The sequence below is a fragment of the Sphingomonas sp. CCH21-G11 genome (assembly GCF_001555965.1).
GTDB lineage: Bacteria > Pseudomonadota > Alphaproteobacteria > Sphingomonadales > Sphingomonadaceae > Sphingomonas.
In genome coordinates, this window is record NZ_LSHX01000003.1 from 1 (window position 1) to 83,994 (window position 83,994).

An 83,994-nucleotide genomic window follows, 5' to 3' on the forward strand; every position below is an offset into this window, starting at 1 on the left:
CCCCCTCCCCGACGCCCACGCCGCCCCCGGTCAATTTCGACACGTCGGAATATCGCGCCTCTGTCGGTCCGGTTTCGGCGACCGCGCTGACCGCGTATCAGAACGGCGCGACCGGGCGGGGCGTCGGCATCGGCATCGTCGATACCGGCATCGATGCGGGGACCCAGGAGTTTCCGGGACGGATCAGCCCGGCATCGACCAGCACCGCCGGCAACGGATCGACCGATGACGAGGACGGGCACGGCACGGCGGTTGCCTTTACCGCGGCCGGCCGCCGCAACGACGTCGGCACCCACGGCATCGCGTTCGACGCGACGATCATCGCGCTCCGCACCGATACGCCGGGCAGCTGCGCGACCAGCGACCCCGATGTCGACGAAAGCGGCTGCAGCCACAGCGGCACCGCGATTGGATCCGCGATCGACGTGGCGCGCAACGCGGGCGCGCGGGTCATCAACATCTCGCTCGGCGGCTCGCCCCCCAGCAACGCGACGGTGCAGGCGATCAATCGTGCGACCGCCGCCGGCATCGTCATCGTGATCAGCGCGGGCAATGACGGCGACCAGCCCGAAGGCGCCAATCCCGACCCATTCACGTCGCCCGCCAACGATCCTGCGGTCGGCCGGGGACTGGTGATCATCGCGGGATCGGTCGGCACCACCGACGTGATCTCGCGCTTCAGCAACCGGGCGGGCGGCAGCGCCAATTTCTACCTGGCCGCCGTCGGCGAACAGGTGCGCGCGCCGTGCGAAAACACGTCGGTCTGCCTGTGGTCGGGCACGTCCTTTTCCGCGCCGCAGATCGCCGGCGCGGTGGCGCTGCTCGCCCAGGCGTTTCCGACGCTGAGCGGCGCACAGATCGTCGACCTGCTCTATCGATCGGCGCGCGATGCCGGCGCAAGCGGCGTCGATGCGACCTATGGCCGCGGCATCCTCGACCTGCGTCGCGCCTTCCAGCCGGTCGGGACGACGTCGCTCGCGGGCAGCCAGACGGCGATCTCGACCGCGCGCAACGGCGTGCTATCTCCGGCAATGGGCGACGCCGCGACCCCCGCAGGGGTCGGTGCGGTCATCCTGGACGGTTTCAACCGCGCTTTCGCGATCGATCTGGCCCAGACCATCGCGCGCGCCGGACCGGTGCCGCGGCTGACCCAGGCGCTGCGGTTCGACCGGCGCAACCTGAGCGCCGGGATCGGAGGCGCAGCGATCGCGATGACGATCGCGCCGGGGCGCACCACGACGCAGGTCGAGCAGCTGTTCCTGCACCAGCGCGACGCGTTCCGCGCCCGTGCGCTGGCCGCCAGCGTCACCGGTGCGCTGGGATCGCGCGCCAGCTTTGCGATTGCCGCGTCCGAAGGCAGCGACACGCTCGCCGCCCGGCTGGCCGGACGCCGTGAGCCGGCGTTCCTGGTCGCACGCGACCCGGCCGGCGGCAGCGGCTTCGACCTCGACGTACTGGCGGCGGGCGCGGTACGGCATCGCTTCGGCGCTTGGGGTATCACCGGCGCGGTAGACACGGGCGATGTCCTGACCCGCGAATTTGCCGATACCGAGACGCGCGACGGGCGCACGGGGTGGCGGCGACTGCCGTTCAACCGGCTGGTGCTGGGCGTCGACCGCCGCTTCGGCGCGCTGGATGCGCAGCTGAGCTATACCCGGCTCGACGAGCGCGCGACGGTGCTGGGCGCGCGCTTTGCCGACGCGCTGGGCGCGCCGGGCGCGGTCAGCCACTTCGCCGACCTGACGCTGCGCTACGAAGCGGGCGACGGCTGGTCGCTGGGCGGCACGATGCGCCAGGGCTGGACCCGGATCGGCGCGGGCGGCGCGATCAACGGCGGCGGCAGCCTGCGTACCGCCGGCTATGCGTTCGACATCGGCAAGGCGGGGCTGTTCGACGCGCGCGATTCGTTCGGGCTGCGCATCGCCCAGCCGCTGCGGGTGACGCACGGCGGGCTCGACCTCAGCCTGGCGGGGGAATGGGATTATGCGGCGGGCCGCGCGGGCGGCTATCGCCTCCAGCGTCTCAACCTCGCCCCCACCGGCCGCGAGATCGACGTCGAGTGGCGCTACAGCCGACCGTTCGGCCCCGCCAACGCCGACCTCAACCTGTTCTGGCGCCGCGATCCGGGCAATTTCGCCGCGCTGCCCGACGATCTGGGGGTGGCCGCACGGCTGGCACTGGGGTTTTGAGCGGATACGTTTCTCGACTTCGCTCGAAACGAACGGCGAGGCCCGGGATGCCCGCTTCGCCGTTCCGCTCGTTTCGAGCGAAGTCGAGAAACGTGGCTCCCGGACCTCACCCCGCCAGCGGCAGCCTGAGCCGCACCAGCAGCCCGCCCAGATCCTCGCTTTCCTCCAGCGTCACCGTGCCCTCGTAGATTTCGGCGACATCGCGGACGATGGCGAGGCCGAGGCCGGTGCCGGGCTTGCCCGAATCGAGGCGGACGCCGCGGTCGAAGATGCGCTGGCGATCGCCCTCCGGGATCCCGCCGCCGTCATCCTCGACCAGCAGTTCGGCAAAGCCCATCGCAGCGCGCGCGGTCACGAACACGCTGCCGCCGCCATATTTGGCGGCGTTTTCGACCAGGTTGCCCAGCATCTCGTCGAGGTCCTGACGCTCGATCCGCGCGATCAGCGTCTTGTCGCCGTCCACGTCGATGCGGACATTGGGATAGAGCCGGGCGACCGCGCGCTCGACCGCTTCGACCGAAGCCCAGACCGCCGCGCGGCTGTGCGCCGAACCGCGCCGGCCGACCGCGCGGGCGCGCGCCAGGTGATGGTCGACCTGGCGGCGCATCGTGCGCGCTTCGCGGATCACGGTTGCGTCGAGATCGTTCGACCCGGCGGCGGCGGCATTCATAATGACGGTGAGCGGGGTCTTGAGCGCGTGGGCGAGATTGCCGGCGTGGCGGCGGGCCTCCTCCGCCTGGCGGTCGTTATGCTCGATGAGCGCGTTCAGTTCCTCGACCATTGGTGCGACCTCGGCCGGCATCGCGCCCTCGACCCGGCCGGCCTGGCCGGTGCGCAGCCGGGCAAGTTCGCGCCGCACCTTGCCGAGCGGCAGCAGCCCGTACCAGGTCTGCAGCGCGGCCATGCCGATCAGTCCCAGGCCGAGCAGCAGGAAGCTCTGGACCAGGGTTTCGCGCAGCGCGCCGATCTGGGAATCGAGCACCTCGCGGCTCTGCGCGACCTGGAACCGCCACAGCCGGGGCGATCGCGGCAACCGCACGTCGCGCTCGACGATGCGCAGCTCATTGTCGCGAAAGGCGGCGCTGTCGTAGACGTGCACCGCCATGTCGCGATGCGGCTCGCCGGTCGGCAGCGTGCGGTCCCACAGCGAGCGCGAGGGGAAGACGTCGACGCCGGGCGCGCTGATCTGCCAATAGGCCCCTGAATCAGGCTCAAGGAACCGCTGGTCGGCAGGTTCGCGGTTCAGCACGACTTCGCCCGCGGTGTCGATTTCGGCCGACGCGATCATCGCGTTCAGCACATATTCGAGCTGTTCGTCGAAATTGCGGGTGATCGCCTGGGTCAGCACGCGGTCGAGCGCGAAGCCGCCGCCCGCGAGCAGCAGCAGGATCCACGCGCTCGCGATCGCGATCATCCGGCGCGACAGCGATCCGGTGATGCGCACATAGCTGCGCGGGGGCGGCTCGAGCGGGGTTGCGGTCATAGGCTGTCGTCGGGTCTGACCAGACCGGGTTCCTCCGCCCTTCCAGGCGCTCGACCGGACACAACCGTTGCCCCGGCCCGGCACCGGGGTCCCGCTTGTTCTTGCGCCGGATCGGGCAGCGAGACCCCGGCGCACGGCCGGGGTGACGATGGGGGTTGGGTCATCAGGCCCTCAGACGCGGTTTCCGCGCCGGACGTTCGGGTTGAGCGCAGCCATGCGGCCTCCGTTACCCGGCGTCCGCGCCAGCGGGTTCTTCCAGGCTGTAGCCGAGACCGCGGATTGTGGTGATGACGTCCGCGCCCAGTTTCTTGCGGATGCGCGTCACGAACACCTCGATCGTATTCGAATCGCGATCGAAATCCTGATCATAGATATGCTCGATCAGCTCGGTGCGGCTGACCACCTTGCCCTTGTGATGCAGCAGGTAGCTGAGCAGCTTGTATTCCTGCGCGGTCAGCTTCACCGGCTCGCCCGCCTTGGTTACCTTGCCCGAGCGGGTGTCGAGCCGGATGTCGCCGGCGATCAGCTCCGCCGACGCATTGCCCGAGGCGCGGCGGATGAGCGCGCGCAGCCGGGCGATCAGCTCCTCGGTCTGGAAGGGCTTGGCGACGTAATCGTCCGCGCCCGCGTCCAGCCCGGCGACCTTGTCCGACCAGCTGTCGCGCGCGGTCAGCACCAGCACGGGCATCACCCGCCCCTCGCGCCGCCAGCGGTCGAGCACGGTCAGCCCGTCGATTTCGGGCAGGCCCAGGTCGAGGATCACCGCATCATAGGTTTCGGTCGAGCCGAGGAAATGCCCTTCCTCGCCATCGGTCGCCAGGTCGACGGCATAGCCCGCGCCCTCCAGCGTCTGGCGGAGCTGGTTGCCCAGATTGGGTTCGTCCTCGACGATCAGCACGCGCATGGAACGGTCCTTCTTTCTGACTGGCGGCGGTTGGCCCGCCGGCTATTCCCCGGAACGGCCGACGATCCGGCCGGAGCGGCCGTCGACGTCGATCCAGATCACATGTCCATCGCGCAGGAACTTGAGCGTGTAAATGGCGCTGGCCGAATCGAAGTCGAAGCCCAGATATTGCGCGCCGCGCATCGTCGGTACGACCCGGCGCTCGATCTCGCGCAGCGGCAGCAGGTTGCCGCTGCGGCGCCCTTCGTGCGCGGCCTGCTGGTCGTCGCGCTTGCGCCAGGCCTGGGCGTCGGCCACGCCGACTGCGCCGGGCACAAGGCCCAGCAGCGACAGCGCGATCAGGGAACGTCGGAACATCATCACGCGGTTGCCATAGGTCCCGCGCGTTGAACAGCCTGTGAATAGGATGCGCCATCATCGGCTTGCGCCCGGGCGCGGCGCAACGTAACCGCCCGCGCCATGGCAGCACCGATCCTGAGCTACGAAGACCTTGGCCTCGTCCAGGGCAGCGGGTGGCTGTTCCGCCACCTCGACGTGCATGTCGGCGCGCGCGACCGGCTGGCGCTGATCGGACGCAACGGGGCGGGCAAGACCACGCTGCTCAAGCTGATCGCCGGACGGATCGACGCGGACGAGGGGCGCCGCACCATCGTGCCGGGCACGCGCGTCATCATCCTGGAACAGGAGCCGCGCCTCGACGGGTTCGCGACGCTGATGGATTTCGTGCTGTCGGGCGACGACGCGCCGCAGCGCCATGAAGCCGAGGCGATCGCCGACCAGCTCGACATCGACCTGTCGCGCGCATGCGCCACCGCCAGCGGGGGCGAGCGCCGCCGCGCCGCGATCGCGCGCGCACTCGCCCAGGACCCCGACGTGCTGCTGCTCGACGAACCGACCAACCATCTCGACATCGCGGCGATCGAGTGGCTGGAGGAATGGCTGACCCGCTTTCGCGGTGCCTTCATCGTCATCAGTCACGACCGCGCCTTCCTGACCCGGCTGACCCGCCAGACGCTGTGGCTGGATCGCGGCACGATGCGCCGCGCCGAAATCGGCTTTGGCGGGTTCGAGGCGTGGACCGACCAGGTCGAGGCGGAGGAACGGCGCGCCGCCGAGCGGCTCGACGCACGGCTGAAGATCGAGGAACACTGGCTGCACCGCGGCGTCACCGGGCGGCGGCGGCGCAACCAGGGCCGGCTGACCCAGCTGATGGAAATGCGCGCCGAACGCGCGGCGATGACCGGCCCGCAGGGCACGGCCGCGCTGGCGACCGCCGCCAACGACAGCAAGACGCGCGTGGTGATCGACGCCAAGGGCGCCAGCAAGACCTATGGCGACCGCACCATCATCCGCGACCTCAACCTGCGCATCACGCGCGGCGACCGCATCGGCATCGTCGGACGCAACGGCGCGGGCAAGTCGACCTTGCTCAAGCTGCTGACCGGCGAGGTCGCGCCCGACCAGGGCGAGGTGAAGCTGGCGAAGACGCTGGAGCCGATCATCATCGACCAGCAGCGCAGCCGCATGGCCCCCGACAGGACGGTGCGCGACGTGCTGGCGGACGGCGGCGAGTGGATCGACGTGCTGGGCACGCGCAAGCATGTCCACGGCTATCTCAAGGAGTTCCTGTTCGCGCCCGAGCTGATCGATGCGAAGGTCGGCACGCTGTCGGGCGGCGAGCGGTCGCGGTTGCTGATGGCGCGCGAATTCGCGCGGCCCAGCAACCTGCTGGTGCTCGACGAGCCGACCAACGACCTCGACCTGGAAACGCTCGACCTGTTGCAGGAAGTGATCGCGGATTACGACGGCACCGTGCTGATCGTCAGCCACGACCGCGACTTTCTCGACCGCACCGTCACGCTGACCGCGGGGCTCGACGGCAGCGGCGACGTGGACGTCGTCGTCGGCGGCTATGCCGACTGGCAGGCGAAGCGGCGCCAGCGCCCGGCGGCGACGCGCAAGGCCGCCGCGCCTTCCGAGCGCCCCGCGCCCGCCCCCGCCGCGCCCAAACGCGCCAAGCTCAGCTACAAGGACCAGCGCGACTATGAATTGCTGCCCCAGCAGATTGAAAAGCTCGACCAGCGTATCGCCGCCGATGAAGCCGCACTGGCCGACCCGGCGCTCTATGCACGCGATCCCAAGCGCTTTCAGGCGCTGAGCGATGCGATCGCCGCCGCACGGGCCGAGAAGGACGCGGCCGAGCTGCGCTGGCTCGAACTGGCCGAGCAGGTCGAGGCGCTGGGCTGATCGGACAAGTTCAATGACCCTTCGACCCGTTCGTTTCGAGCGAAGTCGAGAAACGTCTGGCGCACCCGAACACGCTTCTCGACTTCGCTCGAAGCAAACGGGTCGATCGAGTCGGAGCGGGATGCAGCCCTAAATCCGCATCCCCATACGCCCGGCGAGCTCGACCAGATATTGCCCGGCGACCCGGCCCGAGCGGCTGCCGCGCCGCGTCGCCCATTGCAGGGCATCGGCGGCGTCGAAGGGCAGGCCGTGCTGCTCAGCGCCGCGTGCGACGATCGCCAGATAGCCGTCCTGGTCGATCGCGTGGAAGCCCAGGCTGAGCCCGAAGCGGTCGGCGAGCGCCAGCGCGTCGTCGATCGTGTCGCGCGGGTTGATCGCGCTGTCCTGTTCGGAAAGGTCGCGGGGGACGAGATGGCGGCGATTGGCGGTGACGACCAGCCGGACATTGTCCGGCCGCGCCTGGGCTCCGCCCTCGAGCAGCGAACGCAGCGCGCGCGCGTCGCCCGGCCGGTCGAAGCCGAGATCGTCGATGAAGACCGCGAAGCGCCGGTCGACGCCCGCCAGCGTGTCGAACAGCCGCGCCAGCCCGTCGATCCGTTCGGCGGGCACCTCGACCAGCGCCAGCGCGCCGCCCGCCGCCTGAACCGCCGCGACCGCGCTGGCCACCAGTGCCGACTTGCCGGTGCCGCGCGCCCCCCATAGCAGCACGTCATGCGCGGCATGCCCCGCCGCCAGCCGATCGAAATTGGCCAGCATCGCGGCCTTTTGCGGATCGATGCCGACCAGCCGGTCAATCGGAAGCGGCGCGAAGTCGCGTAGCGCCACGACCACCTCGCCCTGCCACAGATAGGCGGGATGCGCGACGAGATCGGCCATCGCCGGGGGCGGCGGGGCGAGCCGCTCCAGCGCGGCGGCGATGCGTTCGAGGGGGGTGGTATGCGGATCAATCACCGCGTTCGCTTATCGCGGATCGGCGGGAGCGGGAATGGGCGGCGATGATCCGCTGGCGGGTCGGACGATTGCCGAAGCGCTCACCATCAATTCTGCCGTCACCCGGCCTTGCGCCGGGGTCGCGCTGCCTGATCCAGCGTGAGAAATAGCGGGACCCCCGGGTCAAGCCCGGGGTGACCTTGGGTAAAGCTAGAGCATGATGACGTTAGGTTGACACACGCTCCAACGACGTCCTCGTCACCCCGGCCTTGTGCCGGGGTCCACGGAACAACACGTCACGACCGTCGGGACGGCGCGGCCCGGTGGCATTCCGGCGGGCGGCCACTCGATCTCCACCTATGCCTGCAAATCATACGCTTTCATCAAGTCGTACAGCGTCGGGCGGCTGATGCCGAGCAGGCGTGCGGTGCCGGAGATGTTGCCCTCCGCCCGGGTCAGCGCGCGCCGGATCGCGCGGCGGTCGGCCATTTCGCGGATCGCCTTCAGGTTGATCGGCAGCGCATCATCGACCTTTTCGGCGAGATCGAGATCGGCGGCGGTGACCAATTTGGCCTCGGCCATGATCGCGGCGCGCTTCACCCGGTTTTCCAGCTCGCGGACATTGCCCGGCCAGTGCCACGCGTCGATCGCCGCCAGCGCATCGGGCGCGAAGCCGCGCGGGGCCAGCTTCATCTCGCTCACGAAGCGGCGCAGGAAGTGCCGCGCGAGCAGCCCGGCATCGCCGGTGCGCTCGGCGAGCGACGGGATGCGCACAATGATTTCCGCCAGCCGATAATACAGGTCCTCTCGGAACCGCCCTTCCGCCACCATCGCATCGACGTCCTGATGCGTCGCGCAGACGATCCGGGTGTCGACGGGGATCACGCGGCGGCCGCCGATCCGTTCGATCACGCGTTCCTGCAGGAAGCGGAGCAGCTTGACCTGAAGCGGCAGCGGGATGTCGCCGACTTCGTCGAGGAACAGCGTGCCGCCCTGCGCCTGTTCGATCTTGCCCTCGGTCGTCTTCACCGCGCCGGTGAACGCGCCCTTTTCATAGCCGAACAGCTCGGCCTCGAGCAGCGTTTCGGGGATCGCGGCGCAGTTGATCGCGACGAAATTGCCCTTGGCGCGTGGGCTGGCGTCATGCAGGCCGCGGGCGAGCAGCTCCTTGCCCGTTCCGCTCGCGCCGAGCAGCATGACCGAGACATCGGTCGCCGCCACCCGTTCGATCGTGCGCGTGATCTTGAGCATTTCCGGCGCGGCGGTCAGGATGCCGCCCAGCGTCGCCTTGGCCGCCTCGCGGCTGGCGAGCCGGCGGTTCTCGGCCTCCAGCGCATGGACGTGGAAGGCGCGTGCGACGATCAGTCCCAGCGCATCGATGTCGATCGGCTTGGCATAGAAGTCATAGGCCCCCATCGCGATCGCGCGCAGCGCGCTGTCGCGGTCGCCATGACCCGAGGCGACGATCACCTTGCTGTGCGGGCTGAGCGCCAGAATTTCGGCGAGCGTGGCAAAGCCCTCGCTCACCCCGTCGGGATCGGGGGGCAGGCCGAGGTCGAGCGTGATGACCTCGGGTTCTTCGGTACGCAGCGCCGCGATCGCGCTTTCGCGGTCGTGCGCGGTGGTGATCTGATACCCCTCATAGGCCCAGCGCAGCTGGCGCTGCAGCCCGGCGTCGTCCTCGACGATCAGCAGGCGGCGTTCGGAAATGGCGGCGGACGCGGTCATGCGGCGGCTCCCAACTGGTCGATCTGCGCGATCGGCATCAGCACGCGAAAGCGCGTGCCCACCCCTTCGCGGCTCTGCACCTCGACGCGGCCGCCCATGCCGGTGGCAAGCTGGCGCGCCTCATAGGCGCCGATGCCGAAGCCGCCGGGCTTTGACGACACGAACGGCTTGAACAGCTGGTCGCGTACGAACGCCGCCGACATGCCGCAGCCGCGGTCGATCACGTCGATCGCGGCCTCGTCACCGATCGCGCTGGCGGCGATCGTGACCGGTTCGCCGGGCGGGCTCGCCTCGATCGCGTTCTGGATGAGGTGCGCGAGCAGGGTTTCGAGCCGCGCGGGATCCGCCATCACGACCGGCGCGCCGCTGCCCCCGACCGCGATCGGATGCTGGCCGCGACGGGCGGCGGCAACGCGGTCGAGCAGCGGCATCAGGTCGATCGCGCGCACCGTGTCGGCGCGCGGGGCGTGATGCTGCGACAGGCGGGCGAGCAAATCGTTCATCCGCCCCGCCGAATCGCGCAGGGTGGCGACCATGTCGGCGCGGAAATCGGGATTGTCGGCGTGGCGTTCGGCGTTGCGCGCGACCAGGCTGAGCTGGCTGACCAGATTCTTGATGTCGTGCATGATGAAGGCGAAGCGCCGGTTGAACTCGTCAAAGCGGCGCGCCTCGGCCAGCGCGCCCTGGGCGTGCGCTTCGGCGAGGTAGCTCCCGACCTGGCGCCCGGCGATGCGCAACAGGTCGAAATCCTCCCAGTCGAGCGCGCGACCCAGTGCCGGCCGCGCGAGCAGGATGGCGCCCTGCATCCGGTCGAGATGCGGCAGCGGCACCAGTGCCCAGGCGTCGGGCAAGTCGAGGATCCAGCGCGGGATCGCGGCGCTGTCGGCAGCATGGGCATGGCCGGCGCGCACCGCGTCGATTTCGACGATGCGCCCGGTGCGTTGCAGATAGGTGGCGAGCGCCTCGTCCCCGCCGGGCGCGACGGGCAGATGCCAGTTCCACCCCGATCCGATGCCCAGCCCCGCGCCGTCGGGTACCAGCAGCAGCCCCGCGGGCGCATCGACCAGATCGGCAACCGCCTTGACCACACGCGTGTCGAGCGAGGCCGCGTCCTCGCCCGCCGGATTGCCCAGCGTGCTGGTGAAGCGCATCCATTCGACGCGATAGTCGTAGCGGTGGCGGAACAGGTGCTTGGCCAGCATCACCTTGGCGCGCGCCTTGAGCCGCGGCGAGGAGACAAGGACGAGCGTGGCGGCGACCGATCCGAACACGAACGCGGTCTGGACGACGCGCGCATAGGGACCGCCGACCGCGGCGAGCGCGGCGGTCATCCCGACGAGCCCGGCGAGATAAAGGGCGGCGACCATCGCGCTCAGCGCGCGCACCACGGCGGACCGCGACAGGCGCAACGGCATTTCGGCGCGCTGGAACAGCCCCAGCGCCACCGCACCGCCGAGCAGCCCGAGCGCGATGCCGCGCGCAGCCTCGATCTCCGGGGCGATCTCACCGGCGACCAGCTCGACCGAGGCGATGTTGGCGTCGATCAGCCCGAAGCCGGCCAGTACCAGCGCCAGCGTGCGCGTGGGACCCGCGGCAATCAGCGGGAACAGCTGCTGGAGGATCAACAGCTCCGCGATCGCCGCGACGAGCTGAAGCGCGACGGCGGTGCGCAGGACATCGGAAGGATCGGCCACGCGCGCCGATGTGTCGGCCAGAACCTGCAACGCCAGCCCGGTCACCGCGAGTGCGGCGACGACGCCATAGACCGCGAACAGCCCGATACTGGTCGGCGCGCCGGTGCGCCGCTGCAGGATCAGGATCACCGCCAGCCAGCCGAGCTGCTGGAGCGTTTCGGCGATGCGCGTGCCCGGCTGTGCGATGCCGAGCCCCGCGACGGCCACCGCCCACAATGCGGTGAGCAACAGCGCGACCGGAAAGACACGGCCCGCGAGTTCGGTCGACTGTGCGCGCCATGCGGCCACCGCCAGCGCGGCGAACAGCAGCGCGGCCAGCGCGTGCGCCCAGAGCGACAGAAGCGCGCTCATCGCGCGCCTTCGGGAAAGATCACGACGCGCGCCGTCTGGAGCAGGATCAGCAGGTCGAGAAAGGGCGAGTAGTTCTTGGCGTAGAACAGGTCATATTCGAGCTTCTGGCGCGAATCCTCGATCGACGCGCCATAGGGGTAGTTGATCTGGGCCCAACCGGTGATCCCCGGCTTCACCATGTGCCGTTCGGCATAATAGGGCAGGCAGGTTTCGAGCTCCTCGACGAATTGCGGGCGTTCGGGGCGTGGGCCGACGAAGCTCATCTCGCCCTTCAGCACGCTCCAGCACTGCGGCAGTTCATCGATGCGCAGCTTGCGGATGATGCGACCGATGCGGGTGATGCGCGGATCTTCCTTTTCCGCCCAGACCGCCTGACCGGCGACTTCGGCATCGACGCGCATCGAGCGCAGCTTGATGATGTCGAAACCCTGGCCGTACAGGCCGATGCGGCGCTGGCGGTAGAATGCCGGCCCCTTGCTGTCGAGCTTGACCAGCAGGGCGGTGACCAGCACGACCGGCGCGGTCAGGATCAGAAGCGCCAGGCTGGCCGCGATGTCGAACAGGCGCTTGAACGCGCTCGAGAACATCCGGCCCGACGAGAAGCCGTCGGAAAAGATCAGCCAGCTCGGATTGACGCTGTCCAGATCGACGCGTCCCGTCTCGCGTTCGAGGAAGGTCGAAATCTCGTTGACGTGGACCCCGGTCGTCTTGATGCGCAGCAGGTCCTTGAGCGGCAGCGCATTGCGCCGCTCCTCCAGCGCCAGCACGACTTCGCTGGCGTTCAGCAACACGACATGGTCGGCGAGATTGTAGATCGCGTCGCGCGCGATGGCTTCGGGGATGACGCGGTTCGCCTCGCTCATCGAGACATAGCCGACCACGGCGAAAGCGGCGCCGGGCTGGCGGGCGAGCGCCTTCAGCCGGGCGGCGCGCGGACCCGCGCCCAGCACGACGACGCGGCGCTTGAACACCTGCCCCCCCAGCGTCTTGCCGAGCAGGATGCGCAGCGCGAACAGCATCGCCGCCGCCAGCGGCATCGCGAAGATCAGGTTGGAGCGCCAGAAGGTCAGCGGCGGAACCAGGAAATAGAGCACGCTGAGGAAGATGACGCCCAGCGAGACCGCGACCAGCAGCCGCGCCGCGGCGACCCGCAGCGATTGCAGCGCATCGGCCCCATAGACGCCGACCGCGACCATGGCGACGATCAGCGACCCGGCAAAGCTCGCCAGCTGGGGCAGTCGCATCACCATCGATTCGACGCGCATCCCGATCTGGTGCGCGCGCAGGATCCAGCCGATCTCGCCTGCGGCCACCAGCACGATGAGGTCGAGCAGGCCGAGCAACAGCACCGCATTGGGCACATAATGCCGGAACAGGCGTATCATGGCGGGGGCTGCGACCTCGATGTAAACGAATCCGACACACCCCCTGTCGCAGGAATTGACAAACAAAGGTTGAACGGGAGGGGGTGGCGCACCGCCTCACCAAAGTCGTCACCCCGGCCCTGTGCCGGGGTCCACCGGGCAACACTCGAAGGCGGCCGGTCAGGTGCAGATGCCCCTTGCATCCTCCCGCCAACCTCAACTGGTCGGGCGCGCGCCACGCGGCCCGGTGGCCGCGGCACGAGGCCGGGATGACGGTAACCGGCTGGACGGGGGCTGGGTCGCGTTTATCGACCCCCGCTTACCCTCAATGTCCGCGACAGGCCATCGCGTCGAGGATGTCGTCGATGCGCGCCGGATCGCCGGCGGCGATCACTTCGCCGGTGCTGCCGGCATGAAGCGGGTCGCCCGCCCAGTCGCACATCCGCCCGCCCGCGCCCTCGACCACGGGCACCAGTGCCGCGAAATCGTGGAGCTTCAGGCCGGCCTCGACGACGATGTCGATCCAGCCGCTGGCGACCGCGCCATAATTGTAGCAGTCGCCGCCGAGCACGGTGCTGCGCACCCCGGCGTCGAGATGCTCGAAGGCATGGAGCTGGCCGTCGTCGAACAGCGCCGGCGATGTCGTGGCGAGCAGCGCCTCGGCGAGCGCGGCGCAGCGCCGGCTGTGCGCGGGCCGGCCGTTGAACAACGTCGGCTGGCCCACCGCCCCCAGCCAGCGTTCGCGCAGGATCGGCTGGTCGATCACGCCGAGCAGCGGCCAGCCATCCTCGATCAGCGCGATCAGCGTGCCGAAGATCGGCCGGCCGGCGATGAAGGCGCGGGTGCCGTCGATCGGATCGAGCACCCAGACGCGCCCGCTGCTCCCCTCACGCACGCCATGTTCCTCGCCGACGATGCCGTCCATCGGGCGTTCGGCCACGATCAGCCGGCGCATCGCCAGTTCGGCCTCGCGATCGGCGACGGTGACGGGCGACTGGTCCGCCTTCGCGACGATCCCGGTGTCGGTGCGGAACAGCGGGCGGATGATCGCGGCCGCCGCGTCGGCGAGGCGCGTGGCGAGTTCGAGGTCGGCGGAAGTGATCGGCATCGCCCGCCGTTAGCCGCCCCGGCCACGCGACGCCAGCATCGCCGCGTCGATCCGCGCCGGTCGCACAACTGTAACATCGCACTGTCAGGCCATGGTCATGCGACTCCTGCTTCTGCCGCTCGCCGCGCTGATCGCGTTCCCCGCCGCCGCCCAGGTCCGCGTCCTGCCCGATCGACCGGAGAGCCGCGACGCGGCCCGCGACGGGGTCGAGGTCTATTTCGTCAATGAAGGCGACGCGGCCGCGACGCTCGAATCGCCCGACCGGATCCGCGTGATCGCGGCGGACGCGAGCGAGGTCGAGCTGAGGCGAACCGATACCGCCATCGTCGAAGTCGCCCCGGGCGGCTTTGCAAAGCGCCGCTATATCCCGATCGATGCCGCGGCGCTTGCCGACGCGCGCCCCGCGCCTGCGCCGCCGGCCGGCTCCGCAACCCCGGGACCGGCCGGCGAGACGGTGCTGGCCGGATCGAACGGCGGCAGCGCCGCGTTCCTGGATCGCATCCGCCCCTACGAGCCGATCTATGGCGTGTTCGGGGCGGGCGACGCGGGCGCGAAGCTGCAGTTGAGCCTGGCGGTCCAGCCCTTTGCCGGGACGAGCGTGCTCGGCGGACTCAAGCTTGCCTGGACCCAGACGATCTTCTGGGCGGTCAACGAGCCCTCGGGGCCCGTGCGGGAGACAAATTACAGCCCGGAAGTATTTTTCGAGCATCGCTTCGCACCCGAATGGACCGGGGCGATCGGCTATCGCCACGACAGCAACGGGCGCGGCACGATCGGTTCGATCGACGTCAACCGCATCTATGTCCGCCTCGCCCGCGGGTTCGACCTGGGTGACGGCTGGCGCGCCAACATCGCGCCCCAGGCGTGGTTCTATGTCGGCGAGCAGGGCATCGCGCCCGATATCGAGCGTTTCCTCGGCTATACCGCGCTCACCGCGTCGATCGGTCAGGCCGACGGGATCAAGGTGGCGGGGACGCTGCGCGGCAATCCCGGCACGGGCAACGGCGCGGGCGAGCTGTTCATCTCCTATCCGCTCACCCGGCTGGGCGGCGGGCTCGGCGTCTATGCCTTTGCACAGGGCTTTACCGGCTATGGCGAGGCGTTGAGCGATTACAATGTGCGCTCGACGCGCGGCCGGCTGGGCATCGCGTTCACGCGGTGACCGCCGCCCCGCGGACGGTATGGGCTTTGCGCCGCCATGCGCCTAAGCAGATCGCGATCCATCGGGAGTCTTTTGAGATGCGCCATTCCAGCCTGCTCGCCGCCGCCGCGCTCGCGTTCACCGTCACCGCGCCGCTCGGTGCCGCGCTGGTCCCCGGCAGCAAGGCCCCCGATTTCAAGACGCAGGGCGCAATGGCGGGCAAGGTCGTGCCGGTGCGTCTGAGCACGCTTCTGAAGCGCGGGCCGGTCGTGCTCTATTTCTTCCCCGCGGCCTTCACCCCCGGCTGCAACGCCGAGGCCAAGGCCTTTGCCGACCAGATGGACGCGTTTCGCGCGGCGGGCGCGACCGTGATCGGCATGTCCGCCGATGATGTGCCCGCGCTCCAGCGTTTTTCGACCGAGCATTGCGCGGGCAAGTTCACCGTCGCCAGCGCATCCGCCGACGTGGCGCGCGGCTATGACGTCGTGGCGGGTGCCGGGCGGACGACGGCGCGGACAAGCTATGTCATCGCACCCGACGGCCGGATCGTCTTCACCCAGGAAAATACGAGCCCGGCCGCGCATGTCCGCAACACGCTGGAGGCGGTTCGCACCTGGCGCGCGCAGGCCCGCTGACCACGCGGAAGGCCGCGTGATCGGGCCGTCGTTTCGATCACGGATAATTAGGAAATGATGCTTAATCTTTTCCTGAAGAGGATTCGGAGCGGCCGTGGTCGCCAATCCGACCGCGGGAAGGAACGATGGCCACTTCTAATCTGCTTCACCCGGCGATCGCCGACAGTCACGAGCTGAAACTCTATCAGCGTATTGGCCATTTCCTGATCGAGCAGCGCCTCGACATCAATCCCGCCAATTACACCTTTGCCTATCACGTCCTGAACGATCCGGACGGACCGCTCGCGCGGGCCGTCGCGGCGATGACCGATGGCGGCGTGCGCCTGACCCGCAACGAGATCGTGTCGCTCGGCTTCGATCCGGGCCGCGGCACACCCTCGAACGACGTCGCCAACGACCCGGCCGCGCCCGAGCCCGACGCGTGCGCCAACAATCTGGTCGCGCAGACGCAGATGCAGGTCGAAGGGTTCGAGGACATGGTCCGCTGGATGCAGAGCGAGACCCAGGATTTCGGTCGCAGCCTGGCGGCGAGCGCGGATGCGCTGCAGCGCACCCGCGACGAGGGCACCGAACGCATGCTCGACGAGGTTGCGCGCCTGACCGCGACCATGGTCGAACGCGCCCATGTGGCGGAGGCGCGGCTGGAAAAGGCCAACCGCGAAGCGAGCGAGTTGCGTTCCAAACTGGAAAAGGCGCGCGAGGATGCGACCCGCGATCCACTGACCCGGCTGCCCAATCGCCGCGCGTTCGAACAATGTTTCAACCGCTACCGCCACGAAAAGCGCGAGATGCTGATGGCGGTGTGTGACATCGATCATTTCAAGTCGGTCAATGACCGGTTCGGCCACGCCGTCGGCGACCGCGTGCTCCGCGCCATCGCCCATGCGCTCGAAACGCATTGCGCCGGACATTTCGTCGCCCGCTATGGCGGCGAGGAATTCGCGATGCTGTTCCCCGACACCGATCGCGCGCAGGCGCTGGCGACGCTGGAGGAAGCCCGCGTCACCGTGGCTGCCAAACGCTATCGCCTGCGCGAAAGCGACCAGCCGCTCGGTGCGGTAACCTTCTCCGCGGGCATTACCCAGGTCGGACCCGGTGATGACTGCGCCCGCGCATTCGAGCGCGCCGACGCGCTGCTCTATCAGGCGAAAAATCAGGGGCGTAATCAAATTACCGCCGAGTGGTAATTTTCACGTCCTAGTCGCAAATTCCGCCAAATGAATTGGCATTACGCGCCATAGACTAGATCGCGCCGAATGAAATCACATACAGATCAATAACTTGATCAGATTGGCACGCTCCCTGCAACCTTGATGGCATCGGCGGACGGATGATCCGGACCGCCAAGTTCAGGGAGATTGACCATGACCAACACCTTCGCTTCGATCCAGCGCACCGCCGCGTCGCTCCTCGCCTCGCTGTTCGTGACCGTCGTGCTGATCAGCGCCGCGACGCCGATCATTCCGATCGCGTGACCGCACGAGCGCTGCCCCGAACCCCTCTCGAAACCGGAGTATTTGCAATGATCCGTTCCGTCCTGATCGGACTTGTCTCGTTCGGCCTGACTGCCGGCCTGATCGTCCTGAGCGCGATGCCCGACATGGCGACGATCGCGTGATCGCGCCACGGCGCCGCCGAAACCGGCGTCGCGCCATCCCAGCCCCGCCACCGACCAGGGCCACCGCACGCTGACGCGACGGTGGCCCTGTCTTTATCCTCCGACCTGGAACGCGGATGGCTCAATCGAGCCGGTGTTCGCCCTTCACCCAGCGCACCGTACCCGAGCTCGCCCGCATCACCACGCTTTCGGTCGTCATCTTCTTGCCGACCCGCTTGACGCCGGCCAGCAGCGAGCCGTCGGTCACGCCGGTCGCGGCAAAGATGCAGTCGCCGCTCGCCAGTTCGTTCAGGTCGTAGACCTTGTCGAGATCCTCGATGCCCCATTTGCGGGCGCGGGCGCGCTCGTCGTCGTTGCGAAACACCAGCCGCCCCTGGAACTGACCGCCGACGCAGCGCATCGCGGCCGCCGCCAGCACACCCTCGGGCGCGCCGCCCTGGCCCATGTAGATGTCGATCGTGGTCGCCGGATCACTGGTCGCGATCACCCCGGCGACATCGCCATCGGGGATCAGCATCACGCCGCAGCCACAGGCGCGCAGCTCTGCCACGAGCTTTTCGTGGCGCGGGCGATCGAGCACGCAGGCGATGATCTCGCCGGGCGGGCAGCCCTTGGCCGCCGACAGCGCGGCGATGTTTTCGCTGGGCGACTTGTTCAGGTCGATCACGCCGGCGGGATAGCCGGGGCCGACCGCGATCTTGTCCATATAGACGTCGGGGGCGTTGAGCAGGCAGCCTTCCTCGGCGATCGCCAGGACCGCCAGCGCGTTGGGGCCGGCCTTGGCCGTGATCGTCGTGCCCTCGAGCGGATCGAGCGCGATGTCGATCTTGGGCCCCTTGCCGGGCGCCATGCCGACCTTTTCGCCGATATAGAGCATCGGCGCCTCGTCGCGCTCGCCCTCACCGATCACGACGGTTCCGTCCATGTAGAGGCCGTTCAGCGCCTCGCGCATCGCCTCGACCGCGGCGGCGTCCGCCGCCTTCTCGTCCCCGCGCCCGATCAGCTTCGCTGCTGCGATCGCCGCCGCCTCGGTGACGCGCACCATTTCGAGGACGAGGACACGGTCGAGATTCTTCGCTGGGGTCATGGGATGGTCGCTCCGGTGAACTCGCGGCGGCGATAGGCGAGGCACCGCAGCTTGTCGAGCGTCGCGGGTCAATCCTGCGGCGCGGTATCGCGGACCCAGAAATTGCCGCGCTGGTGGGTGACGCGCAGGATCATGCCGTCGACCCGCCAGCCGCCATCGGCATCGCGGGCGAAGCGGTGCGTATAGTCGCCCCATACCTCCCAGAGCGGATCGCCATTTCCCTCCATCCGGTTCCAGGCATAGCCCGCCGAGACCATGGTCGCGCGGTCGCCCTCGATCGTCACCTGATGATTGGTGCGCATGTGAAAGCTGGTCTTCGCCCCGCGCAGATTGCTCGACCACGCAGCGATCAGCGCGTCGGCAGGGATGGTTGCGGGTGGCTGGCCCGACAGCGATTCGAAGTCGACATGGACCGTCGCCGCGAACAGGCTGCGCGCGCGTTCCCACGCGCGGGCATCGACCGCGCGGTCGATCGCGTCGGCGATGCGGATCAGTTCCGCGACTACAAGGTGGTTGGCGGCGGTGACGGGGTCGCTCTCCGGCATGTTCAATCCTCCAGTATGTGCATCCACATCGGCTCGCCGACCAGGCTCTGCGAGCCGCGCAGCTTCTCGAGCGCTTGCGCGACCGCGCGTTCGGGCCCTTCGTGCGTGACGATGGCGACCAGCACGCTGCCGTCGGCCATCGCGCCGCGCTGCATCAGGCTTTCGATCGAGACCCCCGCGTCACGCATCGCCGCAGCGATTTCCGCGAGTACGCCGACCTTGTCGGCCACGGTGAAACGCACATAAGCGCGGCCAAGCCGCTCGCCCGTGGCGGCAGGCGCGGCATTGGTCAGCGCGTCGGCCGGCATCGCATAGGGCGGACCATATTCGCCGCGTGCGATGTCGATCAGGTCGGCGACGACCGCGCTCGCAGTGGGGCCGTCGCCGGCACCGCGCCCCTGGAAGAACAGGCGGCCGACATAATTGCCCTCCGCTACCACCGCGTTGAGCGCACCCGTGACATGCGCGAGCGGGTGCGAAAGCGGGACGAGATGCGGGTGGACGCGCTGGAACAGCCCCGCCGCGCCGGCTTCCGCGAGGCCCACCAGGCGCACGCGATAGCCCAGCGCCGCGGCCTCCGCGATGTCGGCGGCGATCACGTGACGGATGCCGGTCACATCGACCGCACCGAACGCCGGACACGACCCGAACGCCAGGCTGGCGAGGATCGACAGCTTGTGCGCGGCATCAATGCCGTCGATGTCGAAGCTCGGATCCGCCTCGGCAAAGCCAAGCCGCTGCGCCTCGTCGAGCACGTCGGCAAAGTCGCGGCCTTCGGCCTCCATCTTCGACAGGATGAAATTGCAGGTGCCGTTGAGGATGCCATAAACCTGGGTCAGCACATTGGCCGCCGCGCCCTCGCGCAGCCCCTTGATGACCGGGACGCCGCCCGCCACCGCGGCCTCGAACTTCAAAGCGACGCTCGCCGCTTCGGCGGCGCGCGCCAGCTCCAGCCCGTGATGCGCGATCATCGCCTTGTTGGCGGTGACGACGCCGCGCCCGGCGGCAAGCGCGGTACGGGCGAGCGCGAGCGCGGGACCGTCCGCCCCGCCGACCAGTTCGACCACCACGTCGACATCGTCCCGGCGCGCGAGGTCGATCGGGTCGTCGGCCCAGCCGAAGCGCGCGATGTCGATCCCGCGATCCTTGCCGCGATCGCGCGCCGACACTGCCACGATCTCGATCGGGCGTCCGGCGCGCCTGGCGATCAGCGCGTGGTTTTCGTCGATCAGGCGTACGACCCCCGCCCCGACGGTGCCGAGCCCCGCCAGGGCGATACGCAAAGCTTCAGTCATTTATGGTCCTCCCAGCCCGGCGCGGCTAATCGAAAATTGCGCGGGTGGGAAGCGCGTTCACGGCTTGATCAGGCCGATTTCGACCAGGCGCTCGTGCAGATAGTCGTGTGCCGTGATCGGCGTCGGATAGCGGTCGGGATTGTCCGCGCTGACGCAGCCGGGCAGCGTCCGGATCAGGAAGTCGGGCGCGGGATGGAGGAAGAACGGCATCGAGTAGCGCGGCGTGCCCCGGCGCTCGGGCGGCGGATTGACCACGCGGTGCGTGGTCGACGGCAGCACGTGATTGGTCAGCCGCTGCAGCATGTCGCCGACATTGACGACCATCGCGCCCTCAGGCGGCTTGACCGGAAGCCAGCGGCCGTCCCGGTCGAGCAGTTCGAGCCCCGCTTCCTCCGCGCCGAGCAGCAGCGTAATCAGGTTGATGTCCTCGTGCGCGCCGGCGCGCACCCCCGGCGCATCGGCGGAAACCGGCGGATAATGCAGCAGGCGCAGCACGCTGTTGCCGTCGGCCACCGCCGGATCGAACCAGTCGGGGGCAAGACCCAGATAGCGGGCGATCGCTGACAGCAGCCGGTCGCCCGCCGCGTCGAAGGCGGCAAACAGATCAAGGAAGGTCTGGCGGAACCCGGCCGGTGCGTCGGGCCAGACATTGTCGGCCATCAGCGCGCGAAAGCGATGACCGGGCGGCAGCTCGCGCCCGACATGGAAGAATTCCTTGAGGTCGTTCTCGCTCGCGCCCTTTGCGATCTCGATGCCGAAGGGGGTCAGCCCGCGCGCGCCGCCGCCCCCGGGCAGGTGGTAGCGCCGCTTTTCCCCCTCGGGCAGCGCGAAGAATGCCCGCGTCATCGCCCAGGCCCGCTCGATCAGCGCATCGTCGATGCCGTGATCGGCAACGATGGCAAAGCCGAACCGCTGGAACGATTCGCCGAAAGCGGCAGCGAACGCGTCGGGATCGTCCGCCTGATCGCGCATCGAGATCAGGGGGACTTCGGCAAGCAGGGCGTCAGACATGGGTCGGGTCCGGTTGAAACGAGGATCAGCGCCCACACATAAGCGCGACGGGCCCGGTCGGCCAGCCGTTCCGCCGCCCTATTTGCCCGCCGCCGTCATCCGACGCACGGCATCACCGCCCTGCATACGAAATCGGCGTGACGTCGCGCGATCAAGAGTTCATGGAGCAGCGCAGCATGGATGCCCAGACCACCGTCAGCGCCGATCGATCGCCGATTCCGATGCGCGAATTCGTCGCACTCAGCGCCGCGCTGATGGCGCTGACCGCGCTCGGGATCGATTCGATGCTGCCCGCCTTGCCCGCGATCGGTGACAGCCTGGGCGTCGCCAATCCCAACGACCGCCAGTTCGTGATCACCAGCTTCCTGGTCGGTTTCGCCTGCGCCCAGTTGTTCCACGGCCCGCTGGCCGACCGCTTCGGCCGCCGCCCCGTGCTTGCCGGATCGCTGATCCTGGGCGCGGTGACCAATGTGCTGGCGGCGATGTCGGGCAGTTTCACCCTGTTGCTGATTGCGCGCTTCGTGTCGGGCATGGCGGTGGCGGGCGCGCGGGTCGTGACGGTCGCGATGGTCCGCGACTGCTTTGCCGGACGCGCAATGGCGCGGGTGATGAGCCTGGTGTTCGTCGTGTTCATGGCGGCCCCCGTGCTCGCCCCCGCTTTCGGCCAGTTCGTGCTGCTCTTCGCGCAGTGGCGCTGGATTTTCGGCGGGCTGGCGCTGGTCATCACGCTGGTGCTGGCCTGGTACTGGCTGCGGATGCCCGAGACGCTCGATCCGGCCAACCGCGTGCCGCTCGAACCGATGCGCATCGCGGCGAACTATCGCCAGGTCGCGATCGACCGCTATTCGTTCGGCTACACGCTGGCGGCGGCGCTGATTTCGGGCGGGCTGTTCGGATTCATCAATTCCATCCAGCAGATCATGGACGTGATCTTTGGCCGGCCCGAGCTGTTGACGCTGACCTTCGCCTGTGTCGCCGGCACGATGGCGCTCGCCAATTTCACCAATTCGCGCATCGTGCTCCGCTTCGGCACGCGCCGCATCTCGCACGGGGCGCTGATCGGGATGATCACGATCGCGGCGATCCACTGGGCGGTCGCGGTGACGGGCAACGAGACGCTGGCTTCGTTCATCATCCTCCAGGCGATGCTGATGGGCTGCTTCGGCCTCGCGGCGTCCAACTTCTCGGCGATGGCGATGGAGAATATGGGGCGGATCGCGGGATCGGCGTCGGCGCTGCAGGGCTTTGCCTCGACGCTGATCGGCGCGATTCTGGGCGCGCTGATCGGCCAGCGGTTTGACGGCACCACCGTGCCGCTTTACGGCGCTTTCGTGCTGCTCGGGCTGGCGGCGCTGGGCGTAGTGTTCGCCGCCGAGCGCGGCCGGCTCTTCCGGTCGGTCAACGCGGGCTGATTTTCAGCCCCGGTCGTCGCTGGGCCGCCACACAAGTGGAACATGGGTCGGCTAGTCTCGTTGCCGGCGAGTCCCCTGCAATCGTGCGGGGACGCCAAGCGCGAAAGGGTGACCATGGGTGGCCTGCATATCTCCGAAACCGGACCCAATGACGATGGCTATGACGAGGATGGCTATGACGAAAGCCAGCGCGCCGAAATCCTGGAAGCGACGCGCGACGGCCCGACCGACGGCGTGGTGCTGACCGATGTCGAGCCCGATCTGGGCGAGGACCTGGAGGGCGATACGGACGACGCGGCCCTGATGGCGGGTGCCGACGAAACCGCTGAAGACGCTGACGACGACGAAGACGAGGACGCCGATGACGCGGCGGACGAAGACGACCTGGAGGAAGACGAGCTTCAGGAAGATTTCGACGACGACGACCTGGCCGACGACGACGATCTGGACGACGCGGATCGCGCCGCGCTGGAATAGGCCCACCTGCGGCTGCCGGGGGGCTGGTCCGCCGCCCGGCAGTCGTGATACCGCTCACGGCCGATGAGCCGGTTCACGCTTCGCTTTACCGCCACCGACGCCGATATCGACGAGCTGGGCCACGTCAACAACGCGGTCTGGGTGCGCTGGATGCAGGATGTCGCGGTCAGCCACTGGGCGGCGGTCGCGACGCCCGACGAGATCGCGCGGCATGTCTGGGTCGTCACCCGGCACGAGATCGATTATCGCGGCAATGTCCGCGCCGGCGAGCAGGTGACCGCCGAAACCTGGGTACAGGATCCGCCGCGCGGGGCGCGTTTCGACCGGATGATGCGCTTCACTGGCGATGACGGGCGCGTCAAGATCGACGCCCGCACCACTTGGGCGCTGATCGACCGTGACAGCGGGCGGCTGATGCGCGTCCCCGCGGAGATGGCGGCGCGGTTCATGGAGACGACAGGCGCATGAGCACCGGGCCCGACGCGATCCTCAATTTTCGCCGCATCGACGCGCAGCTGACGACGTCCGGCCAGCCCACTGCCGACCAGTTCGCGGCGCTTGCGGCGCTGGGCGTGCGCCACGTCGTCAACCTGGGCATGTCGGATCATCCGCGCGCGGTGGCGGAGGAGCCGACGATCCTCGACGCGCTCGGCATCGGCTATACCCACATCCCGGTGCCGTTCGACGCCCCCGAGGAGGCGCATTATCAGGCGTTCCGGCAGGCGATGGTCGCGCATGGCGGCACCCCGCTGCACGTCCATTGCATCGTCAATGCGCGGGTGACGGCATTCTTGACCCGCTATCGCCGCGAGGAACTGGGGATGGACGACGCGGCCGCACGCGCGCCGATGGACAGCGTCTGGCAGCCGGGCGGGGTGTGGGCGGAGTTCGTGGGCGATACCGAAGCCGTCGCGCGCGCCCATCGCTTTGCCGGGCGCGACTATTAGCGCATGATGACTTTGCACGGAATCAACTTTCGTCACCCCGGCCTTGTGCCGGGTTGACGAGGAAGTCGTGAGAGAGCGGGTCGATCTAACGTCATCATGCTCTAGGGATGCGTGCCCGTGAATGGCCGGGAGGCACCGCGAGAGTTGCCGCCGCCTGATGCCGGACCCGCGCCCTCACCCCGAATTGCGCAGCGCGGTCGCGATCGCGTTGATGGTCAGCAAGATGCCCTCGCGGATGCGGGGGTCGGTTTCGCCGGCGCGGTGGCGGCGCAGCAGTTCGACCTGGAGCAGGTTGAGCGGCTCGATATAGGGCAGCCGCAGGCGGATCGAGTTTTCCAGGGTCGGATGCGCGGCGAGCAGCCGGGGCTGATCGGTCACCGCGAGCAGGTTGTCGCGCGTCGCGTGCCAGCCGTCGCGGATGCGGCCGAAGATCGCCTCGCCCTGCGCCGGGTCCTCGACCAGCGCGGCATAGCGCGCGGCCACCCCCATGTCCGATTTCGCGAGCACCATCTCAAGGTTGGCGAGCGTCGCGGCGAACAGCGGCCAGCCCTGATGCATCGCGCGCAGCAGCCCCTTGTCGGCGAACGCATCGACCGCTTGGCCGACGCCATACCAGCCGGGCAACATCACCCGCGCTTGCGCCCATGAGAATACCCAGGGGATCGCGCGCAGATCCTCGATCGCGTCGGACTGTTTCCGACTGGCGGGGCGCGAGCCGATCTTGAGGTCGGCGATCTCGCGGATCGGGGTCATCTGGCGAAAGAATGTCCGGAACCCGTCGGTTTCATAGACGAGCCCGCGATAGGCCCGGAACGCCGACTGGGACAGCGTGTCCATCGCCGCCGCGAACCGTGCCTGGTCGGCGGGCGGCACCGTGTCGGGCGCCAGGCTGGCGAGCAGCGTGGCCGACACGATTGCTTCCAGATTGGTCGCCGCACTTTCGCGCGTGCCGTATTTGGCGGCGATCACCTCGCCCTGTTCGGTAATGCGGATGCGCCCGCCCACCGTACCGCGCGGCTGGGCCCGGATCGCGGCAAAGGCGGAACCGCCGCCGCGCCCGACCGCACCACCGCGCCCGTGGAACAGCTGGAGCGCGACGCCCGCCTCCTCGAACACCGGACGCAGCGCGGTCGACCCGCGGCTCAATTGCCAGGTCGAGGTCAGATAGCCGCCGTCCTTGTTCGAATCTGAATAGCCGATCATCACTTCCTGACGCCCGCGGCCGCACGCAATGGTACGGACCGCCGGGATCGCCAGCCAGTCACGCATGATCGCCGGAGCCGCCTCCAGATCGGCGACGGTTTCGAACAGCGGCACCGCCATGACATGCGCCTGTGGCGCCTCGCCCGGCACGAACAACCCGGCTTCCTTGAGCAGCACATGGACCTCGAGCAGGTCGGAAACCGACTGGCTCATCGATACGATGTAGTTGGTGATGCAGCCGCGGCCGTAACGGCGATGCGCCTCGGCCGCGGCGTGGACGATCGCCAGCTCGCCCGCGGTTTCGTCCGAATAGCCGGCGGACGGCACGGTCAGCGGACGCGGACTCGCCAGTTCGCGGGTCAGTAGCGCGACCCGCCCCGCTTCGTCGAGCGCGGCATAATCGGGTTCGACGCCGGCAACCTTGAGCAGTTCGCCGACGACGCGTTCGTGCACCGCGCTGTTCTGGCGCATGTCGAGCGTGGCGAGATGGAAGCCGAAAATGTCGACCGCACGGATCAGGCGACCGAGCGCCCCGCCCGAGGCAAGCGCGCCATCGCCGCTATGCGCCAGCGCGCGGGCGATCGCGACCAGATCGGCGCGGAAGGCGGCGGGATCGGCATAGGGCTCGGCGACGATGCCGGCGGGGCGTGGCGGGGCCTTGCCCGCCAGCCGCTCATGCGTCGCGCAAAGCCGCGCATAAACCCCCGACAGCGCCCGGCGATAGGGCTCGTCGACGCGGCTCGCCGCATCGTCGCCGCTCGCCGCCGCCAGTTCGAGCACCGCCTGTTCGACATCGGCGTGGCGGGTCGAGATCGACAGTTCCGCGCCGAGCGCGTGGACCGCATCGAGATAATGGACGAGCACGGTTTCCGCTGCGCGCGCGAGCGCGAGGCGCAGCGATGCCGCGGTCACGAACGGATTGCCGTCGCGGTCGCCGCCGATCCAGCTGCCCGGCCGGACGAAAGCGGGCACACGCTCCCCCAGGATACGGTCCCAACGCGTGTGCAGCGCGGGAAGCACCGGCAGGAACACGTCGCGAAGATAGGACAGGGCGGTCTCGACCTCGTCGGCGACGTTGGGCCGGTCGGGGCGAAGCACGCGCGTCTGCCACAACAGCGCGATCTGGCGCAGGATCGCTTCCTCGACCTGGTCGCCGTCCGCGGTCTCGGCCAGCCCCGCGTCGCGCAGCGCCATCAGTTCGGCGATGCGGTTCTTGTGGTCGATCAGGCTCTTGCGCCGCACCTCGGTCGGATGGGCGGTCAGGACGGGCGCGACCAGCGCCTGATCGAGCAGCGCGCGCACCTGGTCGCGGCCGATGCCGGCCTCGGCGAGCCGCGCGACGGCATTCGCGACATCGGCATCGGGTTCGGCGGCGATGCCCTGACGGTCCTCCGCCAGGTTGGCGAGCATCGAGAAGAACATGAAGCCGCGGGTAAAGGCGAGCGCCTCGTCCAGCGTCAGTTCGGCCAGATGCGGGTCGGCGGGGCCGCCATTGCCGGCGACATCGTGCCCGGCCTCCGCCGCGCGGCGATGGCGTTCGACCGAAGCCGCGCGAATCTGTTCGATGCGTGCATAGGTCGCATCGCCGTCATAGGCGCGGATGACGTCGCCGAGCAGGCGACCGAGGAACCGGATGTCGGGGTTGTTGATGACGCTGGGGAGGCTGGCCATGCGCACCTTGCTGCACTGCGGCAAGCGCAGGGTCAACCGTCGATTGCCCGCGTCGTGCCGCGGGCCGCGCCGGACCTAGAGCAGCGATCGCGCGGTTTTCGCCGGGTCGGCGGGGTCGGGCACCCATTTGTCGCCGGCATAGTCGAAGTCGATGTCGATGGCGCCGCTGGCACGGTCGATCCGGACCAGGCACTTTTTCCACGCGGGCTTGTCGGCGACGCGCATCGCCGACTGGAGCTCCTGAAACAGCGTCAGCGCCCGAAAGCCGTCCGGCGTCGCAGCCTCCCACTGGTCGCCGTCCCAGTACATATAGCCGAACAGGCGCTTGCGATCGGCGATCTCCGCGACGACGGCGATCCGCTGCCACGGCCGGGCGGTGTATTTTGAACCGCGCACGATCTCGCTGCCGATTTCCTGAACCAGCGTGTCGGCGCGTTGCCGGTCGAAAGCGACTTGCTGCATCTGGTCACCCGGATTCGCCGGCATCGCCAGCACGATCATTGGTTCAGGATCCGCGACATGTCGGCGTTCGGCACGCGCTGGAACTGCTGCCCCGCAGCATTGTCGAACAGCTCCTGGTTGTCAAAGACGCGGCGTCCCGCGTCGTTGAACACTTCATAGGTCACGCCGACCTGATCGGGACGCCCGCCCGTCCCGCCGATCAGCTCAACCTCGACCCGCACGGTACCGCCGTTGCGGATCCATCCGGCCCATTCATTCTCCAGCGTCTTGTAGGCGGAGCGGTTGAAGTTGAAATTCTGGGGGAACATGTTGCGCGTGCCCTGGTCGCCCAGGAAGCGGTGGCCGATCACATGGCCGGCATCGTCATCGGACAGGCCCCGCGCGCGGGTGACGTCCTGTGCGTCGAGTTCGGCGTTGCCGCGCGGCGTTCCGCTCGGCTGCAGTTCGGACAGGGTGGCGGTGACGCGCGTCGGATAGCCGTTGGCATCGACCGTCCATTGCACGCTGTTGGCGCCGACCCGTGCGGTCAGGTTGGTCGCGGTCGCCGCATTGGCGGCGGCGCGCGGCGCGAAGAAGTCGTCGAGCTGGCGCTTCATGTTCCCGATCGCGTCGCGCGCGCCGGCCGGCAGCGCGTCGATCGCCGATTGCGGGATCGCATCGACGGCATCCTTGACGGCGCGCAACCCGGGCTCGAGCGTGGCGCGCAGTGCCGGGTTGCGCGCCACCGCGCCGACCGCGTCATTGATCGTGTCGGCCCATTTGCCGATCTTGCCGAGCTTCGCCGCGTCGCCGAGCGCGGGGACGATCGCGACGCCGGAGATCACGCCGTTCAGCGCGTGGCCACCGGCATCGCCGAAATCACCGGAGAACAACGAGCCGATCGCGCGGCCCGCGGAGACGACCGCGTTGGCCCCGTCGCTGATCGGCGTCGGATCGAACAGGCCGGTGATGTCGAGCGCCATCTGGCCAAGGTCGAGGCCGAGCTGGACGGGGTCCGGCCCCGGAGACGCGGCGACGGCGAGCGCGTTGTCGTTGGCGGCATCGAGCGCGCGGGCGAGCTCGCCGCGCTCCACGGGCGAGAGCTGCGCCTCGACCTGGGTGGTCAGGGTGCGCAGCGTGGCCGGATCGCCGGCGGCGCGCGCGTTCAGATCCGCCGCCAGCGCGCGGGCATCGAAGCTGGCGCTTGCGGCCGCCTCGCCAGCGCGCCGCGACAGGTCGCTGCCGATCGCGCCCGGCGGGCTGCTGGCTGTCGCTGCGGCAGGGTCGCTTGCGCTGACCATCGTTCGTCACCCGGCACCATTATTCCGATGGGCGAGAAGAACATGATTCGCGATCGAGGGCGCTCCTCGATGCGATTAGGCGGGCTAGTCGGATCGATTAGGCGCGGTCGTCCCCGGCCTCGCGCATCCGGCGCGCGAGCACTTCGGTTTCGATCAGCCGGATGCCGAGCCGCGCCAGCGGCGCGGTCAGTTCCGTCGGATCGGCATGGCGGCCGCGTTCGTCCATGTCCATGTCGAGCGACATCGACGCGTTTCCGTCGGCGGCCACCGCCAGCGTGACTTCGCGCGCGGCGCACCCGGCCGGCAGGGTGATCTGAGTCTCCGTCGTCCGCGCAGCGGCGTCCAGCGCGCGTTCGAATCGGTCGGCATCGGCGAACGCAACATCGACGGCGGCGCCGGTCGGTGGCGCGGACGGCGCGGGCGCCCCGTCGACCCTGTTCCCCGCCGGTGGCGGGACGGCCGCCATATCATCACGATCCGGCCGCGCTTCGCCGCCGACCGGACCGGGCAGCGGCTCCGGCCGCGACCATCCTTCGGCGACCGCGAGCGGCCCGGCATCATCTTGGGCCTGTCCGAGCCGTTTCAGCGCGTGGCGAAATCGATCCCCGGGGGACGGCTCGGCGGGCGCGCGCGGGGGGGCCGCGTCGCCGCGCTGCGCGCGGGCGGCAGCGGGCGTGGGCGTGGGCGAAGCTGGCCGTGGTACGTCGATCATGCGCGTCTCCGATGGTCCTCGCGTTCATTTTCGGCATGCCGGTCGCGGCGGCGGCGCTCATCGCGCAACGCACGATGATGCAGGCCGGCAACGGCTTCCTCGCGCGCTTGCGCCCGCAACATGCCCGCGCGCGCCTCGCGCAATGCCGTTGCGGCGTCCGCGCGTCGCTGGATCGCCGCGCCGTACAGCGCCTGCGTTTCATGCAGCTCGCTTTCGCGACGATCGAGGCTCAGCCGGATCATCTCATCGGCCGGCGCGCGACAGCGGGCGGCGCGCGCCGCATCCAGCGCGACATGCTGGTCCCGAAGCGTCGCCTCCAGGCGCGTGACCGCCGCCTCGCACGCCGCATGGTGCGCGCTCGCCGCGGCGAGCGTGTCGCGCGCACGATCCAGTTCGCGCGCGCGCAGGCGGCACAGCGTCGCGAGTTCTGCCGCGCCGTGCGTCATCCCTCAAAGCCCCTGAGCAGCGTGCGGGTGAGCGCGATGTCCGATGCATCATGCGACCCCTGCCGCAAGAATCCGTCGATCGCCTCGCGCATCGCCAGGGCGCGGTCCGCCATCGCGTCCTGGCCCGGCCGGTAGTCGCCGACCTGGACGATCAGTTCGATCTCGGCGAGCTTGGCCAGCATCGCGCGCAGCTGGGTCGCCGCCGCGATCTGGCCCGGGTCGCACAGCTGCGACATCAGGCGGCTCTGGCTCGCCAGCACGTCGATCGCGGGATAATGCCCCTTTCGGGCGAGCGCGCGCGACAGATAGAGGTGCCCGTCGAGCAGCGAGCGCACCTCCTCGCCGACCGGGTCGTCCTCCTCGTCCTCCAGCAGCACGGTATAGATGCCGGTGATCGCCCCGTCCGCATCGGTGCCCGCGCGCTCGAACAGGCGTGGCAGCTCCGCGAATACCGAAGGCGGAAAGCCGCGCCGCACCGACGGCTCGCCCGCCGCCAGCCCGATCTCGCGCAGCGCGCGGGCAAAGCGCGTGACCGAATCCATCAGCAACAGGACATGGCGGCCTTCCGCGCGGAACCCCTCCGCCATGGCGGTCGCGGCATGCGCGGCACGCACGCGCTCGAGCGCGGGTCGATCCGAGGTCGCGACGACGACCACCGATCGCGCCAGCCCCGCCTCGCCCAGATTATCCTCGATGAACTCGCGCACTTCGCGGCCGCGCTCGCCGATCAGCGCGATGACGATGACGTCCGCCTGTGCCTGGCGGGCAAGCATGGCGAGCAGGGTGCTTTTCCCGCCTCCGGCGGCGGCGAACACACCGACCCGCTGGCCACGCCCGACCGGGACCAGCCCATCGATGGCGCGTACGCCGGTGGGCAGCAGCCGGTCGATCCGCTGACGCGTCATCGGGTTGGGCGCGACGGCATAGAGCGGACGCGACATCGACCCGCGCGGCGGCGCACCGCCGTCCAGCGGCTCCAGCCGGGCGTCGAGCACCCGCCCGAGCAGTGCATCCCCGACGGGCACCCGGTCGTCGCCGGCACGCACGATGACCTCGGCCTCGCTCGACAGCCCGCGCAGGTCGCCCAGCGGCGACAGCAGTAGCTCGCCGTCGTTCATCCCGACGACCTCGGCAAGCAGCGCGGGGCGTCCGGCCACATCGAGCAGCGCACAGGTCTGGCCGATCCGGCCGGTGACGCCGGCGACCCGGATCGCGGTCCCGACCGCGCCCTTCAGCCGCCCGCGCTGCTCGACGACGGGCGCCGCGTCCAGCCCCCGGAACATGGCATCGATACGCGTCTCAAGCGTCATCGGCATGTTCCAGGCGCAGACGGATCGCTTCGATCTGCACGTCGCGGTCTGCGATGATCCGGCTGTCGCCCACGATCACCCGGCATTGCGTATCATCGAGCGCAGGGTCGCCGCGGACGATGATCGCCCCGGCATCCATTTCCGCCAACGCCCGCTCGACGACCGGCGCGACGCTTTCCGACACCTCGACCGTTACCGGCCCGGCACCGACCAGGTCGGCCACGGCGCGCCGGGCGATACCGCGGATCACGGCCTCGTCATCGAGCGTGTCGACCATCCGGTGAAGTGCCGTCAACGCAAGCTCGGCGACCTGGTGCTCGAGCATTTCACGGTGGCGCAGCGCCTCGCCGGCGACGGCGGCGACCGCGTCCGCAAAACGCTGCATGCCCGCCGCCTCGCCCGCCGCAAAGCCGCGCGCCGCCGCCTCGCGCTCGACCGTCGCCACTGCCTCACGCCCCGCGTGCCGCTCGCGCTCCAGCATGTCGAACAGGGCAACGGCGTCGGCAAGCGGCTCGCGATCGCCGGCGCGCACGATCGGCCGATCGCTGGCGAGCAGCGCGTCGCGGTTGGCGCGGATCAGGTAGAAGCTCATGTCTCGGCCTCGCCCACCGCCTCGGCGATCGCCACGAACCGCGCGGCCTGGGGATCAGCTGTTTGCGCGCCCGCGGGCCGCAACGCGCCGGGAAGCGCCCCGCGCGCCAGCGCCTCGCCCTGCGCGCGCAACTGGGCGGGCGGCGGCAGCGGACGATCGCCACCGGGGGGTAGCGCCAGCACCGCCTCCAGCACCCCTTCCCCCACTTCCGCGGCAAAGGCGCGCAGCATGTGTCCTTCGATGACGCGACCCAGCGCGTCGCGCGCGGCGACCAGCGCGATCAGCTTGAAAGCCGCCGCCTGCGCATCCGACGCACCCGCGGGCCAGCCCGGCCAGTGGGCCAGCTCGGCGAGCGAAACGGTCGCGGCGGGCGGAGAGCCGGCGAGCCGGGCCGACCGACGTGGTGCCACGCCGTGATCGCGCGCCAGCCGCGCACGCGCGACCAGCCGGCGGCGCGCCGCCGCGCTCATTCAGGGTCGCTCCGCACGACCGGCAGCGTCGACCGCCCCCGGCGCATCGTCAGCGCGACGATCAGCCCGCCGATGCCCAGGGCGGCCAGCACCGCCGCGAGCCAGGGCTGGCCGAAACTCGCCATCGACATGCCGCTGCGCGCGGGCGCGGCCTGAGCCGGAAACATGACGACCGAGACCTTGTCATAGGACAAGCCCTCGATCGAATTGGTGACGAGCGACTTGATCGCGCCGGTCTGGCTGCGCAGCTCGAATCCCGGCTGATACTTGATGAACACCGCCGCGGACGACGGCTTGACCTTGTCCGACAGCGGATCGGGCTGGGGGATGGCCAGATGGACGCGCGCCTCGACCACCCCGTCGATCGCGCTGACGGTACGGCCCAATTCCTGCGACAGCCCGTACATCAGCCGCGCCCGGTCCTCGGTCGGAGAGGAAACGAAGCCCTTCTTCGCGAACAGGTCCCCGAGCGAGGCGAACTCGTCGCGCGGCAGGCCATTGCTGCGCAGCACCTCGACCGATTGGGCGAAGTCGGCGGGCGCGACCGAGACGCTCCATTCGCCCTCCCCGCTCGACTGCTTGGTGGCCGCGATATTGGCGTTGCGCAGCGCCGCGATCATTTCGTTGGCCTGGCTCTCCTTGAGCTTGCCATAGAGTTCCTGATTGCCGCACGCCGCCAGCGCCAGCATCAGGCCGATGGCGAGCCAGCGGCGGCAGGATCGGATCCAGGCCATGCGTCCTCCTTGTCCCGCCCTGTTCAGCTTTGCTGACGGAACAGCTGCTGGATGCCGTCCGAGCTGCGATTGGCGATGTTCGACGTGAGCTGGCAGTGGAACATGAATTCCTGGCACTGCATGGTCAGCTGGACCATCTCGCCCGGCGTCAGCTCGCCCGCCGACAATTCGGCCGACCGCGCATATTCCGCCACGCTCTTGGCCTCGACATTCACCTTGTCGAGCGTTTCGAGCAGCCCCTTGAGCGCGGGCGGCACGTCGTCGCCCGGTGCGATCGCCGAGGCGCGATCGAGCGCGGCGGCGAACTCGCCCTGCGCGCCGGCGCCCGGTTGCTGAGGAACGGGCGGGGCGAGGTCGACGACCAGCGGCTCGACCGGTGCGGCAGCCGCGGCGGCAAGGGCTTCGATCGACATGGTCAGCCCTTCCGCGCCATGGTTTCCAGCGCCTTCGACACGCTGTCGAGCGAGCTGTGCGAGCTTTGCGACAGAAAGCTCATCTTCATCGATTCGGCGGTCAGCTGGGTGATCTGTGACGGGGTGTCGCCGCCTTCATTGGCGATCAGGTCGGAGCGTTGCTCGATCGCCGCCGCCTGATTGTCGAGCGCCTTGCCCCAGGCACCGGCAAAGGCCTCGAACCAGTTGGCGGGGGTCCGGCTGCGGTCCATCGGCCCGGCGCTCATCGGGGCGGCGGCCAGCGCGTTGAGGCCGTAGGTGGGGGTGATATCGGTCATCGCATTACTCCTCTCAGATAGTCGTCACAGCCGGATTTCCTCGGTCCGGCCATTTTTCTCGAAGCGCACCCGGCCGACCTCGACCGACACCAGCCGATGCCCGGTCGGCAGGATTGCGCCCGGAAACCAGCGCGCGCCGTCGGCGGTCACGATATGGCCGGGATCGGCGACGACGCTGGCCAGGCCGGTGCCGCTGCGCGCGAAAAAGGATTGCAGCGCATCGCCGCCGGCCGCGCGATCCAGCCGGAAGGCGACACGGCGCAGCCCCGGCAGGTCGCGGCGCAACAGCCGGACCAGCTGCTGCTCGCGGTCGTCGGACAGATAGGGCGCGATCACCGCGATGCTGCCCAGCCCCAGCGGTTCCGCGCGCGCGGGCAGCCCCTGGGCCTGCAGGATGTCGGTTGCCGCGCTGGCGATCGACGCCGCCGACGTCACGTCGACCATCACGGGCACACCCTGTTCGGCGGCGAGCGTACGCAACCGGATCAGGTCGCCTTCGTCGGAAACCATGCCGCTGACGATCAGCCCGCCGGCCGGGTTGCGACTGACCGAGAGGTCGCCCAGTCCGGCGTCCGCCAGCCGGCCCTGCAGCGCGCCCGGTCCGGACCATTGCTGCTCGATCGCCGAACCCAGCGGACCCGATGCGGCCAGCAACAGCACCATCGACGCGGTCACCACCCCGAGCCGCATGATGCCGATCCGGTCGATCGCGGCCTCCAGCGTGCCGCGCGCACGACCCGCGATTTGGGCGGACATGCTGGGCGCGGGCAGCGGCACCGCTGGCGCGCCGCACGGCGACGCAGCGATCGCCAGCGCCTCGTCCCAGCGATCGGCGCCGCGCTCGCCATGCGCGATCAGGAATTCGCCGAAACGGAACGGCAGATAGGGCGGGAGCTGTGCCGAGTCCTCCGGCCCCATCGTCCGGCCCAACAGCTCGGCCTGGCCGCTGATGACGCGCAGGCGGATCGCGCCCGCATCGCCCTGGCGGGTCAGTTCGATGACGCCGTCGCGCGTTCCGGTGCCGCGCAGCACGATGTCGTTGGCCAGACCGTGGCCGATGCACAGCCGGTCCGCCATGCCGAGCGGGTGTTCGCGCCCGGCCAGCCGGCCTTCGAGAATCCGCACGATGTGGGGCGCGGGGGGATCGGCACGGGCCATGGCTATCTCCGCTTGCGCTGTCGCTTGGGCTTGACGGGTGCCGGCGCGATCGGAACCGGCGGGGTGGCTGCGGCGGGCTGGACCGCCACCGTATCGATCGGGATGATCCGCGGGGTGATCAGGAACAGCCGCTCGGTCTTCTGCCGGCGCTTGCTGCGCGACTTGAACAGCTCGCCCAGCACCGGAATGTCGCCGAGCAGCGGGATCTTGGTCTCCGCATCGAAATCCGCATTGACGGTCAGTCCGCCCAGCAGCAGCCCCTCGCCCTCGTTGATCATCGCCTGGGTATTGACGCTGGCGCGATCCACGATCGGGATATCGTCGACCTCGGCATCGAGCACCGCGCCATCCTCGACACCCACGACCATGCGGATGCGCGTCTGGCCGTTGTCGTACAGAACATGCGGGTTGACGCGAAGCACGGTGCCGGCGGTCACGTTGAACAGGTCGACCTGGCGGTCGCCGGCCACGCGGACATAGAAGGTCCGGGTGCGGTCGAACACCGCCTCGACATTCGACAGCGTGACGATCTGGGGCCGCGACACGACGCGGGCCGCGCCCTTTTCCTCCAGCGCGCTCAGCCGCCCGATGAATTCGCGGTTGGACCCGATCACCCCCGACAGCGACAGGCCCCGATTGACCTGGCCGAGCCGGGTGAAGTCGACGGCGGGATCGCCGGTGCGACGGACGATGTCGCCGCCGAACAGCGAGCTGAAGCCTTGGCTCTGGATCCGCCAGTTGATACCCAGCTCGCGCAGGCGGTCGATGTTGAGGTCGATGATCGTCGCCTCGAGCTCGACGATCATCGGCCGGACGTCGAGGGCGCGGACCAGCCCTTCATAAGCGGGCATGTTCTCCGGCCGGTCGCGCACGACGACCGCGTTGATCGACGGATCGATCGCGATGCGGGGACCGCGCTGGGCATAGCCAGGCCCGCTCTCTGCCGCGACCGCAGGGCCCGGCGGCAAGCCGAGCAGTTCGTCCTCATAGGGCGCGATCTGGGGCGTCTGCGCGGGACCGGGCGGCACGGCGTTCAACCCCCGGCCGCCCAGGCGCGGCTGGCTCTGGCGCACCGAGCGCCCGCCATAGCTTGCATAGACGCTGCCGGCGACGGGCGCGCCGTCGCCCATGATGCGACTGAGCGTCGATCCGACACCGGGCACGATCAGCTCGCGGCCACCCGCCATCAGCGTCGTATCGTCGGCGCGGGCATAGCGCAGATAGAAGACGCGAAGCTCATAGGGCTCGACCCGCTGATAGCCGCGGCCGCGCGCCGGGCTGATCTGGGCGGTTTGCGGAATGTCGGGCCGCGTGGGCAGCGCGCTCGCCAGCTGCGCGACCTGGTCGAGGAACTTGGGCACGCCGGTTGCGAGCACCGCGTCCTCCGACACGGCGCGGACCTGGTTGATGCTGTCCGAAAGTCCCGATTGGTTGACCGCCGACACCAGCTCGCCGCCGCGCCGCGACACGACCGGGATCGTGCGGCTCTGCACCTGGCCGGCGGGATAGACGATCACCGTCGACCCGTCATGATAGGCGACGAGGTTGAACGAGCGCGCAATCTGGCTCCACACGGTCGCGGCCGCGCCCTCGAACCGGCCGTTGATCCGACCCTTGACGGCAGGGTCCACGCTGACCGTCAGGCCGGCCGAGGAAAAGAAGCGGCGGATGAATGCCGCGACCTCGTCGTTGCGGGCATTGAGCGCGACGCGACGATCGGCAAAGGGCGGGTCGCCCGCCGCAGCGGGAACCGCCGACAGGGCCAGGCCGGCGGTGGCAAGGATCGTCGTCATCAGACGGCGCACGGTCATTCGGCAGCTCCCAAACCCACATCCTCCTCGATCGTGATCGGTGTCCGGTCGAACTGCGCGACGATGTCGAGCGGCACGCTGGGCGACAGCTCGTTGAAGGCGAGCACGGGCGTGTCGAACACGTCGCCGGCGATCAGCCGCCGCAGCGGCCGGCGCAGGTCGAACGCGGTGACGATCGCCCGCGCCCCGCACGAGGCGAGCTCGCGCTTGAGCATCGCAATCATCGTGCGCGCCTGTTCGGGCTCCATCGCCAGACGGGCCACGCCGTCGACGGGCCGGACATTGTCGCGCAGAAAGGATTCGAGCGTCGCGCCGACGATCAGCACGCGCAGCCGCCCGTCGGTGCACAGGGGCGGGGTCAGATACCGCTTGACCGCAACCCGGGTCATGTCCGCGATGGGGATCGCGTTGCGTTCGGACTGACCGGCATCCGCGATCGCCTCCAGCACGTCGCGCAGGTTGCGCAGCGACACTTCTTCCTCGACAAGCAGGCGGATGACCTCCGCGATGCGGGCGGTCGGCACCGCGCGCACCGCTTCCTTGACGACATCGGGATATTCCGCGCCGATCCGGTTGAGCAGCGTCGTCACCTCCTGCAGGCCCAGAAACTGGCCGACATTGCGCCGCAATGCGTTCTCGACCTCGGGCAGGACCCGGTCGACCTCGCCCGGGTCGAAGCTGCCCGACGCTACCGGCGCCTCGTTGACGAACAGCGCCCAGCGTCCGCGCTGGCCCGCCCCCGGCGCGATCTCGATCGGCGGGACGGCGAGGCCGATCCGCGCCTGGATGCGATCTAGCAGGCGGCTCGCCTCTGCGCTCAGCGTGGCGACCATCGCTGCATCCAGTCCGTCGGCCGACAGTTCCAGCACCAGCGGCTTGACCGGGGCCAGTGCGCCGGGCCGCGCCTCGATCCGATCGGGCAGCGCCGCCGGGCGGCTGTCGAGCCGGCGCGCGCGGCCGCTGATCCACACCCGGCCGGCGGGCAATTGCCACGCGCCCCCAAAGGCCAGCGCAAGCGCGAGCGCGAGGAAAACCAGCGTCGGAAAACCGGGGATCAGCCCCAGCAGCACGCACAGCCCGGCGGCGATGAACAGGACGCGCGGCTTGCCCGACAATTGGCGCGCGATTGCCGGGCCAAGCTCGCGGTCCTTGTCCTCGTCGGTCGTGCGCGTGACCAGCAACCCCGCCGCCATCGCGCTGAACAATGCGGGAAGCTGGGCGACCAGCCCGTCGCCGATCGTCAGGATGGAATAGGTGTGGACCGCGTCGCCCGCCGACATGCCGCGGTTGAACACGCCGATCGCCAGCCCGCCGATCAGGTTGACGAGGACGATCACGATCGACGCGATCGCATCGCCCTTCACGAACTTCATCGCGCCGTCGAGGCTGCCGTGCAGCTTGCTCTCCAGCTCGAGCGTGCGGCGGCGCGCGCGCGCTTCGTCCTTGTCGATCAGGCCCGAGCGCAGGTCGCTGTCGATCGACAATTGCTTGCCGGGCATGGCGTCCAGGCTGAACCGTGCCGCCACCTCGGCCACGCGCTCGGCCCCTTTCGAGATGACGATGAACTGCACGATCGTGATGATCAGGAACACGACGATCCCGACGATCAGGTCACCGCCCGCCACCATCTCGCCGAACTGCTGGACGATCGCGCCGGCATGCGCCTCCGTCAGGATCATCCGCGTCGTCGCGATCGACAGCGATAGCCGGAACAACGTCGACAGGAGCAGGACGGTCGGGAAGGTGGACAGGTCGAGCGGTTTGGCGATGTAGAGCGTGCTGAGCAGCAGCAGCACGCCGATCGTCATGTTCGCCGCGATCAGGAGGTCGAGGACGACCGCAGGCAGCGGCAGGATGAGCAGGCCGACGACGGCGACGACCAGGCCGACGAGCAACAGGTCGGCGGCGCGAATGCCGCCCCTCGGCAGCTTCGCGAGCATGGCGGCGAAACTCACCGGCCCGGCCCGGTTCCGCTGCGAAGTTGCTGATAACGCGCCATCACGCGACCGACATAGGTGCGGGTTTCCGCATAGGGCGGCACGCGGTTGCCATACCGGGCGACGGCACCCTCCCCGGCGTTGTACGCGCTCAGGATCAGCTCGAAATTGGTGCCGTAGCGCCGCTGCAACCGCTTCAGGTGGCGGGCACCGGCGTCGATGTTGGTCGCCGGATCGAACAATGCAGGGTCGGCCACCCCCAGGCCGCGGCCGGTCGCGGGCATGATCTGCATCAGCCCGCGCGCACCGGCCCTCGACACCGCGCGCGCGCGATAGGCCGACTCGGTGGCGATGACCGCGTGCAGGAAGAGCGGGTCGATGCGATGCCGGCTCGCCGCGCGGCCGATCACGTCGTCGAACTGCGAATAGGAAAGCCGCGTGACCGTCCCGGCCGGCGCGGTCGGCGGCGACCAGCTGGACTGCGACGCGCCGGACGCATTGCGCGCGTCCTCGGGATCGGGCTTGACCCCGATGATCCGCACGATGTCCGGTCCCGGCTGGACCGGCACCGTCGGGGTGGCGACCATCCGGTCCGTACAGGCAGCCAGTGAGGACGATCGCAATTGAGGTGAAGATGTCGCCGTCCGGATTTTGGACGCGATCGGGCATTCGTCAAGAACTCCCGTATTGAACGGGTCCTTCGCGAAAGACGGTTTTGCCCATGATACCGATACCGACAGTAAAGCTGCCGCAGCGCATTGAATGATTACCCGGGCTTCGATCATGCACACGATCTCCACACACCGTCTGTTACGCACCCGAAACCCGTTCGCGGACTGGAAAGTCCGGAATTCAGGACATCGCGCCGACTCGCTTCTGCTCGCGCCGTCGAGCTGCGAATGCTGCAATTTTGTCCTCCGTATCAAGTAGGAAGTGTGCCAAGTGCGATGAACCGTGCGTTCATTTACGGTGAATGGAGTTTTCGCTGCGGCCAGATGATACACGTAACAACTTTTCGTCAATAAATGGCTTTTCATTGCGGGATCGTAATGTCCTAGAAATCACTCGGATCGCCACACTGTCCCGGCATTTACTTGACGCTGTCACCAATCTGCCATCATCCTTTGCCTAGCGATATGAGTCATGAACTGATCTATTATCCGCGACTTGCTTGCAATAATTCCTAGTCTTCCCGGGCGTTCGTCTGACGCCAACCGGAGCAGTGGATGGCCGAGAAGAATGACGGCGGCGACAAGACCGAGAAGCCGACCCTCAAGCGGCTGCGCGACGCCCGCAACAAGGGCGATGTGGCGAAGTCGAAGGACTTTGGCGCCGCGATCGGCCTGGTCATGTGGCTGCTGCTGTTCCTCGGCGCGGCCGGCTTCATCGGCGTGCGGATCGCCGCCTTTGCCGACCTCGCCGTCGCGCGCGCGACCTCAGGCGATTTCAGCACGTCGCTGAGCGTGGTGGGATGGTCGGCCGGCGCGATCGTGTTGTTGGCGGCCGCGGCGACATTGCTGCCGTCGGCGGTGATGGGCGTCGCGGGCGAATTCTTTCAGGTCGGCGCCCTGTTCAGCACGGAGAAGCTGAAGCCCAAGCTCGACACGCTCAACCCGGTCGAGGGACTGAAGCGGATGATCAGCCTCGACAATCTGTTCGAGCTCGCCAAGACGCTGATCAAGGCGCTGCTGGTGCTCGGCGCCGCCGGCATCGTGCTGGCCGGATCGGTCGACGAATATGCCGCGCTGGCGCATGCGGCCGCGTGGATGCCGTTCCCCGGCAGTGGATCGGGGATCGCGGCCGCGGTGCTCGACCTTCTGCGTGCGCTGACGATCCAGCTGGTCGCCTGGTCAGTGGCGATCTTCCTGCTCGTCGCGCTGGCCGACCGGCTATGGACGCAGCACCGCTACATCAAGAAGCTGATGATGAGCCGGCGCGACATTCGCCAGGAACACAAGGACAATGAAGGCGACCCGATGCTGAAGGCACAGCGTCGCCAGCTGCACGAGGAATGGGCGAACCGCAATGCGGTGCAGGCCAGCCGCAACGCCAACGTCCTGCTGACCAATCCGACCCACCTCGCCATCGCGCTGGATTATGACCCGGCGGACTGTCCGGTTCCGATGGTCGCGGCGAAGGGAGAGGGGCCGCTAGCCGCCGCGATGCGCAAGGCGGCGGTCGAGGCCGACGTGCCGATCGTGCGCAATGTCGGGCTGGCCCGTCGGCTATGGGCGACCGCCGAGATCAACGAGATCATCCCGGAAGCCGAATTCGACGCCATTGCCGAGATCATCCTGTGGGCCCGACGCGCCCGCGCAGGCGATGTCCAGCCGATCCGCGAGGATGCCGAATGAACATTCTGGCGATATTGTCCAGCCTGCTGGCGGTGGTGATCGCGCTCGCGATCGTGCTCGGCCTCGCCTGGATCGCGTTGCGCGCGCTCAAACGCTGGCAGGACCGCTTCACGGGTGTGCGTGGCGAGGACGATCGCACGATCCGTTTCCTGCGCGCGCTGCCGGTCGGCCAGAACGAGCGCGTCGCGATGATCGAGGTGAATGACGAAGTGCTGCTGATCGGGGTGACCCCCGGCGGCGTCACCCTGCTGCGCCATTGGCCGGCGGGCGCAGGCGGCCGTGCGGCGACGATGGAGAATCCCGATGCGTGACCTGATCGCCACCTTGCCGCAGGTCGACGCGGACGATGCCGATCGGCGCAACCGCCTGCTCGGCGCGCTGAACGGCTGGGTCGTCGACGACGGCGTTGTCCGGGCCCGGATCGCCGGACCACCCGACGCGCTGCGCGACTGGGTCATGTGCGGCAACGGCGCGGCGATCGGCTTCGACCAGCACGGCGGCGCGCCCTGCGGCTTGCCCGGTGGGGATGGCGTCGCCGCCGTCGATCTGATCGACCGGTTCGAACCGCTGCTCGCCCTGATCGAACGCGCGCTCGGCATCGCGATCGACCCCGAGCGTGTCGACCCCCGGCCTCCGGCCGGCGGGCTGCCGGTCGAGCTGGCGACGCTGGATGCCCGATGGGGCGTCGCCGACCGGCTATGGCTGATCGTGCCGCGGGACCTGGCGCTGCTGGCGGCCAGCGGACCCTTCGCGTCGCCATTGGCGGCGCATGTCACGCTCGACGGTCGCCTGCACTTCCCCGGCCCTCGCCTGTCGCCCCTCGACGCCGCCGAGCTGGGTGCCGGCGACCTGGTGCTGATCGGCGCAGGCCCGTTCGATGCCGTGCTCGACGCCGACGGCGTGCCACCATGTCGCGGGCGCTTCGATCCCGGCACGCGCGTCTTCACCCCGACTGCGTTCACGCAAGGAGTCCCGAATGGCGGATGATCCCGAAACCGGCGTTGCGCCCGCACCGGCCGACATACCGGGCGCCGAACCCCCCGCGGCGCGGTTCGCGGTGCCCGTCACGATCGCGCTCGACCGCCAGGCGATCCCGCTTGGCCGGCTGCAGGCGGTGCGCGAGGGTGCGGTGCTGCCGGTCGAGACCGCCGACGGCGCGCTTCGGGTCGAGCTGCTGGCGGGCGGTCGCGCTTTTGCCCGCGGCACGCTGGTCGGGGTCGGCGACGGCTATGGCGTGCTGGTCGATGCGCTGGTGAGCGAGCACTGAGCGATGGACCTGTCGAGCTTCACGCCGGGCTCCGCGCTCGTCACGGTCGTGCTGATCGCGCTCGCGCCGTTCTTTGCGGTGATGGTGACGTCGTTCACCAAGATCGTCGTGGTGCTCAGCCTGATCCGCAACGCGCTCGGGCTTCAGCAGGTGCCGCCCAATCTGGTGCTCAACGGCCTGGCGCTGATCCTCTCGCTCTATGTCATGTACCCGACGATCCAGCAGATGGCGGCGGCGTCGGGCGAGACCGAGGTGCCGGCGCAGACCGACCAGCTGTTTGCCGCCGCCGATCGTTCGAAAGAGCCGCTGCGCGCATTCCTGATCCGCCACAGCGACCCCGGCGAGCGTGCATTCTTTCAGCGCACTCAGGCACGCGTCGCCGAGCGGTCGGGCACCGCGCCCGCGCGCGATACCGATTTCATCGTCGTCATTCCTGCCTTCGTCGTCAAGGAACTGACCGTCGCGTTCCAGATCGGCTTCCTCATCTTTCTTCCATTCCTGGTCATCGATCTGGTCATCTCCAACATCCTGCTGGCGCTGGGCATGATGATGCTGTCGCCGGTCACCATCTCGCTGCCGTTCAAACTGTTGCTGTTCGTGCTGATCGATGGCTGGGTGAAGATCAGCCACGGGCTGGTGCTCAGCTATGTCTAGCCGGATGCGGGCCAGCGGAGCGCGATCGTGACCGAATCGATCGTCGGGGTCACCGTCGAGGCGTTGTGGCTGGTGCTGCTGTTGTCCGCGCCGCCGATCATCGCGGCATCGGCGGTGGGGCTGCTCGTGGCGATCGTCCAGGCCGCCACCCAGCTTCAGGAACAGACGCTGCAATACACGCTCAAATTCTTCGCGGTGGTGCTGACGCTGTTCGTCACCGCGTCGCTTCTGGCGGCCACGCTGTACCGCTTTGCCGACACGATCTTCGTCAATTTCCCCGGCATGGTGCGCGGATGACCCCGGATACCGGATGGATGGACCAGCTGCTGATCGTGGCGCTGGCTTCCGCCCGGTTCGGCTTCGCCTTTGCCTTTCTGCCGCTGTTCGCGCCCGACACGGTGCCGCCGATGGTGCGCAACAGCCTGATCCTGACGCTGGGCGGCGTCGCCTACTGGATGACGACGGGTATCGACCCGGCCGCGCTGGGCATTTTTGCCTGGGCGCGGCTACTGCTCAAGGAAGCGGTGGCGGGGGTCGTCATCGGCTTTTTCTTCGGCACGCTGCTCTGGGCGATGGAGGCGGCGGGCGAAATCATCGATGCCAAGGTCGGCGCGACGATCGGCCAGGTGCTCGAGCCCCTGGGCGGCAACCAGGTTTCGCTCAACGGCGCGTTGCTCGCCCGGCTCGCCAACGTGCTCTTCGCCTCCGTCGGCGGGCTGATGCTCCTGGTCGCGACGATCCTGGAGAGCTTCGCGATCTGGCCGATGACCGCCGACTGGCAGTCGCTGGACATGCGGGGGCTTGTCCTGTTCGAGGGCGAGTTCGGCCGGCTGATGACCTTGGCGGTGGTGCTGGCGGCACCGGTGATCGTGTTCCTCTACGTCGTCGACGCTTCGCTGGGCCTGCTCAACCGCTTTGCCCAGCAGCTCAACGTCTTCCAGCTGTCGATGTCGATCAAGGCATGGGCGGCGACCGCGCTCGTCCTGATGCTGGTTCCGCTGTTCGCGCAGCTGCTGGTGGGCGAGATCGCGTCGCGCAACGACGTCGTCCGCGCACTGATCGGAGCATTGGCGCGATGAGCCCCGGCGAAGCACAGGACGAGGAGGCACGGCTGCGCGAGCTGATGCGGCTGCTGCGCAAGGCGGACGCGCAGGCCGAAACCGAGGCGCAGCTGGTCGGCGAATATCGCATCCCGCGCTCGCGCATTCCCGACCGGCACGTGACCGGCATCCAGACGCTGACCAAGACCGAGGTGGCGGTGCTGCGCTTTCTGGGCTGGGGAAGGGCCAATGCCGACATCGCCACGCTGCTGGCGATCAGCGAGAATACGGTGCGTGTCCACCTGAACAACATGTGCCGCAAGCTCGAGCTTGATGGCGTGCGCGAGCTCAATGCGCTGGCCGGCCTGCTCTTTCACCCGCTCAACTGAACGGCAGCCAGCTAAGCGATTCGACTAGCCGCGCTAGTCGGATCGGTGAGTGAGGTGCAGGCGAAACTGGAGGACAAGAGTGTCGACGACGGCGGCCAGCGATCCCCGCCACGCCGCCGTCCCGCCCCGGCTCCGGCGGCATGGGAGCGCGACGCATCTTTTGAGGAGAAGGCATATGTTCGGCATCGGCGGTTTCAATCCCGTTTCCCTGCTCGCCACCGCGGCCATGGGCCCGATGGGCGGTATCATCGCGCAGCTGGCGACGCAGGTCGTCTCGCAGATCGGCCAGCAGTTCATCCAGCAGCTCGGCCAGCAGATGGGCCTGCCCCAGTCGGCCATCGAAATGGCGCAGGGCGCGTTCTCCAGCTCGTTCGGCGATGTGCAGGGCACCGCGCGCAACCTCGACGAAGCGATCGAGGCGCTGGGCAACGAGGCCGGCGATACGGCGGCCCAGATCGGCCAGGCGCAGCGCGACACTTTTGACCAGATTCTCGATCTGGCGCGCGAATCGGCCGAAAGCGAGGATGCTCGCTCGGCACGCGCCGGCGGCAAGGCGCCGGGCTGGCTGATGGCGATGGCGCGCTCGCTGGGCAGCACCCTCAACAAGCTCGGCGACGAGATGGAACAGGTGTCCAACCAGATCAAGGACGGCAAGGCGAGCCTGTCCACCGAATTCACGGTGCTCGGCCAGCAGTTCAGCATGGTTTCCAACGCGTCGGGCACCACGCTGAAGGCGGTCGGCGAAGGCATGGCGAACATGGCCCGCAAGGGGTAATTCGTCCTGATTTCAAAACGCTTGGGGGGCTCGTGCATTGCGCGGGCCCCCTTCCCGACTTACCAAGAGAGCGAGGTGAAGCGTATGCCCCAGATCAAGTATCTCGCCGTCGTCGCGGTGGCTTTCGCCGGTATCGGAACCGCCGCCGCCCAGGACATGCCGACATGGGACCCCTCGGTCGAGGGGCTTGGTCGGGTGATGCAGCATGGCGTCACCGAGGCCAATCGCCAGCGTCGGTCCGACAACAAGCAGTCCGCGCCACTGGCGTCGCGGGACGCACGCTCGATCTGTGCGAACAAGCAAAGCTACCAGGCGAATCTTTCGCCCGCCAAGGCGCAACGGCTCGCGGCGCTCTGCGCCAGGGCAGGCTATTGACGCACGCGCAGGCGATCGCGCGTGATGCGGGATCCGGGCTTTCGGCACGCACGGAACGCCGGGGGGCGATGATCGCCAGGCGGCTTTGGCGGGTTGCCGGCGGCGCCGGGTGGACCGTTGCGGTCACACTGGCGCTCCCCGCCGTCGCACAGGACCTGTCGCCCGCGATCGACCCCTGGCAGGTCGGTCATGGCATATTGGTCAGCAACATTCCGTTGACCGCTGAAGCCGCGCAGCCGGCCTCGCCCGTTCAAACGCGTTACCGACCAAACGCCGCAGTCAGCGCGCGGGTCGCCCAGACGCTGGCCACCGAGTCCGAGAAGCTCGCCCGGGGCTCCGGGGCCGAGATGCGCGCCATGGTCATGTCGGGCAAGCCGATGCGCGAATTCGCCCGGCTGGCGCCCGGGCTGGGGCTGGCGCGCAACGACGCGGCGGATGCGCTTGCCTTCTATCTCGTCGCGCAATGGGGCGTCGCGACCGACTATCGCGGGCGCGTGACCCGCGCGCAGATGACCGCAGTCCGCGATCAGGTTCGCGCGGCGTTTCCGATGATCAGCGGCAAGCTGTCGACCGACGCCAAGCGCCAGGAATTCGCCGAAACGCTGATCAACCAGGGCGTCATCACCGCCGGCATCCATGAAGCGGCGGTCGCCGCCGGCATGGAGTCGCGCGTGGCCGAATTGAGCCGGATGGCGCGCCGGGGCGGCACCCGAGTCTTCGGCGGTGATCCGGGCGATTTCGAGCTGACCGATCGTGGCCTGATCAAGCGTCGATAGCACAAGAGACGGGTCGGATAGTCGATCCGATTACCGCGCCTAATCGGATCGCGGAGCGCATTCGTCGCCCGGCTGTGCTGATATGGCGGTGAAAGCATAGAAGAAAGCGAACACGACATGACGATCGATCGCATCGGATCCGGCCCTGTTGCCCCGATTGGCGGCGGCGCATCGCCGGCGGTGCCGCTGGCGGACGAAGCGCGAGCTCTGGCAACTTCGGTGGTGGCCGGTGTCACGGGCGCGCTCGGGCTGGATGCGCGCGGCACGATGGCGGCGCGCGCCTATCCGGTGCGCGAGACGGCGGATGCGATCGCGACCCGGTTCGGTGCCACTCCGGCGCAGGCCGGCGAGATCGAACGCACCGTCGAGCGGCTTGCCGGCGCGATCGCGGCTGACATGGCGGCGCGCGCGGACGGCCGGACGCTCGATCGCATCGACGATGCGCTGGTGGGCAGCGACGTCCCGGCCAGCGCCGACGCGGTCATCGCTTTCCTCGAGCGCGCGGCGGAACACATCGAAACGGCCGGGCGCTAGCACGCGAACTCCGGCTGCCTGCAATTCACAACAAGGGGCAAGGGCATGACCAACACCGTCTTCAACCTGTCGGCGATGATCAACAATCTCAATCTCGCCCCGACCGCGCCGCGTGCTGACGCAGGCTTCATGATCGCGCCGGGCATCCTCGCCCAGGCATGGAATCCGCTGGGCGCATCCCCCTTCGCCTCCGCGATGATGAACGCCCTGTTCGTGCTGCAGGCCGGCCATATGGGGCGCATGGCGGCGGCAGCGGGTCAGCCGCCGGTGCAATCCTTCACGCCCGTGCCGGGCGGGGAATGGACCGCCGCGCTCGACAGCGCACACACCGGGACGATCGACCTGGGCGACGGCTATCGGCTGAAGCTCGACGAGCGGAATTCGGAGATCACCGTCATCAACACGGCGACCGGTGAAACCACCCGCATCTGGGGTGACCCCCATGTCGACATCGACGGGAAGCATGCCTTCGACTTCTGGGGCACGACGACCTTCACGCTGGCCAACGGTACCAAGATCACGATCGATACCGAACAGTGGAACAACAATCCCAATGCCTATGTCGCGTCGAAGCTGACGATCACACGTCAGGATCGCGCGATCGTGGTCACGGGGATCAGCCAGAACCAGCTGGGCGATCTGTCGGTGTCGATGTCGCAGAACGGCCGCGCGCTCGATGCCGCGACCCGCGACGGCTTCGTGCTCAACGAGAATGCGACGGGATCGGGCTGGCGGTCGGGCCTGACCGGCGAGGTCGCAACGCAGGCGGACCTGGACGTCACGCGCGTCGGCGAGGCCTATGGACCGGGCAGCACCCTGCCCAGCTTCGACGAACTCCAGCAGAGCCTGGCCAATTTCCTGCTGCTCGGCTTCGCGCTCATCCTGAGCGGCCGTGAGGTCGAGGCCGCCTGACCGCGATGACCGTTGACGGCATCGCCGGGGCGGGCGCGACACCATCGCGTTCATGGGCAACCGCCGACCACGCGCACGCATGGGTCGATCAATGGCGCGATGGCGCCGGCTTCGATGTCGCGGCGTTGGCGCGGGCGATGATCTGGGATGGCGTCGACGAGGCCGCGCTTGCGTCGATTGAAGCGGCCATGACCCCCGTCGAGCGGGGCGAGCTGGCGGCGGCGATGGATGCCGCCGCCGACCGTCCTCGTGCGACGGGGACTGGCGCAGGTCCCGCCGATGGCAACGCATCGGGCGCTGGTGATGCGGGTTTCGATGCTTTCGCCACCTCGTTGACCACGACAGACCAGCGCATCGTCGTTCGCCGCGTCGAAGCAATGCCGGGCACCCTGGATCCCTCTCGTCCACCGGCAGCCGGGGCGCATGCCGATGCCGCCGCGGCCGATACGGCTCCGCCTGCCACGGACGGGGATACCGCATCGGCGACGCCCGCCGTGGCCCCACGTGCGATCGAGATTCTGCCGCCGCTGCCCCCCGGCGCGGATTTGCCCGCGCCGGTCACTAGTCGATCCGACTAGGCCGGATAATCGGATCGTCGAGCGCCCCGCTTCGGCGGCACCCCTATGGTGGTGGGAGAGACGAACCGAACGCGGAGTAAGCCAATGTCCGTTGCTGTCCAGAATGCCACCGCCAACATCGACCGGCGGCTGGAAACCGGCGTGTTGAACCCCGTCACCAATGGCGAGATCAAGGCCGTCGTCGCCGAGATCACCGGCCTGAAGGCCGCCGATGCCGATCGCCTGATCGACGATCTCGCCAAGTCGGGGAAGCTCGGCCGCGTCGCGGGCGAGATCATGGACGGATCGCCGCTCGGTCTCGGCGGACTGAGCGCAAACGAGCGCAAGGCCTTCTTTGCCGACATGGCGCGCAAGCTTGACGGACAAAGCCTCGCCACGCTCAGCGACGCTTTTGCCGGTACCGACAAGCGCACAGGCGGCTTCGAGCCGGTGTCGGAACTTGGCCAGGCGATCGCCACGCATGGGTCGCCCCAGGCAAAGCTCGCCTACATCGCCGCCCAGAAGTCTGATGTAGCGCGTGGCACGATCGTCGATTCCGGGGTCGGCGCGTCGACGCTGCGGCGTGAAGACGCAGAAGCCAACGCGGTCGGGCTCGTCCTCGGATCAATGCGCGGGGCCAACGCGGAGGCGGCTTTTCGCGCCATTGGCGACAAGCTGCCCGACGTGCTCGCCTCATCGATCGACGCGCGAGTCACCACCAACGCGACCGCTGGCGTCGCTGTCAACGTCGCGAGCTGGGACGCCAAGGCCTATGGCGGGATCATGGAGGCAGCCGCCAGCACCTCGAACGCCGATCTGAAGGCGCAGATCTTTGACGCCGGGGTCGGCACCTTGCGCAGCGTGCGCGATGTGAACGATGTCATCGGCGGCTTGACAACGGTCGGCAAGACTCAAGCGACCCGCACGATGGTCGACGGCTTGACCCAGGTGATCAACAGCAACACGACCGGCGTGATGCGGGAACTCACCTATAATGCCGAAACGCGCGACGGCAGCGATTTCGCGGCCTATGCCAAGGAAATGCTGAACCAGGGCCGTGCCGCCGAACTGGGCGAGCAGATGGGCCGCCTTCAGGTCGGGAACGCCGGAAACGAGAACGCGGTCGAACGGCTTTATCGCAGTGAAATCGTCGCCAATACCGATCAGGAGCGCCTGCCCAATGCCGGGACGCTCGGCTATTTCGTGGGGTCGGTTCATGCAGCGGTGAAATCCATCGATGCCGATGTCGCGGCGGAGCGCGCGATGACCACCGCCGTCCTGAAATCGGCACTGACCGTGGTCGACAAGGCCAAGGTCGGCGGGCCTGCCGCCAGTGCGGTCGGCACCACCGCCAGCGTCGCCAAGGAATGGGTGCAGTTCGCGGTCAGCGGTGCCATCCGCAACGAGAGCGCCGATGCCGGCATCCGGCTGGAAAACGCGGCATTGCCGGTGGACAAGCGCACGCGCGAGCTGGGCGTGGGCGACGCCGTCGTGAGCGCGTTCGAGGACACGCTGGCGACCGTCGCGCGCCTCGCCAAGCCATAGGCGCGTGACGGGCGTGCGCGCGGGACTGATGCTGATGATGGCGATCGCGGCCTGTTCGCCGGCCGCGACGCCCAAGGCGCCTCCGGCGCGTCCATCCGCATTCGTCGCGCACGCCGAGCCGCCCATCGGCGACGCGCTGAACCGGCGGCTGGTGCGGGCGATGACCGGGGCGCTCGACCGGCTGGAGCCCGAATGGGGCAAGTTGCAGGGCCGGCTTTACACCGTCGCGCCCGATGCCGGCGCGCTCGCCCCGCTGGTCGCGCGCGACCTGCCGCCGGGCTGGACGCGGCTCGACCTGGGCGATGTCCAGCTCCGCGACGCCGAACTGGTGGCCTGGCATTCGGGCGACGCCCTGTACGCGGTGCTGCGGATCGATCCGAAAGGGGGCGCGATCGTGCCGGCGATGGTGCTCCGCAACGACGCGACACTTGCGCTGTCGTCACCGCAATAGCCGGGGTCCCCAGGGCGAGAACGCGCGCGATGCGTAAGCTCCCCGCAGCTCGCCCGCTGCGGGGACGTGTCGGCCTTGCGGCGCTATCGCCCCTGGCGATCGTTCGGCGACAACAGGATGTTGTCGGGCAACGCTTTGCCCGCATACCATTCGTGCAGCTTCACCGCCGCCTGCGCATTGTACTGGCTCCCCGGATCGGTCGTGGCATAGCTTTCGAAATACGACAGATGCGGCAGGATTCCGGTCGGCGAAGCGAGCCGGACCGCGGCCTGCAGCGCACGCCCGATATTGGTCGTCGCCGGCGACGACCCGTCCGGATTGCTGACGTTGAGCAGGGCCGGGATCGGATCGTTGCGATCCGACAGCGTATGGTAATTGACCGCCCGCAGTTCGGGAATGTCGCGCACGCCCGGATTCTGGGACGAACCGGCAAAGCTGCGCGCGATATGACGCTCGCCCGCTGCGGGGCCGATCCCCAGAAACTCGACGCGGCTTAGCATCTGCGCGCGCGCGCTCTCGCTCATGCCCTGGCTGTTGCGCAAATAGTCGTTGACCATCCGCAGCGCCTCGTTGCCGATCGCGGCACCCTGGCTGTAGCCGATCAACTTCACCTTTCCGTCGCCGTTCAGGAGCTGGTCGAGGATCGCGTTCGCGGCAGTTGCGGCCGCCTGGCGATTGCCCGACATCAGCTGCTGAAGCCGCTGATCGGTGACGTTGAGGTCGGGCAGGCGGTTGGATGGATTGTCCTCGAGCACGTTGCGGCCGACCGAGATCATCTTGTCCATCGACGACACGTTGACCACGTGATCCACCGGCGCGCGGAACAGCGCCGAAAGCTCCATCGCCTGCATCGCCGACCGATTGACGTCGGTGTTCACCCCGTTGATGAAAATGACCGGCGGCCGTCCGGCGTCCGCCCCGCCCGCAAGCGCGCGATACATGTTCGCATTTTCGGGCCGGCTCGCCTGCAACCGGGCGTCGTTCACCGCCTTGTTCCGCTCGAGCGACAGCGAGACGTTGTCGACGACCAGCTCGGCGATCCGGTTGGTATTGGCATCGCGCCGCTGCTCGAGTTCGCGGTTGTTGCCGACGATGTTGATGCCGATCCGCGCGGACAGGCCGATATTCTCGGCGGTCAGGCGCTGCAGTTCGGCGTCGTTCGCGCCGATGCGCCGGGTCAGGTCGCGGATGGTGAGTTCGGCATTGCGCTGGGAAATCGCGTCGACGGCCAGCGGGTTGCCGCTTTCGGTCGACACGCGCTCACGCGGGACGGCCTGGCGATAGTCGCTCCGGCCAAAGCCGCTGACAAGCTCGTCGACATCACCCGCAGAGGTTGCGAGGTCCCGCGAGTAATCGGCGTTCACGCCGCGCTGAAGCTGGGACTCGCGCTGCAATTGCGCTTCCATGCCGGCGACGCGCGTGCCCCAGATCGGATTGCCGAGCCGCGTTTCGGGTGCATGCCGGTTTGGTGAATCGGTGCGCGCGGCGACGAGGGTGGTCGAAACCTGGTCCCCGCCTGCCAGCGCGCGGGCCAGTTCACCCTGCTCGACGGGCGTCAGTACCGCCTGAAGCGCGTTCGCCTCCGCCCGGATGCGCTGGGGATCACCGCCGAACCGCAGCGCGATCTCGGCACCGAGCGTGCCGACGTCGATGCCCAACGCATCGCGCGGCAAGGAATTGACCGCTTGCGCCGACAAACGCGCGTCATCCGATGGGGGCGCGGAAAATAGGTTGGCGGTTACGCCTGCGAGCTGCCCGGTCATCACGCGAACTCCCGTTATGGTGGGAGCGAAGTGTCCGACTGGCGCCGCCACCACGCAATAATCGGAACGACTAGCGCCGGAGGGGCAACATCCCGTCGGCGCGGACGCCCATGCACGCGGTTTCCAGATCCGGCCCGGCGGACCCTCTCGACGTTCCGCGACGAGGCGGAACGGATAGCCATGTGGCGGAGACGGAGGCACCCCTTATTGAGCTCTAAGATTCTATAATAATGACGTTTTTCTGAACCCAGACTTCGTCTACCCCACACTTTTCCCCACATCGGGTCAGAGATGTGATGGATCACGCTGACATCGGGTGGCCGCTTTGCGCCCCAAAGTCGGACGCTCAGCCGTAGATCGACGCCACCCGAAAGCGGACGAAGCTCATTTGGGTAGCCTCACGACCAGCGAATAGTTCGAATCTTTCCCGGCGCGCCATTCACCGCCGTTAGCCGCCGTGAAATGCGCTTAGGTCGCATTCACTGCGATCGATCACAAAGCAGCGATCTCATAATCGTAAACGCGACGATGATAGGCTGCGACATAGTTCGAATCCTGAGGGGGTGAAACGTCAGTGAGGTGTCGCCGCGAGTTGGCGCTGTTCACTTCGGCACGAGCGACGTGGGTGCCAACCTCGCCCGCGCCGATGATGCCGATCGACGTCATCGTTGCGTCAAGTGCCAAACGCCCCGTCTATCGTTTGCATGGCTCCCCGAGCTGATCTGCTGTCTTAGCCATTGGATCATTCGATTCGTAGCGCAAGATCGCCTCGACACTCGGAATCATGGAAAGCGCTAGCGCAACGCCTACTACTTCGAGATCGAAAGGCGCGTGGTGGTTCATACAAGAAATGAAAAAGAGTTGCCGAAATTGTGAAGCACAATGGGGATCACCAAGCTTCCAGTCCGTAGACGCAGCCACACCGCGATGAAGGATGGAATGGCGGTCAGTGCCATGGTGACCGGATCGAACGAGAAGCCACCATCGGCATAACCGAACGCGTGCGTCATGCCGAACAGCACGGATGACAGTACGGCCCCCCAACCCCATTCGACGCCAAACAGCCACTTGCGCCCGCGGAAAGCCTGATCGAGCGCGAAAAGCAGGACGCCGCGATAGAACAGCTCTTCCTCCAGGCCAGGCATTGTCATCTGGAATGCGACGTCTTCTGCGCTGGGTTGGTCGGCAGGGAAGACCATGGCGATGACAATGAAGAAGGCGCAGTAGGCAACAGCAACGGGGACCGCAGCCTTCAGACTGCCCGGTTCGTGCGACAAGGTTAATCCGACCTGGCGGAACCCAAAGGCCGGGCGGGCCGCAATAGCGATGGTGACTGCCAGAGCCATAAACTTGCCTTGCCAGTTCCACGCCCCTCCAATCAGATCTGGCAGCAAGCCATAGCAGCGCGTCAGAAGGACATCGTTGATCGCCACCAGCAAGGCAGCAATGGCGAGCCAGCGCACCGAGAAATTGCGCCGGTCGGCGAGGCCCAAAACTGCTCCCAGAAAAAGCAGAATAGCCAAGGTCCCCGCTAGTCCGATCAGTCCGTTCACGCAGCCGCCCTTCCGTTTCGGTGAGCACGGTGGCTAGCGCATGACCGCCGGTCACGCTCCTCAGAAGACGGAATTTCTTTCCTCAGAACCCGGCTTCGGGGCTACTGAGAGCAGTTCCGGCGTTGTGAAGGGCGGCAGCCCGATATTCGCTCGGCGTGCAACCTACAATGGCTCGGAAGACGCGGTTGAAGCTGGCCAGAGAGGCAAAGCCGCTGTCCAACGCGATCGTGATCAGCTTTTCGTTGCGATCCCGTTCCTGGAGCAAACGGCGCGCCTCCAAGATCCGGTGGGTATTCAGGAAGGCGCGGAAATGATCGTGGCCCAACTGCTGGTTTATCAGCGTCCTGACGGCGCGCTCCGGCGCCGCCATAAGCTCGACAAACTTCGGAAATGTCAGCTCGGGATCGAGATGCACCCTATTGTCCTCGATCAGGGTACACAGCCGGGCGTGCAGCGGGTCAGTTCGGTCAGAGGTCCCGTCAGGAATGGGCTCGGGAGCAACTGCACGGGCTTCAACCACGCCAAAGAATAAAGCATCGCCCCGAACTGTGAGAACCCGACCTGCCAGCCATACGCCGAACCCGAGGATCATCGCGTTCTGGGCCATGGAGAAAGCAAGCGGCCGCCAATCAAAACCGAATAGCACATCCGCAGCAAGATCGATGAATAGCATCCCGCTCAGCAGCACCACCACCAGAACGCGCGCGTTGTGGCGCTGCTCGATCAGGTCGCCCTGCCGCTCATCCAGAAGGCGCCGGACAAGATGGGCGACGATCCCGAAGCCCATCATCACAAGCGCATGCGACAACCCGGCATCGGCGAGCCTGTTTCCCAGCAGCCCCCGGCCGGCTGCCGCAATACCCGCCCAAGCAAGCCCGACCATCAAAACGCCACCCCGCAACCGGAACCGGCTGTCAAAGCAAGACAGGGCAAACCACCACAGAAAAATGACTGTGAACCCGCTTGCTGCGCTCGCAAGATCTCCCACCAGCCCTGCAGGCTGGAACGATACGAGCGGCGTATTGCCAAGGAGGAAGCCAGCCAGGCACACAGCCAAAGGCGCAAACAGCAGAGCCGGCAACCCAACCCGGCGTTTCTGGCCGAACAAAAGCCATGCAAGCAGAAACAGAATGCTCAGAGACCCAATACGTAAGACTAGGTCCAATTGGTCGATGATCATGTCCAGATAATAGCGCCAAATCCGATGGTTCAATATGGGATTTGCCCCGTACATCCCCCCCGTGAACAGCCATCGCCGGCAACGCGGGGCGATCCCGAAACCGGCCCGGCTGCTTAGGTCATTTTTTCCTCTGAAGCCGAAACCCTCAAACCGACAAGCTTTCAGTCGTTCAGAATCGAAGTCTCACTCCACGACGCCTGCCGCTTGTCAGCGTCAAAAAGCAGCCCCCTCAGAAGGGTTGAACCTCTCGCGAATAGCCCAGAACGAAGATTCACCAAGCTGACGACCGGGCGCTCGGGTGCTTCCCGAAGTCGTGGCCCGCTGCCTGCAAAAGAGGGCCAGAGACACACTCCGGCCCAGTTTTCGGAGTGGGGGACGGCCAAAGCTGAAGCTCGGCTTGCCGCTCGATCGCCCAGTAAGCCAGTGTGAGATCCCGTCGGACATGCTCAGCCAGCGCTGGGCTTGAACTCGAAGAACTCGAGGACGTTGCCGTCAGGATCAGTCATGCGGAAGAACCTGAAAGGCCCCTCGCTCACGATGCCGGGCGCCTCGATGCTGCCGGGCGCAACCGATGATGCATGCGCGAAGGCCTGCTCGATATCGGCGACCTTGATGTACGGCCGGACGCTTCCGGCTCGCGGCTCATTGGCGGCATAGGCTTTGCGCGAGACGATGCCGAACAAACCGCCGGCCAAATTGAAACCGATCAATGCAGGGGTTCGCACTTCGGGCGACGTCTCCAGAAGCACCTCATAGAAGCGCGCGGACCGTTCGACATCGTCAGCAAGGACGTAGAGGCCAAACCGCTCCACGGAGATCGACTGCGCCATCGCTGGGGTGGCTTGCGTGATCAGCGCTCCAGCAACCAAGGTCGCAATTAGGGCTTGCCGCAGTTTCATAATTTCATCCCTCCTTCTTGACGTATGACACCATGTGCCACGGCGCTGCTGCCAACATGCTGTCAGCATGGTACGACATGCATGTAAGCCGATAGAGGAGTGCTCGGTGCGGCGTGCGGAGCGATTGTTTGAGATCCTGCAGATCCTGCGACGTGCGCGTACGCCCGTCACGGCCGAGACCATTGCCAGTGAACTCGAGGTATCGAAAAGATCCGTTTATCGCGACATAGCTGCCCTGCTCGCGTTGCGGGTGCCGATCAGGGGCGAGGCAGGTGTCGGATATGTCCTTGAGCGGGGGTTCGATCTTCCGCCGCTGATGCTTACCCCTGACGAGCTCGATGCAGCCATTCTCGGCGCGAACTGGGTCCTGACCCGTGGCGAACCGGAGATGGCGCTTGCCGCGCGCAACCTCGTTGCCAAGCTCGAGGCCGTCGTGCCGGAGGAGCTGCGTGGTCAGATCGCGGTTCCGACCACCTCGGTCGCACCCGTCCCACCATCCGCCGACCTGATCAGCAGTGCTTCCTTGCGGCGCGCGATCCGTGACCGGCGCAAGGTTCACATCGTCTACCGCGATTCTTTGGAAAGCAGCAGCGAGCGGACAATCTGGCCAGTCATGCTGGGCTACCGCGACGCCGGTAGAATTCTGGCCGCCTGGTGCGAACTGCGCGGCGACTTCCGTTTTTTCCGAACCGACCGGATGCTCGCAATGGACGTTCTGGAGCAGGTCATTCCTGAGCGCGCTCAGGTTCTACGCACCAGATGGCGCGACGCCATGGACAAGGAGCGGGAACGATATGTCCGTGCCGAAGACCACAAGCGTCAGGAGCAAAATCCCGCGGCTGCGCCCAAAGATTGCTGACGCTGGTGCTGGCTAGCACCTGTCAAGGACGCAGGCGCAGCTCAGGGCACGAATTGCAGCATGTCGTGCCCTGCATCGCGCCCCGCCTCGACAGGCCTCTGCCATGCGTTGAGAAGCGGTTCGATGTTTTCCTCGGCAAGCCCGCTCGTCGACCAGCACGTTGCCTGACCAGTGAGTGCCGCCCTTCTTCCCAGAGTCTGATCGACAAACAACTTGACGCCAACTCTACATAGGTAGAGTTATTGCCACATGACTCGCACACGCTCCTTTTCGCCAGCTGCCAGGCGGGTACTCGCCGCTCTGCTCGATAAAGCCGGATCCTGGTCCTATGGCTATGATCTGGCCAAAATCACCGGGATCAAGTCGGGCACGCTCTACCCCTTGCTGATCCGCCTGGAAGAGAGAGGCCTGCTTGAAACCGAATGGCAGCCGCCCGCCGAAACCGGTCGTCCGCCCCGCCACATTTACAGGCTGACGGCAGCGGGGATCGAGGTGGCGCGAGCCAACCCCATCGTGCCGGCGGGCTCGGACCGCTCCTCGCTGCGGGAGGTGCGCATATGAGCCGCAGGGCCCTGCGCCAATTGTCCAACTGGATCCTTGGCCGACTGGTCGGGCTGGCACCCGCTCATATGCAGAATTGGGCTGAGGCGGTGCGGGCCGAAGCTGCGGCCATTGCCGACGACGGTGAGGCACTGCGCTTTGCCGCCGGGGCAGGCTCGGGTCTGGCGCTCACCTTCATCAAGACCCGGCTGAGCGATGCTCTTGGCCTTGCCAGCGACCGCCTCGGGCCGCGCCGTCTTGCCGCTCTGGCTGCCACGGCGGCCGTGATGATCGGCGTGATCCATCTCCACGTTGCCGACGCGTCGTCATCCATGATCCTCGTGAACCTTGCCTCGCTTGGCGTCGGTCTGGCGCTGCTGGCGGGCGCGGCAGTCTGGCAAGGCGCTTCTGACCGTGGACGCGCCATCGCAGCGCTCAGCATGGCCGGATTGCTGGTGCTGACGAGCCTGTTCGGAGTTGCCTCACATGGCGTTGTGCGTTGGGTCGCGGCCGGGCCGCTGCTGGTGCAATCGAGCCTGATCCTGCTGCCCGCCCTGTTGACGATGTTCGCGCGCAAGACCACGGCTGCGGGCGCGGCGGCGCTGGTGGTTGCTGCGGTGGCCATGGCGATGCAACCCGACCGGGCGATGGCAGGCGCGATGGTAGCAGGGATCGCCATGCTCTGGCTGCTGCACCGCAACCGGCAGGTGGCCATTGTGCTCGCGGCAAGCGCGTCGGGCTTTGTGGCCACGCTGGTGCGGGCCGACAACCTTCCCCCGGTGCGTTTTACCGAGGGCGTGTTCACGCAGACCTGGCAGGTGCACCCGCTGCTCGGCTTTGCTGTAGCGAGCGCAGGCGCGCTGCTGTTGTTGCCAGCTGCAGCCTTCGGCCCCCGTGACAGCGATTGCGCGCGGCAATGCGCGGTATTCGGCGCAATCTGGCTCGCGATCATTCTGGCTGCTGTGATCGGCAATTATCCGACGCCGCTGGTGGGATACGGCGGCAGCGCGATCATCGGATACCTGCTCAGCGCCTGCATGCTTCCGCCAACGCCGCTGGCCCGCCAAGGGCTTCATTCCGCCGTCAAGCAGTCCGCACGCTCGCAGCCCGACAACTTGGCCCGCCTGTTCCCGAGGAGGACGTCATGCGCCTGACCCTGCGCCATCCCCGCCGTGCGATCACCCTAGGTTTGGTCGCCGTCCTGTTGGCTTGCGGCTATTGGGCCTGGCGCACGCTGACGACACCGCAGGGCGCGCAGACCGTAGCCTTCACCCCCGCGTCGGAGGAATGCGCCAGCGACGGGCCTATGAAGTACTGCGTCTACCGCGCGCGCGGAGGGACCAATGGCGATATTGTCTATCACCTGCATGGCCGCAATCTCGACGAGCGCATCTGGAACGACGCGACCTATTACACGGGCCTGCTTCAGGCGCAGTGGCAGGCAAAGGGCGTTCGCCCGCCGACGGTGGTGACGCTGTCCTATGGCGGAAGCTGGCTGCTGTCCCCCAAGGGCGCTGCCCCCGACAGCGGCTTGCTGGAGGACATGATCGAGCGGTTTCCTGCCATCGAGAAAAAGCTGGGCACGCCGCGGCGGCGTATCCTGTTGGGGGAATCGATGGGCGGGCTCAATGTGCTGATCGCGGGGCTGGCCTATCCTGATCGCTTTGCCCGCATCGCCGCGCTGTGCCCCGGCGTCTACAAGGTCTCTCCCTTTGCGCCGATCAGTGAAATCAGGGCCGGCTTGGTTCGTACTGGCGCTGATCCGAAGGTCGCCTTCGGCATCTGGATGCTGGCCCGCCGTCACTACAGCAATGACCGCGAGTGGCGCGCCACCTCACCGCTGACCTTGATCGAGCAGGCGGGGCCCCAGTCCCCGGCGCTCTATTTGTCGAACGGACTGTATGACGCCTTCGGCAATTTCGAGGGAACACAGGCACTGGCCGAGCGGGCCCGCGCCCGCGCCGTCCAGACCGAGTGGCATCCGCTTTACGGGGGGCACTGCGCATTGGACGCGCCCTCGGTTGCCGCGTTTCTGGTCGCGTGACGGCCACAAAAGGGGAACATGATGATGAGGTTTGGGAAGCCAGCATCGCAAAACATTGCTGATTAAAAACAAGGGCTTGAAACGTGCTGCGACATCTCATTTTAGTGACCTCCTTACTCTTGTGTCTGGGCCTTGCTGGCTCTGCCTGCGGTCAAGCCAAGGAGCAGGAAACCGCGCCTGAACGGATCGAGATTCCGAAGGTGGAGAAGGAAGGGGTGTGGAAACCGGACGATGGCGGAACGCAGCTGCCGCTGTGGCCTGCCAACGTCGCTTTGGCGCAGCCAGACAGCGGCGCTCATCCTGAATACACCGGCAACGGCTCGCCGCTGGTGGGCGGGCGCAAATGGCATTGGGCGACCTATGTCACCCGGCCGACCATGACGATCTATCGTCCGAAGGGTCGCAACACCGGCACCGCCATGCTCGTCATTCCCGGAGGTGGATTCTACGCTGTGGCAACCGACCTCGAAGGCACCGAAGTGTGCGACTGGGTCACCCGGCAAGGCATGACCTGCGCCATGCTCAAATACCGTACGCCGCAAGTCTGGCCGCGTGCTGATGGGAAACAGCAGCGACCAAAGGTCTTGCTGGGCCTGGAAGATGCGCAGCGCGCCATCAGTCTGCTGCGCGAACGGGCCTCGGCCTATGGCATCGATCCGCACCGGATCGGAGCGATCGGGTTTTCGGCAGGCGCATACCTCGTCATCAACATGAGCAACACGGTTGTACGGACCTATCCCTTGACCGACGCTGCGGATCAGCAATCACCGCGGCCGGATTTCGCCGTTGTTGCCTATAACGCTCGCGTGCTGGACAACAGCAAGGGCAGGAACAGTCTGGAACTGCAGCCCTGGGTCGAGATCAGCCCGGACGCGCCGCCCACGCTCATCATTCATGCGATGAACGACTCCGTCGACGATGTGCGGGAGCCGATGGCCTACGCCCTTGCACTCAATGACGCGGGCGTGCCGGTCGACATGCGGCTTTATGCAAAGGGAGGGCATGCTTTCGGCATGCGGCCGACTGCGGATCCGATCACCCGCCGGTGGCCGCAGCATCTTGAAGAGTGGCTGCGCGACATAAAGATGTTGTGAGTGATCGCAGGAGGAGTGAGGTAGGCGGTGATCGAAGCCCGACCATCAACACGCCGGCGGGGAGTTGTTCTTGCCGATTGGGGCCAAAAGCGATGGGACTGAATAACTTCGAACAAGGCGAAATTTCGTTTCTTCTACCCGGGGCTTCCAAATGAGCGAGCGCAAAAGTGCGGGCGTATGCGGGCTGAACCACATCACGCTGGCGGTGGCCGACGTACAGCGGTCCGTGATGTTTTACCGAGACGTCCTCGGTTGTTCGGTCCGGGCGTTGTGGGATGATGGCGCCTACCTAGAGGCTGGCGCACTCTGGCTATGCCTATCGCGTGACGATCTTGTGAGAACGTCGCCGCATCCAGACTACACGCACTTCGCATTCAGCGTCCCTGACGGCGAATTCGCTGAGATCAGTGCGAGACTGCGAGAAGCCTGCAAAGTCTGGAAGGACAATAGCAGCGAAGGGGATTCAATCTACTTCCTCGATCCGGATGGGCACAAGCTGGAGGTTCATGTCGGCGATATCGAAACGAGACTAGCTCACTATCGAAGTGATCCTTCGAAGATCGTAAAGGTCTTCGACGATTGATCGTGCAGTGCCTTCTAGGGAGGTTGTTTTGAAGACATCTATAAGGATTCCACGCCGCTCCTGATCGCGGCGGGATGGATAACGGATGTACGGTTTTCCTGTGGAGAGCAACTGACGAACAGGCGACGGGAACCTTATCTTCTGGAGACAAAGCCATCGGGCGTGAGCGTCATCTTGGCCAGGTCGAGTCCGCTCGCCAGCGCCCCTTGACGTGCGGCCTTGGCAAGCCGTTCAAGCATCTCAGGTTCGCGCGCCCATTGATCAAGGCCCGATCCCAGCATTGCTGCTTGCAGCAGCAGAGCCTCGGCAAACTCTTGGCGCTCGGCATCGCTGGCCTCGGCACGGGTCTGACCCCGCATGCCTACATCATCCAGCGGCGGCTCGAACTGGGCAAATCGCTGATCCGCAGCGGCGTTGGCCTCGCCGACGCTGGCTGCGAGGCAGGCTTTGCTGACCAGAGCCATTTCCACCGCGCATTCGTTCGGCGCTTCGGCATGACCCCGGGTGCCTATGCTGCGGCCATGCGCTGAGCGGCTGCAATTTCATTCAAGATCGTAACGTGCCGCTCGGATAGGTCCTGTGCACCGCAGCTGTCGGGGGGAAGTCAGTGGACCGGAATGCAAAAGATGCCCGCCCCTATGCCATCAAGCTGTGTTCCAAGCGCGAAAACCAGCAAATCAATGCCATCATCAATGATGCCGCAGTCGCATACAAAGGCGTGATCCCCGACGATCGCTGGCATGAGCCTTGTATGCCATCGGATGAGCTGGAAGCCGAGGTCGCTGCCGGGGTCCGGTTCACGGGCTACACCATCAACGGTCACTTGGTCGGCGTGATGGGCATACAGCATGTTCGCAACGTCCGCCTGATCAGGCATGCCTACGTGCTATCGGATCACCAAGGCCTCGGGATCGGCTCGGCTTTGATCCACCACCTGCGTGGCACTGGGACTTCTCCCATCCTGATCGGAACTTGGGCCGCTGCTTACTGGGCCATAGGTTTCTATCAGAGACATGGTTTCGGGCTCGTCCCCGAACCGGTAATGGCGCAACTCCCGAAGACATATTGGGATGTGCCCGAACGGCAGATCGAGACATCCGTGGTGTTAGCGGCACCTGCATTGACGGTTGACAGCGCTCAGCAGCTGATCGCTGCCGCCTGCACATGATCCGGAGCAGGCGAATGGTCTGCAACGTGGTCCGGGGTGGTCAGCGCTGATCCGTCGCTACCCGGGAAATCGCGGAGAGGCTTTTTAGCCATCACAACGAGGCTATATTTCAATGAACGAAATTCTCGGGCGCGTTCTGGAGATCGTGCGATATCCGGTAAAGTCGATGGCGGGGGAGCGGATGCCTGTCGCCGAGATGGACTGGCAAGGGCTCGAGGGCGATCGGCAATACGGGTTCGTGCGTCGTAGCAATACAACACGCTTCCCGTGGTTAACGGCCCGCGAATTGTCGGACTTGGTGCTTTACCGAGCTGCTTATGACGATCCTGGAAGTCCCCGTACCTCGAAAGTAACGGTGGTTGCTCCCGACGGCAGGGAGCTTTCGCTCAGCGATCCGGGGCTAATTGCAGCGCTGGAAGCGGAGGCGGGAGAACCGCTCAGTTTGATGCAGCTCGGTATCGGCGCTTATGATTCGATGCCTGTTTCGATCGTGACCACCGCGAGCTTGAAGAAACTAGACGCGGTGCATGGTGCGTCGCTCGATCGACGCCGGTTCCGAACGAACATAATCGTTGAGAGCGATTGCCTGGACGAGGCTTGGCAAGGGCAGCGGATCGGTTTCGGCGAGGCCGGCGGCGCTGAACTCCTGATCGCTTATGGGGCGCCGCGCTGCGCCATGATCACGATCGACCCTGACACGGCCAAGCGCGACGCGCAGGTTTTACGCACCGTTGCGCAGCGTTTTGGAAACGCCTTCACAATGTATGCCTCGATTGCCCGGCCTGGCATCCTGCGCGAAGGCGACGAAGTGAGGTTCGTCGGGCCTTGAAACTCAAATTGCCGGAGCCGGCCGTTCGAATGAAATCCGAATGGATCAAGGGGATCGGGGAGACGTTTTGATGGGCCGAGCGCAGTTGGCGCATCTTCAATCAATGGGCCGGCCCCTTTTTATTTGGAAGCAATTGCGAGGAAGGTACGCTTACGCGGTCACTTCGTCGCAGCTTTCCGCCTTGATCTGCTGTGTGCGCCCCGTCACTTCGCGAAACTTCTCGTGGTAACGCGGATGCTCGGTCCCCATCCACTTGTCCCACCAGGTGAAATAGAGGCCGTAATTGGTGGCAAAGCCGCCATTGTGATGCAGGTCGTGGTGGACCGTGGTGTTGATCCAGCGCGTCAGCGGCGAATCCAGCCACCAGCGGGGGAAGAACTCGAACCCGGCATGGCCCATCGCGTTGCGGATGATCTGGAAGTTCAGCCAGGTGAACATCACCCAGCCGGGCGTCGGCACGAAGAATTGCCACAGCGGCACGAACGCGAACGCCACTGCCGCCTCGGGCATCGCAAAGCTGTAGGCGGCCCATGGCGTCGGCGTGATCGACCTGTGATGCGCGCGGTGGAAGAACCGGAACAGGCGCGGGTGGTGCATCATCCGGTGTGTCCAGTAGAAATAGGCATCATGCGCGATGGTGATCGCAGCCAGGATCAGCACATCCACACCCAACCCAACACTGACGCCGAGGACATCGTAGAACACCCCGACTTCGCGCCCCCAGAGCAGAAGGCAAATGCCGATGGTGTAGACGAACACCGATTGCAGAGACTGCGCAACTTCGCGCCGCATGTCGGCGAGGCTTGCCTCCCGCTTCTGGATTTTGCGCGCCTTCAGCCCCGTTCGCCGCAGCTGCCACACGATCGCGAATGTCACCGAGGCGGCGATCAGGTAGCGGTTGAGATCGAAGGTGAAGATGTAAAGCCCCCGTTCCAGCAGGATATCGAGCGGCGGAATTCCGGTCGGCATGGTGTGGTCCTCAAGGCAGAGTCTCGGTGCCTTTTCCGGAGACCGCCCCGCCATGCGCTCATCTGCTCGAAACCGGCTAGCCGATTTCGGAAACAACCAGCGCCCGGGCGCGAAATTCACTCGGGGTCATGCCCTCTGCCTCGCGGAAGGCGCGGTTGAAGGGGCCGAGCGAGCCGAAACCGGCATCAAGCGCGATGGTGATGATGGGCACCCCCCTCTGCGCGGGATCGGCCAGCGCAGACTTCACCTCGGCGATGCGGTAACCGTTAAGGAAGGCGGAGAAATTGCGGTGCCCGAGCTGGCCGTTGATGGTGCGGCGCAGGCGATATTCCTGCTCGCCCAGCTGGGCGGCGAGCTTTGCAATGGTCAGCCCTTCATCCCGCCACACCTTGTGCCCCTCCATGTGGCTGCGCAGCTTGTCAGCGAGCGGGCCATCAACCGCTGGCCGTGCCGAGCCAGGGCATACGGTGGCCACTGGTCCGAACAGGTCGGCCTGCCGCATCCCGAACATCGCGGCGCAAAAGCCGAGCGAGATCGCAACAATGCTGCCGTTGACGACGCCGAGCAACCAACCGGGCATGCCCAGATTATACACCGCGATCTGGGCAACCGCGATGACCACGACATAGAACGCGACCGCTGCGACCAACCGGGGCCGCAGGCGGCGCCTGCTCTCGATCAAGTCGCCCTCACGCCCGCGCCATACCTCCCACAGGGCGGCTGATGCGAACAAAAGCATACCGCCCCGGAACAGCGCGCCCGCGATCTGATTGATGATCCCGCCATCAGCACGGCTAACGAACATCACAAGGCTGTTGAGCGCGGCCAATCCCACCAAGGCCAGATCGCGGACCCGGATATGCGTTTCGTCGTTGAACCAGGCCTTGGCAAACAGCCAGAATATCCCCGCCGTGGAAGCGCCGAATATTGAAAGGGCAAGGCTCCCGATCGCGGGAATCGAGAGACTCTTTGAGGTCTGAAGCAGGTAGCAGATGATCGCCAGCGCCATGGCGATCGCAAGCTTAGCGGCAAGCTGATCACGGTGATCGCGAATCAGGATCCAGCCCCACAGGGCAAGCAAGACGATCGACCCACCACGCGCCATCAGGTCGAGCTGTTCCAAGCCTGTCATCGGCGCTCGGCTGCCAGAGCCCGGCAAGAGCGACAAGCCGATTTCGGAATCAACCAGCCGTTACAAACACGACCAGCCCGCCCGGATCCGAAAACAATCAGCCCGTTTTGATACGCAGCAAGCGTCAGGCGCGCCCGGCGACCAATCCCGATGCATCACCGCTCAGATGAGTGGGCGGCGAGGTATCGAAGGAAGTGATCATGAAGCGCCTACACGCCCTGCTTGCCGCCACCAGCCTCGTGGCCTCGGCCAACGCAGCCGCTGCCTCCGTTCCGCAGAGCATTACGGTCAAGGTCGGCACCCTCGATCTCGGTTCGGACAAAGGGCAACGCATTTTGGCGATGCGCATTCAGCGCGCGGCAATCGCGTTGTGCAGAAGCCAAGTGGTGCCGAGCCTGCCGTCCAACTTCCGGCAGGAACGGGAGTGCATCCGGGAAGCGAAAGCCAGCGCCGAAGCCGCTGTGAAAACCTTGACTGCGGCGGCCTCGTTAACGTCGAGCAAGGACAGTTGACGCTGCAGATCTGATCGAGCTGGGCGGGAAGGACGGCGCTAGGCTGCCATCGGGTGGAGAGCGGAATCGCCGCTTCAACTTCCGCGCGTCGGCTGACATTCAGGACCGCTCGTTCGGGGACGGGGATCGAGTTAGCCAGGCATGAAACCCGCTTCGCGAGACACCGAGCGCCCCGGACATCCATGCCACCGGTCAGCCTCCGACCAAACCGAACAGGCAGAAAAAAGCGAATATCAGCGGGGCAACACCGAAGGTGCCAAACTCTCGAAGAAACTTGCGCATCGCCTGAGACGATAGCGCGAGCAGACCCTCACGCCAATGTTCGCTACGGGGTCGGTGTCCGAATGTCGGCTGCTGGCAGAAACAGGCCGAAGCAGCCGGACAGATTTCGAGATCGCGGGCTGGCCTCAGCTATGACCGGTGATGGGCGGATTCCGGAGTGGCAGCTAAAGAGAATTCAGCATCGCGACGGTTTGATCTTCAAAGCACTTATCGTTCATAAGAGTATCTCACCGAACCGCGCCCCCTCACGCAACAACGTGGTCGTTTTCAGAATGGTGGCTTGCGCTGAGAAACCCGTTGACGCTGCATGGCGGATATAGTGCTTGTGAACACTGCCGCCGAGGTTGGCTCCGGGTTGTTCAACGGTATTCCCACTGCATCACTTGCATCAGTTCCCGGACAGTGCTGCTCCCAGTCCACAGTGCGGCAGTCCAACCGCATTCTCTTGCCGCTTCCACGTTTTCGATCTTGTCGTCGATGAAAAAGATCGCTGCGGGAGGGATCTGCACAGCGGCTTCAACCGCCCGGTAGAAGGCATGATCGGGCTTGGAACAGCCGAGCGAGGCAGCGTAGTGCATCCCGTCGAAGCTATCGCGCAGCGCCAGCCGATCCCAAAGGTATGCGGCCCGTTCATGTTCCTGGACTGTCGCCAGATGAAGCGCGAAGCCTGCCTTTCGCAGGTGCTGAAGCTCTGCCAGCAAACGCTCGTCGATATGCGCGTCACTCTCGAACCAGTATTCGATCAGCGCTGCCGGAGAGACCGAGGGCGCAATTTCGGCGAGAGCGAGTGCCAGTCGATCCCGCAGTGCAGCACGTCCGTGCACGACATCAGTCCAATGGCGACGGAAAAATCGGTCATGCAGCACGGAAGGCGGGATGCCGAGGTCGTTTTCGAGATTGGCAGACCATGCACCTCCATTCGGGTGCGTAATGAGGACGCCGTCGACATCCACCATGATTGCCTTTCGCCGCATACTTCCCCTTCCGCCTTCTTCCCCGAAGGCACGCGAGGGCTGCCACGATCGCGGTGGCTCCCCGCTGATGGCCGGCGCCGGGTGGCTAGCCGTCCTGCTGCGGGTTGCCGATCACCAGCCGGTATCCTGCATCATATTCCTGCTGATCGCGAAGATGGCCGTGCTTGCTGTCCCACTGCCCGGTTTCCAGATCATGCGACAAACGCGCAAGGCCCTGCTCCAGCCCTTGGATCGACCAGAAAGAAGAGCTTCCCGACCTGATCCGCGCGTCCAGATAGGCCTCCGGCCGCCGCCAATAGGCGTAGAGGAAACCGTCCGTGCAATCATGCGGAACCAGGACCGGCGCAATCGACACCGAGCCGAGCCATTCTTCATATTGCTTCATTTGCGGCATTTGGCCTTCGTCGAGCGAAACGAGTTCGGGCAGGTAGTCGGTCAACCATGGCTGGTGCGCCGGGTCGAAAGTCAGCAGCACGATGGGCCCACGCGTCACCCTCCGGATTTCGCGCAGGCCTGCAGCTTTGTCGGGCCAATGGTGGATGGTCAGAATTGCCATCGCGGCATCGAAGGACTGATCTTCGAAGGGAAGGTGCTCGGCGCTCGCCTGAATTACGGGATAGGCCGACGACCTTCGCTTGCGGATCATTTCAATCGACGGCTCGACAGCTGTGACTTGTCTATCGACAGGCTCATATGACCCGGTTCCCGCTCCGACGTTCAAGACGCTCGCGGCCGTTCCCAGAGCATGGTTGATCTGCCTGGCGATCCGGGGATCCGGCAATCGCAGCTGGTCGTAATTGATCCCGATCTTGTCGTAGCGTGCCATCATCGGTCCAGGTTCCCATCTGCAAAACCTCGGCAATGGCACCGGGAACCCCAGCGGGTCATCCCCTGCGAGGCGGCGAGCCGGCTGGCCGGGACCACCTCAAGCGCACTCGCGCCCAGCCGCAATGCCCGGAGACTGATCGTCATGGAGCGGCCTTGCCAGCAGGGGGCTCGTTCAGAGCAGTTGCAAGGAAGGCGATGGTGCGCGGCCAGCCATCCTTGCGCGCGGCGAGATTGCCCTGTCCGGTGCCGCCGAACACCGTCAGCATGAAGGGCACCGGCTTGCCTTCGGGAAGCGGCGGGCCGACCCCGAAGTGCCCGGCATCCTTGTAGGCGAGCAGCGTGGTTGCCAGGCCTGCGCCGCTGCCATCACGCCGCGCCTCGACCGCGCGCGCCATCGGGCACGACGGCCACAGGCTGTCTTCCTCGCCGCACAGCAGCAGCACCGGCCCGGCGATCCGTTCCACCGGTATTACCGCTTCGGGATGCCGCGGCAGCGCGGCGAGCGCCGGGGTATAGACATCGCTGCTGAACCCGCCCGGTGTAAGTGGCAGGAAGGGCACAGGCTTGCCGCCCTCGCTCCAGCCCCGCAACTCAATTACATAAGGGGAATTGCCAGAAGCGGCCATTACACTTCCGGAGTGACGACGGTGGCTGGTCTCGATCGTCTTGCGTGGGCATGGCATGACGTATCGATCCGCGATTAGAATTCACGCCGCCGGCAAGCGCAGTATCGCTGTGATTCCGCCGCCCGGTGTATCGCGTAGCGCGAAGGCGCCTGCATGCTGTGCTGCGAAATTGTGAACTATGCTCAGCCCCAAACCTGCCCCGCCTGTGTCGCGATTGCGCGAGCTTTCACCGCGTTCAAAGGGACGCAGCAGGCGCTCTCGATCCGTCTTGGGAATGCCCGGGCCCTCGTCGCGCACCGAGATGGCAACCTCACCCTGCGAATTCGCGATACTGACCGTGCCGCCACCGGCGTAGGTCACGGCATTGCTGAGCAGGTTCTCGATCGCCCGGCGGAAAGCGGATTCCGGGACCCGGATCTGCGCATCCTCGCCAGATTCGAGAACGATCGTTTCGCGCCCGGCATGCATCTCGTCGATGATCAGCTCGAGTGCAGCGCGCACGTCGATCAGCGCGGCCGGTGCCGCTGCGTCGCGGGCGAAATTGAGCACCTCGCCTATCATCGCCTGCATCCGCTCGACGTCATGTACCATGCGCGCACGTTGCGGTTCGAGCACGCCTTCGATCCGCAGGCGCAGGCCGGTGAGCGGTGTGCGCAGGTCATGGGCGATGGCCGTAAGCATACGAGCACGCTCTGTTGCCTCTTCGGCCAAGCGGTTCTGCATAGCAATGATCGCAGCTGCCGCCTCGCGCAGTTCGCGCGGCCCCTCCTGCCGGATCAACGCGGCATCGCTACCGAGCGCCCCGGCGAGCGCGCGGAACGGGCGCGTCAGCCGCCGCGCGAAGAACCAAGCGAGCGGTGCCAGCAGCAGCAGGCTGACGGCCAGTGCAATGAGGATGCTGCGCTGCCATCCACCAAGGAACGGCTCGGCAGGCTTGACGACCAGCCAGCGGCCGTCTGGCTGTCTCAGGCTGGCGGCGTAAGCCGGCAGCGGCAGATCGAGCAGCACCTGACGCAAGGCCTTTGTTGCAGCACCAGCTTCAACCACCTTGAGCTTCGCTGCGTCGCGCTCGCGCAGGACAATTGTAGCGGGCAGGTCTTTGCCGAAGACACGTATCACCTCGTCCTTCGGCATCGCACGAACACTTATCGCGACTGCCGGTGCCGCATCAAGCCGGGTCACCCGCAGATCCTCGACAGACCTGCCGAGTTCGGCAGCAATCAGGCCTTCGACCACGGGGATACGCGGGCCGGCGGGCGGCGCGGCGGCAATGCGCCGGTCGAACCCAAGGGTCTGCGTGCGTAGCGCCATGATCGCTTCTGACGCCACGATCCGCGCGGCCGGGGGCGGTGGCGCGGCGAGCACGATGGCTGCGGTGGTGGTCACGCTCAGCACCGCCACCGCGACCCCGAAGCCTCCGATCGACACAAGGGCGCTGGGCGCGCGCTTCACGCCCGCTGCACCGCCGGAAGGAACCGGTAACCCGCGCCGCGCACGGTCTCGATCAGCGGGGCCGGGTCCGCTTCGGCGAGCTTGCGGCGCAACCGGCTGACGGCGATGTCGATGGCGCGGTCATAGGGCGCGGCATCGACCCCGCGGGCAAGGTCAAGCAGGACATCGCGCGACAGGATGCGCCCGGGCCGCCTGACAAAGGCGGCGAGCAACGCGTGTTCGCCTTCGGTCAGCATCATGGGAATGCCTGAAGGAGCGCGCAGGCGTCTCTGCTCGACATCGAACCACCACCCCGCGAACATCAATGCCTCACCTGACGCGTCCCGGAGTTCGCCCCGGTCGGCCGCCGGACGTCGCAGCAGCGCCCGCACCCGCGCCAGCAACTCGCGCGGTTCGAAGGGCTTGGTCATGTAATCCCAGGCGCCGACCTCGAGCCCCACGATCCGGTCGGTCACGGCGTCGAGCGCACTGAGCATGAGGATAGGTGTCCCGCCCGCGCCCAGTCGCCGGCACAGCGACAGCCCGTCCTCGCCGGGCATCATGACGTCGAGCACGATCAGGTCGGCGGGCGCTGCCGTCAGTGCGCGGTCGCACGCCACCGCATTCTCCGCCGCGCGCACCGCATAGCCGTGCATCCCCAGAAAATCGGCGATTGCGTCGCGAATGCTCGCATCGTCGTCGACGACGAGGATCGCGCTCGGGAAATCGGACAGGGGTGTCATGGCGGACGGGATAACAGGGCTTTGTAGCATTCGCGTATCACGACTCGTTACACCCGCGCCATCCGGTCGATACGCAAGGCTGCTCTTGTCCCCGCCAGGTTCACAAACTTGGAGATTTGTGTGACAGGCAGATGGTGCGGAATTGCAGCGGGGCTTCTTGTGGGCGCGGCGCCGAGCACGGTGCTGGCGCAGGCGGCCGACAGGGCGAAAGCGCCCCCAGTTGCGGCCGATGCACAAGGCGCTCAGCAGAACGAGGCCGCAGCCTTGCCGAAGCGAGTCTTCTACGGCCCCGATGGCAAGCCGCTTCCCCCGGAACTCGCGCGGCAGATCGAGGAACGACTGAAGGACCCGCTGCCTCCGCCCAGCGCCTCAGCCGGGCAGCCCTCAGTGCGGGTCCAGACACTCGACGGCAAACCGCTGCCGCCCGAGCTCGCCCGGAAACTGCTCGAGCAATATGGCGATCAGCTTCCCCCCGAAGCGCGCGAGGCCGCACGCGCGGCTGCGGGCACGGCGGAAGCCGGCGAAGGTGCGGCTGCTGCGAGCGATGCGCCGCCGAAGTCCGATGAAATCGTCGTGTCCGGCGAGCGCCCGCGCGGATCGGTGAACAGCGACATCCCGCCCGAACGCAGCTTCAGCCAGCTCGATATCCGCGCCTTCGGTGCCGAGAACATCGGCGCGCTGCTCGATACCATCGCCCCCCAGACCGCCAGCAACCGCGGTCGGGGTGACGCGCCGCCGGTGACGCTGCTCAACGGGCGGCGGGTCTCCGACTTCGCGGAAATCGCGAGGATCCCTTCCGAAGCGATCGAGCGCATGGAAATCTTCCCCGAGGAACTCGCGCTGCAATATGGTTACCGGGCCGACCAGAAGGTGGTGAACATCGTCACCTTCCCGCGCTACCAGTCGCGGGTGGGGCAGGCGAGCTTTCTGACCCCGGGCGAAGGCGGACGGGAAACCGGCATCGGCAACGCCGACTATCTGCGGATCGCCGGCGATACCCGCATCGCGCTCGGCGCGACCTATTCGCACGCGGACAACCTGCTCGAAAGCGAACGCGACGTGCGGCAGTTCGCGGCAAGCCCCGAGCTGGGCGAGGTCCGCACGCTGCTCCCCGAAAACGAGCGCTTCGGGGTCAACGGTGTGCTCAGCGGGCATGTGTTGAAGGACATCTCGGCAACCCTCAACGGGCGGGTCGATGTCAGCCGCAACGACAGCCTGCTCGGGCGCGGCCAGGGGCGGATCCTGCAGCGCGACAGTGACCAGACGCTGGTGCATGTCGGCACCACCATCGGCGGCCGCCTTGGTCGGTGGCAATGGACTGCGCTCGGCAATTTCGACCGGACCGAGGGCGAGGTGCTGACCGATGCGGCGGATACGCCGTTACGGCGCGACACCGCGCTCTTGACCGATACGCTGTTCAACGCCGATTTCCTCGCTTCGGGCCCGCTTGCCACGCTGCCTGCGGGTCCGCTGTCGGCAAGCCTGCGGGTCGGGGGAGAATTCCGCGACTTCACGGGCCGGGCGAGCTTTGGCGGCACCGCAACGCTGGCCGACCTGTCGCGCGACCGTGGCGGCCTGCAGGCGGATGTCGCCATCCCCATTCTGAGCCGCACCGAGGAGAAAGCCTCGCCGCTCGGCAACCTGACGCTCAATGGCAATGTCGCCTACGATCGTCTGTCGGATGCGGGAGACCTTTGGACCTATGGCTTCGGGCTCAACTGGTCGCCCGCCAAGGCCATCGATCTCGTCGCGTCCTTCACGCGCGAAGAGGGCGCGCCCACGCTGGAGCAGCTGGGCGGCCCGACGCTGATCACGCCGAACCTGCGCACCTTCGACTTCGTCCGCCGCGAGGTGGTCGACATCGATCGCGTCACCGGCGGCAATCCTGCGCTCGCCAATGACGATCGCCGCCTGTTCCGGCTCGGCGTGACCCTGCGGCCGCTCGCCAAGACCGACTTCAGCATCAGCGCCGATTACGTGCGCAGCCGGACCGACAATCCTGTTTCCACCTTCCCGATCCTCACCTCGCTGATCGAGACGGCCTTTCCCGAGCGCTTTACTCGCGATGCGTCGGGCCGCCTCCAACAGATCGATGCCCGCGCGGTCAACTTCGCCGAGGCGCGCCAGCAGCAGCTGCGCTGGGGGGTCAATTTCACCCGCCCGCTCGGCAAGGTGCCGGAATACCTGCGCGATGCGCGGGTAAAGGTGGTAACCAGCGAGGCCGAGGTGAAGCGGCTGTTCCCGAACGCTCAACTGATCCGCCCCGAACCCGGCAGCGCGACCGCGCAAGGGGCGGCCAACCTGACGAGCCGCCTTTATCTCAGCCTCTACCATAACTGGTATTTCGAGGACGAGATCACCTTGCGCCGCGGTGGACCGCGGCTGGATCTGCTGGATGGCGGCGCGGTCGATTTCCTCGGCGGCCGGCGGCGGCACGAGGTTGATCTCCAGGCGGGCGCGTTCAAGGGCGGGTGGGGGGCGCGGGTCTCTGCCAACTGGCGCAGCGCGACTGCGGTGCGCGATCCGGGCCAGCCCGCGAGCGACCTGCGCTTCGACGACTATGCGATCGTCAACCTCAACCTGTTTGCCAATCTCTCCGAAGCGCTCGGCGGCAAGAAGCCTCCTGCATGGCTGAAGGGCACCCGCGTATCGCTGGGAGTCACCAACCTGTTCAACACCCGCCCACAGGTGCGCGACGCCGTCGGTTCGGTGCCGCTGAGCTACCAGCCGGCTTATCTCGACCCGCTCGGCAGGGTGATCAGCCTCAGCCTGCGCAAGCTCATCTGACCGCCCGGTGCCGCCGGGTCGGCCATCCATTCAACCGCCACTTGTGAGGTATTCTTCATGCGTCCCATTGCCCCAATCATCGTCGCCCTTGCCATGATCCTTCCTGCACCTGCACCGGCTGCACCGCCCAAACCCGGCGAAGTCAGCCGCTTCCTCGCGAGCAAGGGCTTTACGGTCTTGAAGCTCACCAAGCTTCCCACTGGTCACGAGATCGTCGACGTTGAGATAAATGGGCAGGCGGGCACCTTCGTGCTCGACTCCGGCGCGGGTGCGACCGTGGTGCGGCATGACCGGCTTGGGAAGTTCGGGCTCGGCGCAGCATCCGGCGAGGCGCAGGGAGCCGGCGCCGGGGGCAGCATCGCGATTACCAGCCATCCGATCGAGAGCATCGCGCTCGGCGGCAGGGCCGTGCCCTTGAAGCGGGTCTACAGCACCAATCTCGACAGCGTTGTCGCGCGGCTGAAGACGGCCACGGGCACGGAGATCGACGGGGTCGTCGGCCAGGACATCCTCAGCGGTTTTTCCGGGATCATTAACATCGGATCGAGCGAGCTCTACCTCAAGCTTCCCGCAGACTAAACTGACACAGAAAGGCTCATTGGCACGGTCGCTGCGCGATAAGGAAGACGGTCCGGCAGCTTCTGCAAAGAAGCAGACGTTCCAACCATCGGCGGTGGGCAGCTGAAACTGGGTCGGAAGCCGACAACCGTGTCTTCCCACCGGTCGGGCCGAACCTGCCCGGCTGGCAGTCGAACGACACCCATCGAATTATCAGCGGTGGCAGGGCTCGGCGCGCGTCGGCAGCCAGCGCCCATCGCCCGCGCTATGGTAGTACAGACGGAGAAGTGCATTCGTTATGTTTATTTGGCACGGGGCGAAAGTGTACCGCTGTCAGTTCCAATCAAGTTTGAATTGGAACCAGAAGGGTTGCCCATCTCAACGATGCGCGCCTTTTCAACCTCTTGCATTCATTCAATTTGGATCTGACTTGCCCTGACCTGGCCAGTCAGATTTGGCGGAGAAGCTTCCATTCCCGGAAAGGCCGGGATTTCCGCCATTTCAAGACGTGATGTTTCGCGTAGGGGGTGTACTGGTTTCCAGCTTCCACGGTCGCACCGGCATGGCTGCTCGAATGGCATTGCGGTCGACGGCCGCGCCCCTGCTGAGAAATGTTGAGGTGCGCGCCGATTGAACGAATTCAGCCGCACGCGTTCGCCCCAAGCGCAACGCCTATCGGGGAGCGGTTATGGGAACCGGCAGCCTAACTTGAATTTAATCGCCGAAAATCGGTGGATAGTGGCGGAGACGGAGGGATTCGAACCCTCGGTAGGAGTAATCCCCCTACGGCGGTTTAGCAAACCGCTGGTTTCAGCCACTCACCCACGTCTCCGAGCGCTGGAGCGCGCGCTATAGCCGGGCGATGGTCGACAGGCAACTGGCGATGGCGGGGATCGCACGTCCCCGGCGGCGAACCCCGATCGGCGGCGTTCGGCGCGAATTCGACTCGGATCACCGCGCGTTCATTGCCGGTCAAGGTGTGGCACCGGTAAGATGAGGCGTGGCTTTGCGCTTTCAAGCGGGGATGATCGAGATGCGGACGTCATGGCTGATCTGGATGGGTATCGCCCTGGCGATGGCAACGCCTGCGCATGCGCAGATGCGGACCGTCGACCCAAATGACGTGATCGACGGCGATCTCGACGGATCGCGGGCGCTGCCGCCGCGATCGGCCCCCGCGCCCGCCACGCCCGCACCGGTCGAAAGTCCGCCGCCGGCCGCAGGGACGGGTCTGCCCGCACCCGACACATCAGTATCCGGCGCGGCGCCCGCCGGCTCGACCCTTGCCTCGCCGACCGCGACGGCATCGACCTATCAGCGCGAGGACCTGATCAACGCGGCCGAAGGCGTGTTCGGCAAGGGTGCCGAGGGCCTGGCCGGCATCGTCGAGAACATCCTGCGCGACCAGGGCGAGCCCAATGCCTATATCGCAGGTCGCGAGGTGTCGGGCGCGTTCGTGCTCGGGCTGCGATACGGATCGGGGCTGATGCAGCACAAGGTCGAGGGCGAGCGCCCGGTCTTCTGGACCGGCCCCTCGGTCGGCTTCGACGTCGGCGGCGACGCGGCAAAGGTCTTCGTGCTCGTCTATAACCTGTATGATTCGCAGGAACTTTACCGGCGTTATCCTGCCGCCGAGGGGCGGGTCTATTTCGTCGGCGGCTTCGCGGCGACCTATATGCGGCGCGGCGATGTCGTGCTCATCCCGATCAGGCTGGGCGTCGGCTGGCGGCTCGCCGCCAATGTCGGCTATATGAAGTTCAGCGAAAAGAGCCGCCTGCTGCCCTTCTGATCCACGCGCGCAACGCCACGGGCGCGGCCGGGCCGCAGCGGCATCGGGATCAGGCGGCGACCGCCACCGGTTCGGCGCGTTCGGTCGCCGCGATCCAGCCGCCGCCCAGCACCTGGTCGTCCTGATAGAACACCGCCGCTTGGCCGGGGGCGACGCCATATTCGGGGGCATCGAACACCACCCGGTCCGCATCGATCCGGGCGGGCACCGGGCGCGCCATCGAACGCACCTTGACCATGATGTCGGCCTGCACCGCGCGGTCGCCGACGTCGCCGAGCCAGTTGACATCCGTCAGCCGCGCAGCGACGACCGCGAGGGCGCGTTTGGGGCCGACGACGACCTCGCGCCGCGCGGCATCCACGCGCAGGACGTAGAGCGGTTCGTGCGTCCCGCCGATTTCCAGCCCGCGCCGCTGGCCGACGGTGAAATGGATGATGCCGCGATGCTCGCCGAGCTTCGCCCCGGATTCATCGACGATGTCGCCGCCGGCCTCCGCCTCCGGGCGCAGCTTCTTGACAAGCCGGGCATAGTCGCCGTCGGGCACGAAGCAGATATCCTGACTGTCGGGCTTGGCTGCGACCCCCAGCCCCAGTTCGGCCGCGAGCGCCCGCACGTCGGCCTTGGGCATGCCGCCCAGCGGAAAGCGTAGATAGTCGAGCTGGGCGCGCGTCGTCGCGAACAGGAAATAGCTCTGGTCACGGGCCGGGTCGACCGCGCGGTGCAGCTCCGCGCCGCCAGCGCCGACGACGCGCCGGACATAATGGCCGGTCGCCAGGCAATCCGCGCCCAGATCGCGCGCCATACGGAACAGGTCGGTGAACTTGGGCCCCATATTGCATTTGACGCAGGGGATGGGGGTGCGCCCGGCGAGATATTCGTCGGCGAAATCGTCGATCACTGTCTCGCGGAACCGCGATTCGTGGTCGAAGACATAGTGCGGAATGCCCAGCCGGTCGCATACCGCACGCGCGTCACGAATGTCGCGGCCGGCGCAGCAGCTGCCGGCGCGGCCCACCGCCTCGCCGTGATCGTAAAGCTGGAGCGTCACGCCGATCGTCTGCGCACCCGTGCGCGCGGCAAGCGCGGCAACCACCGAACTGTCGACGCCGCCCGACATGGCGACGACGATCCTGCGCGCCGAAGCCGGGCCGCTCAACTGGAAATCATCGATCCGCATCCGCGCCAGATAGGCGCTGTCGCCGCCGATGCAAAGCCGGTCGACGGAGCTGCCGCGGGGTCTTTACGGGCGGTTCAGCATTCCCCGGTAAACCCGACCCGATCGAGTCGGAACCGGAAACTGTGCGTTGGATCTAAGTCTTACCCGTTTTGAACGACAGGCGGCGGCCGTGGCATTGCCCACCGAGCTCGCGATTCTGATGGTGGCGGTCGCCAGCCGCCAGGCATCGAGCCCGACCGCGCGCGCGCAGGCGGGGCTCGACCGCAATGGCGGACGTGCCCGCGCGCTGCATCCGCGCACCGGCGCGTTTCATCGCGGCGCGGCGGCAGTCCTAACGATCGGGAAGGAAGTGTAACGGTCCCGTTTACCGCGCCGTTTTAGCGGATGTTCAACCGCTTGGGCGTAGGGTCCGAACCATAGTCGAGCGTGAAAAGGGGCCCCCCGCCCTGATGAGGATGGAATGATCGAGAATCAGAAAATCAGACCGGCAAAGGTGATCGGCCCGCTCGGCGAGCCGCTGACGCTCGACTCGCTCCCGCCGCCGAGCACGACGCGCTGGGTCGTCCGTCGCAAGGCCGAAGTCGTCGCCGCGGTGAACGGCGGCCTGCTGACCGTCGATGAAGTCTGCGCGCGCTACAACCTGTCGGTCGAGGAGTTCGCCGGATGGCAGCGCGCGATCGACCGGGTGGGCATGCCCGGCCTGCGCGTGACGCGCATCCAGCATTATCGCTCGCTCTACGAGCGTCAGCAGAAATTCTGATGCTGCCGCGTCCAATCGGCCGCGGCACATAGATCCCGACTCCGGCAATCCCGATTTTCGTCGGGGGCGGAACAAATGCCCGGTGTCAAGAGTCCTTCCGTCATCTGCCCACACATCAGGGTCAACGGAGGGAACAGCATGATCGGTTTCATTATCTGGCTCATCATCGGCGGCGTTGTCGGCTGGCTCGCCAGCATGGTCATGCGGACCGATGCGCAGCAGGGCATCATTCTGAACATCATCGTCGGCATCGTCGGCGCGTTCATCGGTGGTCTGCTGTTCGGCGGCAGCATCAACCAGGCGATCACGATCCAGACGTTCGTGGTGTCGCTGGTCGGCGCGATCATCCTGCTGGCGATCGTCAATCTGGTCCGTCGCGGCGCGGTGCGCTAACGCCGCCACGTTTCCGGGAAAATCCACCAGAATTGCATCGGGCCGCGGTCGACGACTGCGGCCCGATCCGTATCTGTCGACCCTTGCTCAGTCGCCGCGACGGCCCAGCAGGCGCAGGCGGAGCGCGTTCAGCTTGATGAAACCGGCGGCATCGCGCTGGTCATAGGCGCCCTGGTCGTCCTCGAACGTCACGACCTTTTCGCTGTACAGCGTGTGCGGCGACTTGCGCCCGACGACATAGACGCCGCCCTTGTAGAGCTTGAGCCGCACCGTGCCGGTCACATTGTGCTGGCTGTGGTCGATCGCGGCCTGAAGCATTTCGCGCTCGGGCGCGAACCAGAAGCCGTTGTAGATCAGCTCGGCATAACGCGGCGCGAGTTCGTCCTTCAGGTGCGCGGCACCCCGGTCGAGCGTGATTGACTCGATGCCGCGATGCGCGAGCGCGTAGATGGTGCCGCCCGGCGTTTCGTACATGCCGCGCGACTTCATGCCGACAAAGCGGTTCTCGACCAGGTCGAGCCGGCCGATCCCATGCTTTCGTCCCAGGTCGTTGAGCGCGGCGAGCAGGGTCGCGGGCGACATCGCCGCGCCATTCAGCGCCACGCCGTCGCCGCGCTCGAAATCGATGGTGATGTATTCGGGCTGGTCGGGCGCATCCTCGGGATTGACGGTGCGCGAATAGACGTAATCGGGCACTTCCTCCCACGGATCCTCCAGCACCTTACCCTCGGACGAGGTGTGCAGCAGGTTGGCGTCGGTCGAAAACGGGCTTTCGCCGCGCTTGTCCTTCGGCACCGGAATCTGGTTCTTCTCGGCAAAGTCGATCAGCGCGGTGCGGCTGGTCAGGTCCCATTCGCGCCACGGCGCGATCACCTTGATATCCGGGTTGAGCGCATAGGCGGACAGCTCGAAGCGCACCTGGTCGTTGCCCTTGCCGGTGGCGCCGTGCGCGACCGCGTCCGCCCCGACCTCGCGTGCGATCTCGATCAGACGCTTGGAAATCAAGGGCCGCGCGATCGAGGTGCCGAGCAGGTACAGCCCCTCGTACAGCGCATTGGCGCGCATCATCGGGAATACGAAATCGCGGACGAACTCCTCGCGCAGGTCGTCGATGAAGATGTGCTCGGGCTTGACCCCCATCAGCTCCGCCTTGGCGCGCGCGGGCTCAAGCTCCTCGCCCTGGCCGAGATCGGCGGTGAAGGTCACCACCTCGCAACCATAATTCTGCTGCAGCCATTTCAGGATCACGCTGGTGTCCAGCCCGCCCGAATAGGCCAGGACGACACGGTTGATCTGATCGGCCATGCGCGAAAACTCCGATGAAGATGGGCAATTGCGCGCGCTCTAGGGTTGCGGTCGGCCCCGCGCAAGCACGCGCTCGCACAACCGGAGGCGCGGTGATAGGATCGCGCGTCGGATGGGGTGTGGAACCGGGAGCAATCCAGCATGGCCGAAGCGAAGACCAAGCCGACGCCGATGTCGCCCGATGCGTTCATCGCCGCGGTCGAAAATCCCCAGCGCCGCGAGGACGCGCGGCTGGTCGCCGATTTGATGGCCAGGCTGTCGGGCGAGCCCGCAGTGATGTGGGGGCCGTCGATCATCGGCTACGGGCGGTATCGCTACCAATATGACAGCGGCCGATCGGGCGAGATGTGCCGCATCGGATTCAGCCCGCGCAAGGCCAATCTGGTGCTCTACCTGATTTCCGGGTTCGCGGCACACGATGCGCTGCTCGCGCGGCTGGGCAAGCACCGGACGGGGGCGTCTTGCCTGTATGTCAACCGGCTCGGCGACATCGACCTCGACATCCTCGAACAGCTCATCCGCGGCGCGCTCGACGAAATGGACAGGCGCTATCCGCGCGAGGCCGCGGCGCTCAGCTGAAGCACGACTTGGCGATGCGGGTCAGGCGGCAGGCGAGATCGGCCTCGCCCGATGCCACCAGGAAATGGTCGCCCGCATCGACGATGCCAGTAGTGAACACGACCGGCGAGCGCAGATAGCGTTGGTGCGCAATCCCCGCGGTCAGATCCGGTGCGCTTTCGATCAGCGGCGCGTCGTCCGCCTGATGCAGGATCGCGGCGGGATCGTCGCGGTCGAGCAGTGCCCAGAAGGTGCGATAGGTCCCGATATGGCTGTCGGGTTGGACCCCGTGATAGAGCACCAGCCACCCCTCCGGCGTCAGGACCGGCTGCGCCCCGCCGCCGATCCGGAAACCGGTCGGCCGGTCGCGTCGCGGGCGGATGCCCGGGCGGTCGAAGGGGCGCCAGTGCAGCGCGTCGGGCGATCCGGCCATCTGGATCGCGGGACCGGCGACATGCACTTCGTCGGGCGGGCTCGCCACCCAGCTGCTCCCCAGCGGCCGGGTCAGCGCGACGAACTGGCCGCCGGGCTTGCCCTCGAACAGCACCATGTCCTTGTTCTGATGATCGAGCACGATGCCGAGCGGCTGGAAGGCGCGGCCGTCGACCGACACCCAAAGCCCCGTACAATGGCGCTGCGACGAGACGCAGCAGGCCGTCATGTACCAGCGCCCGCCGATCAGGCTGAGCCGTGGGTCCTCGAGCCCATATTGCTGCCATGCGGTTCCCGGCGCGATGATCCGGTCGTAATGGACGTCCACCACCCGCTCGCCGTCGCCCGACAGCTCGACCGGCAACAGCCAGGACAGCGACGTCAGCGCAAAGGGTTTGTTCGGATTGTCGCGGAGGGTGAAGACGCGCGGATCGGTGAAGCTGACCTGATCGACTGGCCAGCGGTCGAGCACGTAACCGTCGGGTGTCCACCGGATCGCATGCGCGAAACCGCGATCGAACGGCCGGCGCAGCGCTTCGGCGACGCGCACCATCATCATCAGGTTGCCGTTGGGCAGGCGCGCCAGCCCCGGGTTGAACGCGCCGAGCACGAACGTCTCCGCGTCGATGGCGGCACGCAGCGGCGACCGCGCGAGATCGACATCGTCGGGGGTGAAGACCAGGAAGTCGTCGCGCATTCAGGCGGGGCCCGTGTCGCGCAGCCGCTCGTGGTGGCGAATCACCTCGTCGATGATGAAGCGCAGGAATTTCTCCGAGAATTCCGGATCGAGATCGGCGTCGCGGGCCAGCGCGCGCAGGCGGGCGATCTGCGCGTCCTCGCGCCCCGGATCAGCGGGCGGCAACCCGGTGCGCGCCTTGTAGGCGCCGACCGCCTGCGTCACCTTGAAGCGTTCGGCGAGCAGGAAGACGAGCGCGGCGTCGATATTGTCGATGCTCTGGCGATAGCGCCGCAGCGTGTCGTCGGCCATTTGGAGGCGCTCCTTTCAGGGGACTGCCTCTTTCGCGATTTGGCGGGGTGGGGGCAAGCCCGCTCAGACTTGCGTTCGGCGGGACTTGCCGCCACAGCGGGGACCAGATGAGCGCCACGATCCACCGCCTTTCCGCGCACGGCCAGCCCTCGCTCGACCCGATGGTCGCGCTGGTGGCGACCGATCTCAATCTCGTCAACGCGGTCATCCTCGACCGGATGCAGTCGGACATTCCGCTGATCCCCGAGCTTGCCGGCCACCTGATCGCCGGCGGGGGCAAGCGGATGCGGCCGATGCTGACGCTGGCGAGCGCGCGCCTGCTGGATTATGCCGGGTCGCGCCACCACCGCCTCGCTGCCGCGGTCGAGTTCATCCACACCGCGACGCTGCTGCACGACGATGTCGTCGACAATTCCGACCTGCGGCGCGGGCGGCGCACCGCCAACATCATCTGGGGCAATCCCGCGAGCGTGCTGGTCGGCGATTTCCTGTTCAGCCGCGCGTTCGAGCTGATGGTCGAGGACGGCAGCCTGAAGGTGCTCAAGATCCTGAGCCACGCCAGCGCGGTGATCGCGGAGGGCGAGGTCAATCAGCTGACCGCCGCGCGCAAGGTCGATCTGGGCGAGGACCGCTATCTCGAGATCATCGGTGCCAAGACCGCGGCGCTGTTCGCCGCCGCGTGCCGGATCGCCGCAGTCGTCGCCGAGCGCCCCGAGGCGGAGGAAGCCGCGCTCGACGCCTATGGCCGCAACCTGGGCATCGCGTTCCAGCTCGTCGACGATGCGATCGACTATGTTTCCGACGCCGGCACGATGGGCAAGGATGCCGGCGATGATTTTCGCGAGGGCAAGGTGACGCTGCCCGTCATCCTGGCCTATGCGCGCGGCGACGCCCCGGCGCGCAAGTTCTGGAAGGACGCGATCGAGGGGCGGCGCAACGACGACGCCGATTTCGCCGAAGCGATCCAGCTGGTCCAGGCGAGCCACGCGGTCGACGATACGCTGGCGCGCGCGCGCCATTACGGCCAGCGCGCCATCGACGCGCTCGGCGGCTTTGCCGGCGGCAAGGCCAAGGACGCGATGGTCGAGGCGGTCGAGTTCGCGGTCGCCCGCGCCTATTGAACATGTCACGTCATGGTGGGGGAACGGCGATGTCCAGCGGAACGGCACTCGTCACCGGCGCTTCGGCCGGACTGGGCGCAGGCTTTGCACGCGCGCTCGCGGATGACGGCCACGACCTGATCCTGACCGCGCGCCGCGCCGACCGGCTCGAGACGCTGGCCGGCGAGTTGCGCGACCGGTTCAAGATAAAGGTGGAGGTGATCGGCGCTGATCTGGGCCAGCCCGGCGCGGCGCGGATGCTGATCGACGAAGTCACGCGACGCGGCCTTTCGGTCGACACGCTCGTCAACAATGCCGGCTTCGGCCAGCTCGGCGCGTTCGTCGACCAGCCGATCAACCGGCTGGACGAGATGCTCGATCTGAATTGCCGCGCGGTGATGGACCTGTGCCGGCTGGTGCTGCCCGGCATGATCGATCGGCGCGCCGGCGGCATCCTCAACATCGCATCGACCGCCGCATTCCAGCCGGGGCCCGGCATGGCGGTCTATTATGCGACCAAGGCGTTCGTGCTCAGCCTGTCGGAAGCGCTGCACGAGGAAGCCAGGCCGCACGGCGTGCGCGTCGCCGCCCTGTGTCCCGGACCCACGATCACCGAGTTTGCCGGTGTCGCGGGGATGCGTGACACCCCGTTGTTCCAGCGGTTCGCGGTACGCCCCGGCCAGGTGGTCGAGGACGGGATGCGCGCGTTGAAGGCCAATGACGCGGTGAAGATTTCGGGCTTCACCAACCGGGTCATGGCCTTTTCCAACCGGCTGACCCCGCGCGGCATGGTCCGCCGGCTGGTCGGATCGCTCCAGTCGACGCGGGAATAGGTGCGCCGCCGATCCGGCGTTCAATGAAAGTCGCGCGATTTCTGGCGCAGCGCATCCTCGGGGTCGCAGCCCTGGCGGAAGGGCGGGTGATAGATGCCGCGCGGTTTCCACCCCGGATCGCCGCGATCCGGGGCGCCGCCATGCGTCGCGCCGTCGCCCGGCCCGGTCAGCCGCGGCAGGTCCGCGTCGCCGATGGTGCGCAGCATCGGCGTGTAATCGACGATGCGATCGGTGATGACGTGGATCACCAGCCCCTCGCGCTGGACGCGCCCGCGCACGCCGATCATCGCCGCCGACATGACGGTGCGCCGCTGCGCCTCGAACCGGTCGGGCCACAGGATCGCGTTGGCGACTCCCGTCTCGTCCTCGATGGTGATGAACAGCACGCCCTTCGCGCTGCCCGGCTTCTGGCGCACCAGGATGATCCCGGCGACCTCGACAAAGCCGCCGTCGCGAACGGTCTTGAGGTCGGCACAGCGCAGGATGCCGCGCCGCGCGAAATCGTCGCGCAGGAAGCTCAAGGGGTGCGCGCGCAGCGACAATTGCAGCGCACGATAATCCTCGACCACTTCGCGCCCCGCGCTCAGGAGATCGAGCGCGACCGCCGGCTCGGCCAGTTCGGGGGTGAGCCCGCCCGCACGCGCGTCCGCCGCGGCGAACAGCGGCAGCGGCTGCGCCCCCAGCCCCTTGATCGCCCATAGCGCCTGCCGCCGGTCGAGCCCGAGCGACTGAAAGGCATCGGCGCGCGCCAGTTTCTCCAGCGCGGCGAGCGGCACGCCGGAGCGCCGCCAGACATCCTCGACCGAGGTGAAGGGCGTGTCGCCCCGCGCCGCGACGATCCGCGCGGCATGTTCGTTGGACAGGCCATTGACCATGCGCATGCCGAGCCGGAGCGGCAGCAGGACGCGCCCGGTGCTGGGGGGTGTGCCCCGGTTCAGGGGGGATGCAGCTAAGCTCCTCCCCTTTAGGGGGGGTGTTGGGATGGGGGCTATCC

Annotated in this window: 89 protein-coding genes and 1 tRNA gene; 44 read left to right on the forward strand and 46 right to left on the reverse strand. The window is 67.1% G+C overall.

Features of this window, described 5'->3' with window-relative positions; genetic code table 11:
• Positions 1–2,189: S8 family peptidase (locus tag AX676_RS00695; protein WP_331710225.1), on the forward strand; the 2,189-nt coding region annotated here is incomplete at its 5' end.
• A 106-nt stretch (positions 2,190–2,295) separates the two neighbouring features.
• On the opposite strand, the gene AX676_RS00700 is transcribed toward AX676_RS00695, so the two are convergent.
• The 3 genes from AX676_RS00700 to AX676_RS00710 form a co-directional block, all read right to left on the reverse strand.
• Positions 2,296–3,603, reverse strand: coding sequence for a sensor histidine kinase (locus AX676_RS00700; RefSeq protein WP_066477121.1), 1,308 nt, complete (start codon positions 3,601–3,603; stop codon positions 2,296–2,298).
• A gap of 295 nt (positions 3,604–3,898) precedes the next feature.
• Positions 3,899–4,576, reverse strand: a complete 678-nt coding sequence (locus AX676_RS00705; RefSeq protein ID WP_066477094.1) for a response regulator transcription factor — start codon at positions 4,574–4,576, stop codon at positions 3,899–3,901.
• A 42-nt stretch (positions 4,577–4,618) separates the two neighbouring features.
• Entirely contained in the window at positions 4,619–4,933 is a 315-nt protein-coding gene (locus tag AX676_RS00710; protein WP_066477119.1) for a hypothetical protein, read from the reverse strand.
• Positions 4,934–5,035: 102 nt separating this feature from the next.
• Between AX676_RS00710 and AX676_RS00715 the strand changes: the two genes are divergently transcribed.
• Positions 5,036–6,823, forward strand: coding sequence for an ABC-F family ATP-binding cassette domain-containing protein (locus AX676_RS00715; protein WP_066477091.1), 1,788 nt, complete (start codon positions 5,036–5,038; stop codon positions 6,821–6,823).
• 129 nt (positions 6,824–6,952) lie between these two features.
• On the opposite strand, the gene AX676_RS00720 is transcribed toward AX676_RS00715, so the two are convergent.
• The 5 genes from AX676_RS00720 to hisN all read right to left on the reverse strand — a co-directional run bounded on the left by AX676_RS00720 (position 6,953) and on the right by hisN (position 13,998).
• On the reverse strand, positions 6,953–7,774 hold the full coding sequence (locus AX676_RS00720; RefSeq protein ID WP_066477089.1) for a DUF815 domain-containing protein: 822 nt from the start codon (positions 7,772–7,774) through the stop codon (positions 6,953–6,955).
• A 336-nt stretch (positions 7,775–8,110) separates the two neighbouring features.
• Positions 8,111–9,481, reverse strand: a complete 1,371-nt coding sequence (gene prsR, locus AX676_RS00725; protein WP_066477087.1) for a PEP-CTERM-box response regulator transcription factor — start codon at positions 9,479–9,481, stop codon at positions 8,111–8,113.
• The gene (prsK, locus tag AX676_RS00730) at positions 9,478–11,526 is read right to left on the reverse strand and encodes an XrtA/PEP-CTERM system histidine kinase PrsK (RefSeq protein WP_066477085.1); all 2,049 of its coding nucleotides are present in this window, start codon (positions 11,524–11,526) and stop codon (positions 9,478–9,480) included. The genes prsR and prsK overlap by 4 nt, the downstream gene beginning before the upstream one ends.
• Positions 11,523–12,911, reverse strand: coding sequence for a TIGR03013 family XrtA/PEP-CTERM system glycosyltransferase (locus AX676_RS00735; RefSeq protein ID WP_066477083.1), 1,389 nt, complete (start codon positions 12,909–12,911; stop codon positions 11,523–11,525). Before AX676_RS00735 ends, prsK begins: the two co-directional genes overlap by 4 nt.
• 304 nt (positions 12,912–13,215) lie before the next feature.
• Positions 13,216–13,998 carry a histidinol-phosphatase gene (gene hisN / locus AX676_RS00740; RefSeq protein WP_066477080.1) on the reverse strand — a complete coding sequence of 261 codons (783 nt, stop codon included), beginning with the start codon at positions 13,996–13,998 and terminating at the stop codon, positions 13,216–13,218.
• Positions 13,999–14,095: 97 nt separating this feature from the next.
• On the opposite strand from hisN, the gene AX676_RS00745 reads away from it, so the two are divergent.
• The 3 genes from AX676_RS00745 to AX676_RS00755 all read left to right on the forward strand — a co-directional run bounded on the left by AX676_RS00745 (position 14,096) and on the right by AX676_RS00755 (position 16,961).
• Positions 14,096–15,160 (forward strand): phospholipase A, encoded by a 1,065-nt coding sequence (locus AX676_RS00745; protein WP_066477117.1) that lies wholly within the window; start codon positions 14,096–14,098, stop codon positions 15,158–15,160.
• 77 nt (positions 15,161–15,237) lie between these two features.
• The gene (locus AX676_RS00750; RefSeq protein WP_066477075.1) at positions 15,238–15,774 is read left to right on the forward strand and encodes a peroxiredoxin; all 537 of its coding nucleotides are present in this window, start codon (positions 15,238–15,240) and stop codon (positions 15,772–15,774) included.
• 125 nt (positions 15,775–15,899) lie between these two features.
• Positions 15,900–16,961 carry a GGDEF domain-containing protein gene (locus AX676_RS00755; RefSeq protein ID WP_066477073.1) on the forward strand — a complete coding sequence of 354 codons (1,062 nt, stop codon included), beginning with the start codon at positions 15,900–15,902 and terminating at the stop codon, positions 16,959–16,961.
• Positions 16,962–17,513: 552 nt separating this feature from the next.
• Here the strand turns inward: AX676_RS00755 and glpX are convergent.
• From glpX to AX676_RS00775, 4 genes are all read right to left on the reverse strand, one after another.
• On the reverse strand, positions 17,514–18,479 hold the full coding sequence (gene glpX / locus AX676_RS00760; RefSeq protein ID WP_066477072.1) for a class II fructose-bisphosphatase: 966 nt from the start codon (positions 18,477–18,479) through the stop codon (positions 17,514–17,516).
• Positions 18,480–18,547: 68 nt separating this feature from the next.
• Positions 18,548–19,024 (reverse strand): nuclear transport factor 2 family protein, encoded by a 477-nt coding sequence (locus AX676_RS00765; protein WP_066477070.1) that lies wholly within the window; start codon positions 19,022–19,024, stop codon positions 18,548–18,550.
• 2 nt (positions 19,025–19,026) lie between these two features.
• Complete coding sequence (locus tag AX676_RS00770; RefSeq protein ID WP_066477068.1) at positions 19,027–20,319, reverse strand: homoserine dehydrogenase; 1,293 nt, start codon at positions 20,317–20,319, stop codon at positions 19,027–19,029.
• Positions 20,320–20,376: 57 nt separating this feature from the next.
• A complete protein-coding gene (locus AX676_RS00775) occupies positions 20,377–21,330 on the reverse strand; it encodes an isopenicillin N synthase family dioxygenase (RefSeq protein ID WP_066477066.1) in 954 nt (317 codons plus the stop codon).
• Between the two features lie 137 nt (positions 21,331–21,467).
• Here AX676_RS00775 and AX676_RS00780 point away from each other — a divergent pair, with 137 nt between their 5' ends.
• From AX676_RS00780 to AX676_RS00795, 4 genes are all read left to right on the forward strand, one after another.
• Positions 21,468–22,742, forward strand: coding sequence for a multidrug effflux MFS transporter (locus tag AX676_RS00780; protein WP_331709258.1), 1,275 nt, complete (start codon positions 21,468–21,470; stop codon positions 22,740–22,742).
• Between the two features lie 114 nt (positions 22,743–22,856).
• Positions 22,857–23,219, forward strand: coding sequence for a DNA primase (locus AX676_RS00785; RefSeq protein WP_066477064.1), 363 nt, complete (start codon positions 22,857–22,859; stop codon positions 23,217–23,219).
• Between the two features lie 63 nt (positions 23,220–23,282).
• Complete coding sequence (locus tag AX676_RS00790; RefSeq protein WP_066477062.1) at positions 23,283–23,687, forward strand: acyl-CoA thioesterase; 405 nt, start codon at positions 23,283–23,285, stop codon at positions 23,685–23,687.
• Entirely contained in the window at positions 23,684–24,166 is a 483-nt protein-coding gene (locus AX676_RS00795) for a protein tyrosine phosphatase family protein (RefSeq protein WP_066477060.1), read from the forward strand. Before AX676_RS00790 ends, AX676_RS00795 begins: the two co-directional genes overlap by 4 nt.
• A 174-nt stretch (positions 24,167–24,340) precedes the next feature.
• Here the strand turns inward: AX676_RS00795 and ppc are convergent, their stop codons facing one another.
• The 15 genes from ppc to AX676_RS00870 all read right to left on the reverse strand — a co-directional run bounded on the left by ppc (position 24,341) and on the right by AX676_RS00870 (position 39,269).
• Positions 24,341–27,040 (reverse strand): phosphoenolpyruvate carboxylase, encoded by a 2,700-nt coding sequence (gene ppc / locus AX676_RS00800; protein WP_066477111.1) that lies wholly within the window; start codon positions 27,038–27,040, stop codon positions 24,341–24,343.
• A gap of 75 nt (positions 27,041–27,115) precedes the next feature.
• Positions 27,116–27,541, reverse strand: coding sequence for a hypothetical protein (locus AX676_RS00805; protein WP_066477057.1), 426 nt, complete (start codon positions 27,539–27,541; stop codon positions 27,116–27,118).
• Positions 27,538–28,782, reverse strand: coding sequence for a DNA/RNA non-specific endonuclease (locus tag AX676_RS00810; protein ID WP_066477054.1), 1,245 nt, complete (start codon positions 28,780–28,782; stop codon positions 27,538–27,540). The genes AX676_RS00805 and AX676_RS00810 overlap by 4 nt, the downstream gene beginning before the upstream one ends.
• Before the next feature lie 97 nt (positions 28,783–28,879).
• Positions 28,880–29,494: a hypothetical protein gene (locus tag AX676_RS00815; RefSeq protein WP_066477052.1), complete on the reverse strand. Its 615-nt coding sequence runs from the start codon at positions 29,492–29,494 to the stop codon at positions 28,880–28,882.
• Entirely contained in the window at positions 29,491–29,940 is a 450-nt protein-coding gene (locus tag AX676_RS00820) for a hypothetical protein (protein WP_066477050.1), read from the reverse strand. Before AX676_RS00820 ends, AX676_RS00815 begins: the two co-directional genes overlap by 4 nt.
• A complete protein-coding gene (locus AX676_RS00825) occupies positions 29,937–31,250 on the reverse strand; it encodes a FliI/YscN family ATPase (RefSeq protein WP_156437634.1) in 1,314 nt (437 codons plus the stop codon). Before AX676_RS00825 ends, AX676_RS00820 begins: the two co-directional genes overlap by 4 nt.
• On the reverse strand, positions 31,240–31,842 hold the full coding sequence (locus tag AX676_RS00830) for a FliH/SctL family protein (protein WP_066544033.1): 603 nt from the start codon (positions 31,840–31,842) through the stop codon (positions 31,240–31,242). Before AX676_RS00830 ends, AX676_RS00825 begins: the two co-directional genes overlap by 11 nt.
• A complete protein-coding gene (locus AX676_RS17585) occupies positions 31,839–32,312 on the reverse strand; it encodes a hypothetical protein (RefSeq protein ID WP_066544036.1) in 474 nt (157 codons plus the stop codon). The genes AX676_RS00830 and AX676_RS17585 overlap by 4 nt, the downstream gene beginning before the upstream one ends.
• Positions 32,309–33,046, reverse strand: coding sequence for a type III secretion system inner membrane ring lipoprotein SctJ (gene sctJ, locus AX676_RS00840; RefSeq protein WP_066477041.1), 738 nt, complete (start codon positions 33,044–33,046; stop codon positions 32,309–32,311). Before sctJ ends, AX676_RS17585 begins: the two co-directional genes overlap by 4 nt.
• Before the next feature lie 23 nt (positions 33,047–33,069).
• Positions 33,070–33,459, reverse strand: coding sequence for a hypothetical protein (locus AX676_RS00845; protein ID WP_066477039.1), 390 nt, complete (start codon positions 33,457–33,459; stop codon positions 33,070–33,072).
• 2 nt (positions 33,460–33,461) lie between these two features.
• Positions 33,462–33,776, reverse strand: coding sequence for a hypothetical protein (locus AX676_RS00850; RefSeq protein WP_066477037.1), 315 nt, complete (start codon positions 33,774–33,776; stop codon positions 33,462–33,464).
• A gap of 24 nt (positions 33,777–33,800) precedes the next feature.
• Complete coding sequence (locus AX676_RS00855; protein WP_066477036.1) at positions 33,801–34,934, reverse strand: hypothetical protein; 1,134 nt, start codon at positions 34,932–34,934, stop codon at positions 33,801–33,803.
• Positions 34,935–34,936: 2 nt separating this feature from the next.
• Positions 34,937–36,745 (reverse strand): type III secretion system outer membrane ring subunit SctC, encoded by a 1,809-nt coding sequence (gene sctC / locus AX676_RS00860; RefSeq protein ID WP_066477035.1) that lies wholly within the window; start codon positions 36,743–36,745, stop codon positions 34,937–34,939.
• Positions 36,742–38,700 carry a flagellar biosynthesis protein FlhA gene (locus AX676_RS00865; RefSeq protein WP_066477033.1) on the reverse strand — a complete coding sequence of 653 codons (1,959 nt, stop codon included), beginning with the start codon at positions 38,698–38,700 and terminating at the stop codon, positions 36,742–36,744. Before AX676_RS00865 ends, sctC begins: the two co-directional genes overlap by 4 nt.
• Positions 38,697–39,269 carry a lytic transglycosylase domain-containing protein gene (locus AX676_RS00870; RefSeq protein WP_066477032.1) on the reverse strand — a complete coding sequence of 191 codons (573 nt, stop codon included), beginning with the start codon at positions 39,267–39,269 and terminating at the stop codon, positions 38,697–38,699. Before AX676_RS00870 ends, AX676_RS00865 begins: the two co-directional genes overlap by 4 nt.
• Before the next feature lie 639 nt (positions 39,270–39,908).
• Between AX676_RS00870 and AX676_RS00875 the strand changes: the two genes are divergently transcribed.
• The 16 genes from AX676_RS00875 to AX676_RS00950 all read left to right on the forward strand — a co-directional run bounded on the left by AX676_RS00875 (position 39,909) and on the right by AX676_RS00950 (position 50,311).
• Positions 39,909–41,036, forward strand: a complete 1,128-nt coding sequence (locus tag AX676_RS00875; protein WP_066477031.1) for an EscU/YscU/HrcU family type III secretion system export apparatus switch protein — start codon at positions 39,909–39,911, stop codon at positions 41,034–41,036.
• The gene (gene fliO / locus AX676_RS00880; RefSeq protein ID WP_066477029.1) at positions 41,033–41,347 is read left to right on the forward strand and encodes a flagellar biosynthetic protein FliO; all 315 of its coding nucleotides are present in this window, start codon (positions 41,033–41,035) and stop codon (positions 41,345–41,347) included. The genes AX676_RS00875 and fliO overlap by 4 nt, the downstream gene beginning before the upstream one ends.
• The gene (locus tag AX676_RS00885; RefSeq protein WP_066477027.1) at positions 41,340–42,023 is read left to right on the forward strand and encodes a hypothetical protein; all 684 of its coding nucleotides are present in this window, start codon (positions 41,340–41,342) and stop codon (positions 42,021–42,023) included. Before fliO ends, AX676_RS00885 begins: the two co-directional genes overlap by 8 nt.
• Positions 42,013–42,303 (forward strand): FliM/FliN family flagellar motor C-terminal domain-containing protein, encoded by a 291-nt coding sequence (locus AX676_RS00890; protein ID WP_066477025.1) that lies wholly within the window; start codon positions 42,013–42,015, stop codon positions 42,301–42,303. The genes AX676_RS00885 and AX676_RS00890 overlap by 11 nt, the downstream gene beginning before the upstream one ends.
• A gap of 3 nt (positions 42,304–42,306) precedes the next feature.
• The gene (sctR, locus tag AX676_RS00895; protein WP_082731281.1) at positions 42,307–42,957 is read left to right on the forward strand and encodes a type III secretion system export apparatus subunit SctR; all 651 of its coding nucleotides are present in this window, start codon (positions 42,307–42,309) and stop codon (positions 42,955–42,957) included.
• A 27-nt stretch (positions 42,958–42,984) separates the two neighbouring features.
• On the forward strand, positions 42,985–43,254 hold the full coding sequence (sctS, locus tag AX676_RS00900) for a type III secretion system export apparatus subunit SctS (RefSeq protein ID WP_066477021.1): 270 nt from the start codon (positions 42,985–42,987) through the stop codon (positions 43,252–43,254).
• Positions 43,251–44,036 (forward strand): type III secretion system export apparatus subunit SctT, encoded by a 786-nt coding sequence (gene sctT / locus AX676_RS00905; protein WP_066477018.1) that lies wholly within the window; start codon positions 43,251–43,253, stop codon positions 44,034–44,036. Before sctS ends, sctT begins: the two co-directional genes overlap by 4 nt.
• Positions 44,033–44,386, forward strand: coding sequence for a helix-turn-helix domain-containing protein (locus tag AX676_RS00910; RefSeq protein WP_066477016.1), 354 nt, complete (start codon positions 44,033–44,035; stop codon positions 44,384–44,386). The genes sctT and AX676_RS00910 overlap by 4 nt, the downstream gene beginning before the upstream one ends.
• A gap of 175 nt (positions 44,387–44,561) precedes the next feature.
• Positions 44,562–45,161 carry a hypothetical protein gene (locus AX676_RS00915; RefSeq protein WP_066477015.1) on the forward strand — a complete coding sequence of 200 codons (600 nt, stop codon included), beginning with the start codon at positions 44,562–44,564 and terminating at the stop codon, positions 45,159–45,161.
• A gap of 75 nt (positions 45,162–45,236) precedes the next feature.
• Positions 45,237–45,536 (forward strand): hypothetical protein, encoded by a 300-nt coding sequence (locus tag AX676_RS00920; protein WP_066477014.1) that lies wholly within the window; start codon positions 45,237–45,239, stop codon positions 45,534–45,536.
• 68 nt (positions 45,537–45,604) lie between these two features.
• Positions 45,605–46,312, forward strand: a complete 708-nt coding sequence (locus AX676_RS00925) for a DUF6683 family protein (RefSeq protein WP_066544045.1) — start codon at positions 45,605–45,607, stop codon at positions 46,310–46,312.
• Positions 46,313–46,429: 117 nt separating this feature from the next.
• The gene (locus AX676_RS00930; protein WP_066477009.1) at positions 46,430–46,846 is read left to right on the forward strand and encodes a hypothetical protein; all 417 of its coding nucleotides are present in this window, start codon (positions 46,430–46,432) and stop codon (positions 46,844–46,846) included.
• Positions 46,847–46,891: 45 nt separating this feature from the next.
• Complete coding sequence (locus tag AX676_RS00935) at positions 46,892–47,758, forward strand: DUF1521 domain-containing protein (RefSeq protein ID WP_066477007.1); 867 nt, start codon at positions 46,892–46,894, stop codon at positions 47,756–47,758.
• A gap of 137 nt (positions 47,759–47,895) precedes the next feature.
• Positions 47,896–48,336, forward strand: coding sequence for a hypothetical protein (locus AX676_RS00940; protein WP_156437633.1), 441 nt, complete (start codon positions 47,896–47,898; stop codon positions 48,334–48,336).
• Positions 48,337–48,420: 84 nt separating this feature from the next.
• Positions 48,421–49,860: a hypothetical protein gene (locus tag AX676_RS00945; RefSeq protein ID WP_066477003.1), complete on the forward strand. Its 1,440-nt coding sequence runs from the start codon at positions 48,421–48,423 to the stop codon at positions 49,858–49,860.
• Positions 49,861–49,864: 4 nt separating this feature from the next.
• A complete protein-coding gene (locus AX676_RS00950) occupies positions 49,865–50,311 on the forward strand; it encodes a hypothetical protein (RefSeq protein ID WP_066477001.1) in 447 nt (148 codons plus the stop codon).
• A gap of 83 nt (positions 50,312–50,394) precedes the next feature.
• Here the strand turns inward: AX676_RS00950 and AX676_RS00955 are convergent, their stop codons facing one another.
• The 5 genes from AX676_RS00955 to AX676_RS00970 all read right to left on the reverse strand — a co-directional run bounded on the left by AX676_RS00955 (position 50,395) and on the right by AX676_RS00970 (position 55,706).
• Positions 50,395–52,074 (reverse strand): hypothetical protein, encoded by a 1,680-nt coding sequence (locus AX676_RS00955; protein WP_066476999.1) that lies wholly within the window; start codon positions 52,072–52,074, stop codon positions 50,395–50,397.
• 492 nt (positions 52,075–52,566) lie between these two features.
• Positions 52,567–52,740 (reverse strand): hypothetical protein, encoded by a 174-nt coding sequence (locus AX676_RS17590; RefSeq protein WP_156437632.1) that lies wholly within the window; start codon positions 52,738–52,740, stop codon positions 52,567–52,569.
• Between the two features lie 173 nt (positions 52,741–52,913).
• The gene (locus AX676_RS00960) at positions 52,914–53,627 is read right to left on the reverse strand and encodes a CPBP family intramembrane glutamic endopeptidase, BDIM_20840 family (protein WP_066476996.1); all 714 of its coding nucleotides are present in this window, start codon (positions 53,625–53,627) and stop codon (positions 52,914–52,916) included.
• Between the two features lie 82 nt (positions 53,628–53,709).
• Positions 53,710–54,807 carry an AraC family transcriptional regulator gene (locus AX676_RS00965; RefSeq protein ID WP_082731289.1) on the reverse strand — a complete coding sequence of 366 codons (1,098 nt, stop codon included), beginning with the start codon at positions 54,805–54,807 and terminating at the stop codon, positions 53,710–53,712.
• 446 nt (positions 54,808–55,253) lie between these two features.
• Positions 55,254–55,706 (reverse strand): VOC family protein, encoded by a 453-nt coding sequence (locus AX676_RS00970; protein WP_156437631.1) that lies wholly within the window; start codon positions 55,704–55,706, stop codon positions 55,254–55,256.
• 124 nt (positions 55,707–55,830) lie between these two features.
• Here AX676_RS00970 and AX676_RS00975 point away from each other — a divergent pair, with 124 nt between their 5' ends.
• The 6 genes from AX676_RS00975 to AX676_RS01000 all read left to right on the forward strand — a co-directional run bounded on the left by AX676_RS00975 (position 55,831) and on the right by AX676_RS01000 (position 60,826).
• Complete coding sequence (locus AX676_RS00975; RefSeq protein WP_197417028.1) at positions 55,831–56,565, forward strand: helix-turn-helix transcriptional regulator; 735 nt, start codon at positions 55,831–55,833, stop codon at positions 56,563–56,565.
• Positions 56,566–56,814: 249 nt separating this feature from the next.
• Positions 56,815–57,126, forward strand: coding sequence for a PadR family transcriptional regulator (locus tag AX676_RS00980; RefSeq protein WP_066476986.1), 312 nt, complete (start codon positions 56,815–56,817; stop codon positions 57,124–57,126).
• Positions 57,123–58,259, forward strand: a complete 1,137-nt coding sequence (locus AX676_RS00985; protein WP_156437630.1) for a hypothetical protein — start codon at positions 57,123–57,125, stop codon at positions 58,257–58,259. Before AX676_RS00980 ends, AX676_RS00985 begins: the two co-directional genes overlap by 4 nt.
• Positions 58,250–59,149, forward strand: coding sequence for an alpha/beta hydrolase-fold protein (locus tag AX676_RS00990; protein WP_066476982.1), 900 nt, complete (start codon positions 58,250–58,252; stop codon positions 59,147–59,149). The genes AX676_RS00985 and AX676_RS00990 overlap by 10 nt, the downstream gene beginning before the upstream one ends.
• 83 nt (positions 59,150–59,232) lie before the next feature.
• Positions 59,233–60,243: an alpha/beta hydrolase gene (locus AX676_RS00995; RefSeq protein ID WP_066476980.1), complete on the forward strand. Its 1,011-nt coding sequence runs from the start codon at positions 59,233–59,235 to the stop codon at positions 60,241–60,243.
• A gap of 151 nt (positions 60,244–60,394) precedes the next feature.
• Positions 60,395–60,826 (forward strand): VOC family protein, encoded by a 432-nt coding sequence (locus tag AX676_RS01000; protein WP_066476979.1) that lies wholly within the window; start codon positions 60,395–60,397, stop codon positions 60,824–60,826.
• A 134-nt stretch (positions 60,827–60,960) separates the two neighbouring features.
• On the opposite strand, the gene AX676_RS18195 is transcribed toward AX676_RS01000, so the two are convergent.
• Complete coding sequence (locus AX676_RS18195) at positions 60,961–61,290, reverse strand: hypothetical protein (RefSeq protein ID WP_231725984.1); 330 nt, start codon at positions 61,288–61,290, stop codon at positions 60,961–60,963.
• On the opposite strand from AX676_RS18195, the gene AX676_RS18200 reads away from it, so the two are divergent.
• The 3 genes from AX676_RS18200 (at position 61,228) to AX676_RS01015 (ending at position 62,823) form a co-directional block, all read left to right on the forward strand.
• On the forward strand, positions 61,228–61,356 hold the full coding sequence (locus AX676_RS18200; protein WP_231725983.1) for a helix-turn-helix domain-containing protein: 129 nt from the start codon (positions 61,228–61,230) through the stop codon (positions 61,354–61,356). The genes AX676_RS18195 and AX676_RS18200 overlap by 63 nt on opposite strands.
• A gap of 77 nt (positions 61,357–61,433) precedes the next feature.
• Positions 61,434–61,994, forward strand: coding sequence for a GNAT family N-acetyltransferase (locus tag AX676_RS01010; RefSeq protein WP_231725980.1), 561 nt, complete (start codon positions 61,434–61,436; stop codon positions 61,992–61,994).
• A 112-nt stretch (positions 61,995–62,106) separates the two neighbouring features.
• Positions 62,107–62,823: an MOSC domain-containing protein gene (locus AX676_RS01015; protein WP_066476976.1), complete on the forward strand. Its 717-nt coding sequence runs from the start codon at positions 62,107–62,109 to the stop codon at positions 62,821–62,823.
• 150 nt (positions 62,824–62,973) lie between these two features.
• Here the strand turns inward: AX676_RS01015 and AX676_RS01020 are convergent, their stop codons facing one another.
• Positions 62,974–63,792, reverse strand: coding sequence for a sterol desaturase family protein (locus AX676_RS01020; RefSeq protein ID WP_066476968.1), 819 nt, complete (start codon positions 63,790–63,792; stop codon positions 62,974–62,976).
• 76 nt (positions 63,793–63,868) lie between these two features.
• Complete coding sequence (locus tag AX676_RS01025) at positions 63,869–64,915, reverse strand: helix-turn-helix domain-containing protein (RefSeq protein ID WP_066544048.1); 1,047 nt, start codon at positions 64,913–64,915, stop codon at positions 63,869–63,871.
• A gap of 209 nt (positions 64,916–65,124) precedes the next feature.
• Here AX676_RS01025 and AX676_RS01030 point away from each other — a divergent pair, with 209 nt between their 5' ends.
• Positions 65,125–65,436, forward strand: a complete 312-nt coding sequence (locus tag AX676_RS01030) for a UrcA family protein (protein ID WP_156437629.1) — start codon at positions 65,125–65,127, stop codon at positions 65,434–65,436.
• 641 nt (positions 65,437–66,077) lie between these two features.
• On the opposite strand, the gene AX676_RS01035 is transcribed toward AX676_RS01030, so the two are convergent.
• The 5 genes from AX676_RS01035 to AX676_RS01055 form a co-directional block, all read right to left on the reverse strand.
• Positions 66,078–66,674 carry an HAD-IA family hydrolase gene (locus AX676_RS01035; protein ID WP_231725981.1) on the reverse strand — a complete coding sequence of 199 codons (597 nt, stop codon included), beginning with the start codon at positions 66,672–66,674 and terminating at the stop codon, positions 66,078–66,080.
• 103 nt (positions 66,675–66,777) lie between these two features.
• Positions 66,778–67,521, reverse strand: a complete 744-nt coding sequence (locus AX676_RS01040) for a class I SAM-dependent methyltransferase (protein WP_066476959.1) — start codon at positions 67,519–67,521, stop codon at positions 66,778–66,780.
• 139 nt (positions 67,522–67,660) lie between these two features.
• The gene (locus tag AX676_RS01045; RefSeq protein WP_197417029.1) at positions 67,661–68,146 is read right to left on the reverse strand and encodes an acyl-CoA thioester hydrolase/BAAT C-terminal domain-containing protein; all 486 of its coding nucleotides are present in this window, start codon (positions 68,144–68,146) and stop codon (positions 67,661–67,663) included.
• An 81-nt stretch (positions 68,147–68,227) separates the two neighbouring features.
• Positions 68,228–69,598 carry a sensor histidine kinase gene (locus AX676_RS01050; RefSeq protein WP_066476953.1) on the reverse strand — a complete coding sequence of 457 codons (1,371 nt, stop codon included), beginning with the start codon at positions 69,596–69,598 and terminating at the stop codon, positions 68,228–68,230.
• Positions 69,595–70,320, reverse strand: a complete 726-nt coding sequence (locus AX676_RS01055; RefSeq protein ID WP_066476950.1) for a response regulator — start codon at positions 70,318–70,320, stop codon at positions 69,595–69,597. Before AX676_RS01055 ends, AX676_RS01050 begins: the two co-directional genes overlap by 4 nt.
• Before the next feature lie 264 nt (positions 70,321–70,584).
• Here AX676_RS01055 and AX676_RS01060 point away from each other — a divergent pair, with 264 nt between their 5' ends.
• Positions 70,585–73,107 carry a TonB-dependent receptor domain-containing protein gene (locus AX676_RS01060; protein WP_231725982.1) on the forward strand — a complete coding sequence of 841 codons (2,523 nt, stop codon included), beginning with the start codon at positions 70,585–70,587 and terminating at the stop codon, positions 73,105–73,107.
• Between the two features lie 57 nt (positions 73,108–73,164).
• Positions 73,165–73,686, forward strand: a complete 522-nt coding sequence (locus AX676_RS01065) for an aspartyl protease family protein (protein ID WP_082731286.1) — start codon at positions 73,165–73,167, stop codon at positions 73,684–73,686.
• Between the two features lie 718 nt (positions 73,687–74,404).
• On the opposite strand, the gene AX676_RS01070 is transcribed toward AX676_RS01065, so the two are convergent.
• Positions 74,405–74,497 (reverse strand) — tRNA-Ser (locus AX676_RS01070).
• 201 nt (positions 74,498–74,698) lie between these two features.
• On the opposite strand from AX676_RS01070, the gene AX676_RS01075 reads away from it, so the two are divergent.
• Positions 74,699–75,454, forward strand: a complete 756-nt coding sequence (locus tag AX676_RS01075; protein WP_066477098.1) for a DUF1134 domain-containing protein — start codon at positions 74,699–74,701, stop codon at positions 75,452–75,454.
• A 49-nt stretch (positions 75,455–75,503) separates the two neighbouring features.
• On the opposite strand, the gene mnmA is transcribed toward AX676_RS01075, so the two are convergent.
• Complete coding sequence (gene mnmA / locus AX676_RS01080; RefSeq protein ID WP_066476944.1) at positions 75,504–76,631, reverse strand: tRNA 2-thiouridine(34) synthase MnmA; 1,128 nt, start codon at positions 76,629–76,631, stop codon at positions 75,504–75,506.
• Positions 76,632–76,800: 169 nt separating this feature from the next.
• On the opposite strand from mnmA, the gene AX676_RS01085 reads away from it, so the two are divergent.
• The 3 genes from AX676_RS01085 to AX676_RS01095 all read left to right on the forward strand — a co-directional run bounded on the left by AX676_RS01085 (position 76,801) and on the right by AX676_RS01095 (position 77,784).
• On the forward strand, positions 76,801–76,986 hold the full coding sequence (locus AX676_RS01085; RefSeq protein WP_066476942.1) for a hypothetical protein: 186 nt from the start codon (positions 76,801–76,803) through the stop codon (positions 76,984–76,986).
• Positions 76,987–77,091: 105 nt separating this feature from the next.
• Positions 77,092–77,391 carry a CtrA inhibitor SciP gene (gene sciP, locus AX676_RS01090; protein ID WP_066476941.1) on the forward strand — a complete coding sequence of 100 codons (300 nt, stop codon included), beginning with the start codon at positions 77,092–77,094 and terminating at the stop codon, positions 77,389–77,391.
• A gap of 141 nt (positions 77,392–77,532) precedes the next feature.
• A complete protein-coding gene (locus AX676_RS01095) occupies positions 77,533–77,784 on the forward strand; it encodes a GlsB/YeaQ/YmgE family stress response membrane protein (protein WP_066477096.1) in 252 nt (83 codons plus the stop codon).
• An 87-nt stretch (positions 77,785–77,871) separates the two neighbouring features.
• Here the strand turns inward: AX676_RS01095 and AX676_RS01100 are convergent, their stop codons facing one another.
• Complete coding sequence (locus tag AX676_RS01100; RefSeq protein ID WP_066476939.1) at positions 77,872–79,089, reverse strand: argininosuccinate synthase; 1,218 nt, start codon at positions 79,087–79,089, stop codon at positions 77,872–77,874.
• Positions 79,090–79,230: 141 nt separating this feature from the next.
• Between AX676_RS01100 and AX676_RS01105 the strand changes: the two genes are divergently transcribed.
• On the forward strand, positions 79,231–79,668 hold the full coding sequence (locus tag AX676_RS01105) for a DUF1801 domain-containing protein (protein WP_066476937.1): 438 nt from the start codon (positions 79,231–79,233) through the stop codon (positions 79,666–79,668).
• Here AX676_RS01105 and AX676_RS01110 read toward each other — a convergent pair.
• Complete coding sequence (locus AX676_RS01110) at positions 79,661–80,776, reverse strand: glycosidase (protein WP_066476935.1); 1,116 nt, start codon at positions 80,774–80,776, stop codon at positions 79,661–79,663. The genes AX676_RS01105 and AX676_RS01110 overlap by 8 nt on opposite strands.
• Positions 80,777–81,067, reverse strand: coding sequence for a chorismate mutase (locus tag AX676_RS01115; RefSeq protein ID WP_066476933.1), 291 nt, complete (start codon positions 81,065–81,067; stop codon positions 80,777–80,779).
• Positions 81,068–81,174: 107 nt separating this feature from the next.
• Here AX676_RS01115 and AX676_RS01120 point away from each other — a divergent pair, with 107 nt between their 5' ends.
• Together AX676_RS01120 and AX676_RS01125 are read left to right on the forward strand one after the other, a co-directional pair.
• Positions 81,175–82,188 (forward strand): polyprenyl synthetase family protein, encoded by a 1,014-nt coding sequence (locus tag AX676_RS01120; RefSeq protein WP_066476930.1) that lies wholly within the window; start codon positions 81,175–81,177, stop codon positions 82,186–82,188.
• Between the two features lie 29 nt (positions 82,189–82,217).
• The gene (locus tag AX676_RS01125) at positions 82,218–83,000 is read left to right on the forward strand and encodes an SDR family NAD(P)-dependent oxidoreductase (protein ID WP_066476927.1); all 783 of its coding nucleotides are present in this window, start codon (positions 82,218–82,220) and stop codon (positions 82,998–83,000) included.
• Positions 83,001–83,020: 20 nt separating this feature from the next.
• On the opposite strand, the gene AX676_RS01130 is transcribed toward AX676_RS01125, so the two are convergent.
• Positions 83,021–83,994: helix-hairpin-helix domain-containing protein (locus AX676_RS01130; RefSeq protein WP_231734705.1), on the reverse strand; the 974-nt coding region annotated here is incomplete at its 5' end.

Excerpts from the sequence above, each read along its gene's own strand:
- AX676_RS00735 (WP_066477083.1), bottom strand. The coding sequence starts at position 12,911 with ATGATACGCCTGTTCCGGCATTATGTGCCCAATGCGGTGCTGTTGCTC.
- mnmA (WP_066476944.1), bottom strand. The coding sequence starts at position 76,631 with ATGCGGATCGATGATTTCCAGTTGAGCGGCCCGGCTTCGGCGCGCAGG.
- AX676_RS00935 (WP_066477007.1), top strand. The coding sequence starts at position 46,892 with ATGACCAACACCGTCTTCAACCTGTCGGCGATGATCAACAATCTCAAT.
- glpX (WP_066477072.1), bottom strand. The coding sequence starts at position 18,479 with ATGACCCCAGCGAAGAATCTCGACCGTGTCCTCGTCCTCGAAATGGTG.
- AX676_RS01035 (WP_231725981.1), bottom strand. The coding sequence starts at position 66,674 with ATGGTGGATGTCGACGGCGTCCTCATTACGCACCCGAATGGAGGTGCA.
- AX676_RS00785 (WP_066477064.1), top strand. The coding sequence starts at position 22,857 with ATGGGTGGCCTGCATATCTCCGAAACCGGACCCAATGACGATGGCTAT.
- AX676_RS00970 (WP_156437631.1), bottom strand. The coding sequence starts at position 55,706 with ATGAAACTGCGGCAAGCCCTAATTGCGACCTTGGTTGCTGGAGCGCTG.
- sctT (WP_066477018.1), top strand. The coding sequence starts at position 43,251 with ATGACCCCGGATACCGGATGGATGGACCAGCTGCTGATCGTGGCGCTG.
- AX676_RS00705 (WP_066477094.1), bottom strand. The coding sequence starts at position 4,576 with ATGCGCGTGCTGATCGTCGAGGACGAACCCAATCTGGGCAACCAGCTC.
- AX676_RS00915 (WP_066477015.1), top strand. The coding sequence starts at position 44,562 with ATGTTCGGCATCGGCGGTTTCAATCCCGTTTCCCTGCTCGCCACCGCG.
- AX676_RS01020 (WP_066476968.1), bottom strand. The coding sequence starts at position 63,792 with ATGCCGACCGGAATTCCGCCGCTCGATATCCTGCTGGAACGGGGGCTT.
- AX676_RS00925 (WP_066544045.1), top strand. The coding sequence starts at position 45,605 with ATGATCGCCAGGCGGCTTTGGCGGGTTGCCGGCGGCGCCGGGTGGACC.
- prsK (WP_066477085.1), bottom strand. The coding sequence starts at position 11,526 with ATGAGCGCGCTTCTGTCGCTCTGGGCGCACGCGCTGGCCGCGCTGCTG.
- AX676_RS17590 (WP_156437632.1), bottom strand. The coding sequence starts at position 52,740 with ATGACGTCGATCGGCATCATCGGCGCGGGCGAGGTTGGCACCCACGTC.
- AX676_RS00710 (WP_066477119.1), bottom strand. The coding sequence starts at position 4,933 with ATGTTCCGACGTTCCCTGATCGCGCTGTCGCTGCTGGGCCTTGTGCCC.
- AX676_RS00930 (WP_066477009.1), top strand. The coding sequence starts at position 46,430 with ATGACGATCGATCGCATCGGATCCGGCCCTGTTGCCCCGATTGGCGGC.
- AX676_RS01045 (WP_197417029.1), bottom strand. The coding sequence starts at position 68,146 with ATGGCCGCTTCTGGCAATTCCCCTTATGTAATTGAGTTGCGGGGCTGG.
- AX676_RS17585 (WP_066544036.1), bottom strand. The coding sequence starts at position 32,312 with ATGAGCGCGGCGGCGCGCCGCCGGCTGGTCGCGCGTGCGCGGCTGGCG.
- AX676_RS00770 (WP_066477068.1), bottom strand. The coding sequence starts at position 20,319 with ATGACTGAAGCTTTGCGTATCGCCCTGGCGGGGCTCGGCACCGTCGGG.
- AX676_RS01065 (WP_082731286.1), top strand. The coding sequence starts at position 73,165 with ATGCGTCCCATTGCCCCAATCATCGTCGCCCTTGCCATGATCCTTCCT.
- AX676_RS00870 (WP_066477032.1), bottom strand. The coding sequence starts at position 39,269 with ATGGTCGCCACCCCGACGGTGCCGGTCCAGCCGGGACCGGACATCGTG.
- AX676_RS00790 (WP_066477062.1), top strand. The coding sequence starts at position 23,283 with ATGAGCCGGTTCACGCTTCGCTTTACCGCCACCGACGCCGATATCGAC.
- AX676_RS01000 (WP_066476979.1), top strand. The coding sequence starts at position 60,395 with ATGAGCGAGCGCAAAAGTGCGGGCGTATGCGGGCTGAACCACATCACG.
- AX676_RS01105 (WP_066476937.1), top strand. The coding sequence starts at position 79,231 with ATGGCCGAAGCGAAGACCAAGCCGACGCCGATGTCGCCCGATGCGTTC.
- AX676_RS00890 (WP_066477025.1), top strand. The coding sequence starts at position 42,013 with ATGGCGGATGATCCCGAAACCGGCGTTGCGCCCGCACCGGCCGACATA.
- AX676_RS01075 (WP_066477098.1), top strand. The coding sequence starts at position 74,699 with ATGCGGACGTCATGGCTGATCTGGATGGGTATCGCCCTGGCGATGGCA.
- AX676_RS00795 (WP_066477060.1), top strand. The coding sequence starts at position 23,684 with ATGAGCACCGGGCCCGACGCGATCCTCAATTTTCGCCGCATCGACGCG.
- AX676_RS00955 (WP_066476999.1), bottom strand. The coding sequence starts at position 52,074 with ATGACCGGGCAGCTCGCAGGCGTAACCGCCAACCTATTTTCCGCGCCC.
- ppc (WP_066477111.1), bottom strand. The coding sequence starts at position 27,040 with ATGGCCAGCCTCCCCAGCGTCATCAACAACCCCGACATCCGGTTCCTC.
- AX676_RS00885 (WP_066477027.1), top strand. The coding sequence starts at position 41,340 with ATGCGTGACCTGATCGCCACCTTGCCGCAGGTCGACGCGGACGATGCC.
- sctR (WP_082731281.1), top strand. The coding sequence starts at position 42,307 with ATGGACCTGTCGAGCTTCACGCCGGGCTCCGCGCTCGTCACGGTCGTG.
- AX676_RS00805 (WP_066477057.1), bottom strand. The coding sequence starts at position 27,541 with ATGATCGTGCTGGCGATGCCGGCGAATCCGGGTGACCAGATGCAGCAA.
- AX676_RS00700 (WP_066477121.1), bottom strand. The coding sequence starts at position 3,603 with ATGATCGCGATCGCGAGCGCGTGGATCCTGCTGCTGCTCGCGGGCGGC.
- sctC (WP_066477035.1), bottom strand. The coding sequence starts at position 36,745 with ATGACCGTGCGCCGTCTGATGACGACGATCCTTGCCACCGCCGGCCTG.
- AX676_RS00845 (WP_066477039.1), bottom strand. The coding sequence starts at position 33,459 with ATGTCGATCGAAGCCCTTGCCGCCGCGGCTGCCGCACCGGTCGAGCCG.
- AX676_RS00985 (WP_156437630.1), top strand. The coding sequence starts at position 57,123 with ATGAGCCGCAGGGCCCTGCGCCAATTGTCCAACTGGATCCTTGGCCGA.
- AX676_RS00850 (WP_066477037.1), bottom strand. The coding sequence starts at position 33,776 with ATGACCGATATCACCCCCACCTACGGCCTCAACGCGCTGGCCGCCGCC.
- AX676_RS00715 (WP_066477091.1), top strand. The coding sequence starts at position 5,036 with ATGGCAGCACCGATCCTGAGCTACGAAGACCTTGGCCTCGTCCAGGGC.
- sctJ (WP_066477041.1), bottom strand. The coding sequence starts at position 33,046 with ATGGCCTGGATCCGATCCTGCCGCCGCTGGCTCGCCATCGGCCTGATG.
- AX676_RS00830 (WP_066544033.1), bottom strand. The coding sequence starts at position 31,842 with ATGAGCTTCTACCTGATCCGCGCCAACCGCGACGCGCTGCTCGCCAGC.
- AX676_RS00875 (WP_066477031.1), top strand. The coding sequence starts at position 39,909 with ATGGCCGAGAAGAATGACGGCGGCGACAAGACCGAGAAGCCGACCCTC.
- AX676_RS00775 (WP_066477066.1), bottom strand. The coding sequence starts at position 21,330 with ATGTCTGACGCCCTGCTTGCCGAAGTCCCCCTGATCTCGATGCGCGAT.
- AX676_RS01125 (WP_066476927.1), top strand. The coding sequence starts at position 82,218 with ATGTCCAGCGGAACGGCACTCGTCACCGGCGCTTCGGCCGGACTGGGC.
- AX676_RS00765 (WP_066477070.1), bottom strand. The coding sequence starts at position 19,024 with ATGCCGGAGAGCGACCCCGTCACCGCCGCCAACCACCTTGTAGTCGCG.
- fliO (WP_066477029.1), top strand. The coding sequence starts at position 41,033 with ATGAACATTCTGGCGATATTGTCCAGCCTGCTGGCGGTGGTGATCGCG.
- AX676_RS01100 (WP_066476939.1), bottom strand. The coding sequence starts at position 79,089 with ATGGCCGATCAGATCAACCGTGTCGTCCTGGCCTATTCGGGCGGGCTG.
- AX676_RS00965 (WP_082731289.1), bottom strand. The coding sequence starts at position 54,807 with ATGATCATCGACCAATTGGACCTAGTCTTACGTATTGGGTCTCTGAGC.
- AX676_RS00750 (WP_066477075.1), top strand. The coding sequence starts at position 15,238 with ATGCGCCATTCCAGCCTGCTCGCCGCCGCCGCGCTCGCGTTCACCGTC.
- AX676_RS00755 (WP_066477073.1), top strand. The coding sequence starts at position 15,900 with ATGGCCACTTCTAATCTGCTTCACCCGGCGATCGCCGACAGTCACGAG.
- AX676_RS01115 (WP_066476933.1), bottom strand. The coding sequence starts at position 81,067 with ATGGCCGACGACACGCTGCGGCGCTATCGCCAGAGCATCGACAATATC.
- AX676_RS00810 (WP_066477054.1), bottom strand. The coding sequence starts at position 28,782 with ATGGTCAGCGCAAGCGACCCTGCCGCAGCGACAGCCAGCAGCCCGCCG.
- hisN (WP_066477080.1), bottom strand. The coding sequence starts at position 13,998 with ATGCCGATCACTTCCGCCGACCTCGAACTCGCCACGCGCCTCGCCGAC.
- AX676_RS00855 (WP_066477036.1), bottom strand. The coding sequence starts at position 34,934 with ATGGCCCGTGCCGATCCCCCCGCGCCCCACATCGTGCGGATTCTCGAA.
- AX676_RS01015 (WP_066476976.1), top strand. The coding sequence starts at position 62,107 with ATGAACGAAATTCTCGGGCGCGTTCTGGAGATCGTGCGATATCCGGTA.
- AX676_RS00745 (WP_066477117.1), top strand. The coding sequence starts at position 14,096 with ATGCGACTCCTGCTTCTGCCGCTCGCCGCGCTGATCGCGTTCCCCGCC.
- AX676_RS01120 (WP_066476930.1), top strand. The coding sequence starts at position 81,175 with ATGAGCGCCACGATCCACCGCCTTTCCGCGCACGGCCAGCCCTCGCTC.
- AX676_RS18195 (WP_231725984.1), bottom strand. The coding sequence starts at position 61,290 with ATGGCTCTGGTCAGCAAAGCCTGCCTCGCAGCCAGCGTCGGCGAGGCC.
- AX676_RS00940 (WP_156437633.1), top strand. The coding sequence starts at position 47,896 with ATGATCTGGGATGGCGTCGACGAGGCCGCGCTTGCGTCGATTGAAGCG.
- AX676_RS01040 (WP_066476959.1), bottom strand. The coding sequence starts at position 67,521 with ATGATGGCACGCTACGACAAGATCGGGATCAATTACGACCAGCTGCGA.
- AX676_RS01110 (WP_066476935.1), bottom strand. The coding sequence starts at position 80,776 with ATGCGCGACGACTTCCTGGTCTTCACCCCCGACGATGTCGATCTCGCG.
- AX676_RS00910 (WP_066477016.1), top strand. The coding sequence starts at position 44,033 with ATGAGCCCCGGCGAAGCACAGGACGAGGAGGCACGGCTGCGCGAGCTG.
- AX676_RS01055 (WP_066476950.1), bottom strand. The coding sequence starts at position 70,320 with ATGACACCCCTGTCCGATTTCCCGAGCGCGATCCTCGTCGTCGACGAC.
- AX676_RS00980 (WP_066476986.1), top strand. The coding sequence starts at position 56,815 with ATGACTCGCACACGCTCCTTTTCGCCAGCTGCCAGGCGGGTACTCGCC.
- AX676_RS01030 (WP_156437629.1), top strand. The coding sequence starts at position 65,125 with ATGAAGCGCCTACACGCCCTGCTTGCCGCCACCAGCCTCGTGGCCTCG.
- sciP (WP_066476941.1), top strand. The coding sequence starts at position 77,092 with ATGATCGAGAATCAGAAAATCAGACCGGCAAAGGTGATCGGCCCGCTC.
- AX676_RS00945 (WP_066477003.1), top strand. The coding sequence starts at position 48,421 with ATGTCCGTTGCTGTCCAGAATGCCACCGCCAACATCGACCGGCGGCTG.
- AX676_RS00820 (WP_066477050.1), bottom strand. The coding sequence starts at position 29,940 with ATGACGCACGGCGCGGCAGAACTCGCGACGCTGTGCCGCCTGCGCGCG.
- AX676_RS00825 (WP_156437634.1), bottom strand. The coding sequence starts at position 31,250 with ATGACGCTTGAGACGCGTATCGATGCCATGTTCCGGGGGCTGGACGCG.
- prsR (WP_066477087.1), bottom strand. The coding sequence starts at position 9,481 with ATGACCGCGTCCGCCGCCATTTCCGAACGCCGCCTGCTGATCGTCGAG.
- AX676_RS00990 (WP_066476982.1), top strand. The coding sequence starts at position 58,250 with ATGCGCCTGACCCTGCGCCATCCCCGCCGTGCGATCACCCTAGGTTTG.
- AX676_RS00815 (WP_066477052.1), bottom strand. The coding sequence starts at position 29,494 with ATGATCGACGTACCACGGCCAGCTTCGCCCACGCCCACGCCCGCTGCC.